Annotated in this window: 93 protein-coding genes and 4 tRNA genes (1 of these 97 only partly in view); 53 read left to right on the top strand and 44 right to left on the bottom strand. The window is 63.5% G+C overall.

What is annotated here, in order from left to right:
- The first annotated feature begins 87 nt into the window (after positions 1-87).
- From ACIPHM_RS15385 to ACIPHM_RS15375, 3 genes are all read left to right on the top strand, one after another.
- Entirely contained in the window at positions 88-294 is a 207-nt protein-coding gene (locus tag ACIPHM_RS15385; RefSeq protein ID WP_400330020.1) for a SlyX family protein, read from the top strand.
- Between the two features lie 225 nt (positions 295-519).
- Entirely contained in the window at positions 520-1,140 is a 621-nt protein-coding gene (locus ACIPHM_RS15380; RefSeq protein WP_400329621.1) for a DUF1439 domain-containing protein, read from the top strand.
- Between the two features lie 523 nt (positions 1,141-1,663).
- Positions 1,664-3,022: a hypothetical protein gene (locus tag ACIPHM_RS15375; RefSeq protein WP_400329618.1), complete on the top strand. Its 1,359-nt coding sequence runs from the start codon at positions 1,664-1,666 to the stop codon at positions 3,020-3,022.
- A 66-nt stretch (positions 3,023-3,088) separates the two neighbouring features.
- Here ACIPHM_RS15375 and ACIPHM_RS15370 read toward each other — a convergent pair whose 3' ends face one another.
- The 4 genes from ACIPHM_RS15370 to ACIPHM_RS15355 form a co-directional block, all read right to left on the bottom strand.
- Complete coding sequence (locus ACIPHM_RS15370) at positions 3,089-3,517, bottom strand: organic hydroperoxide resistance protein (RefSeq protein WP_400329615.1); 429 nt, start codon at positions 3,515-3,517, stop codon at positions 3,089-3,091.
- 395 nt (positions 3,518-3,912) lie between these two features.
- On the bottom strand, positions 3,913-4,497 hold the full coding sequence (locus ACIPHM_RS15365) for a TetR/AcrR family transcriptional regulator (protein WP_400329613.1): 585 nt from the start codon (positions 4,495-4,497) through the stop codon (positions 3,913-3,915).
- Between the two features lie 183 nt (positions 4,498-4,680).
- Entirely contained in the window at positions 4,681-6,948 is a 2,268-nt protein-coding gene (locus ACIPHM_RS15360; protein WP_400329610.1) for a TonB-dependent siderophore receptor, read from the bottom strand.
- A gap of 180 nt (positions 6,949-7,128) precedes the next feature.
- Positions 7,129-7,788 carry an FMN-dependent NADH-azoreductase gene (locus tag ACIPHM_RS15355; RefSeq protein WP_400329608.1) on the bottom strand — a complete coding sequence of 220 codons (660 nt, stop codon included), beginning with the start codon at positions 7,786-7,788 and terminating at the stop codon, positions 7,129-7,131.
- Positions 7,789-7,898: 110 nt separating this feature from the next.
- On the opposite strand from ACIPHM_RS15355, the gene ACIPHM_RS15350 reads away from it, so the two are divergent.
- The 4 genes from ACIPHM_RS15350 (at position 7,899) to ACIPHM_RS15335 (ending at position 10,261) form a co-directional block, all read left to right on the top strand.
- Complete coding sequence (locus ACIPHM_RS15350) at positions 7,899-8,249, top strand: ArsR/SmtB family transcription factor (protein WP_400329605.1); 351 nt, start codon at positions 7,899-7,901, stop codon at positions 8,247-8,249.
- Positions 8,246-8,734: an SRPBCC domain-containing protein gene (locus ACIPHM_RS15345; protein WP_400329602.1), complete on the top strand. Its 489-nt coding sequence runs from the start codon at positions 8,246-8,248 to the stop codon at positions 8,732-8,734. The genes ACIPHM_RS15350 and ACIPHM_RS15345 overlap by 4 nt, the downstream gene beginning before the upstream one ends.
- An 83-nt stretch (positions 8,735-8,817) precedes the next feature.
- Positions 8,818-9,297, top strand: a complete 480-nt coding sequence (locus ACIPHM_RS15340; protein WP_400329599.1) for an Lrp/AsnC family transcriptional regulator — start codon at positions 8,818-8,820, stop codon at positions 9,295-9,297.
- A gap of 4 nt (positions 9,298-9,301) precedes the next feature.
- Positions 9,302-10,261, top strand: coding sequence for a DMT family transporter (locus ACIPHM_RS15335; protein ID WP_400329596.1), 960 nt, complete (start codon positions 9,302-9,304; stop codon positions 10,259-10,261).
- A gap of 57 nt (positions 10,262-10,318) precedes the next feature.
- Here the strand turns inward: ACIPHM_RS15335 and ACIPHM_RS15330 are convergent, their stop codons facing one another.
- On the bottom strand, positions 10,319-11,077 hold the full coding sequence (locus ACIPHM_RS15330) for an SDR family NAD(P)-dependent oxidoreductase (RefSeq protein WP_400329593.1): 759 nt from the start codon (positions 11,075-11,077) through the stop codon (positions 10,319-10,321).
- Between ACIPHM_RS15330 and ACIPHM_RS15325 the strand changes: the two genes are divergently transcribed.
- Together ACIPHM_RS15325 and ACIPHM_RS15320 are read left to right on the top strand one after the other, a co-directional pair.
- The gene (locus ACIPHM_RS15325; protein WP_400329590.1) at positions 11,076-11,336 is read left to right on the top strand and encodes a hypothetical protein; all 261 of its coding nucleotides are present in this window, start codon (positions 11,076-11,078) and stop codon (positions 11,334-11,336) included. The two genes, ACIPHM_RS15330 and ACIPHM_RS15325, sit on opposite strands and share 2 nt — an antisense overlap.
- Positions 11,337-11,375: 39 nt before the next feature.
- Positions 11,376-12,281, top strand: coding sequence for a LysR family transcriptional regulator (locus tag ACIPHM_RS15320; RefSeq protein WP_400329587.1), 906 nt, complete (start codon positions 11,376-11,378; stop codon positions 12,279-12,281).
- Here the strand turns inward: ACIPHM_RS15320 and ACIPHM_RS15315 are convergent.
- On the bottom strand, positions 12,256-12,957 hold the full coding sequence (locus ACIPHM_RS15315) for a TetR/AcrR family transcriptional regulator (protein ID WP_400329584.1): 702 nt from the start codon (positions 12,955-12,957) through the stop codon (positions 12,256-12,258). The two genes, ACIPHM_RS15320 and ACIPHM_RS15315, sit on opposite strands and share 26 nt — an antisense overlap.
- A 333-nt stretch (positions 12,958-13,290) precedes the next feature.
- On the opposite strand from ACIPHM_RS15315, the gene ACIPHM_RS15310 reads away from it, so the two are divergent.
- From ACIPHM_RS15310 to ACIPHM_RS15300, 3 genes are all read left to right on the top strand, one after another.
- A complete protein-coding gene (locus tag ACIPHM_RS15310; protein ID WP_400329581.1) occupies positions 13,291-13,713 on the top strand; it encodes a VOC family protein in 423 nt (140 codons plus the stop codon).
- Between the two features lie 189 nt (positions 13,714-13,902).
- Positions 13,903-14,832 carry an ABC transporter ATP-binding protein gene (locus tag ACIPHM_RS15305; protein WP_400329578.1) on the top strand — a complete coding sequence of 310 codons (930 nt, stop codon included), beginning with the start codon at positions 13,903-13,905 and terminating at the stop codon, positions 14,830-14,832.
- A gap of 8 nt (positions 14,833-14,840) precedes the next feature.
- Complete coding sequence (locus ACIPHM_RS15300) at positions 14,841-15,602, top strand: ABC transporter permease (RefSeq protein WP_400329576.1); 762 nt, start codon at positions 14,841-14,843, stop codon at positions 15,600-15,602.
- Between the two features lie 57 nt (positions 15,603-15,659).
- On the opposite strand, the gene ACIPHM_RS15295 is transcribed toward ACIPHM_RS15300, so the two are convergent.
- Complete coding sequence (locus tag ACIPHM_RS15295) at positions 15,660-16,274, bottom strand: glutathione S-transferase N-terminal domain-containing protein (RefSeq protein ID WP_400329573.1); 615 nt, start codon at positions 16,272-16,274, stop codon at positions 15,660-15,662.
- 95 nt (positions 16,275-16,369) lie between these two features.
- Between ACIPHM_RS15295 and ACIPHM_RS15290 the strand changes: the two genes are divergently transcribed.
- Together ACIPHM_RS15290 and ACIPHM_RS15285 are read left to right on the top strand one after the other, a co-directional pair.
- Positions 16,370-17,059, top strand: a complete 690-nt coding sequence (locus ACIPHM_RS15290; RefSeq protein ID WP_400329570.1) for a type 1 glutamine amidotransferase domain-containing protein — start codon at positions 16,370-16,372, stop codon at positions 17,057-17,059.
- Positions 17,056-17,601 (top strand): GNAT family N-acetyltransferase, encoded by a 546-nt coding sequence (locus tag ACIPHM_RS15285; RefSeq protein ID WP_400329567.1) that lies wholly within the window; start codon positions 17,056-17,058, stop codon positions 17,599-17,601. The genes ACIPHM_RS15290 and ACIPHM_RS15285 overlap by 4 nt, the downstream gene beginning before the upstream one ends.
- A gap of 93 nt (positions 17,602-17,694) precedes the next feature.
- On the opposite strand, the gene ACIPHM_RS15280 is transcribed toward ACIPHM_RS15285, so the two are convergent.
- The 3 genes from ACIPHM_RS15280 to ACIPHM_RS15270 all read right to left on the bottom strand — a co-directional run bounded on the left by ACIPHM_RS15280 (position 17,695) and on the right by ACIPHM_RS15270 (position 19,533).
- Positions 17,695-18,216, bottom strand: a complete 522-nt coding sequence (locus ACIPHM_RS15280) for a DUF1993 family protein (RefSeq protein ID WP_400329564.1) — start codon at positions 18,214-18,216, stop codon at positions 17,695-17,697.
- A 243-nt stretch (positions 18,217-18,459) separates the two neighbouring features.
- Positions 18,460-19,071 (bottom strand): nitrogen fixation protein NifQ, encoded by a 612-nt coding sequence (locus tag ACIPHM_RS15275; protein WP_400329561.1) that lies wholly within the window; start codon positions 19,069-19,071, stop codon positions 18,460-18,462.
- Between the two features lie 36 nt (positions 19,072-19,107).
- Positions 19,108-19,533 (bottom strand): molybdopterin-binding protein, encoded by a 426-nt coding sequence (locus ACIPHM_RS15270; protein WP_400329558.1) that lies wholly within the window; start codon positions 19,531-19,533, stop codon positions 19,108-19,110.
- A gap of 269 nt (positions 19,534-19,802) precedes the next feature.
- Here ACIPHM_RS15270 and ACIPHM_RS15265 point away from each other — a divergent pair, with 269 nt between their 5' ends.
- The 3 genes from ACIPHM_RS15265 (at position 19,803) to ACIPHM_RS15255 (ending at position 22,291) form a co-directional block, all read left to right on the top strand.
- Positions 19,803-20,537 carry a YoaK family protein gene (locus tag ACIPHM_RS15265; protein ID WP_400329555.1) on the top strand — a complete coding sequence of 245 codons (735 nt, stop codon included), beginning with the start codon at positions 19,803-19,805 and terminating at the stop codon, positions 20,535-20,537.
- A gap of 161 nt (positions 20,538-20,698) precedes the next feature.
- On the top strand, positions 20,699-21,460 hold the full coding sequence (locus ACIPHM_RS15260; protein WP_400329552.1) for a 3-oxoacyl-ACP reductase: 762 nt from the start codon (positions 20,699-20,701) through the stop codon (positions 21,458-21,460).
- 285 nt (positions 21,461-21,745) lie between these two features.
- The gene (locus ACIPHM_RS15255) at positions 21,746-22,291 is read left to right on the top strand and encodes a hypothetical protein (protein WP_400329549.1); all 546 of its coding nucleotides are present in this window, start codon (positions 21,746-21,748) and stop codon (positions 22,289-22,291) included.
- 80 nt (positions 22,292-22,371) lie between these two features.
- Here ACIPHM_RS15255 and ACIPHM_RS15250 read toward each other — a convergent pair whose 3' ends face one another.
- Positions 22,372-23,328, bottom strand: a complete 957-nt coding sequence (locus ACIPHM_RS15250) for a DMT family transporter (RefSeq protein ID WP_400329546.1) — start codon at positions 23,326-23,328, stop codon at positions 22,372-22,374.
- Between the two features lie 132 nt (positions 23,329-23,460).
- Here ACIPHM_RS15250 and ACIPHM_RS15245 point away from each other — a divergent pair, with 132 nt between their 5' ends.
- Positions 23,461-24,183: an AraC family transcriptional regulator gene (locus ACIPHM_RS15245; protein WP_400330018.1), complete on the top strand. Its 723-nt coding sequence runs from the start codon at positions 23,461-23,463 to the stop codon at positions 24,181-24,183.
- A gap of 45 nt (positions 24,184-24,228) precedes the next feature.
- Positions 24,229-24,525, top strand: a complete 297-nt coding sequence (locus tag ACIPHM_RS15240) for a YciI-like protein (RefSeq protein ID WP_400329543.1) — start codon at positions 24,229-24,231, stop codon at positions 24,523-24,525.
- 119 nt (positions 24,526-24,644) lie between these two features.
- Here the strand turns inward: ACIPHM_RS15240 and ACIPHM_RS15235 are convergent.
- From ACIPHM_RS15235 to ACIPHM_RS15210, 6 genes are all read right to left on the bottom strand, one after another.
- Positions 24,645-24,720, bottom strand: a tRNA-Glu gene (locus ACIPHM_RS15235).
- A gap of 16 nt (positions 24,721-24,736) precedes the next feature.
- A tRNA-Ala gene (locus ACIPHM_RS15230) sits at positions 24,737-24,812 on the bottom strand.
- A gap of 150 nt (positions 24,813-24,962) precedes the next feature.
- On the bottom strand, positions 24,963-26,147 hold the full coding sequence (locus tag ACIPHM_RS15225) for a DSD1 family PLP-dependent enzyme (protein ID WP_400329540.1): 1,185 nt from the start codon (positions 26,145-26,147) through the stop codon (positions 24,963-24,965).
- Positions 26,148-26,212: 65 nt separating this feature from the next.
- Positions 26,213-29,281 (bottom strand): FAD-binding and (Fe-S)-binding domain-containing protein, encoded by a 3,069-nt coding sequence (locus tag ACIPHM_RS15220; RefSeq protein ID WP_400329537.1) that lies wholly within the window; start codon positions 29,279-29,281, stop codon positions 26,213-26,215.
- 190 nt (positions 29,282-29,471) lie between these two features.
- On the bottom strand, positions 29,472-30,746 hold the full coding sequence (locus tag ACIPHM_RS15215) for an MFS transporter (RefSeq protein WP_400329535.1): 1,275 nt from the start codon (positions 30,744-30,746) through the stop codon (positions 29,472-29,474).
- A 202-nt stretch (positions 30,747-30,948) separates the two neighbouring features.
- Positions 30,949-32,169, bottom strand: coding sequence for a pyridoxal-phosphate-dependent aminotransferase family protein (locus ACIPHM_RS15210; RefSeq protein ID WP_400329532.1), 1,221 nt, complete (start codon positions 32,167-32,169; stop codon positions 30,949-30,951).
- A 176-nt stretch (positions 32,170-32,345) separates the two neighbouring features.
- On the opposite strand from ACIPHM_RS15210, the gene ACIPHM_RS15205 reads away from it, so the two are divergent.
- Entirely contained in the window at positions 32,346-33,062 is a 717-nt protein-coding gene (locus ACIPHM_RS15205; protein WP_400329529.1) for a GntR family transcriptional regulator, read from the top strand.
- 97 nt (positions 33,063-33,159) lie between these two features.
- On the opposite strand, the gene ACIPHM_RS15200 is transcribed toward ACIPHM_RS15205, so the two are convergent.
- Both ACIPHM_RS15200 and ACIPHM_RS15195 read right to left on the bottom strand, forming a co-directional pair.
- Positions 33,160-33,807, bottom strand: coding sequence for a flavodoxin family protein (locus tag ACIPHM_RS15200; RefSeq protein WP_400329526.1), 648 nt, complete (start codon positions 33,805-33,807; stop codon positions 33,160-33,162).
- 469 nt (positions 33,808-34,276) lie between these two features.
- Complete coding sequence (locus ACIPHM_RS15195) at positions 34,277-35,125, bottom strand: IclR family transcriptional regulator (RefSeq protein ID WP_400329523.1); 849 nt, start codon at positions 35,123-35,125, stop codon at positions 34,277-34,279.
- A gap of 295 nt (positions 35,126-35,420) precedes the next feature.
- Here ACIPHM_RS15195 and ACIPHM_RS15190 point away from each other — a divergent pair, with 295 nt between their 5' ends.
- The 8 genes from ACIPHM_RS15190 (at position 35,421) to ACIPHM_RS15155 (ending at position 44,335) form a co-directional block, all read left to right on the top strand.
- Positions 35,421-36,869, top strand: a complete 1,449-nt coding sequence (locus tag ACIPHM_RS15190) for an NAD-dependent succinate-semialdehyde dehydrogenase (protein ID WP_400329520.1) — start codon at positions 35,421-35,423, stop codon at positions 36,867-36,869.
- 114 nt (positions 36,870-36,983) lie between these two features.
- Positions 36,984-38,276, top strand: a complete 1,293-nt coding sequence (locus tag ACIPHM_RS15185; protein ID WP_400329518.1) for an ABC transporter substrate-binding protein — start codon at positions 36,984-36,986, stop codon at positions 38,274-38,276.
- A gap of 157 nt (positions 38,277-38,433) precedes the next feature.
- Complete coding sequence (locus ACIPHM_RS15180) at positions 38,434-39,330, top strand: branched-chain amino acid ABC transporter permease (RefSeq protein ID WP_400329515.1); 897 nt, start codon at positions 38,434-38,436, stop codon at positions 39,328-39,330.
- The gene (locus ACIPHM_RS15175; RefSeq protein ID WP_400329512.1) at positions 39,327-40,340 is read left to right on the top strand and encodes a branched-chain amino acid ABC transporter permease; all 1,014 of its coding nucleotides are present in this window, start codon (positions 39,327-39,329) and stop codon (positions 40,338-40,340) included. The genes ACIPHM_RS15180 and ACIPHM_RS15175 overlap by 4 nt, the downstream gene beginning before the upstream one ends.
- Positions 40,341-40,351: 11 nt before the next feature.
- Entirely contained in the window at positions 40,352-41,116 is a 765-nt protein-coding gene (locus ACIPHM_RS15170; RefSeq protein WP_400329509.1) for an ABC transporter ATP-binding protein, read from the top strand.
- On the top strand, positions 41,109-41,750 hold the full coding sequence (locus ACIPHM_RS15165) for an ABC transporter ATP-binding protein (RefSeq protein WP_400329507.1): 642 nt from the start codon (positions 41,109-41,111) through the stop codon (positions 41,748-41,750). The genes ACIPHM_RS15170 and ACIPHM_RS15165 overlap by 8 nt, the downstream gene beginning before the upstream one ends.
- A gap of 44 nt (positions 41,751-41,794) precedes the next feature.
- Entirely contained in the window at positions 41,795-42,955 is a 1,161-nt protein-coding gene (locus tag ACIPHM_RS15160; RefSeq protein ID WP_400329504.1) for an iron-containing alcohol dehydrogenase, read from the top strand.
- A 666-nt stretch (positions 42,956-43,621) separates the two neighbouring features.
- The gene (locus tag ACIPHM_RS15155) at positions 43,622-44,335 is read left to right on the top strand and encodes an autoinducer binding domain-containing protein (protein WP_400329501.1); all 714 of its coding nucleotides are present in this window, start codon (positions 43,622-43,624) and stop codon (positions 44,333-44,335) included.
- 15 nt (positions 44,336-44,350) lie between these two features.
- Here ACIPHM_RS15155 and ACIPHM_RS15150 read toward each other — a convergent pair whose 3' ends face one another.
- From ACIPHM_RS15150 to ACIPHM_RS15125, 6 genes are all read right to left on the bottom strand, one after another.
- Complete coding sequence (locus ACIPHM_RS15150; protein ID WP_400329498.1) at positions 44,351-45,031, bottom strand: acyl-homoserine-lactone synthase; 681 nt, start codon at positions 45,029-45,031, stop codon at positions 44,351-44,353.
- Between the two features lie 114 nt (positions 45,032-45,145).
- Positions 45,146-46,567 (bottom strand): hypothetical protein, encoded by a 1,422-nt coding sequence (locus tag ACIPHM_RS15145; protein WP_400329495.1) that lies wholly within the window; start codon positions 46,565-46,567, stop codon positions 45,146-45,148.
- A gap of 46 nt (positions 46,568-46,613) precedes the next feature.
- Positions 46,614-48,110, bottom strand: a complete 1,497-nt coding sequence (locus tag ACIPHM_RS15140; RefSeq protein ID WP_400329492.1) for a hypothetical protein — start codon at positions 48,108-48,110, stop codon at positions 46,614-46,616.
- A gap of 109 nt (positions 48,111-48,219) precedes the next feature.
- Complete coding sequence (locus ACIPHM_RS15135; protein WP_400329489.1) at positions 48,220-50,121, bottom strand: Ig-like domain-containing protein; 1,902 nt, start codon at positions 50,119-50,121, stop codon at positions 48,220-48,222.
- A gap of 43 nt (positions 50,122-50,164) precedes the next feature.
- Entirely contained in the window at positions 50,165-53,326 is a 3,162-nt protein-coding gene (locus ACIPHM_RS15130; RefSeq protein WP_400329486.1) for an RCC1 domain-containing protein, read from the bottom strand.
- Between the two features lie 78 nt (positions 53,327-53,404).
- On the bottom strand, positions 53,405-58,348 hold the full coding sequence (locus tag ACIPHM_RS15125) for an RCC1 domain-containing protein (RefSeq protein WP_400329483.1): 4,944 nt from the start codon (positions 58,346-58,348) through the stop codon (positions 53,405-53,407).
- 266 nt (positions 58,349-58,614) lie between these two features.
- Here ACIPHM_RS15125 and ACIPHM_RS15120 point away from each other — a divergent pair, with 266 nt between their 5' ends.
- The 5 genes from ACIPHM_RS15120 to ACIPHM_RS15100 all read left to right on the top strand — a co-directional run bounded on the left by ACIPHM_RS15120 (position 58,615) and on the right by ACIPHM_RS15100 (position 64,103).
- On the top strand, positions 58,615-59,418 hold the full coding sequence (locus ACIPHM_RS15120; RefSeq protein WP_400329481.1) for a hypothetical protein: 804 nt from the start codon (positions 58,615-58,617) through the stop codon (positions 59,416-59,418).
- Between the two features lie 71 nt (positions 59,419-59,489).
- Positions 59,490-59,831 (top strand): transposase, encoded by a 342-nt coding sequence (locus ACIPHM_RS15115; RefSeq protein WP_400330015.1) that lies wholly within the window; start codon positions 59,490-59,492, stop codon positions 59,829-59,831.
- Positions 59,832-60,069: 238 nt separating this feature from the next.
- Positions 60,070-62,472, top strand: a complete 2,403-nt coding sequence (locus ACIPHM_RS15110) for a hypothetical protein (RefSeq protein ID WP_400329478.1) — start codon at positions 60,070-60,072, stop codon at positions 62,470-62,472.
- A 111-nt stretch (positions 62,473-62,583) separates the two neighbouring features.
- Entirely contained in the window at positions 62,584-63,564 is a 981-nt protein-coding gene (locus tag ACIPHM_RS15105) for a transcriptional regulator (protein ID WP_400329475.1), read from the top strand.
- A complete protein-coding gene (locus ACIPHM_RS15100) occupies positions 63,561-64,103 on the top strand; it encodes a hypothetical protein (protein ID WP_400329473.1) in 543 nt (180 codons plus the stop codon). The genes ACIPHM_RS15105 and ACIPHM_RS15100 overlap by 4 nt, the downstream gene beginning before the upstream one ends.
- Before the next feature lie 139 nt (positions 64,104-64,242).
- Here the strand turns inward: ACIPHM_RS15100 and ACIPHM_RS15095 are convergent, their stop codons facing one another.
- From ACIPHM_RS15095 to ACIPHM_RS15070, 6 genes are all read right to left on the bottom strand, one after another.
- The gene (locus tag ACIPHM_RS15095; RefSeq protein ID WP_400329470.1) at positions 64,243-66,492 is read right to left on the bottom strand and encodes an autotransporter outer membrane beta-barrel domain-containing protein; all 2,250 of its coding nucleotides are present in this window, start codon (positions 66,490-66,492) and stop codon (positions 64,243-64,245) included.
- 142 nt (positions 66,493-66,634) lie between these two features.
- Complete coding sequence (locus tag ACIPHM_RS15090) at positions 66,635-68,875, bottom strand: autotransporter outer membrane beta-barrel domain-containing protein (protein WP_400329467.1); 2,241 nt, start codon at positions 68,873-68,875, stop codon at positions 66,635-66,637.
- 329 nt (positions 68,876-69,204) lie between these two features.
- A complete protein-coding gene (locus ACIPHM_RS15085; RefSeq protein WP_400329465.1) occupies positions 69,205-70,335 on the bottom strand; it encodes a glycosyltransferase family 9 protein in 1,131 nt (376 codons plus the stop codon).
- Positions 70,336-70,519: 184 nt separating this feature from the next.
- Positions 70,520-72,136: a rhodanese-related sulfurtransferase gene (locus ACIPHM_RS15080; RefSeq protein ID WP_400330012.1), complete on the bottom strand. Its 1,617-nt coding sequence runs from the start codon at positions 72,134-72,136 to the stop codon at positions 70,520-70,522.
- 54 nt (positions 72,137-72,190) lie between these two features.
- A complete protein-coding gene (locus tag ACIPHM_RS15075) occupies positions 72,191-72,847 on the bottom strand; it encodes a cysteine dioxygenase (RefSeq protein ID WP_400329463.1) in 657 nt (218 codons plus the stop codon).
- 5 nt (positions 72,848-72,852) lie between these two features.
- Complete coding sequence (locus ACIPHM_RS15070) at positions 72,853-74,133, bottom strand: acyl-CoA dehydrogenase family protein (protein WP_400329460.1); 1,281 nt, start codon at positions 74,131-74,133, stop codon at positions 72,853-72,855.
- Between the two features lie 252 nt (positions 74,134-74,385).
- Between ACIPHM_RS15070 and ACIPHM_RS15065 the strand changes: the two genes are divergently transcribed.
- The 8 genes from ACIPHM_RS15065 (at position 74,386) to ACIPHM_RS15030 (ending at position 82,515) form a co-directional block, all read left to right on the top strand.
- The gene (locus ACIPHM_RS15065) at positions 74,386-75,483 is read left to right on the top strand and encodes an LLM class flavin-dependent oxidoreductase (RefSeq protein WP_400329457.1); all 1,098 of its coding nucleotides are present in this window, start codon (positions 74,386-74,388) and stop codon (positions 75,481-75,483) included.
- A 44-nt stretch (positions 75,484-75,527) separates the two neighbouring features.
- Positions 75,528-76,415 (top strand): class II aldolase/adducin family protein, encoded by an 888-nt coding sequence (locus ACIPHM_RS15060; RefSeq protein WP_400329455.1) that lies wholly within the window; start codon positions 75,528-75,530, stop codon positions 76,413-76,415.
- A 105-nt stretch (positions 76,416-76,520) separates the two neighbouring features.
- Complete coding sequence (locus ACIPHM_RS15055; protein ID WP_400329452.1) at positions 76,521-77,609, top strand: ABC transporter substrate-binding protein; 1,089 nt, start codon at positions 76,521-76,523, stop codon at positions 77,607-77,609.
- 25 nt (positions 77,610-77,634) lie between these two features.
- A complete protein-coding gene (locus ACIPHM_RS15050; RefSeq protein WP_400329449.1) occupies positions 77,635-78,753 on the top strand; it encodes an ABC transporter permease in 1,119 nt (372 codons plus the stop codon).
- Complete coding sequence (locus ACIPHM_RS15045) at positions 78,747-79,607, top strand: ABC transporter ATP-binding protein (protein WP_400329447.1); 861 nt, start codon at positions 78,747-78,749, stop codon at positions 79,605-79,607. The genes ACIPHM_RS15050 and ACIPHM_RS15045 overlap by 7 nt, the downstream gene beginning before the upstream one ends.
- Before the next feature lie 123 nt (positions 79,608-79,730).
- Positions 79,731-80,993: a c-type cytochrome gene (locus tag ACIPHM_RS15040; RefSeq protein ID WP_400329444.1), complete on the top strand. Its 1,263-nt coding sequence runs from the start codon at positions 79,731-79,733 to the stop codon at positions 80,991-80,993.
- A 70-nt stretch (positions 80,994-81,063) separates the two neighbouring features.
- On the top strand, positions 81,064-82,032 hold the full coding sequence (locus tag ACIPHM_RS15035) for an ABC transporter substrate-binding protein (protein ID WP_400329441.1): 969 nt from the start codon (positions 81,064-81,066) through the stop codon (positions 82,030-82,032).
- A gap of 240 nt (positions 82,033-82,272) precedes the next feature.
- Positions 82,273-82,515 (top strand): DUF3820 family protein, encoded by a 243-nt coding sequence (locus ACIPHM_RS15030; protein ID WP_400329438.1) that lies wholly within the window; start codon positions 82,273-82,275, stop codon positions 82,513-82,515.
- Between the two features lie 32 nt (positions 82,516-82,547).
- Here ACIPHM_RS15030 and ACIPHM_RS15025 read toward each other — a convergent pair whose 3' ends face one another.
- From ACIPHM_RS15025 to ACIPHM_RS15015, 3 genes are all read right to left on the bottom strand, one after another.
- On the bottom strand, positions 82,548-84,053 hold the full coding sequence (locus tag ACIPHM_RS15025) for an amidase (RefSeq protein WP_400329436.1): 1,506 nt from the start codon (positions 84,051-84,053) through the stop codon (positions 82,548-82,550).
- A 224-nt stretch (positions 84,054-84,277) separates the two neighbouring features.
- Positions 84,278-85,012 (bottom strand): substrate-binding domain-containing protein, encoded by a 735-nt coding sequence (locus ACIPHM_RS15020; RefSeq protein ID WP_400330009.1) that lies wholly within the window; start codon positions 85,010-85,012, stop codon positions 84,278-84,280.
- Positions 85,013-85,125: 113 nt separating this feature from the next.
- Positions 85,126-86,445 carry an MFS transporter gene (locus ACIPHM_RS15015; RefSeq protein ID WP_400329434.1) on the bottom strand — a complete coding sequence of 440 codons (1,320 nt, stop codon included), beginning with the start codon at positions 86,443-86,445 and terminating at the stop codon, positions 85,126-85,128.
- 338 nt (positions 86,446-86,783) lie between these two features.
- Between ACIPHM_RS15015 and ACIPHM_RS15010 the strand changes: the two genes are divergently transcribed.
- Together ACIPHM_RS15010 and ACIPHM_RS15005 are read left to right on the top strand one after the other, a co-directional pair.
- On the top strand, positions 86,784-87,734 hold the full coding sequence (locus tag ACIPHM_RS15010) for a LysR family transcriptional regulator (RefSeq protein WP_400329431.1): 951 nt from the start codon (positions 86,784-86,786) through the stop codon (positions 87,732-87,734).
- A 119-nt stretch (positions 87,735-87,853) separates the two neighbouring features.
- Positions 87,854-88,282, top strand: coding sequence for a hypothetical protein (locus ACIPHM_RS15005; protein WP_400329429.1), 429 nt, complete (start codon positions 87,854-87,856; stop codon positions 88,280-88,282).
- Positions 88,283-88,401: 119 nt separating this feature from the next.
- Here ACIPHM_RS15005 and ACIPHM_RS15000 read toward each other — a convergent pair whose 3' ends face one another.
- The 5 genes from ACIPHM_RS15000 to ACIPHM_RS14980 all read right to left on the bottom strand — a co-directional run bounded on the left by ACIPHM_RS15000 (position 88,402) and on the right by ACIPHM_RS14980 (position 96,838).
- Entirely contained in the window at positions 88,402-89,118 is a 717-nt protein-coding gene (locus tag ACIPHM_RS15000; protein ID WP_400329426.1) for a GntR family transcriptional regulator, read from the bottom strand.
- A 44-nt stretch (positions 89,119-89,162) separates the two neighbouring features.
- Complete coding sequence (gene uca, locus ACIPHM_RS14995; RefSeq protein WP_400329423.1) at positions 89,163-92,768, bottom strand: urea carboxylase; 3,606 nt, start codon at positions 92,766-92,768, stop codon at positions 89,163-89,165.
- A gap of 10 nt (positions 92,769-92,778) precedes the next feature.
- A complete protein-coding gene (atzF, locus tag ACIPHM_RS14990; RefSeq protein ID WP_400329420.1) occupies positions 92,779-94,635 on the bottom strand; it encodes an allophanate hydrolase in 1,857 nt (618 codons plus the stop codon).
- A 476-nt stretch (positions 94,636-95,111) separates the two neighbouring features.
- Entirely contained in the window at positions 95,112-96,299 is a 1,188-nt protein-coding gene (locus ACIPHM_RS14985; protein WP_400329417.1) for an L-lactate dehydrogenase, read from the bottom strand.
- Between the two features lie 65 nt (positions 96,300-96,364).
- A complete protein-coding gene (locus ACIPHM_RS14980) occupies positions 96,365-96,838 on the bottom strand; it encodes an Lrp/AsnC family transcriptional regulator (protein WP_400329414.1) in 474 nt (157 codons plus the stop codon).
- Positions 96,839-97,110: 272 nt separating this feature from the next.
- Between ACIPHM_RS14980 and ACIPHM_RS14975 the strand changes: the two genes are divergently transcribed.
- Together ACIPHM_RS14975 and ACIPHM_RS14970 are read left to right on the top strand one after the other, a co-directional pair.
- On the top strand, positions 97,111-98,199 hold the full coding sequence (locus tag ACIPHM_RS14975) for a porin (protein WP_400329411.1): 1,089 nt from the start codon (positions 97,111-97,113) through the stop codon (positions 98,197-98,199).
- A 263-nt stretch (positions 98,200-98,462) separates the two neighbouring features.
- A complete protein-coding gene (locus tag ACIPHM_RS14970; protein WP_400329408.1) occupies positions 98,463-99,920 on the top strand; it encodes an amino acid permease in 1,458 nt (485 codons plus the stop codon).
- 101 nt (positions 99,921-100,021) lie between these two features.
- Here ACIPHM_RS14970 and ACIPHM_RS14965 read toward each other — a convergent pair whose 3' ends face one another.
- Entirely contained in the window at positions 100,022-100,771 is a 750-nt protein-coding gene (locus tag ACIPHM_RS14965; RefSeq protein ID WP_400329405.1) for a CerR family C-terminal domain-containing protein, read from the bottom strand.
- Positions 100,772-100,873: 102 nt separating this feature from the next.
- Between ACIPHM_RS14965 and ACIPHM_RS14960 the strand changes: the two genes are divergently transcribed.
- From ACIPHM_RS14960 to ACIPHM_RS14950, 3 genes are read left to right on the top strand one after another with little or no spacing between them, the layout of a single operon-like run.
- The gene (locus ACIPHM_RS14960; RefSeq protein WP_400329402.1) at positions 100,874-102,229 is read left to right on the top strand and encodes an HlyD family secretion protein; all 1,356 of its coding nucleotides are present in this window, start codon (positions 100,874-100,876) and stop codon (positions 102,227-102,229) included.
- A complete protein-coding gene (locus ACIPHM_RS14955) occupies positions 102,222-103,814 on the top strand; it encodes an MDR family MFS transporter (protein WP_400329399.1) in 1,593 nt (530 codons plus the stop codon). The genes ACIPHM_RS14960 and ACIPHM_RS14955 overlap by 8 nt, the downstream gene beginning before the upstream one ends.
- 6 nt (positions 103,815-103,820) lie before the next feature.
- On the top strand, positions 103,821-105,269 hold the full coding sequence (locus ACIPHM_RS14950; RefSeq protein WP_400329396.1) for an efflux transporter outer membrane subunit: 1,449 nt from the start codon (positions 103,821-103,823) through the stop codon (positions 105,267-105,269).
- Positions 105,270-105,488: 219 nt separating this feature from the next.
- Here ACIPHM_RS14950 and ACIPHM_RS14945 read toward each other — a convergent pair.
- Positions 105,489-105,565 (bottom strand) — tRNA-Arg (locus tag ACIPHM_RS14945).
- 148 nt (positions 105,566-105,713) lie between these two features.
- Positions 105,714-105,790: transfer RNA gene (locus ACIPHM_RS14940), tRNA-Arg, on the bottom strand.
- Between the two features lie 398 nt (positions 105,791-106,188).
- Between ACIPHM_RS14940 and ACIPHM_RS14935 the strand changes: the two genes are divergently transcribed.
- Positions 106,189-107,841, top strand: coding sequence for an AMP-binding protein (locus ACIPHM_RS14935; protein WP_400329393.1), 1,653 nt, complete (start codon positions 106,189-106,191; stop codon positions 107,839-107,841).
- A 234-nt stretch (positions 107,842-108,075) separates the two neighbouring features.
- Here ACIPHM_RS14935 and tcdA read toward each other — a convergent pair whose 3' ends face one another.
- Entirely contained in the window at positions 108,076-108,912 is an 837-nt protein-coding gene (gene tcdA, locus ACIPHM_RS14930; protein WP_400329390.1) for a tRNA cyclic N6-threonylcarbamoyladenosine(37) synthase TcdA, read from the bottom strand.
- Between tcdA and ACIPHM_RS14925 the strand changes: the two genes are divergently transcribed.
- The 4 genes from ACIPHM_RS14925 to ACIPHM_RS14910 all read left to right on the top strand — a co-directional run bounded on the left by ACIPHM_RS14925 (position 108,911) and on the right by ACIPHM_RS14910 (position 114,453).
- Complete coding sequence (locus ACIPHM_RS14925) at positions 108,911-111,037, top strand: AsmA family protein (protein ID WP_400329388.1); 2,127 nt, start codon at positions 108,911-108,913, stop codon at positions 111,035-111,037. The genes tcdA and ACIPHM_RS14925 overlap by 2 nt on opposite strands.
- Before the next feature lie 298 nt (positions 111,038-111,335).
- Complete coding sequence (gene pdxH, locus ACIPHM_RS14920) at positions 111,336-111,983, top strand: pyridoxamine 5'-phosphate oxidase (protein ID WP_400329385.1); 648 nt, start codon at positions 111,336-111,338, stop codon at positions 111,981-111,983.
- A gap of 113 nt (positions 111,984-112,096) precedes the next feature.
- Positions 112,097-113,308, top strand: a complete 1,212-nt coding sequence (locus ACIPHM_RS14915) for a class I SAM-dependent methyltransferase (RefSeq protein WP_400329382.1) — start codon at positions 112,097-112,099, stop codon at positions 113,306-113,308.
- Positions 113,305-114,453: a DUF72 domain-containing protein gene (locus ACIPHM_RS14910; protein ID WP_400329379.1), complete on the top strand. Its 1,149-nt coding sequence runs from the start codon at positions 113,305-113,307 to the stop codon at positions 114,451-114,453. Before ACIPHM_RS14915 ends, ACIPHM_RS14910 begins: the two co-directional genes overlap by 4 nt.
- A gap of 115 nt (positions 114,454-114,568) precedes the next feature.
- Here ACIPHM_RS14910 and fabV read toward each other — a convergent pair whose 3' ends face one another.
- On the bottom strand, positions 114,569-115,343 hold the 3' portion of the coding sequence (gene fabV, locus ACIPHM_RS14905) for an enoyl-ACP reductase FabV (RefSeq protein ID WP_400329376.1). It continues 419 nt past the right edge of the window; the window shows 775 of its 1,194 coding nt (coding positions 420-1,194); its start codon lies beyond the right edge, outside the window — the gene reads right to left on this strand; it ends in the stop codon at positions 114,569-114,571.

The following is a 115,343-nucleotide window of genomic DNA, read 5'->3' as shown; positions in this document are numbered from 1 at the left end:
CAAATCGTCATGCCACCCTCGGCACGGGCAGGGACGACAGTCCAATGGCCTACAATGCCGCGTTCACCGGAGAAGCTCATGGAATCGTTGGAAGCACGCGTCGTCGAACTCGAGGTCAAAGCGGCGTTTCAGGAAGATCTGCTCGAGACGCTCAATGACATCGTCACCCGTCAGGAGCAACAGATCGACCTGCTGCAAAAGCAGCTCAAGGCGCTGTATCAGCAGATGCAGTCGCAAGGCCAGGGCAGCGGCAACGACAGCAATCCGCGTCACGAAATCCCGCCGCACTATTGACGCCTTGTGGAAATGGCCGCCTGCGCGATGGCGTTTTCGGCAGCGCTCGCAGCGGCCATGCAACGGTCGCCGGAGCATCGTCTGCCGGGCACTGCCATCGCGGATCACCGCGGCGCTCAGAACGATTCCACGCCATGCGGGTCACATGACCATCGACGATTCAAGCACGCCCGCACACCGGGTACTCGTGACATGACTTCGCACCGCCCTACTCGCTTTATTGCCATGGACCGCATGGAAATCGTGACGCCCGACGGCTACGCGTCGGCCATCTCGCGCCGCGACACGCTGCGCATCGCCCTCGGCGGCCTGCTCGGCGTGACGCTGGCGCCGCTCATACGCCCGGCCAACGCCGCGTACAACATCTGGACCGGCGAGTACACGATGACCCGCAAGGACATCGAGACGGCTGTCGACAAGCGCTTCCCGACCACGCTCAACTACGGCCAGTTGCTCCGCGTCGAGTTGACGAATCCGCAAATCGGCTTCAATCCGCAGGCCAATCGCATCAACACGCAGGTCGACGCGCAAGTGCAGAACGTCCTGCTGCAAGGCCAGCCGCTAAAAGGCGTGCTCGCGATCTCCAGCGCGCTGAAATACGACCCCGTCAAGCACGCCGTGCTGCTCGACAATCCGAGCGTCGAGCGCGTGGACGTCAACGGCATGCCGCCCGCCTACGGCCAGCAACTGACGTCCATTGGCGGCACAGTCGCGCAACAGGTGCTCAACCAATATCCGATCTATACGTTCCAGCCGGAACAACTGAAATACGGCGGACGCGACGTCGAGCCGGGCGCCATCACGGTGCTGCCGGACGGCATCAAGGTAGAAGTGAAGACGAAGTAAGCAGCGCCGCGTCATCACCAGGCAGAAAGAACCGCCTTTGAATTGCCCACCGAAGCGGTGGATATGACGCCAACCTTTGGCGGTTTTTTCACGTACGTTCCGGTCGAACCCTGAACGATGAGTTACGGGTCGCGTCGACCATCGGCAACGCTGCCCGTCTGGCGGCAATCGTTTCCATCATCGCAAGCCCCCCCCCTCCTGCGCGACTCAATCCTTCGAAATCTAACGAGCCGCAAAACATGAACGGCGAAATTGTCGAATGGGTGGCGCTTTTCCGTGTCGATGCGCCGACCTGTCAGGGTTGACAGTTGTTCGCCACAAACGACGTATGGCTGAATCAAATATCGTCGCTTATCACCGGCGACAAAAAGCTACCACCCTGGCTTGGGTAAGCCTGCCATTCATTGCTTCGCCTACCGCATCGATCGTGCAGCGTAATCTCCAAGCATCCTGGTAAGAATGGGCGAGACGCACAGATAGTTTCGCCTCTATTCATACGTAATATCGAGAGCCGAGGTGCATCGTGAAAAACAGGATTGAAGCAAACGAGATCGAGCTTATTTTCGGGTTGCCATTCCCGGCCCCTCAGTTCATGCGGCATGCCCCGAAGATATTGACCATGCCAGACGGAAAGATTTACGCGGCAGATAACGAATTGGGGGCCGGGACCATATTTGTCGCACGTGTACATGCTGACGGTACGCCCGATAAAAGTTTCGGGGGCGCCGGATGGGTCGCTGAACATCTGGCATCGGGTGTCAGCAATACGTCGATCGCAGGCCTGCTATCCCGGGACGACGGTGGCGTCATCGTTGCGCTGTCCGGCACATCCACCTTCGCTCTCGCATGCTTCGCGGCAGATGGACAACTGGATCGGACGTTTGGCGAGAACGGAAAGATTGTCCACCCCATCGAGTGCGGCGACACGCCGGCAGATCGTCAAACGGTGCCCACCGTGGGCGTCACCGCTCACGAGAATGCGAATGGGAACGGGAATGAAACAGAATCAAGTGCAACCGGCGGTTTGGGGGCGCTGGTTCAAGCCGACAATGGAACGTTCTACGGCTTGCTCGGCGAACGGTTCGGAATGGCCACTTGCGCGTTAATGCGTTTCGAATCCAATGGCCGGTTGGACCCGAACTTCAATGGGACTGGCGTCGCAATCATCCATTGCCCGTCCGGATCGCCGTTCGACCAACGAACAGGAGCGAACAGTTTTGTCGTGATGCCCGACGGTGGGGCTGTGGTGGTGGGGACCATTACAAAAATAGGTGAACCGATGCGCGTCTATTTTTGCCGATTCAATCAAGATGGATCGATCAATCGCGCGTTTGGTGAAGATGGATTTGCGATTTTCTACTCGGATTCCGCTGGAATTCCATCAGACAATCTTTATCAGATGGAGTTGAATTACGCTTGCAACCTGAGCAACGGCGGAATCACTGCATGCGGATATCTGACAAACCTGCCGCTATACCATTCGTTTGGACTGGTTGTTTGCGTCGACGCGTTGGGAAGGCCAATTGATGACTTCAATCGCGGAAGGCCACTGCTATTTGGGGTGGTTGGCGAGACGGATATGAAATTCCTATTCGGAGGCATGGGAGTACAGACTGACGGGAAAATTGTCGCTTGCGGTGGCGTAACGGAAAATTCTTCGCGAGACCGAAGCATTCTGATTTCACGTTTTCTGGAAGATGGGCGGGTAGACTCAAGTTTCGGCGGTCGCGGCTATCTTGAAATCAGCCCGTATGATTCACAGGTGAATCATGCATCCGATCTTCTGATCGATTCGAATGGGAAGATTTGGGTGGCTGGGGCGGGAGGGCCAAATTACAATATTTCCAGCAATACGTCGTATGTATTCAGGCTTAGCCATTGATTGCCCGACAAAAAGGGCAGCTTGACGCTGCCCTTTTTTGACTTCCCGCATTTAACGTCACGGGTCTTAGACGATCGTCAACGTCACGTCGATGTTGCCACGCGTGGCGTTCGAGTACGGACACACGATGTGCGCCTTCTGCACGAGGTCTTCCACCACGGCGCGGTCCACACCCGGCACGCTGATCTTCAGTTCGGCCTGAATGCCAAAGCCGGTCGGGATCTGGCCGATACCGACGCTGCCGTCGATCTTCGTTTGCGCCGGCAGGGTGACCTTTTCCTTGCCTGCGACGAACTTCAGCGCGCCCAGGAAACAGGCCGAGTAACCGGCGGCGAACAGTTGCTCCGGGTTCGTGCCGCCAACGCCGGGCCCCCCCATTTCCTTGGGCACCACCAGCTTGACGTCGAGCACGCCATCGGAAGAAACGGCGCGGCCGTCACGGCCTCCGTTGGCGGTGGCATGGGCGGTGTACAGCACTTTTTCGATCTTCGACATGACGAACTCCTGGTAAGTAGAGAAATTCACTTCCAAACTTCGACCGCTCTGACCTGGCACGCCCTCATGGCGTTGCCTCGCGCTCAGACGGTCAACCTGACATACGTACGTCGGCGCATCCGATAGAGGAAGTGACGCTTGCCCCATACGTGTGTTCCCGCGTCGACGGAACCGATGTGCTGCACGTGTTTTGTCTGCCCGCGTGCACTGCACTCAACGCCGTCAACGATCTTAATGCAACTGTGGGACAACTTCCGTGAACGTCGACGAAATTACCTGTCTTCACTCGTCCCGTTTTTTATCTTCACATATATCTATCTATTACTAGATAGACAATCTGTTACAAATAAACGGGAGATGCCTCCCGTGGTGATGTGCTCGAGTGCGTTCCCTGCTCAGGCCACGCCGCACACCGCCGCGACCACATCCTCCAACCGCGATGGCGCCCGGAACAAGCGCGACGCCATCACACTGCCCTGAAACCCCGCGAATAGCGCACGCGCGCTCGCGTCAGGCGACGAGCTCAGCGTGAGCGTTCCCTGCGCCGCGCCTTGCGCCAACACACGCGCGAGCCATGCCTCGTGATACGCGAAGAACCGTTGCACGGCGTCGCGAACCGTCTCCGGCAGCGTTTCGATGTCCGCCGCCAACATGCCGCACAGGCAGATTCGGTGACCGTGCGCGACGATTCGTCCGAAACCCTGCGCGTACTGCGCCAGCTTCTCGGGCGCGGGCAGCGCTTCGTCGATCCGGGCCAGTCCCTCGCCGATGAATGCGTCGTAAGCCTTGATCGCTTCGAGCACCAGATCTTCCTTTGCAGGGAAGTAATAGTGGATGCTCGACGTCTTCACCCCGACTCGCTCGGCCAGATCCCGATAGCTGAAGCCGTTGTAGCCTCGCGTCATCAGAAACGTCTGCGCATGTTCGAGCAGTTGTTCCCTGACGGTCGGTGCAGCGGGCGATGTCGTTGTGCGGTTCATGCAACGAATTTTATCTACTGGTAGATAGATAATCAAGGCATTTTTCGGATAGGCCGATGGATTGTGTCGATGAGACCGATAGTCAATCGACAGTCGGCGCATCGGTCCAAAGACAAACAGCGGCTGAGTGCCGCTGTTTGTTAATACTGCCGGTTGTCTCGTTCAACTGGTCCTGGATGGCGATCAGAAATCGATCTTGGCGTTCAGGCTGAACATGCGCGGGTCGGCCGCCTTGATGTAGTTGTCGTACTGGTACTCCCAATACTGACGGTTGGTGAGGTTGCTCACGGCGGCGCGCAGCGTCACGTCCTTGCCCGCCACGCGCGTGCGGTACGTCGCGCCCAGATTGATGAGCGTGAAGCCAGACACCGTCAGGGAATTCTGCGGGTTGAGCGCCGTGCGGCCGTTGTAGCGGATATCGCCGCCCACCGAGAGACCCGGCACGTACGGCACCTTGTACTCGACGTTGCCCGAGAGCACGAAGCGCGGCGCGCCGCCTACGCGATTGCCGTCGTAACCGCCTGCCGTACGGGCGTACCACGCATCGAGCGCCATGGCGCTGGCACCCACGGTCCACTGCGAACTCAACTTCACGGCCCCCGCCAGCTCAACGCCCTGATAGATCGACTGACCGTCGGCCACGCGGGCGTTGGCGCTGTTCGTGTACACCGCGCCGCGCTCGATGCGGAAGAGCGCCGCCGTCGTGCTCCACGTTGCCTGCTCGCTCTTCACGCCGACTTCGTACTGACGGCTCTTGAACGGGTTGAGCACGGCACCGGCGTTGGCGTAGGTCGAACTCACCACTTCACCCGCTTCGAGCGCTTCCACATAGCTCGCGTAAGCGGTCGTGTTCGGCGTGAGCTTATACATCGCGGCGAGCGTCGGGGTAAAGACGCCGTTCGTCGAATAGGTCGAAACGCCCTGCGCGTTGGTCTGGTTGTAGTTGGTGAAGCGTCCGCCGGCGAGCACCGAGAAACGATCCGTGATCTGCACCGTGTCGGAGGCAAAGAACGAACGCTGCTCGATGGCGCTGGAGCGCTGCGCGTGGAGCGTCGAGCCGTCGCCGAAGAATTGATACGAGTTGCCTTGATACAGATTGCCCGAGTACGTCGAGAACGGCACCGACGGGTTGGCCGTGACCGGGCTATACAGATAGGCGTAGTCGTTCGTCTGATATTGCGACGCGTAGCCGAACGTCAGCTGGTGCGTGAGCGGGCCCGTGCGGACCTTGCCTTCGGCGCTCACTTGCCACGCATGGAACGTATTGATTTCGTCACCCAGATCGTTCAGGCCACGGAAGTCCCCTGCCCCATTGAGCAGGTACAGCGTGGCTTCGTTACGGTCGCGAGTGGACTTGTTGTACGAGAAATTCGCCGACACCTTCCAGTCGGGATCGATCTGATAGTGCAGGCCCGTGCTGTAGAACTGCGTGATCGTGTTCAGGTGCGTCGCCTGCGTTTGCAGGTTGGCGTTGGCCACGTTGATCGGGGCGGGCAATTGATTGCCCTGGAAGCTCGCGGTCGAGATCGACGGCGACGTGCCCGTCGCGCGACGATCCTGATACATCGCGTTGAAGTCCCACGTCAGGTCACGCGTAATGCGCGCGTCGAGCGCGACCGACACCGTATCGCGATTCAGATTGCCGTCGGTGTACGTGCGGCCTTCCTCATGGGTGTAGTTCAGGCGCGCGCCGAACATGCCGTTCGGCCCGGCTCGGCCGCCGAGATCGACGTGCTCGCGCCAGATGCCGTCCGAATGAAAGCCCAGATCGACGCTTGCGATGCGCTCGTCCGTGGGCTTCTTCGTCACGTAGTTCACCACGCCGCCGGGGGCGACGAAGCCGTACATGAAGCCGGAGAGTCCCTTGAGTAATTCCACGCGGTCGAACTGCTCGTACGGCATTGTCACACCGTAGGTCATCACGGGCATGCCGTCGAGCTTGAAGCCCGATTGCCAGTCGATGGGCATGCCGCGCACGTAGATGTAGCCGGCCCACGCGTCGAAGGCGTTGCTGCCGTCGGTCACGGAGGCGTCCGTCACGAACACGTCGCCCAACTTCGCCGGCTGACGCTGCTCGAGCTGCTCTTCGCTCACGACCGTGGTCGAGAACGGCGTGTCGAGCTGGCTGCGCGAACCCAGCGCGCCCGCCTGCACCGATTGCTTCAGATTCTGCGGCGTTTCGCGCAGCGCCGAGTCGGTCACGGTCGTGGCCTTGAGCGTTGCCGGCGCGGCGCTGTCGGCAGGCGCAGCCGAGGCGGTGGATGCTGACGTCGACTGCGCGAATGCCGGGGTCGCGGCGAACGCAGCGAATGTCAGGAAGGTGGCGACAGCGAGCGGAGCGACAGCGCGCGACGGTGGGCGACGTGATGCGTGACCTGGTGTATGACGTGCAGCGAGGCGGCCGATCGCACGCGAGGTGCGATGGGCCCGATGAGCCGGAGCGGAAGACATGCTGGAAATCCCGTGTGACTGAATAGAATTTATTTTTAAATGAGAATCGTTAACGCCCTCATTCTCAGGCACGAGATATTAGCAAACCCCCGCTCACCGTCAACGAATGTTGTCGTTCGGTGGTAACGACAACACAGAAATACAACATTTCCATCCCTTACCAGGATGGGAAAGCCGAGGTTACGCCGTCATGCGTGGCGCAGGCGCTAGTGCATTGCGCATGGCCGCTTGCCGAACGCGCTCAATGTGAGGCGCCAGAAATTCGCTTCGCCCGAGGGTGCCGTTGAGCACGTTCACGGCGCCGTCTGCCACCACGAACCGCATTTCCTCAAGCCCGAGGTAGCCGAACAGCGTGCGCAGCCACGGCTCGATGAAGTTCAGCGGCGCCATCGCCGCACCGGCAGCGTAGTGCCCGCCCGCCGCGATCACGAAAGTCGCCCGCTTCCCGCCCAACATGCCGCGCGGCCCCGACACCGATGCCTGCACCGTCTCGCCTTGCCGCACAATGTGGTCCACCCATAACTTGAAGCTCGCGCTCGGCCCCCAGTTGTGCATCGGCACGCCGATCACGTAGTCGTCCGCGCGATGCAGCTCGGCAGTGAATACGCCGGACTTCGCCAGCAAGTCGTTCTGCGCCGGCGTTCTCATCTCGGCCGGCGTGAAATTCGCCGCACTCCACGCCGCGTCGATCACCGGGATCTCCGTACAGGCGAGATCGCGGTAAAGTACGTCGCCATCGGCATGTGCCAGTGACCATTGGCGTGCGAACTCATGCGTCAGATGCCGGGAAATCGAGGCATCGCCCATCGGGCTCGAGTCGATATGCAAGAGTGTTGTCATCACGTTTCTCCAAAAAAGGTGAAACGATATTAATCAACCAAAAGGTTGAATGTCAACCGTGTGGTTGATTAATATTCGTCTATGCGTTTCATCAACATGACCCCATCAAGATGACCGAAGCCGATACCTCCAACGAACGGCTCGACGCCGTGTTCGGCGCCCTGGCCGATCCCACGCGGCGCTCGATTCTGGAACGTCTGCGCGCGGGCAGTCTCACCATCTCCGCGCTGGCCGAGCCTTACGACGTGAGCCTGAACGCGATCTCGAAGCACGTGAAAACGCTTGAGAAAGCGGGTTTGATCCGGCGCGAGATCCGGGGCCGCGAGCATGCATGCGAACTCGACGCGACCCGCATGGCGGAGGCGTCCGCCTGGCTCGATTACTACGCCGAATTCTGGCCCGCTCGCCTCGACGCGCTCGAGCAGCACCTTGTGAACAAGCGCAAACGGGACACCCCATGAGCGTGCAAACAGTTCGCGTGAGCAAACTCCTTGCGGCATCGCGCGACGAGGTGTTCGACGCCTGGCTCGACCCCGACGGCATGTGCGAATGGATGCTGCCGGGTACCGTCAGGCATTGCGATGTGATGCTGGAGCCTCGCGTGGGGGGACGATTTCACATCTTCATGAAATCGGCAGGTGCCGACTACGTGCACACTGGCGAGTACCGTGTGCTGGACCGGCCCTCGAAGCTCGCCTTCACATGGGTGTCCTCACGCATGGACCAGCAGGAAACGCTGGTGACGATCGAGCTTTTCGAGCGCGGCGAGCAACAGTGCGAACTCGTATTGACGCACGAACGCGTGCCGGCCGACCATTCCGCCAGAGGGTTGGGCGTGGGCTGGAACCAGATGCTGGAGAAACTGAGCGGACGTTTGGCGCGAACACACGAAGGCAGGCCCGCGCAAACCTCCCGCGACTTGGGCAACGGCAAGGGTGCCAAATAGGCTAATATCGCGGCACTGTCGCCGACCGAGCGGCTAATCGAAAGGAACGCCGGCCCTCATCAGGGGCACGTGCGTAGTGTGGTATGGAACTCGACGCCATTGATTTGAAGATTCTGCGGGAGCTGCAAGCCGACGCCCGCCTCACCAACGTTGAACTCGCCTCGCGGGTGAACTTGTCGCCGTCGCCGTGTCTGGCGCGCGTCAAGGCACTTGAGGCGGCGGGTTACATTCGCCAGCGCGTGACGCTGCTGGATCCGTCCCGGCTCGGGTTGCACATCAACGTCTTCATCCACGTCACGCTGGAAAACCAGAATCGTGACGGTCTGGATGCCTTCGAAGCGGCTGTCACCGCCTTGCCGAACGTCATGGAGTGTTACCTCATGTCCGGCGACGCCGACTATCTGCTGCGCGTGATGGTCAGCGACATGAGCGCCTACGAAACACTGATCACCGATCGCATCTCCCGGATTCCGGGTATCCGCAATATCCGCTCGAGCTTCGCGCTCAAGCAAGTCATGTACACCACGGCTGTGCCGGTCCCCGATACCTCCGGCGATGCCTGAGGCGGTGTCCGCCACCACCGCTACCGCCGCCACCGTCGCTACGGCCGACACTGCCCGGCCGCCGCGCGGCGGGGCCGGCCGGCAGATCGCGTTGCACGTAGCGGCGATGCTGTTCGGCGCATCGGCGTTGTTCGGCGAGCACATTGCCGCGAGCAGCACGATGATCGTCTTCGGACGCGGTCTGTTTTCGTGGCTCGCGCTCACCGTCATCGCCCTGGCCGGGCTGGCCGGCATGCGCGGCGCCGCGCGACTCTCAGGGGGCGCTCCCTGGCGCGGACTTTCCCCTGCCGCTGCCTTGCGGCTCATCGTGGCGGGGGCAATGCTCGCCATTCATTGGCTCGCATTCTTTCTCGCGATCAAGATAGGCGGCGTGGCGCTCGGCACGCTCGGCTTCGCGTGTTTCCCCGCGTTCGTGATCCTGCTCGAATGGCCGTTGCGTCGTGAACGTCCCTCGCTGGGCGACGCCGGTGTGATCGCACTCGTCTGCCTCGGACTCGCGCTGGTCACGCCCGCCTTCGACTGGCAGGCCGGCGCGACCGTGGGCCTCGCCTGGGGCGTGCTCTCGGGCGCGATATACGCCGTCATCACACGATCCAATCGGGTGCTCGGTGCACAGGCCTCGCCGTTGCAGGCGAGTTGGTGGCAGTGCCTCGGCATTCTTGTCGTGCTCGGTCCGTTCGCGTGGCGCGAATCGCTGACGCTCCCGGCCGCGCAATGGGGATGGCTTGCGTGTCTGGGCGTTGTCTGCACCGCCCTCGCGTACACCCTCTTCATTCACGCGCTGCGCACGGTCAAGGCGAGTCAGGCCGCCGTTGTCATCGCGCTCGAACCGGTCTACGCCATCGCGTTTGCGTGGGTGCTGTTCGGCACCGCGCCCACGCTCAGGATGGCCGTGGGCGGCGTGTGCATCGTCGGCGCCGTTGCCTGGTCCGGATCGATGCGCTCACGCCGCCCGGCTCGCTGAGCCTCGGGACATCGCTGAGGTCATTGCGCCTCAGAGCACTCAGAACACTCAGAACACTCAGAGGATCATGCCGCCCGACGCTTCGATGCGCTGACCGTTGATCCAGCCCGTCTCGTCGCTCAACAGCGCCGCCACCGCACCGCCGATGTCGTCGGCTTCGCCCACCCGGCCCAGCGCGATGTTGCTCGCGATCATCTGATGCACGGCCTGATTGTCGCGCACGGTGCCGCCATTGAAGTCCGTCGCAATCGCCCCCGGCGCAATCGTGTTGGCGCGAATGCCACGGCCCCCCAGTTCCTTCGCGAGGTAGCGCGAAAACACTTCGATACCGCCCTTCATCATGGCGTATGCCGACGCGTTCGGCAGCGTGAAGCGGGCCAGGCCGCTCGACACGTTCAGAATGCGGCCACCGTCGGCGATCACCGGCAACAGCGTCTGCGTCAGGAAGAACGGGCCCTTCAAGTGAAGGCGCACGAGTTGGTCGAACTCGTCTTCCGTCGTCTCGACGACCGACTTGTGCAAGCCCGTACCCGCGTTATTCACGAGGAAGTCGAACGTATCGCGCTTCCAGACCTCCTTGAGCACTCGCTGCATCTCCGCGGCGAACGGCGCGAACTGCGACGAATCCGCCACGTCGAGCGGCAAGGCCACGGCATTCGCGCCCAGTTTGACGATCTCCGCCACGACAGCGTCGGCCTCGGCGCGCTGGCTGCGGTAGGTAAGGATGACGTCGATGCCGCGACGAGCGGCAGCGAGTGCCGAAGCACGGCCCAGGCCGCGGCTGCCACCGGTGATGAGAACGATCTTGCGGGTCATGGTGATTCTCCTGAAGATATCGGGCGATGCCGTCCGGCCGCACCCGTTGAACAAATCGGACGACCGCATCGGCCGTCTCGCCTCGCTTACCGCGCCTGCCTGCCAGCGTTGCCGGCCATCGCCCTCATCTCCCGTCGTCGCGCTTGGCTATCGCTTGCTGACGGGGCGCTTGAAGTCTCGCGGTATGTTCAACATCCTATTGCAACGAATTTCACCAATAAATCCATTGAATTTGATTACACTGATCAAATCCGGATAACAATCGAGCATCCGTCCCCACGGATCACCCCTTGCCACCATGCATCAACTCGACGCCATGCGCATCTTCGTGCGTGTATCCGAGACCGGTAGCTTCACGCAGTCCGCCGAGAGTCTCGGCCTGCCGCGCGCGAGCGTGTCCAACGCCATCAAGCAACTCGAAACGAAGCTCGGCACGCGCCTGCTGCATCGGACCACGCGACGCGTGCAACTCACGCAGGACGGTCAGGCGTGTCTCGAACGATGCAAGGACCTGCTCGCCGACATGGAGGAGTGGGAGACGATGTTCGCGGCGCGCGACGAAGCCCTCACGGGCCGTTTGCGTGTCGATCTGCCCGCAACGCTCGCCCGCACGACCGTGATTCCGCAACTGCCGTCGTTTCTGATGCAGCATCCGGCGTTGCGCGTGGAGCTCTCGAGCACCGACCGGCGCGTCGATCTGGTGCGCGAAGGGTTCGACTGCGTGCTGCGTGTGGGCACCATCGCGGACTCGACGCTGATCGCGCGGCCGCTCGGCCACATGCGTCAGATCAATGTGGCGAGCACGGCTTATCTGAAGCGCTTCGGCGTACCGAAGACGCTGGAGGACCTGAGCGCGCATCAGTTGATTCACTACACGACGACGCTCGGCACGCGTCCCGCAGGCTGGGAGTACTTCGACGGCGAACGTTACGTGCAGTGGCCAATGGAAGGCGTGCTGACGGTGAACAATGCCGACGCGTATCAGACGGCCTGCATTGCCGGACTCGGTTTGATTCAGGCCCCCGAGAGCGGTGTGCGGGCGCATCTTGCCGATGGCACGCTTCAGGAAGTGATGCCCGAGTTTCAGGCCGAGCCGCTGGCCGTCACGCTGCTTTACGCGAACCGGCGACACCTGCCCCGTCGCGCCCAGGCCTTCATGAACTGGCTGGCGGATCTGCTCACGCCACGTCTGACGAAGATCTGACGCGCGCAGGGCCGCCGTTTGGTGACAGCCCCTGCTCGACCATCGCGACGAGCCGCTGCCCGAGCCTGTCGACCTGATCGTCGGGCAAGTCGCGCAAGGGCCCATCGATGACGAGCACCGACAGCCCGTGCACCGCCGCCCAGGCCAGATATTGCGCACCGGGCCGTTGCTCGGCGCGGATAATCCCGGCGTCGACCATGCCGTCGAGCGCCGCGCCCAGCAATTCGAACGGATTCAGGCCGCTCGCCCCCGCCTTCTCCGGCCCGCCCGCCGAGCGAACATTCTCCGACGGCGCAAACGCCGTGCGGAACAACCCCGGCTGACGGCGCGCGAAATGCAGATAACCGATGCCCACGGCGCGCAGCAACGCCCGTGAGCGGGCGGCGCCATCGTCAAGCGCCGCGACATCCATCGACGTCTGCTCGCGCTCGATCGCCACCGCCAGCTCGGCCAGCGCCGCCGAGCGCACGGCGTCGAGCAAATCCTGACGATTGGCGAAATGCCGGTACGCGGCATTGGGCACGACCCCCGCCCGACGCGTCGCCTCGCGCAAGATCACCGCATCCGGCCCCCCGTCGCGCGCCAGCGCAATCCCCGCTTCGAGCAACGCCCGGCGCAGATCACCATGGCGATAGGTCGCGCGTACTGGCCCCGTCGTTGTTTCCTGTTCTGTCATGCCTCCCCCTTGTGGACAGTGTCCATTATGTCTGCTAATGTTTGTGTACACTGTCCACAAAAGCAAGTTGCGGTGCATCGGAGTGCCTCGTCAGCGTGTTGCGAATTCGCGCCTTGTCGTTATCTCACGAGGCACTATGGTTGAGACGTACCGCGCGCACGGCAACGAAGCCGCCATTCGTGCGACGGTAGTGACGGTGGCACGGTGTGACTTATCGCTGGCGCGTGGAGCACGAACACGCGCCGGAACCCAGGACGTTCCCAGTAGCACTTCCCTTACCGGGGCGTTGTCATGCCCCTGTTTACGACATACAGACATATCGAGCAGCACTTCATGCAAGTTCATTCCTATCTGTTTTTCGAAGGTCGTTGCGAAGAAGCCATTGCTTTCTACGAGAAGACGTTGGGTGCGAAGCGCGGCATGCTGATGCGCTACAGCGAGAGCCCGGAGAGTTGTCCTGAAGGCAGGCTGCCACCGGGCAGCGAGAACAAGATCATGCACGGCGAGTTCACCATCGGCGACTCGATGGTGATGGCCTCGGACGGCATGGCCAGCGGCGAGCCGAAGTTCGAAGGATTCTCGCTGTCGGTCGACTTCACCGAAGTGCCTGCCGCCGAGAAGGCGTTCCACGCACTCGCCGATGGCGGCTCGGTCAGCATGCCGCTGGGCGAAACGTTCTTCGCGAAGACGTTCGGTATGGTCAAGGACCGCTTCGGCATGAACTGGATGGTGATCGTGCCGAAGCATATGTCGTAGCGCTCACGCGCACGCAGATCTCGAAACGCGCCGCGCGCCCCGCAGGCCGGCGCGTCTGCGAAGGCGGGCATGCGGGAGGTCGACGGCGATTGGCCGGTAGCGCCACCGACGACGCCCGCCATGTCCGCCGTTTTGTTGCCCGGTTGTCGTGTCCGACAAGTTCCTCACGCCTGTGCTATCGTCGCCGCCATGCCATCCGTGATCTCAATCCAGAATCTGTCGAAGACCTACGCGACAGGTTTCCAGGCGCTCAAGAACATCAACCTGGAAATCCAGCGCGGCGAGATCTTCGCCCTGCTCGGCCCGAACGGCGCCGGCAAAACCACCCTCATCAGCACCATTTGCGGCATCGTGCGTCCGACCTCGGGCACCGTGACCGTCGACGGTCACGATATCGTCACGGACTACCGCGCCGCGCGTGAAGCCATCGGCCTCGTACCGCAGGAACTGACCACCGACTCGTTCGAATCGGTGTGGGCCACCGTCTCCTTTTCGCGCGGCCTGTTCGGCAAGCCCGCGAATCCGGCGCATATCGAAAAGGTGTTGCGCTCGCTCTCGCTGTGGGAGAAGAAGGACAGCCGCATCATGCAGCTCTCGGGCGGCATGAAGCGCCGCGTGCTCATTGCCAAGGCGCTCTCGCACGAGCCGCGTGTGCTGTTCCTCGACGAGCCGACCGCGGGTGTGGACGTCGAACTGCGCCGCGATATGTGGCGTCTCGTGCAATCGCTGCGCGAGACTGGCGTCACCGTCATTCTGACCACGCACTACATCGAAGAGGCCGAGGAAATGGCCGACCGCGTGGGCATCATCACCGGCGGGCAGATTACGCTCGTGCAGGAGAAAACCGAGTTGATGCGCCACCTGGGCAGCAAGCATCTCACGATGCAATTGAACGAACCGATCTCCACCGTACCCGATGTGCTCGCCGGCTATGGCCTCACGCTCGGCACCGACGGCACCGAACTCGTCTTCACCTACGACGCCAATATCGAACAGACGTCCATCGCCGCGCTGCTGCGCGACATGGAGCGCGCCGGCATGTCGGTGAAGGATCTGCACACGACGCAAAGCTCGCTCGAAGACATCTTCGTCTCGCTCGTACACAAGAAAGAAGGATGAGCCGCGCCATGAATTTCTACGCCGTCAGGGCGATCTACAACTTCGAGATGGCGCGCACGCGTCGCACGCTCATGCAGAGCATCATCTCGCCGGTCATCTCGACCTCGCTGTACTTTGTGGTGTTCGGTGCGGCCATCGGTTCGCGCATTCCCGAGATCGACGGCGTGCCGTACGGCGCGTTCATCGTGCCGGGCCTCATCATGCTTTCGCTGCTCACGCAAAGCGTGACGAACGCCTCGTTCGGCATCTATTTTCCCCGCTTTACCGGCACGATCTACGAGGTGCTCTCCGCGCCCGTGTCTTACATGGAGATCGTGTGCGCGTATGTGGGGGCCGCGGCGACCAAGTCGATCATTCTCGGAGTCATCATGCTCGGCACGGCAGCGCTGTTCGTGCCGTTGCGCATCGAGCATCCGATCTGGATGGTGTTCTTCCTGGTGCTCACCGCAGTGACGTTCAGCCTGCTCGGCTTCATCATCGGTATCTGGGCCGACGGTTTCGAGAAACTGCAACTCGTGCCGCTGCTCATCATCACGCCGCTCACGTTCCTCGGCGGCAGCTTCTACTCGACGAGCATCCTGCCGCCGTTCTGGCGTGCGGTCACGCTGTTCAATCCGGTCGTGTATCTCATCAGCGGTTTTCGCTGGAGCTTCTACGGGCTGGCGGATGTGAGCGTCGCGGTCAGTCTCGGCATGACGCTGCTGTTCCTCACCATTTTCCTCGCGATCGTCGCGTGGATGTTCAAGACGGGCTACCGTCTCAAGAACTGAGATCGCTCGCCGGACGGTGCGCCGTCCGGCATGGCTTCCTATCCCTTCCCCTCAGCTTCAGATCGGTGGCGTCTCGCGAAACGCGGGCAACGCTTCGGCCTGCGCCGAAAACTTGGCGATCTCCGGAAAGTCGTCGCTGAAATCGACTTCCGGCAGCATCAGTTGATGAAAGCGCCACGCCACGGCAATCGCCACGCCATGCTCACCGATCTGGTCCGGCGTCGCCACGATGGGCACCTGCGCCAGTTCGCGCTCCAGGCCGTGAAACGCCGCATGCACCTGCGTGCGCACGCGTTCCATCCATGGCGCGTGCCGCTTCTCGCTCGGGCGCAGCTCACGCTCGTACACCAGTTGCACCGACTTCTCGCATGCCGCCAGCGCGAGCCCGGTCAGACGCAACGCGCGCAAATGCGCCTTCGGCTCCACGGGCACCAGCCGCTGCGCCGGATCGACCAGCGATTCGAGGTATTGGAGGATGAGTGTCGAGTCCATGAGCACCGTGCCGTCGTCGGTCACGAGGGTCGGGGCTTTCACGACAGGATTGATGGCGGAGAACGCGTCGAAGGCCCGAAACACCGACAACGAACGGTGCTCGAAAGACAGCCCCAGCAACTTCAGACAGATCGCCGTGCGGCGCACATAGGGGGAATCCAGCATTCCAATCAACTGCATGGTTGGCTCCTTTGCCAGGCGGTCGCCGCCGGTTTCAAGGATCATACATGACAGGTAGAATGGATCGCATGGCCGACTCGACAGGGAGACGTTTCATGAACATCCTGATGGTTCTGACCTCGCACGACCGCCTCGGCGACACGGGCAAGAAGACCGGCTTCTGGCTCGAAGAGTTCGCCGCGCCCTACTACGTTTTCCTCGATGAAGGGCTCGCCGTCACGCTCGCCTCGCCCGCTGGGGGCCAGCCGCCGCTCGACCCGAAGAGCGACGAACCCGACGCGCAAACCGACGCTACCCGGCGCTGGCGCAACGATCCCGAGGCGCAGAAGGCGCTCGCCAACACGCTCAGGCTCGCAGACGTCAACGCCGACGACTACGACGCTGTCTTTTACCCCGGCGGCCATGGCCCGCTATGGGATCTGGCGCAAGACCCCAACTCCATTCATCTGATCGAAGCCTTCGAGCGCGCGGGCAAAGCCATCGGCTTCGTCTGCCACGCGCCGGGGGTGCTGCGTCAGGTGTGCAGTGCAGACGGCGAACCGCTCGTGCGCGGACGTCACGTGACCGGTTTCACCAATGACGAAGAGGCCGCAGCCGGTCTCACGGACGTGGTGCCGTTCCTCGTCGAAGACGAGCTCAAGCGTCTCGGCGGTCTGTACGAGAAAGCCGGGAAATGGGAGTCGCATGTGGTCGGTGACGGCCGGCTGGTGACGGGCCAGAATCCCGCCTCGTCGGAAGAAGCCGCGCGCACGGTGCTGGCGATGATGGAGCCGCGTCTGCCATGAGGACGTCTGCGTCGTCCGTGGCATCGGCATCGGTGAGCGTGCGGCGTCTGGTGCCTGCCGACGCCCTCGCATTTCAGGCGCTGCGCCTCTCGGGTTTGCAGGCGCACCCCGAGGCGTTCGGTTCGACCTATGCCGAGGAAAAAGACTGGCCGGTGGAGCGCGTGCGCGAATGGCTCGCGGTGCGCCCGGATGCGGGGGTCTTCGGTGCGTTCGAGCACGAACGGCTGCTGGGCGTGCTCGGATTGGGGCGTCAGACGCGTCCGAATTTCGCGCACGTCGGCTTTCTCTGGGGGATGTACGTTCACGCCGACGCTGTGGGACAAGGCATCGGCCGGGCCCTCATCGACGCGGCGCTCGCCCTCGCCCGCTCGCAGCCCGGACTGCGCCACATCACACTCCAGGTAAACGCCGAGAATCGCGCGGCGATTACGCTGTATCAATCCGCCGGCTTCGTCGAAATCGGCCGCGAGCCCGACGCCATGCGCATCGGCAACCGGTTTTGCGACGACCTTCGCATGTACCTGCCGATCGCCACGGATTGAGGCGACGCATCGCCTGTCCCTCAACCTCACGCCGAGATGCGGCACCCGTCAGGCCTGCGCATCGGCAGGTGTCTTCGCGTCTGAGCGCTGGCGTCAGATATTCTCCATCTCGTACGGTCCGAGATAGTCCTTCTTGCCGACATCCACGCCTTGCGCACGCAAGATGCCGTGCGTGGTCGTCACGTGGAAATAGAAGTTCGGCAGCCCGAACTTGAAGAGGTAATCGACGGCGTCCATCGTGGTCTGCTGGGTCTTGAACTTCAGCGTGATCTGACGCGACTCCGCCCCTTCGAAACGATCTTCGAGAATGCCCGCGATGAACGCCTCGGTATTGGCAATGCGCGCGAGCAGTTGGTCGAACGTCGTTTCGGTGTCTTCGAACTTGGGCGACTCCACGCCCGTGAGACGCGCCACGGCAAACTTCGCCGTATCGCTCACTCGCTGCACCTGTGCGACGAAATCGAGCATGTCCGGCGCGAGCTTCGCCTTCAGAATCGAATCCGGATCGACCGACTGGGCTTCGCAATGCGCGCGAGCCTTCTTGATGTAGTCGGCCATGACCGTGAGGCCGCGCAGATAAACAGGAACGGTGGCGCGATAGAGGGTGATCGACATGGGGAACTCCTCGAGAGATGACACAGCGCGCAACGCGCCAGTGGTTGTGCAAAGACACATGCTATCAGCGCCGAAAAATTCTCGCCGTGCACGGCGTTTGTCGAATGACAGCCGCTTTATGAACGACCTGATGTCCGATCGTGCGGATGACCCATGAACGGCTTTACCGCGGATTTAACGAGGGCTTGACGAGGGCTTGACGAGGATTTGACGCGACTTCACGAACGCCGTTGTCCCGTGAAATCAATGCGCCGATGAATCGTCCGCCTTGATGGGAATCACGGTTTGACGCAAGTGCACATAGCACTCGCCGTAGGCCTCGCAGCCGGGGCATCCCGGTGCCGGCGCCGGCGCCCGCCCGTAGGCGCGCGCGCAGGCTTCCGCAAGAAATCGCTTCCATCGCAGATTGCCGGTGTTTTCAGCGACCAGCGACGGAAAGAAGTGCGTGAGCAGCGCGGTCACATCGTCACGCCCGGTCAGGCCGAGGTCTCGCCATAGATGATCGGGACGCAGGCAGGCGGTCGCGAGAATCGTCGCCATGTCGGCGGCGTCCGCGGGGTGAAGCATGGGGTCGGCGCGGCGGCGCAACATTTCGCGCATCTCCACGACAAAGATGGCGTTCGACGCCCACGCGGGCGTCGGCAACCCGGCAGCGAGCGCCGGCCAGCCTTCCGGCCCCGGCAGGGGCTGTACGAAATGGCGGCGAAGCAAGGCGGTGAGCGCCGCCCCCGACAATCCGAGGCGCGCCACGCGCTCAGGCGTGGCGTTCGCCGCCAGCAGCGAGGCGAACAACACCGCCTCTGTGCGCGTATGCGCAGGTACGAGCGTGAGACGCATCGTCTTGCAGTCAGACAACCACGAGATTTACCGACAAATGAAGCGCCGCGACGCTCAGGCGACCGCCAGAATCACGCTCGACGCCTTAATCAGCGCCGCCGCGGCGCGGCCCGCCGTCAGTCCGAGACGCTTCGCGCTTTCGTTGGTCACGATGGCGGCAATGATCGCGCCGCTATCGGCCGTGATCTCGACTTCGCTATTCACCGCGCCGGTCTCGACACGCGAGACCTTGCCGGTAATCACGTTGCGCGTGGAAACCTTGCTCGCATCGGCGTCGACCATCACGATCACCGACGATGCCTTGATCAGCGCCACGGCATCGCTGCCTTCCGTGAGGCCCAGATTCACCGTGCTCTCATGCGTGATGACGGCCACAATTTCCTGACCGGCATCGGTGCGCAGGGTGACTTCATCGTTGACGGCACCGCGTTGCAGTGAAATGACTTTGCCGCTGAACTGGTTGCGGGCACTGGTCTTCATAGGAAATCCCCCATTGATAAGTTCGGATACCTTCACATTGCCGCCACATGACGATGAGGCGGTGCACCAATGTGGTGAAGGCTGAGGCGTGCATAAGATGTTCGGGCGGTGCATCAAACCCGCCTGCGGGTAGCAGTATAGCGGGTTGACGCGAAGCTCGACCTCATTACCCGGTGATAAGCTTCATCGGCCTCAGGGGACGTAGGGACGTATCAAACGGACTCTGCAGGGGGCGCTGTATCAGCGACGCATCCCGACATAGGAGCCCTATGGGTACCTCCCGCCACATCCCCCCGCCGACCGGGTCCGCCGCGCTGACCCGCGCCTGGGTTCGGCACTTCTCCAAGCCCGCCGCCATCGGCATTACGCTCGCCTTCGTCGCCGGCTATGTCGACGTCACCGGTTTCGTCGCCCTGTTCGGGTTATTCACCGCGCACATGACGGGCAATTTCGTGATGATCGGCGTGAAGATGTTCGGCAGCGCCGATGCCGGGGTGCTCGCCGAGCTGCTGGCGTTGCCGGTGTTCGTCGGTTCCGTTGCGATGGTGAAGGTGATCGTGCAGCGATTTTCGAATACGCGCCGCAACCCGCTTCGGCTGCTGCTCACCTTGCAGACGATATTGCTGCTGGGTTTCATGATCATCGGTCTGGCCGCGCAACCCATCGTTTCCGCCGATGCGCCGCTGGCGGTCCTCTCGGGCATGCTCGGCGTGGCCGCACTGGCCATCCAGAACGCCATCGGGCGGCTTGACCTCAGCGGCACCACGCCGACCACGCTCATGACCGGCAACACCGCGCAGATCGTGACCGACATCGTCGAGCTGGCGAGCGGCCATTGCGACGACGGCAAGGCGGCAAAGGCGCGCCTGCGCAAGACGATCCCCGTGCTGAGCGCGTTCGTCGCCGGGGCCGTTTCGGGCTGTTTCGTCTATCACTGCGCCGGCTTCCTGTGCGTGCTGCTGCCGGTGGTGCTGCTCATGGCACTCGCGAGCGCCAACGCGTAAGCCGCCGGCGTCTGTCTTCCCGCCCTTGCTTCCCTGCGGAACATCGCGCCGGAACGCGCGATAATGTCCGTCTTTCACGCCCCCGTCTATTCCATGGACGTCAGACGAATCGAATTCGCGCCGGGCGTGACGATCGAACTCGCACGTCAAGGGACATGAAAATGAAGCTGGATTCGCAATGGGTACTCGTCACCGGCGGGGCACGGGGGCTGGGCGCCGCGATCACGCGGGCCGTCGCGCGTGAGGGCGCGGGCGTCGTCATCAACTATCTGCGCAGCGACGTGGCGGCGCGCACGTTGGCCGAATCCATTGGCGAGCGCGCCATCGCGTTGCAGGCCGACGTCACCGACGAGAAAGCCGTCGCCCGCCTCTTTGCCGAAGCGCGCGAGCGCATCGGCAGCCCGATCGTGTCGGTCGTCAACAACGCTCTGGCCGACTTCCGTTTCGACGGCGATGCGCGTCCCAAGCTGGCCGAGATCTCGTGGTCGCGTTTCTCGCAGCAACTCGAAGGCGCCGTCAAAGGTGCGCTCAACACCATGCAGGCCGCACTGCCGGGCATGCGCGAAGCGGGGTTCGGGCGCATTGTGAACGTGGGCACTAACTTGTTCCAGAATCCGGTCGTGCCGTATCACGACTACACGACGGCCAAGGCCGCGTTGCTCGCACTCACGCGGACGGCGGCCAACGATCTCGGCCCCGACGGTATCACCGTCAACATGGTGTCCGGCGGCTTGCTGCGGGTCACCGACGCGAGTTCGGCAACCCCGGAAGCCGTGTTCGATCTGATTGCCGGCCTCACGCCGCTGCGTCAGGTCACCACGCCCGAGGAATTCGCCGACGCCGTGCTGTACTTCCTCTCGCCGTGGGCGCGCGCCGTCACCGGACAGAACCTCATCGTCGACGGCGGACTCGTGAAAGGCTGAGGGCTTGGGGGCAACGGCTGCCCCATCGCTCGCGTTTCACCCATCCCGCACGTCTCACGGGACTCATGGGACTCATCGGGTTCACAGCCGGACCCACGCCTCACTACGCAATGCAGTGAACGCGTCCGCGCATGCGCCGGACGCGGTAAAATTGCCACCTTTGTGAGCGCCCGCTTCGGCGGCCTCGCACACGGGCCGCTTGCGGCCCTGTGCGCGAATGCTGTGCGGGCATCCCCGTGCGTCTCTTTCTCACACCCTTCTCACCCCCAGCTTCGATCTCAGACCGTGACCGCCACTTCCGCCACGCGCGCCAACCTCCCCACGACCGACACCACGGCCCACACCGCCCCCGATCACACGCCCGACAGCAGCGACGTCATCCACGAAGACCGCCTGTGGCGCGATGACGGATGGACGGCCCGGGTCGTCAAGAACGAAGAGGACGACGGCTGGGCCGTGGCCATGTTCAAGGACGGGGAATCGGAGCCGGCGCTCGTCGGCCCGTGGACGATGGGTCGCGACAAAAAGAACCCGAAGCCGCTCGACGTCGGCGCGTTCCACACGCTCGTGAAGACGGCAGCCGAAGTGCTGCGCCGTCACGAGCAGCAACTGCACGCGCAGTTGCACAAGCGTGTGAGCGTCGACGGCCCTGACGGTGACATCGACGTCACGCTCGATATCGTGCCCGACGACTACGATCCGTACGCCCTGCTAAGCGCCATCGACCGCTTCGGCGAAACCATCGCGTCGGTCAAGGTGTCGCCGTCGTTCAAGCTCTCGCGCAACAGCGCCCGCGCGTGGGTCGAGAACGACTTCCAACGCCCCCAGTAAGCGCCCGCTCACCTTCGTACACACTCGTACACGTTCAACACGTACGCCATCCCACGCCCCGACGGCCCCATCCCCCGCCGTCAGGCCGGGACTTCGTCCGAATCTTCCCGTGCGGCGCCAAAGCCAGGCAGCGGACGCTGCCAGCGCTGCGCCACGAATACGCCGATCAGGGTCACACCGCCGCCGATCACGTGGAACGTGTGCAAGCGCTCACCCAACAGCACGACCGCAATCGCCGCCGTCATCACGGGCAACACATTGATGAACATACTGCAACGATTCGGCCCCAGATGCCGGATGCCCTGAATCCACAGGATCGGCAGCACAATCGACGCCCCAAACCCGGCATACAACACCAGCGGCACCGTGGCCGCATTGAGTTGCGCCTGACCGGCGGGCACCAGGGCAAGCATCGGGATCATCGTCACGAGCGCGGCCCACGCCTGCACATAGGTCGATTGCGCGGGCGGCATCGCCACATGCCAACGGCGCAGCAGCACGCTGTAGAGCCCGTACGACGCCGACGCGATCAGCATCAGCACGTCTCCGATATGCACACCGCCGTCGAGCAACTGTGACGGATGCCCCTGCCCGATCAGATACACCAGCCCCGCGAGCGACAGCAGCCCGCCGACGAGCATGCCGAGGGTCGGCGGCTCGCGCAGCAACACAACACTCCACAACAACGTGAGCAACGGCGCGAGCGCGGTCACGATCGCCATGTTCGTCGCCGTGGTGCTATGCGCGGCGAGATACGACAGGCTCTGATAGAACGACATGCTCAGAAAGCCGAGGAAGGCGAGCTTGGCGAGCTGCGGACGCACCTGCGGCCAGTTGCGCAGCAGCGGGCGAATGACGAACGGCGTCATGACGGCGAGCGCCAGCACCAGCCGGTAGAACGTGATGGCCGACGGCGCGATGGTCGTGGCCGAGAGCTTCGAGACGATGACATTGCCGGCCCACAACAACATGGCGCCGAGCGGATACAGGAAGTACCCCATGACGATTTTCCACAGGTTTGACAAAGGAAGCGTCATCGTCAGGGATATCGGATAGGGCCGTCTCACGCTAAAATTCCGAAACCTGTCTTGAAAAGGACACTCGTGAATATCGCCCGCCAAATCGTTGACCCGCGCCTGACCGACCATCTGCGTTTCGAAAGCACGCCCATGCCGATGGCGGCCATGGCGGTCGACTACGTCCACAACGAGTTCATCGCGTCGCACTCGCACCGGCGGGCGCAACTGCTCTACGCCATCGAAGGCGTGATGATCATTGCGTCGGCGTCCGGACGCTGGGTGGTGCCGCCCACGCGCGGCGTGTGGCTCGCCGCGGGGCTGGAACATACCGTGCGCATGAGCGGCAACGTGAAGATGCGCACGGTGTTCGTCGAACCCGGCACCGAGCCGTTGCCCGATACGAGTTGCGTCGTGGAAATCACCCCGCTCATGCGCGAACTGATCCTCGCGGCGATCGACGTGCCACCGGATTACGCGGCAGACTCGCGCAACGCGCGTCTCATGCGCCTGCTGCTCGACGAGTTGATCGCCTTGCCCGTGCTGCCGCTCTATCTGCCGTGGCCAAGAGATACGCGTCTGGCGCGCGTGTGCGACGGGCTGATGCAAGCGCCGTGCGATGCGGCGACCATTGACGACCGGGCGCGCGAAGCAGGGCTGTCGGCGAAAACGTTCCAGCGGCGCTTTGCCGGGGAGACGGGCATGACGTTCGGTCGTTGGCGGCAGCAGGCGCGTTTGCTGCAAGCGCTGGAGGCACTGGCGAGAGGCGAGAAGATCGTGAACGTCGCGCTCGATCATGGCTATGCGAGCCAGAGCGCGTTTGCGGCGATGTTCAAACGCCATTTCGGCGTACCGCCGTCAGCGTTTTATCGATAATGAGGCGTACGACCGCCGATGCAAAAGCCCAATGGAGATAACACCATGCATTACCTGCTCACCTACGAACTCGTCGACGATTATCTGGAGCGGCGCGGCCAATACCGCGATGCGCATCTGGCGCTCGCCTGGGCCGCCGCCGACCGGGGCGAACTGCTGCTCGCCGGCGCACTGGAGTCGCCCGTCGACACGGCCGCCCTGCTCTTCGAAGGCGAATCGCCTGCGGCGGCAGAAGCGTTCGCCACCGCCGATCCGTACGTCGTCAATGGTCTGGTGAAGTCTTGGCGCGTGCGGCCGTGGAAAACCGTGGTAGGAAAGACGGCGAGTACGCCGGTGCGGTGAAGGCAAGAATTCCGTCGCACAAAAAACAAAACGCGCTTGGCGATTAAGCCAAGCGCGTTTGTCGACAACCGATCGTACGTCGTGCTTCTGGAGCTTTCCGAGAATCACGCCGCTAAATCTGGCGTCCCCTAGGGGATTCGAACCCCTGTACTCACCGTGAAAGGGTGATGTCCTAGGCCTCTAGACGAAGGGGACCTAAAGTCTTCCGTTTTGGTGGAGGTAAGCGGGATCGAACCGCTGACCTCTTGCATGCCATGCAAGCGCTCTCCCAGCTGAGCTATACCCCCGTACGGCGAAGAAGTGAGACTATAGCGTGCTTTTCCGAACTTGGGAAGCCCCTTCACCAAAATATTTTGGCGCGGCCGGATGTCGCTACGATGACGGCGCTGCCGGGCGCCTCCCATCCGTATGACGCATGACATGGCCGCCGCCCGAGGTCACTGACTGAGCCCGCGCGCCTCGATCGGCCACAGCCCCTCGACCCGTTCATGCCGCACGGCGACGTATCGGTCGTACAGATTGACGGTCGGATCGCAATGCCCCGGCACCAGCAGAATCGGCTCGCCCAGCCACGCCGAACTGTCTTCCGCCGGCGACGCCAGTTCGAGCACGCCGTGCTCGTCCGACGCCGTGCGGTAATGTGGCGTGCCTGCCTGCTGCGACGACCAGAAGCGCGGCAGTCCCGAATCCGTCGCCACGCTCTTGAGCCCGGCATCGCACACAATGATGCCCTCGCGCGCCGTACTCATGACCGTCGACGCGAGGAACAGCCCATGACGAAAACGCCACTCGTCGCGCCATTCGAGCGAGCCGTAGTGTCCGTCGAGAAACACATACGACCCCGGCTGAATCTCGGTGTAGACACCGCTCTCGATATCGAACTCGGCCGTACCGGTGCCCCCGCCTGTCACTACCGGACACGCAATGTCACGCGCATCGAGAAAGCGCACATAAGCCGACGCACGATCCGCAGCGCGCCGCGCCGTGTCGCGGCGCCTGTCCCAACTGTCGATGTGCTGGGCACTGCCGTGATACGCCTGCAACCCACCGAAGCGCAGCCCTTCGTAATGGTCGATGGCGTCGATCAGCTCGCCCACGGCGTGCGTCGAATCCACGCCGCAACGCCCCTGCCCCACGTCCACCTCGGGCAGCACGGCGATGCGCACACCCGCGCGCTGCGCCGCCTTGCCCAGCGGCGCGACCTGACGCACATCGTCGACGCAGACGGACAGCGCGACACGTGCCGCCATCGCCACGGCCAGCGCCACACGCGCTTCACCGACGAATTCGTTACTGATGTGAATGTTGCCGATCCCCGCATTGACGAACGGGATGGCCTCCGTGACCTTCTGGCAGCAGATGCCCACAGCACCCGCAGCCATTTGCTCGCGCGCGATGGTGACGGATTTGTGCGCCTTGGCGTGCGGACGCACCGCGACACCGTGCGCCGCTGCCCGACTCGCCATGCGCGCGACGTTCGCCTCGAACACGTCGAGATCGAGCAGCAAGGCAGGCGTGGCGACATGGGCTAACGAATCTCCCACGCGCGCCACCGGCGGCACGGCAATGCCCCCCGTGGCAGCATTCGCCGACGTCGAAACCGTATTGACTGAATCTGGCATCACAATCCTCTGAAGGGCGTTCGCAGAAAAAGGCAGCGTCCGGGAGATGCCCCGGACAGCATCGATCAGGTGCACGGCGAAGCGGGCAGCGCCCTGGCCAGCACGCACGCGACATGCAGCGCCTCCGTGTGGGCCCCGTCATGAATCTGATGCCGGCAACTGGTGCCGTCGGCAACCACGATGGCGTTCTCGCTGCGCTGACGGATCGCTGGCAATAACGTCAATTCCGACATGGCACGCGACGTATCGTAGTGCTCGGCCTCGTAACCGAAGCTGCCCGCCATGCCGCAGCATGACGATTCGATCGATGATACCTTCAGGCCCGGCACCCATCCGAGCACGGCCGTGACGGGCGAATAGGCGTCGAACGCCTTCTGATGGCAATGCCCGTGCACCAACGCCTCGCCAATGCCGTCCGGCAGCGCCTGCCATGCCACGTCGAGCCGCCCGCCGGCCTTCTCACGAACCAGAAATTCCTCAAACAGGAACGCATTATCGGCCAACTTGCGGGCGGCATCGCCAAAGCCGTAACCCAGCACCTCGTCGCGCAGCGAGAGCAGGCACGACGGCTCCAGCCCCACGATCGGCACCCCCTGCTCGACGAATGGCATGACCGCATCGAGCAAACGCCGCGCCTCGGCCTTCGCCTCGTCCACCAGCCCGGCAGCGAGAAACGTACGGCCGCAGCACAGTGGCCGCTCGCCCGCACGCCGATTCACATGGACGGTGTACCCGGCCGCTTCGAGCACCTGCTTCGCCGCGCGAGCGTTCTCCGGCTCCATGTAGTTGTTGAACGTGTCGACGAAGAGCAGCACGTCACGCTGCCCGTGCGCCTCGCCGGTCTTCGCCAGCGGTGCCTGAGCGTCGAGGAACGACGCCTTGAGCGCCGGCACCGACCGCTCCAGCGCGAGGCCCAGCCAGCGCTTCGCGGCGTTGCTGCCCGGCAGACGCTGCGCCGCATCCAGCAGCCCGCCCACACGGCTGGCCCACGGCGCGTAGCGCGGCAGATAGGCGATCAGCTTGTCGCGCAGCGACACCCCGTGACGCTTCGCCCGTGCGTGACGCGCCTCGATCTTGAAGCGCGCCATGTCGATCCCCGTCGGGCAATCGCGCTTGCAGCCCTTGCACGAGACGCACAGGTCGAGCGCCGCCTTCACGTCATCGCTCGCGAGCCCCTCCTCGCCCAATTGACCGGAGACGGCCAGACGCAGCGTGTTCGCCCGGCCGCGCGTCACATGCTGCTCGTCGCGCGTCAACCGATAGCTCGGGCACATGGTGCCGGCATCGAACTTGCGGCAGTGCCCGTTGTTGTTGCACATCTCGACGGCCGACGCGAGACCGTGCGTCGCGTCGCTGCCGGTATCCGGCGCAGTTTGCTCGCCGGTGAGCGCATCGCGTTTGACGTTCCACGCCGTCCAGTCGAGCGCGGGCGTGATCGGCTCGGCCGCATACCCCGGCGCGAAGCGAAACAGCTCGCGCGTGTCCATCTTCGGCGGGCGCACCATCTTGTCCGGATTGAAGCGATTCTCCGGATCGAACAATTGCTTGATCTCGCCGAACGCCGCGTTGATCCGCGGGCCGTACTGCCAGGCCACCCACTCGCCGCGGCACAGCCCGTCGCCATGCTCGCCCGAGTACGCGCCCTTGTATTCGCGCACGAGCGCCGCCGCCTCTTCGGCGATCTCGCGCATCTTCACGGCCCCGTCGCGACGCATATCCAGAATCGGGCGCACGTGCAGCGTGCCCACACTCGCGTGGGCGTACCAGGTGCCTTCCGTGCCATGGCGATGGAAGACTTCGGTCAGACGCCGTGTGTACTCCGCGAGATGCTCCAGCGGCACCGCGCAGTCTTCGATGAACGACACGGGCTTGCCGTCGCCCTTCATGCTCATCATGATGTTCAGGCCCGCCTTGCGCACTTCCCAAAGCGCCTTTTGCGGCCCGGCGTCGGGCATCTTCACCACGCTTCCGGGCAAACCGAGATCCCCCATCAAGGTGGCGAGATCGTCGAGCCTTGCACGCAGTGTGGCGGGATCGTCTCCGGCAAACTCCACGAGCAGAATCGCCTGCGGATCGCCGGTGAGCGCCTTCTCGATCACGGGACGGAACGCCGCGTTGTCCATCGCCAGATCGATCATCGTGCGGTCGACCAGTTCTACGGCCACCGGCCCCAGCTTGACGATGTGCTGCGTGAGGTCCATCGCCTGATAGAACGTCGGGAAATTCACCACGCCGAGCGTCTTGTGCGCGGGCAACGGCGCGAGCTTGAGCGTGATCTGACGGCTGTACGCCAGTGTGCCTTCCGAGCCCACCAGCAGATGCGAGAGATTGGCCACACCGTCGTCGGTATACGCACGCGGGTTGAGGCAATCGAACAGATCGAGGTTGTAGCCCGCCACCCGACGCAACACACGCGGCACCCGCTCGCGCAGCTCCGCCTGCTCGCGCACCGCGATCTCGTGAACGCTCGCGAGAAGCGCCTTGGTGCGGGCATCCGCCGGCGGGGTGTTCAGCGAGCCGAAATGCAGTTGCGCGCCGTCGGCCAGAATCGCGTCGATGGAGAGCACGTTGTGCACCATGTTGCCGTACTCGATGGAGCGCGAGCCGCATGAGTTATTGCCCGTCATGCCGCCAATGGTGCACTGTGCGGCCGTCGACACGTCCACCGGAAACCACAGACCGTGCGGCTTGAGCCACGCGTTCAGATGATCGAGCACGATCCCCGGCTCGACGGTGACGGTGCGCGCCTCGGCGTCGAACGCCACCACGCGGTTCAGCCACTTGCTGTTGTCGATGACGAGCGCTTCGCCGATGGTCTGACCGCACTGGCTCGTGCCCGCACCGCGAGCGAGCACCGGTACGTGCTGATCGCGAGCGATGTCGAGCGCGCGAATCAGATCCTCCTGATCGCGCGGCACCACCACACCGATGGGCAATATCTGATAGATCGACGCATCGGTGGCGTAGCGGCCGCGGCTCGCGCGGTCGAAGCGCACGTCGCCGCGCAGTTCGCGGCGCAGACTCGCCTGCAAAGGCGTGAGGGCAACCCCGCCGCGCTGCATCGGCATCAGATGCACCGGCTGGCTGATGAGATTCGCGCGAGTCGTCTCGCGGGCGTTCGATTGGGGATTCATGGCGTTGCTGGCGTTGGGCTGGCCCTACCAAAAGCGGGAAAGGCGGGCCTGCACAGGCAGGCGCGAAGCCTGCCCGGCAGGTGTTTTGCGGGAGATGTTGCCAAGGTAGCCAATGCGGCTTCGTCTCGCCCGATGCCGCGCACGCCGGATTTGCGGCGCACCCGACGCTCAGGCGAGCGTCACGTGCGCGTCAGGCAGGCTGACGCGCGTTGCTCGTGGCGGCATCGCCAGCCAGCGAGAACTTGCTTTCGGGCTGCATACGGAAAGCCAGCACCACACCCACGGCCATCAGAATCATGCTCCCCAGGAACGGCAGTTCCCAGTTCCCCGTGCGGTCGATGAGATACCCCGAGAGCACCGGCGAGATGATCGCCGCCAGCGCCGAACCGGTGTTCATCATGCCGCTGGCCGTGCCCGAGTATTCCGGTGCCACGTCCATCGGGATCGCCCACATCGGGCCAATCGTCATTTCGGCGAAGAAGAAGCCGAACGCCAGGCACGCCATCGACACGTAAAGATGGTGCGTGAACATCATCGGCACGAGCGAAATCAGCGTGAGCAGCATGCACACCGACACCATCCAGCTACGGGCACGCTTCAGGCTGCCGGTGCGCTCGTACAGTTTGTCGGTGACGATCCCGCCAAGCGTATCGCCCACCACACCGGCGAAGAACACGCTCGACGCGAACAGCGCCGACTTCTTCAGGTCGAGGTCATAGCTGTGCAGGAAGTATTGCGGAATCCACGACAGGAAGAGCCACAACGTCCAGCCATAGCAGAAATACACGACCGTGACCGGCATCATGCGCTTGAAGAGCGGGCCCCACGGCACCGACGCGCTCTTCGCCTTCAGTGCCGGCAGCACGGCGAGTTCTTCCGTCGTGATACGCGGGTGATCCTGCGGACGCTCGGTAAACGTGAAGGCCCACAGCACCACCCAGATCAGGCTCACGATACCGCACAGATAGAACGATTCGCGCCAGCCGTGCGTGGCCATGATGAACACCACCACGGCCGGTGCAACGGCATTGCCGATGCGCGACGCCGCGTGCGTGATGCCCTGCGCGAAACCGCGCTTTTCCTTGGGAATCCAGCGCGACATGGCCGAGGTTGCCGCCGGAAACGTCGCCCCTTCGCCAAGACCCAGCAGCAGACGCGCCAGCAACAGCGTGACGAGGCCGCCGGCCATGCCGGTCAGGATCGTCGCCACCGCCCACAATGCGCCACACACCAGCAACGTGCGCTTCGCACCAAAGCGGTCGCTCACCCAACCGCCGATGATTTGAAAGACCAGATAGGGATAAGCAAATGCCGAGAAGACAAGACCGATTTCAGTCTTGGTGAGATTGAACTCCTTGCCGAAACCGGCGGCAGCCGTACTGACGTTGACGCGATCGAGGTAGGTGATGAAATACATGACGCATAGCATCACCAGCACGACCCTTGTCGCTCTGAAAAGCTTCATTGCATGTCTCCTGAAACATCCTGTGAAGCGCACCCGCAGCATGCTGGCAGCGCAAAAGGTGTTGCTGCGTCACGGACTTTTCTGTACTGAAGCCCTGTGACGCGTGAATGACAAGTAAAGCGTTCACTTCAGGGACGTCGCCAACGACTACGACGCAAACGACGACGTCCCTCGTCTCCTGGTAAGGACTACTAACGGCAAGTCAGGCAGCGACCTTGAGCGACGGCGTGTCTTTTGCCTTTGCCAGGTAGTCCATTGCGGCAACGACCCCCGAACCGGCGAGCTTCACGCCGCAGATCTGCAGGCCCATTTCGCAGCCGGCGAGCGTGGCCATGAGCGTGAGGTCGTTGCAGTCGCCCAGATGGCCAATGCGGAACATCGTGCCGCGAATCTTGCCGAGCGCCTGACCGAGCGACATATCGAAGCGTTCGTAGATGCGCTTGCGCACTTCGTCGGCATCCACGCCTTGCGGCATGACCACGCCGGTGAGCACCGGGCTGTACACCGCCGGGTCCTGGCACTGAATCTCCAGCCCCCACGCGTTCACGGCGCGACGCGTCGCTTCGGCCAGACGCTGGTGACGGGCGAATACGTTATCCAGCCCTTCTTCGAGAATCATGTCGAGTGCTTCCGACAGGCCGTACAGCAGGTTCGTGTTCGGCGTGTACGGCCAGTAGCCGTTTTTGTTCGCCTCGATGATTTCCTGCCAGCCCCAGAAGGCGCGCGGCAACTTTGCCTGCTTGCCGGCGTCGAGCGCCTTGGGCGAGACCGCATTGAAGCTGATCCCCGGCGGCAGCATCAGCCCCTTCTGCGAGCCCGAGACAGTGACGTCCACCCCCCATTCGTCGTGACGGTAATCGGCCGAGCCGAGGCCCGAGATCGTGTCGACGAGCAGCAGTGCGGGGTGGCCCGCGGCGTCGATCGCGCGCCGCACGGCCGCAATGTCCGACGTCACACCGGTGGAGGTTTCGTTATGCACCACACACACCGCCTTGATGCCGTGTGCGGTGTCGGCGCGCAAGCGCGCTTCGATCATGTCGGGCTGCACGCCGCGACGCCAGCCGTCGGTGCCCGGCAGACCGATAAACTCCGGCTTCAGGCCGAGGTTCTCGGCCATCTTCTTCCAGAGCGTCGAGAAATGGCCCGTCTCGAACATCAGCACATGATCGCCCGGCGATAGCGTATTCGTGAGCGCAGCTTCCCACGCACCGGTGCCCGAGGCCGGATAGATCACGACCGGCTGCTCCGTCTTGAAAATCTTCTTGATGTCGGCGAGCACCTTGCGACCGAGGGCGCCGAACTCGGGACCACGGTGATCGATCGTCGGATAACTCATGGCGCGCAGAATGCGATCAGGCACCGGGCTCGGGCCAGGGATCTGCAGGAAATGGCGACCCGAGGGGTGGAAATCGAGCTTCAACATGAACGTTTCTCTCCTCTTGAAAAATTCATTTTTGAATTTTGCATTCAAAATACTTTAGCAGAGCCGATGACTTTCGCAAGGGGTGAGAAGCGCTTTTAATACAGTCGTTTACCCTAGAGATACGGATGCCTGATACCGTGCGTTACAATCGCGGCCATACCGCTTGACGATTTTGAATGCAAAAAATGGAAAACACGTCGACGATTGCCGCCCCAGAGATCCCGCGTGTCGAGCGCTTGCGTTTGCACGACACGGTCGTCGAGCATCTGCGCCGCCTCATCATCGAAGGGGTCCTCTCCCCCGGCGTCAAGCTCAACGAGCGTGAGTTGTGCGAGACGCTCGGCATCTCACGCACCCCGCTGCGTGAAGCCTTCAAGGTGCTCGCCGCCGAGGGGCTGATCGAGATCGCGCCGAATCGCGGCGCGAGCGTGGCCCGCATGACGGAGAAGGAAATCCGGGAGATGTTCGAGCTCATGAGTGCGCTCGAAGCATTTTCAGGGGAGTTGGCGGCCGAGCGTATGACAGCCGTGGAACTTGCCGAAATCAAGGCGCTGCATTACGCCATGCTCGCGTGCCGCGCGCAGCAGGATCTGCCAGGCTATTACGCGCGCAATCAGGCCATTCACGACCGGATCAACGAAGCGGCGCGCAATGGAGCGCTGCGTCAGACTTACGTGTCGATCAACCGTCGTCTGATGGCGCTGCGCTTTCGCTCGAACTTCCATGCAGACAAATGGGATCGCGCCATCAACGAGCACGAGCAGATGATCGACGCACTCGAAAAGCACGACGGCAAGCGCCTGGGCGAGATCCTGCGCAAGCACCTGCTGGCCAAACGCGACGCCGTTCTGCAAATCCACGCCGAACCGGCAGGCGATGCGCCCAACAACTGACCCGGCACAATGACAAACGGCACGCGAGTGCGATCACTCTGCGTGCCGTTGTCCTGATTGCGCCCAGTGGCGCAGGCCGAGCCCGGCCCGTGTTCTCTTACAGACGACGTTCTGCCGCTTCCAGCGCGCGACGGGCGAGCACGGCGGGCGATTCCAGCACTTCCCCCGCCAACCGCGCAACGAGCGCCGCGACGTTACGACCGTATTGCTTGCCTGCGATCACATCGGCCGGGTCGAGCGCGTAAGCCGCATCGACTTCTGCACCCAGGGCCGTGACCGCCGGGAAATCACCCGCGTGACGCGTGCTGCTCGATCCACGCGGCGCGAAATCCGATTCGTCGGCATCGGCGTCGGCCCACACCATGCCATGCTGCGCAGCGAGGGCGGCAAAGTAATCCAGCGTATTGCGCTTGTCGTCGGTCGAGCGGCAACTGAACGAGAATCCGCCCGCCACCTTGCTGCGCCAGCTACGTGCGCGCCACATACCGGTGGTGGCGTCGGCGAAGGCCTTGAACGCGGCGGCAATGCCGCCCTGGAATGCCGGGGCGCCGAAGATGATGGCGTCGGCAGCGGCCAGACGCGACAGCATGGCTTCGTCATGCCATTGCCCGTCGATGAGCTGGTGCGGCTCGATGCTGAGCAATTGTGCGTGCGCGCCAGCATCATTCACACCCTGGGCGACGGAATGGGCAATCATGGCGGTTGCGCCGCCCTGCGAGTAATAAACGATTGCGATATTGGACATGGCGTAGTGCTTCCCTATTGGATGTCCGCCCCATGGCACCGCCGGGATCGCGCTTCCCTACGCTTCCTCTGGCTTGTCTGGACATCAGTCAAGGCCAAATGATGCCAGTGATAACCCCTAGGGAATAGCCCGCATAAATGAACATGACTGTTCCGCCAAAGATAACAATCCGATGGCTGCACTACGCTGTCGATCGGCTAACGCGTAGCTGACCGAAAGATGACACCAGGCTGGCGGCATTGCTGCGCGGCCTGAACGCTCTCGAGAGGGTTGGCGCAAACCTCTGGCGAAGTCACCGGGCGCAATGCCCCGGCCGATGGCCGTCAACGCTCAAGTCCCTGCGCCGGGCAAGGGGAAAATTTGGGAAGTGTCTGATGCCTGGGTGCTACACAGTATGCCCGCCGTTGCCAACAGTTCCGTGAAATTGCGGTGAGCGGGATTCAACGGTGCAACAACGGGGCGTCCTCACTTAACGCCGCGCCGGCGCCCCAAGTCGTACGGACAACTGATCGGCCAGCTCACGCATCTGGCGGCCGATACGTTGCCCCGTCTGCACATCGATCTCATTGGTCAGGAAACTGACGGCGAGGCCCGCCACCGCGCGCTCGCCGCTCGCGTCGAACACCGGCGCGCCGAAGCAGATCATGCCTTCGCGCATCTGGCCGTTGTCGATCGAATAGCCGTCGCGACGCACCTGCGCCATTTCTTCAGCCAACGCGGCGTAGGTGCCGACGCTCGCTCGCGTGAGCGGCACAGGCCAAACTCCAGCAAGCATATCGGCGGCTTCGCCCGGCGGCAGCGTCGAGAGCATGGCCTTGCCGGTCGCCGTATAGGGCGCGGGCAATCGCATGCCGATACGAAACGTCACGCCCAGCGGGCGGTTGCCGTTGTGGCACGCGAGATAGATCACCTCGGCGCCATCGAGCACGGAGAGCGTCACCGTCTCCTGTGCGAACGCACGCGAAGCCTCCCAGACCGCCCGGAACTCCTCGGTGATATGGGTCTGCGACAGGAAAGCGTTCGCCCATCCCATCACATACGACCCCATCGTCATGCCGCCGTTGGCGTGGCGCTTCACGAGACGCAGCTTGACCAGCGTGTCGCACAGCCCGTGCAGCGTGCTCTTGGGCACACCGGTCTCGCGCGCCAGATCGGCCAGCGCGACCGGCTCCGACGACGCCGCAATCACATCGAGGATGTGCACGGCACGCACCACGGCGGGCGCGGTGGTCTTGAGCGGCTCATCGGCATTGGCGGCATTGGCAGCGCCAGCGGCAAGAGAAGCGTTGGCAGGCAGGTCGAGTTTGCGCTTTGGCATGAATCGGAAATCGGCGTCGGAATCGAGAGGATAGAGGGAATGGCGGCCAATGGCATCGGATTGCAGCGGATCGCAACGAATGACGGGGCCACGCCGCCAGCATGGTACGGGCAAGTCATTCTCGTTCCGCCCTAGGAAAACCCCTTAGTTGCGCCCGAAACGTTCAATACGTAGAATCACATTCAATACATAGAATATCGTTCAATAGATAGAACGGCAAGCAACAATCGAGACACTGCCGCGCCCTCTGCGCGAATCGCCCTACTTGAAAAGCCGGCGACCCCGGCCAACTGCCATGCAACTCAAAGACACCCATCTCCTCAAGACACTCGCCTGGGTCGACGGTCAATGGATCGCGGCCGACAGCGGCAAGACTTTCGACGTGCTCGACCCGGCCACTGGCGAAGTGCTGGCCAGGGTGCCGGAACTCGGCGCGGAAGAAACCACGCGCGCCGTGGCCGCCGCCGAAGCCGCCCAGAAGCCGTGGGCCGCACGCACCGGCAAGGAGCGCGCCGCCGTGCTGCGCCGCTGGTTCGACCTGATGATCGCGAACACCGACGATCTCGCGTACCTGATGACTCGCGAGCAAGGCAAGCCGCTGTCCGAAGCCCGCGGCGAAATCGCTTACGCCGCCAGCTTCATCGAATGGTTTGCGGAAGAAGCCAAGCGGGTAGACGGCGATGTGCTCGCCACGCCTGCGTCCGACAAGCGTCTCGTCACGCTCAAGCAACCGGTCGGGGTTTGCGCGGCCATCACGCCGTGGAATTTCCCGGCCGCGATGATCACCCGCAAGGTCGCCCCGGCGCTCGCCGCAGGCTGCGCCATCGTGGTCAAGCCCTCCGAGCTCACCCCGCTGTCGGCCTTCGCGCTCGCCGAACTGGCCCACCGCGCCGGGATTCCTGGCGGCGTGTTCCAGGTCGTGACGGGCGACGCCCGCGCGGTGGGCGGTGTGCTGACCTCGCATCCGAGCGTGCGCAAGCTGTCCTTTACCGGCTCGACCGGCGTGGGCCGTCTGCTCATGTCGCAGTGCGCGCCGACGCTCAAGCGCTTGTCGCTGGAATTGGGCGGCAACGCCCCGTTCATCGTGTTCGACGACGCGGACCTCGACGCCGCCGTCGAAGGCGCCATCGCCGCGAAGTACCGCAACGGCGGCCAGACGTGCGTTTGCGCAAACCGCTTCTATATCCAGGACGGCATCTACGACGCCTTCGCCGAGAAGTTCGCCACGCGCGTTGCGGAAATGAAGGTTGGCAACGGTCTGGAAGACGGCGTGGTCATCGGCCCGCTGATCGAAGGCAAGGCCGTCGACAAGGTCGTGACGCTGGTCGAAGACGCCAAGGCGCGCGGCGCACGCGTGCTCGTGGGCGGCGCCACACATGCGCTGGGCGGCACCTACTACGCACCGACCGTGATCGCCGACGCCACCGCGCAAATGCGCGTGGCCCGCGAAGAAATCTTCGGCCCGGTCGCCCCGCTCTTCCGTTTCACGCGCGACATCGACGCCATCGCACTCGCGAACGACACCGAATTTGGCCTCGCGGCCTATTTGTATACGCGCGACATCGCGCGCGCATGGCGTACGGCGGAAGCGCTCGAGTACGGCATGGTGGGCCTGAACACCGGCCTGATCTCGAACGAAGTCGCGCCGTTCGGCGGCATCAAGCAATCGGGCATGGGCCGTGAAGGCTCGCGTTATGGCATCGAGGAATACCTCGAAATGAAGTATCTGTGCCTGCAAGTGTGAGGTAGGTGGCCTGCCATGGCAGCGCCGTGCAGGCCCAGTCACCGCACCGGGGCACCAGACTCCGCACATTCATAAATCGACAAACAAGTCGCAACACCACCAAAGGAAACCAGTATGAAGCGCGTTATCCAGCGCGGCATGAAGCCGCTCGCTCTCGCACTTGCGGCCGGCGCCGCCATCGCCTCGGTTGCCACCACGGCACATGCCGACGCAAAGCCGATCAAGATCGGCATCGTGACATTCATGTCGGGTGCAGCAGCCGGCCCGTTCGGCGTGCCCGCCAAGAATGCCGCCGAAATCACGGCGGCCGAACTCAACGCCGGCAAGGTGCCCGCTCCGTATGCCACGAAGGGCTTCGGCGGCGCACTGATCGAACTCGTCTATATCGACGAAGCGGGCAGCACGAGCAAGCAGGTCAGCGAGTACCGCAACCTGCTCAATCAGGGCGTGGACTATGTCGTCGGCTACACGTCTTCGGGCAACTGCCTGGCGATTGCACCGGTCGCCGAAGAGATGAAGAAGGTCACGCTGTTCTTCGATTGCGGCACGCCGCGCGTGTTCGAAGACGCGAGCTTCAAGTACGTCTTCCGCCCAGTCGCCACGGCCACGATGGACAACGTGGGTGCCGCGCGTTACGTCGCCGAGCGCAAGCCGGATCTGCAAACGTACGCCGGTATCAACCAGAACTACGCCTGGGGGCAGGACGCCTGGGCCGACTTCGAAGGCACGCTCAAGGCGCTCAAGCCGAACGCCAGGGCGGTCAGCTCGCAAATGCCGCAATTGGGCGCCGGTCAGTACAACGCCGGCATTTCGAGCCTGCTCGCCGCGCACCCGGACGTGCTGCATTCGAGCTTCTGGGGCGGCGATCTGGAAGGCCTCGTGGTGCAAGCCGGCCCGCGCGATCTGTTCAAGAAGTCGCTCACGGTGCTGACCGCCGGTGAGACGGCCACGCATGGCAAAACGCGTCTGCCGGACGGCGTGATCATCGGCGCACGCGGCATGTACGGCATGTTCGCGCCGGACAACGCGCTCAACCGCTGGCTGCGCACCGCTTACAGCGCCAAGTTCAACGACACCCCGAGCTACCCGTCATACAAGATGAACCAGAGCATTCTCGCGCTCAAGGCGGCCTACGAGAAGGCGCAAGCGGCTAATGGCGGCAAGCCGCCCACGCCCGAGCAGGTCATCGCCTCGTTCGAGCACCTCGCCTTCAACGCCCCGGCCGGCAAGATCGGCCTGACGCTGGGCAAAGGTCACCAGGCCGCGCAAGGCACCGCGTTCGGCATCGTGAAAAACGTGAACGGCAAAGTGACCGTGACCGACGTGAAGCAGTACTCGATCGCGGAAGTCACCCCGCCGGAAGGCGTGAAGTCGGCCGACTGGATCAAGGGCGGCCTGAAGCACTAATCACCAAAGCGCACTGAAGCGTCTGGTTCGGGAGGACGCACGTCACAACGTCGTCCTCCTCGCAATAAAGCGGTACCCGCAAAGCTGGCGTGGCACACACGCAAGGCATGGCCAACGCCGTGCCGCCCGCCGCTTTGCGTTCCAAGGAGAATGCGAGATGTCGCAGATCTACGCCGTCCTGGTGGACGGGGTGATGTACGCCGCGTGGCTGTTCCTGGTTGCTCTGGGGCTGACCCTCGTCTACGGCGTGCTCAAAATCTTGAACATGGCGCACGGCAGCCTGTACGCGTTGGGCGCGTACGCTGGTGTGACGCTGATCGGCCCGTGGGTTGCCCAGGGCGGCAATCTTTACGTGAGCTATCTGTTGCTCGTGCTTGCGGCCATCGTCGCAGGCGGGGCCATCGGCTTCGTCATGGAGCGCGGCGTTCTCAAGCGCTTCTACGGGCAAGACCCGGTGGTGCTGTTGCTCGTCACATATGCGCTCTTTCTCATCATGGAAGACGCGATCAAGCTGGTCTGGGGCGTCGATCCGTACTCGGTATCGGAGCCGTACAGCTTCCTCGGCAACTTCGAGCTGGGCGATCTCTCGTACCCGAACTACAACTTCCTGATCGTGGGCGTGGCGCTGGTGGCCGGTATCGGCCTGACGGCGTTTCTGAAGTTCACGCGCAGCGGCCGTCTGCTGCGCGCGGTGATTCACGATCGTGAAGTCAGTCAGGCGATGGGCATTCGCGTGAGCCGCTACTTCGTGGTGACGTTCATGGCCGGTGCCGTGCTCGCGGCCATTGGCGGCGCGCTCACCGCACCGACGGTGTCGGTCGCCCCCGGCATGGGTGTGGAGATCGTGGTGCTGACGTTCGCCGTGGTGGTGATCGGCGGGCTCGGCTCGCTGCCCGGTGCGGCGTTCGGCGCGTTGCTCGTGGGTCTGGTGCGCGCGAGCGCCGTGCATTACTGGCCGCAAGGCGAGCTCTTCTCCATTTACATCGTCATGGCGCTGGTGCTGGCTGTGCGTCCGAAAGGCATCTTCGCTGCGCTGGAGGCTCGCAAGATATGAATTCCGCAATCTGTTCCCATCTGCGCGCGCCCGGCACGTGGCTCGCGGCAATCGGCTTCGTTGCGATCGGCGCGGCAGGGCTCGCGCTGCCGCAATGGCAATTTCTGGTGTCGGTGGCGCTGTCGAAAGGCATCGTCGCCCTGGGTCTGGCGTTGTTGTTGCGCACAGGGCTCGCGTCGTTCGGGCAGGCGTTGTTCTTCGCGGTCGGTGCGTATTGCGTTGGCCTCGGCATGAACTATTACGGCCTGACGGAGCTCTTCGCCCTACTCGCGGTGTCGACGATCGTCTCGGCGGCCCTCGCGTTCGTGCTGGGCTTTCTGCTCGCGCGCTATCGCGACATCTTCTTCGCCATGCTCACGCTGGCGCTGTCGATGATCTGCTACGGCCTGCTGCTCAATAACGTCGAACTCGGCGGCAGCGACGGCTTCAACGTCAACGCGCCCACGCTCGGCAGCAGCGCCCAGCCGTGGCAACTCACCGGCACGAACCTGTTCGCCGTGGGCTTCATCGCGGCGATCGTCTGTGTGATGGCGGTCGCGCTCTACATGCGCTCGATGCCCGGCCGCCTCGGCCCCGCAATCAAGGACAACGAGATCCGCGTGGAGTATCTGGGCACGTCGGCACGCACGAACATTCATCTGACGTACGTGATCGCGGGCGCGCTCGCCGGTCTGGGCGGCGCGTTGCAGGCGTTCAACATCGGTCACATCGATCCGGACATGGCGTTCTGGACGACCTCGGGCGAGTTCGTCTTCATCGCCGTGCTCTCGGGCACACGTTTCGCGTTTTCGCCGTTTATCGGGGCGTTGTTGCTGGAAGTGGCGCGCGCCATAGCGTATCGCTACGCACCGAACACGTGGCAGATCGTGATGGGCGCGATCATGCTCGCGATCATCGCTTTCCTGCCGGGCGGTCTGACGAGTCTGGGGTTGGGGCGTCGCAAGGCGGCAACCGGCCATCCCACCACGTCGACCGCGCAGACCGCCACCGCCTCGGGCGACGCCGCATAAGGGGCACAAAGATGGCATCGACACACATCATTGAGGCCACGGGCCTGTACAAGACCTTCGGGAGCGTCACGCCCGCGAAGGACATCACGGTCAACATCGACGCGCAGAGCGTGGTCGGCCTGATCGGCACGAACGGTGCGGGCAAGACAACGTTCGTCAACATGCTCACGGGCTACATCAAGCCGGATCGCGGCGAGATCGTGTTCCGCGGCAAGCGCATCACGGGCCTCGCGCCGCGCAAGATTACACGTCTGGGCATTGCGCGATCGTTCCAGATTCCGCAGCTCTTCGGCTCACAGACCGCGCGCGAGAACATCGAGATCGCGCTGGCGATTTCGGGGTTGTCCGCCGACCTGGCGAACGAGAGTCTGGCGCGTCTGGGCGTATTGGAGTTTGCGGACATGATGTCGGGCACGTTGCCCGAAGGCGTGCGCAAGCTGCTCGATATTGCGCTCGCGATGGTCTGCAAGCCGGAGGTGCTGCTGCTCGACGAGCCGACCTCGGGCGTGGCCGCCGAAGAGAAGTTCGACGTGATGAACCGCGTGCTGGACGCCGCCCGTGCGCTGGGCATCACGGTGCTGTTCGTCGAGCACGATATGGAGATCGTGCGCCGCTACAGCGACCGCGTGCTGGCGTTCTGCGACGGCCGCATTCTGGCCGACGGCACACCCGACGTGGTGCTGGCCGACGCGCAGGTGCGCGAGTTGATCATTGGCGAGACGGTGACGGCAGTGCCTGCCACCGAAGGTACGGCGAGCGAGGTGGCCCATGCTTGAAGTCGGAAATCTGAATGTGCGCTTCGGCGCGACGGACATTCTTCGCGGGGTGCAGTTCTCAGTGCCCAAAGGGGCGATTGTCGGTCTGATCGGGCGAAACGGCGCAGGCAAGACGACGACGCTGCGCGCGATCATGGGACTGGTCAAGCCGAACGGCGGCACGCTGTCATTCGACGGCGTCGATCTGGTGCGCGCGCCCTCGCATGAGCGCACGTCGCTGGGCATCGGTTACGCGCCCGAGGATCGTCGTCTGATTCCGGACATGACGGTGGAAGAAAACCTGTGCGTGCCGGCGTGGGCGCTCAAGGCGAAGGACGTGCAGACGCGTCTGGACAAGGTCTATCGCATCATTCCGGAGGCCCGCGAGTGGGCGCCGCGTCGTGCCTTGCAATTGTCGGGGGGCCAGCAGAAACTGGTGGCCGTCGGACGCGCGCTGATGACCAGCTCGCGCCTGCTGATGCTCGACGAACCGTTCGAAGGCGTGGCCCCGGCACTCTCGAAGCGCATTGCCGAGGTGATCGGTCAGATGCGCGGCGAAGGCCTCGCGGTGATTCTCTCCGGTGCCGATTTGCAGCACGCAGGCGCCGTGCTCGATAACGTCTACCGAATCGATCGCGGCCAGATGGTCGCGTAGGTCATAACGCATAGATCCGAACAGGTCTCAAGAGGAAAGCGATCATGAACGCATTTCGTTTCCAGACGGTCCCTACCGTCGTCGTGGAATTTGGTGCAGCGCGCCGTCTGGGTGCGCTGCTGCGCGAGCAGTTTCCGGCAGGCAAGCGTCTGTGTGTCGTCACGGACGGCTTTTTGCACAAGAGCGGTTTGCTCGCACCGGCATTGGCCGATCTGGCCAAGCATGACTGGCAGGTATCGGTGATCGACGACGTGATCGCCGACCCGCCCGAGCATGTGGTGCTCGAAGCGGCCGAGCGCGCGCGAGCCGCCGACGCGGAGATCGTGCTGGGTCTGGGCGGCGGTTCGTCGATGGACGTGGCGAAGCTGCTCGCCGTGTTATTGCCTGGCACGCAGTCTCTCAAAGACATGTACGGCGTCAAGAAGGTGACGGGCGCGCGCCTGCCGCTGGTGCAGATGCCGACGACGGCCGGCACGGGGTCGGAAGTGACGGCGGTGTCGATCGTTACCACAGGCGAAACGACGAAGATGGGCGTGGTCTCGCCGCAGCTTTACGCGGACCTCGCTATTCTGGATGCCGAACTCACGCTCGGTCTGCCGCGTGCCGCGACGGCCGCCACCGGTATCGATGCGATGGTGCACGCCATCGAGGCCTACACGTCCGCGCATCTGAAGAACCCGATCTCGGACACGCTTGCCGTGAAGGCGCTGGCGTTGCTGTCGCGCAATCTGCTGCCAGCCTGCCAGGACGGCAGCAACCGTGAAGCGCGCGAAGCCATGCTCGTGGGTGCGATGTTTGCCGGTCAGTCGTTTGCGAACTCGCCGGTCGCCGCCGTCCATGCGCTCGCCTACCCGATCGGCGGCATCTTTCATGTGGCGCACGGTCTGTCGAACGCGCTGGTGCTCTCGCACGTCATGCGCTTCAATGCGCCCGCCGCCAGCAAGCTGTACGCGGAACTGGCCGACGTCGTTCTGCCGGTAAAGGCCTCGGGCAGCGATGAAGCGAAGACAGATGCGCTCATCCGCCACATTGAATCGGTTATCGTCGACACCGCCATCCCGCGCACGCTGCGCGAAGTGGGCGTCAAGCAGGACGACATTGCCCGCATGGCCAGCGACGCCATGCTTCAGACCCGTCTTCTCGTGAACAACCCGCGCGAAGTGACCCAAGCCGATGCTTACGCGATATACAGCGCCGCGTTCTGACGCGACGCACTGCGCTCCGGCTCGCGCCCCGCAGGACCGGGGTGCGTCGCCAATGCGTTGAAGTACGCACTCAATAACCGACCGTTGGTCGGTTTTTTGTTACACGGCGCGGCCGGATTTACTCCTTGCCTCACCCATCACTTTTAAATAAGTTTGTAATGAAAAAAAATGGAAAGAACCAAAAAGTATCTGGTATTTATTGAGAATAAAAAATCATAGAACTGCGCACACAACGACAGCAGAATCATAGAGAATTTCGGCACTCGAAATTTGACTATAGTTCATCTGTCAAAACAAACAAATTCGTTAAAACCATATACGTCCCGATTTCAGATATTTTCGATGCAAACATTGCAGTTGCTGCACTCGATTGATATTCTTCTCTGCATCGGGACGCTGTTTTCAGTTCATCAGAGGTGCGATTGATCACCCGGTTTCGATACGAAGCTTGGTTATATTGCATTGCCACGGCGTGCGAATCGATTGTCAACGTCAGCGACACCATCCAGATAGTAATTCCATTTACGATTCCGATGCTTGAGCATGTTGTTATGGGGCCGCACGACCGATCGTCGTGCCGGGTACATGCGCGCATTCGAATCGTGGTGTCGCTGTAAATCGATGTTCTGCACGATCATCTGAGTCGTCTCCTCCCCTGGAGGCATCATGTCTACTTTGATGCATCTGCTCGAATCGATTCATGACGAATGCCATGACATCGGCGATGCGCAACAGCTTTTTCAGCGCATCGATGCGTTCGCGAAACGCATCGGATTCGAGTATTGCTGCTATGGTTTTCGTAGCCCGCGAAGTGCCACACAATCGGAAGTGCGCGTATTCGACACCTACCCCTCGGGCTGGATGGCGCATTACACAGCGCGCGGGTTCCTCACGGTCGATCCGACCGTCACGATGGGCACGCATAGCGATCAGTTGCTGCTATGGCGCGACGCGTCATTGCCGAGCGCCGATGCGTTTTGGCGAGAGGCGGCAGACTTCGGCCTCAATCACGGCGCCGGTCGATCGAGCTGGGGTCCCCATGGCGAGTTCGGCATTCTGAGCTTCGGCCGCACGCACGACGCACTCTCCCCGGCGGAAGCGAATTCGCTGCGCGGCGGCATGGGGGTCCTCTCGAACTACACGCACGAACTGATGAGTCGTCTGCTGCGGCCGGCACGTCCGGTGTTCGACGTCGATTCGCTATCGACCCGCGAACAGGAAGTCCTGCTATGGACCGCCGAAGGCAAGACCGCAGACGAGATCGGCGACATCCTTGGCATCTCGACCCGCACGGTGAACTTCCATATCCGGAATTGCCTCGAGAAGACGGGGTGCCGCAACAAGGTGCAGAGTGCGATCCGCATGGTGATGTGGCGCTAGGGCTGCGCGGGGGCGCTAGGCGAGGTTGAGCGCCGCCAGGGTGACGGTGTCGATGTCGATCCGGTAGGCCGCCACCCAGCGCCCCTCAAGGCGAAGCGCTGTGCCGAGTTGGTGTGTCTGTACGCCCAGCCTGCGGAACAGCCGCGCGAGGCTGACGTACGTCACACCGATGAGGCGTTTCGCGCCCAACGCCCGCGCCGCAAATACCGCAGCGCGCAACAACTCGCGCGCCCCATCGCATTGGCCTTCCTGTCGGTGCTGCCCCGGCGCTTTCGTGCCGGCAGACTCCCACGCAAATCGCGACAACTCCCATACCGGGCCCACTGCGCCACGCTCTGCACTCTCCCCCGTTATCACGATTCCGGTCTCCGGCGACGCCCAATCTTCGTCTCGTCCCACGGCCGCCGGCAGATCGTCGACGAGATGGCGGAAATGATCGACGAGCAAGTATCGACGGGTCGCGGGTAGCAAGCGCGCACATCCGACGATGGCGTCGGCGTCTCCGCGAAGTGTTACGTACACCGTATCGTCCTGGTCATACTCGTCCGTTTCCTCACCTTCGCGATGCGTGGCGCCGCCGGGTGAATCCGACATATGCCAGCCCAGCTTCTGCACGAAGATCCTGTGGCGAAAATGCGTAAGCTCGGCTCGCGCCGACGGCATCATCTGAGCGCCCCGCACAATATCGACTCGCATCGCTTGCCTCCATCGACTTCATGAAGGCAGCGTATCGACGCATATCTCGGGCGAAAACTGTCAACGTTGACAGGTAGCGCATGCGGTTTGCCAGCCGTGCAGGACCTTGCGTTCCTACCACGCCGGGTCGGGTCTTCCATCCCCCGGTATGGCAAGCACGGCGCCCGGTTGCAGGGCACCGGTCTGATCCAGCGGGTTGTAGGAAAACATGCTCCCCGGCGGTTGGGTCAGATTGACGGACAGTACCGGCATGAAACGACCGGTTGTTGCCATGTAGTCCTGCTGAATGTACAGGGCGCCGGCCTTCGCGTCGGACGTGGGGTAAAAGAGCGCCTCGAGCGAGATCTCGGTGGGGATGTTCTGTGGCCAGCTCGCAATAATGACTTCGTTATGACCGCTGAACAGCGTTTGCCGCAGCTCGACAAGGACACCGAACTGCGCAATTGTCGGCGAAAGCCCGCAAGCCGAAGCCGGCGACGCCCCGTAGGCGCTCCGCCATTGCGCCGCCGTGTTAATGCCGCGAGCATCGCAAAGCCGATAGTCGGCGCCGGTGTTGCAACTGTCCGCGCGGGACGACGTCGAGGCGTTCAGGGGAAACGCGCAGCGCCACTCAAGCGGATGCGCCGCCGGCGCTTGCAGCTCGCGCATGATGACACCGGGCCCTCCGGTGATGGTGGTCGTCAACTTCATGTCGCTGCGGGCATACGAAAAGGACACGCCGTTGCGACTCACGGAATTATCACTAGGGTTCCATGAATGGAAAGTGGTGCCGTACCCCGTGATACGAATCAAGACGCCCGAACAGTTGTAGCCCGGCGTATTGCCGGGACACGTCATGCGTGTATCGAGGTAGCGCGCTTCGAGATCCTTGATAACGGCATAACCCCATTCGAGTTGATCTCGCTCGTCGAAGCCGAACACCGTTGCCGCCCCGTTACCGAGCGAAGCCTTGAGGATCGGCACCCAGATGCGGGTGGCGTCGAAGTATTGCAGTTGATAGCGCAACGCTTGCGCCAGTTGCCCGCCGTGGGCGACGTCGTAATACACCGCCTGCACCGCCAGCGCACTCGGTGCGTTTTCCTGCCAGAGATTCACGCCGACGGCCTGCGGGTCTCCCGGACACGGGGGCAGAGTCTGCCCCAGCGGCGCGCGCCCGCACATCAATTCATAGGGCTGACCGGCGCTGGCCGCTGCGGGCCGGTCGGTCATCACGAACCCGACGGAGTCCGGCGGGTTCGCGCCCGGCTGATCGATGCGCAAGTAGCTCAACGTGGCGTAACCCGCCGCGACATCGTCCGGGCCAAGACGCCAGAAATTGCCGCTGTTGTCGCCGCGTGGCGCGGTGCGGATCAAGACGCCCGAACATTCGAACGCCGGACTGCCGACAAAGCACTTCGAAGGCGTTGCCCGGTAGCGTTGATTGATCAGATAGGCGGTATCCGCGCCGGACAACGCATGGGCCGGCAAAGCCAGCAAGGTCAGCCATACGACCGCAAGGCCCGCGACGGCCACTTTGAGAATGCGATGCAAGCTCATGCGTCACCTCGCCGAGAGATACAAACGCTGCGCGATGAAGGAGCACTTAGCGCGATCCCCCCACCTGCCAGCCACTGCCCGTCACGGAGAACATTGCACCGGGTTGCATTGCGCCGTCCTGATCGTTCGGGCTGTACGTATAGATCGCTCCGGCAGGTTTCGTCAGATCGATCCAGAGCACCGGCATGAACCGGCCGGTGGTCGCCATGTAGTCCTGCTGGATATATTGAGCGCCGGGCCTCGCGCTGGCTGTGGGGTAGAACAGCCCTTCGATCGGGAGCTGCTCGGGAATGTTCGGCGGCCACGCAGCGATAATGATTTCGTTATGCCCTGCCGTGATGGTTTTTCGAAGATCGATCAGCACGCCGAACTGTGCTGGCGTCGGCGCCAACGCACATGCCGAAAACGAATAGCCGGTGCCATATGTCGCCATCCACTGCGCGGCGGTGGTAATCCCACGTGCGTCGCACAATCGAGCATCGGCACCGAGATTGCAACTGTCGCTGCGCACATTAGTGCCGCCATCGGTCGGAAACGAGCACCGCCACGTCAACGGATAGGCCGCGGGCGCCTGTAGCTCTCTCATGACGAGACCTGGCGTGGTAAAGACTGTCGTTCTCATATTCATGTCTTCACGCGCATACGAAAACGACACGCCGTTGCGCGCTATGGAAAGGTCGGTGTTGTTCCAGGACTTGAAGCCGGTGCCGAATCCCGTGTTGCGGATCAACACGCCCGAGCAGTAGTAGCCGGGCGTGCCGCCCGGACAGGTCAGACGTGTATCGGCATGACGTGCCTCCAGGTCGCGCGCCACGACATACCCCCAGGGAAGCTGGTCGCGCTCGTCGAAACCGAACACCGTCGCGGTCCCCGCGCCCAACGCGGCTTTGAGAACCGGCACCCATGTGCCTGTCGCGTCGAAATACTGCTTCTGATCGCGCAACGCTTCGGCCAGTTGCCCGCCGTGAGCGATGTCGTAATAGATCGCCTGCACAGCCAGCGCTGCCGGGGCGACCTGACTCCACAGCCCCACACCCACGGCATCGGGATCGTTGGCGCACTCGGGAAGGTTCTGCCCCAGCGGCGCGCGGCCGCAAGTCAGCGCGTACGGCTGCCCAGTCCCTGTTGCCGTAGGGCGATCGGCCAGCACAAATCCGACCGAATTTGCCGCATCGACCGGCGGCAGGTCGATGCGCGCATAGCTCAGCGTGGCATACCCCTGTGCGGTTTCGTCCGGGCTCACACGCCAGAACGCAGCGCCCGCACTGCCGGGCGGCAAGGTGCGCAGCAATACCCCGGAACACTCGAACGCGGGGCTGGCGATAAAGCACTTCTGCGGTGTTGCCCGGTACCGCTGGTTGACGAGATAGGCCACGTCGCTGCCTGGAAGCTGGAGCGCTTGTGCCGATACCGTGCCGTGCGCGGCCATCGCCGGCGGCCCGCCCGCCCCCATGGTTACGTCGCGCTCGTTGCCAAGCGGCGCACAGCCGACCAGCCACGCCGTTATCAGGCAAAGCGCGCCAATACGCCATTGGCTTGTCATGATGGATCTCCCGGCAACGCGACATCCCCCTTAGCCGCCGCTGCCGGACAGCATGAGGGCGCGAGGGGCGGCAGGGTGTCACGCACTTTCCGCCCCCGTCAGCAGCGAATCACGGGGCGATACCCACGACCTGCATGAAGTCCGCTTCGTTTCTGCCGCTGGCGTTGCCCTGCTCCGAACTCCCATTCAGGTCATAGCTATAGGCCGTTCCCGCGCCAATGGTCGTTCCGGTCCAGAACGGATAGCTGAGCCATTCCATATAGGCCGCCACGGGCCCCGTGCTCGGGTAGTAGGTCCGCCAGAACGCTTTCATTTCGTCGAGCGTCACCACCCGTAGTCCTGCCGCATCACATGCCGCCTGCGCCCCCGAGAAACTGGCCGACGGGCTGACGAAGAACAGTTGCAGAACGCCCGTGACCGTTATCGGGTAGCTGAGCGCGTCACCAGTGCTATCGGTGGCCGTAATCGTCGCGCTGCCGTTGCCCCTGGCAGTCACCTGTCCGGTGGTGTTGTCGACGCTCGCCACGCTTTCGTCGCTCGACGCGTAGGTGTATGGCGCTGTGCCGAATTTCGCCTCGCGCAGGTAGGTGCCGAACTCCGGCACCTCCAGCGGCGGCTTTTCCGCAAGAATATAGTTCTTGCCCGTGGCATCGAGCGTGGCAGCCGCTTCGAACGCCTCGCCGATATACAGCGTCATGGGGACCGACGGCTTGGGCGCGTCAGTGCCCCGCACGACCGTGTAAGAGAGTGTCGCCGTCTTGTCGATGTTCTGATCGACGTGAGCACGCGGCACTTCGAACACATAGTCCTGCTGTGGATTGGCTGGCGCCACCTCGGTTTCATCGAAGGTCGGGGGGGCGCCAGTCGCGTTGACCCAACGGAAGCGAATGGTGTCGCCTTCGGCAATTCCCGGATAAGGCTTGACCACGACCTCAACGAAGGGGCCGGTCACGGCTTCGGGATCCAGTGCATTGCCCTGCGCCCCCGTCACCTCAACGACAGGCAACTCGCCCAGCGGTTCCAGTACACGAACTGGCAAAGCGATCGACTCGCGGGGGTCGCCACCACCGCCGCCGAACACCCTCGTGGACACGAGGATCGCGCGACCGGAGAGCTTTTGCAATTCCGCTTTCGGGATCACGAACGGGACCGGCTGCCCGACGGGACTGTCCTGCGGAATTCTCTTGTAGGTATCCCAGAGAAAGCTGCCGTCCTGGCCCGTGATTTCGATATAGACGGTGTCGCCGTTGCCCATCCCTTCATACTGCTCGACCGTAGCGGGTGCGCCGGTCGAAGGCACCGTGGCCAGATTCAACACCCCGCCGCTTACGCCCTCGATCTCCGGCGGCGGGACGGCGCCCGGCTCGACGGTCTGTTCGCCGATCGCCACGCTCGTGACGATCGAGTCGCCTTTACTCGCGCCACTTGACGACTTGACCGAGTAGCTGACGTTTACGGTCGTACCTTCATTCGGTTTGATGTAGGGGCTTCTGACAGTGAATTCGATCGGAATCGTCAAAAACGGTTGCGACACCTTGAATTCATCCTCGAATGGTGCATTCACCGCCTGCCAGTGCATCGTCACATCGTCGTTGAGCGCCTTGCCGTCATAGTTCGGCACGCTCACTTTGACTTGCAACAAATCGGGATTCAACACGCCGCCAACGGCCCCTATGACAGTCGGTGCTTCCAGATCGGCGGCACTTGTCCCCAACGACATTGCCGAAGATTGCGCGCCTGGGCCGCCCCGTCCGATGTATCGTATGCGCACGGCAACGGGGTCGGTCACCTCACCCTCAGGGGCGTCGACGTAGCATGTGATCTTGCGCGCGGCAGCGCCTGTGTCCAGACGAAATTGCCCGTCCACCATCTGCGCCTGGCGCGACACCACAAGATTGCCGGTATCGACGCGCGCATTGCGCTCACCGTCAGGCAATGGGATCAGCGCGAATATCTCATCTTCACCCGCCTCTGACGGCGCGCCGCTTACGGCGATTTCGTCCTTGTCCATGCTCATCTCCACCGATCGATAAAAGCGGCCGACACCTCAGGTATCAGGCGTGCCACCTTTGATGTATCCTACCGCTCAAAATTGGCAAGGCCGTGGCACTGTTGCCGCCCGCGGTCGCATTGCCCCAGGTCACGACATTGCCCGCTTGCGTGATGGCGGCGAATGCCTGCGCGTTTCCATAGATCGCCGTGACGTCGGTGAGCAACGCGGCCGTGTCGTCATCGATCGTTCCCCCAAGCAGGGGGTCGCCCCACGCCAGGACCTGCCCGCCACGACTCAGGGCGGCGAAAGCCCCCGACGTGCTGGCAAGGCTTACCGTGTCGTTGCGGGCGGCCACCAGATCCGACACCGTGCCCCCTCCCGCCGCGTCGCCCCATCCGATCACGCTGCCGTTGCGGCGCCGCGCGGCGAAGGCCCTCAACGTCGCACAAACGTCGTCGATGTCGTCGAACATGGCCACCACTTCGTCGAACGTGCCGCCGTAGGCCGCATCGCCCCAGCTAAGCACCTGCGACCCCGTGGTGCGCACCGTGAATGCGGCCGCCGACGCAGCGGAAATTTCCGCGATGTCGCTGCGTGCCGCCACCGTATCGGGTACGGTCGCACCGTTCGCCTCGACGCCCCAGGCAACGACCGATCCATTGGCACGCAATGCACAGAAAGCCCGCGACGTCGCCCTCACGTCAACGATGTCGGTGAGGTCCGCGATCTCGGGCGGCACGCTCGCGCCGTCGTTCGTACTCGCTCCCCACGCCACGACCTGTCCGTTTCTTCGAATCGCCGCGAAGGCACCCACGGTCGCGCAAATCGCACGAATATCCGTCAATGCCGCAATGGCCGGCGGCACCGTTCCGCCAGCCGCCTCTGCCCCCCATGCCACCACCTTACCGTTGGCCCGAAGCACGGCAAATGCCGTGTTGCTGGCAACGATGCGTACCGCGTCGGTCACGACAAAACCGGCAGGCAACACACCGCCACCGTCCGCGCCGCCCCACACCGCGATACGCCCGTTGCTGCGCCGCAGTGCGAACGCATTTCCCGACGCGCTGATTTCCACCACGTCGTCATAAGTCATCAGCGTAGGCGGCACCGCACCGCCCGTGGCGGCAGCGCCCCATGCGGCCACTTTGTGGTCATCGAGCAACGCCGCGAATGCCCCCACTGTGCCGGTCGTCACGGCCGTGCCAGCGATGTTGCCGGGGCGCAAGGTGAGACTGTCGGACAACGACGACACGACAAGCTCGACCCACGGGCGGGTGTCGACAAACGTGTTCGCGACCACCTGCTTCGTCTCGTCGGCGTAGCGCCATTGGACGCGCAGCGCCTTGCCCGTAGCAGCGTCGTTGGCGTAGAGATGTCTGGCGAACGAGAAGCCCCGGAAGTTGTTGTCCGAGGCGCGTGAGCCACGCACCGACACCGTGCCGGTACCCGGCACGTTCAGCACCGTCAGCGTGATCGCAGGTGACTGTGCCGTCCCATGGTTGTCGGCGAACCTGACGGCATACCGAATCTCGACCTGCCTGCCGACGTTCGCATCGAGCAACGTGCTCGGGAGCAGGATCGACAGGTCGCCACCAGCCTCGCCCGGTGTCACGAGGTGCTCGATCTTCGTGCTGCCGGCACCTTTCGCACCACGACATGAGAGCACCACGACATCGCCGTTGCGCAAACGGGCCGAGGCCCCGATAAGTACATGCACGCCATCCGGCAGACTTCCCGGCTCCACCTCGCCGTTTTGCGCTTCGGGCACCACCGGCGCCGGCAGGCTCGCGTAGACCAGTTGCACCGTCCTCACGCCGCTTTTGCCGATACTGGCGCCGGCACGCATCACTTCATATGTCACCTCGGCGCGCCCGCCAAATCCTGGCGATACGACATCCCACGGCACGGATAGGGACAACACCTTTCCCAGGTCGGCCCCGCTAACGACATATTCGGACGTCCAACTGTTCGTCGTGCCGGCCTGCGCTTTCGCCGTCGACGTGCCCGGCGTGCCGAGTTGCGTCCACCGCAGCAGGACAACGTCCGCCTGGCGCATACCGGGATATGGGGCGATGGAAACCTCGACGCCATCCGCGAGATCCACATCGCGCGGATCGAGCATGCCGTCCGGTGCTTTGTCCAGCGTGGGTGGCGCGAATGTCAGCACGGCGCTGCCGACATGGAGCAGGAGGGGATTGGAGGCAACCGTTGTCCCTCCGTCGCCTTCGACCGTGTATTGAAGCGTGACCGTCTTGTCGACAAACGCCTGAATCTTGTCGTACGGAATACGCAGCGGATACGGCTGCGTGAGAAATTTCCGTGAGACGTCGTATTGCCAGCGCATGCCGGCGGGTGGACCGCCGGCCCACTCCACCGTCACCCGATCGCCCTCGCGAATGCCTGCATACGGGGGGATCAGCACACTGGCGCCCCGATCCCGATCGACCAGCGCCGGATTCAACTGATCGCCAATCGCATCATTCAAGACGGGGCGAGCCAGCCGCTCGGGGTCGTCGGCATCGCCGATACGCAGACGAAGCACATCGGAGCGGGTGCGATTGCCTGCGCGCTCTACCTCGTAGCGAACACTCGCCACCTCGTCGATACCCGAGGAAACGACCGAGGCCGGCACCAGAAACGTGACATCGCGTACGTGCTGCAAGCGCATCTGATCGGTGTACGCACCGGTGCGTCCGGGCACCTCCCAGAACAAGTACACAACGTCGCCGACCTGCATGCCGCTATACACAGGAATACGTACGTGCACATCGAATTGCGCCAGCTCGGCGCTCAGATGACCGTCCACGGCCTCATCGACCGAAGGCGCCGCAAGGCCAGGCGCGTGCCCGATGACGAGACTCAGCACGGCAGATTGCTGCATCGCACCGCCTCCCGCCGGGTAGACAACGTAGTCGACCTCGACGGTTCTGCCCAGCGCCGCCGACACGATATTTTTGGGTACCCCGATAGGCAGGGGCTGATTTTTCCAGAACTCCGAGACTGGAAACATCTCGGTATGTTCGCCGGGCTGTCCGACATCGAATCGAAGCATCACGGCATCGTTCTTCTCCATGCCGTCATATACGGGCACTACGAACTCGACATCCGCCGTACCGACAAAATCGGGGTCCAGCACACCGCCGCTGGCCACCGGGCATTGAGGTGCGGCCAACGGCGATGCCGCCGCGCTCCCCGCACCGACCACTGGGTTCTGATCACTCATGCGATCTCTCCTGCGCGGGAGCGCTGCAAGCAGCTCTCCCGCATCCTCCTGCCGATTGAAGACGCTACGTCATGCGCCCTACGCCAGCACCGGAGTCTGGGTCTGGGTCTGCGCCTTCGCGCTGCGCGACTTGACGAGCAGCGCGCCCGCACGGCCCTGGGGTGTCGCCAGTCCCACCGCCGAGCCGCGGGTTTCGTAGTTCAGGAAATCATTGAGGACCGATTGCTGAGCCGCCGTCGGAGTACCGCCGCCGGCAGCAACACCCCAGGTGATGACCTCCCCGTCGTGACGCAGGGCAACGAAGGCCTGACTGTTCGCATAGATCGCGCGAATGTTCGTCAACCGGCCGGCGACCGCCGTAGAATTGCCGCCCATCGACGCGTCGCCCCAGGTTCTTACCGAACCGTCACGCAACAAACCGGCGAATGCAGCCCCGGTTCCCACGACCTGGACGAAATCCAGCAGCGCGAAATTGTCCCATCCCGTACCCCCACGCGCCGCATCTCCCCACGCAACGATGCGACCGTTTTCGCGGCGCGCACAGAACGCGCCCCACGTCGACACGACCTCGACAAAGTCCTCGTAGACCTTGATGCTCTCCGGTATCACGCCGCCGTGCGTGTTCGGGCCCCAGGCATAGACCTTCTTGTCCTTGCCCAGCACGACAAAGGCACGCGCCGACGCCGCGGCAATCTCGGCAACATCTCTCGTCGCGATATCACCAAGCTCGGCCCCGTTGCCATAACCCGCAAGGCCCCATGCAATCACTCTTCCGTTAGGGCGCAGTGCACAGAAAGCGGCATAGTTTCCGCGAACGTCAGTGAAAATCTCCTGCGCATTTGCTGGTGGAAAGAGTCCGCCATTGGCCTGCGTGCCCCATGCGATCAAGGTACCGTTGCTGCGTTTTGCGCAGAATGCAGTCCCCGCAGAATAGATGTCGGTGATCGTGCTCTCTGCCGCGGCTTCGGCCGAGAGCGTTCCCCCATAGGTATTCGGTGGCCATGCAAACAGCGTTCCGTCGCCGCGCACCGCCGCGAATGCAAAGGAGTTCCCCGCCACGCGCGTGACGTTCGTCGGCAACGGCGAGACCTGACCACCCTGCGTCGCGTTCCCCCAGACGATCACCGAGCCATTGTTTCTGCGCGCACAAATTGCGCCCTGCGTCGTACTCAACTCGACGATCCCCTCCATGCCGATAAGGTTGGGATCGATGGCCCCGCCGTGGCTCGCCAGCCCCCAGGAATAGGGGCCGGTGCTGGAAAGCAAGGCACCGAACGCCGCAGCCGCCGTGGCGCCCGCCGCATCGCCGCCTGTGCCCGCAACGTTCGCAGGGTAGATCGACGTCGCTCCCCCCGCGGTGCGCACATGCAGCATCTTCCACGGCTTGTCGTCTCGGAACCTTATGCCGGCCACCGAGCTGAGTTCGCCGTCATAGCGCCATTCCGCCATGATGTCGGCCCGATTGGTGGCGCTGAGCGCACGCAGATAGCGCGGCGCACTGGAGTTACGGTAGGTCGTAGCGTTAAAGCGCGCGCCCACCACCAGGAGATCGCCCTGCCCCAACTCGCGCCCGATCTCATACGTGCTATCGGGCGAGTCTTCCGTGCCGGAGCCGTCAGCGCGCACGATCTTGTAATTCAGCACCACGATCGAGCCGTTGCTGGCCTCCACGATGTCCTTCGGCACAAGAACCTCTATCCCATTGTGCACGTCGGCCGCTTCGATTCGCTTCGGGTAGTCATGCCCGTCGTCACCGCTCCAGTGAATGGTGACAACGTCACCGAGCTCAAACATGGCCGATGGCCCGATTGACACCGTTGCGCCTTCAGGGGGAACCGCGTCGGGGTCCAGATTGCCGCCGTTAGCTTCCATGACGATCGCTGCCGGCAACGGCGAGAGCTGAATCAGGAACGGCGCGGCCGTGCCGACACCAACCTCCACTCCCGTAAGATTCAACAGGCGATACGACACGGTGACAGTGCCTTCGATACCGGCGACGATATTCGCGTAAGGCACGGTGAACTCAATGTCGTTCGTGCCCGCCCCCACTTTCTTGGTCTGCGTGTAATCGCCCCCATCGATCGAGCAGTTCCATGTCAGTTCGACGTCGAAGTTCTGTTTCATGTCCGTGGAGTACGGCACGACGACTTGCGCACCGCCGTGCACCTTGCGCGGGTCCAGCTCTCCGTTCTCAAGCGCCGGCACCCTCGGTGGCGGCAACGTCAACGTGTCGTGCAACACCTCGATGTCCAGCGCGGCCGAGGTCTCCTCAATCGCACCGGTCAGCACACGATAAGTTACCTTCACAGTCTGGCCGTCGAAGCGAACGACATCCGCCAGCGGAACGTCTTCCTCGATCACTTCGTTGACAGTCCCCGTGGTCACGGGAATCGGACTCGATGTCCAGCCGCCGGCGCTCGCCCCACCTGCCCAGTCGATGTAGACGACCTGATTGGCTACCTTGCCGTCATATATCGGCACCCTCACCATCGCACCGGTTGGCGGCAGATTCGTCGCATTCAACTTGCCGCCTTGCGCCTGAGGCATTTCAGGCTGCACCAGCGAGGGCAAATCTACGCCGACGCGCAGTTTAAGCACCTCCGAGTGGAACACCGACGTGCCCCGTGTCACCGAATAGCTCACCGGCACGGTCGAGCCGAGCCATTCGTGCACGCGTGCGTATGGCACGACGAACGGCACTTCCATCGGTGCGATAGGAAGCGTGAAGTCGTCCTCATGGACCTTCGGGGGTTCGCCCCATGTCAGATCGATCTTGTCGTCGCGCTTCATGTCGCCATACGACAGGACAATGGCATGAACACCGCTCGGGTAGGCGTCCGGGGCCAGATAATCGTCATCGGCCTCCCTGACCTTAGGTTTCGGCCAGCGCACCTGCGAACGCACGTTGAGCACGAGATCGCGTGACGGGACTTCGCCCGTTGCCGTCGTGACGACATAGTTGACCGTGACGGTCGCGCCGTCGAAGAAATCAACTTTCGCCTTGGGCACCTGCATGTCGATCGCGTCGCCAACAGTGCCGCCGGTGATCAAGAACCTCTCGGTTTGCTCGCCACCACCGGAACCACGCCCGAAATAGACGTCGACGATGCTGTTCAGCGGCAACGGGTTGGCCGGGTCCCATGCGATGTGCACAGTGGCAAACGGATCGGCATCGTCCGGGTTCAGTTCACCGGCGACGGCCTCCAGCACGTCCGGCGCGGCATATCGAACCGCGGGCAGCGGCGAGACCCGGAATGTTTTCTTCAGCGAGGGTATCGGCGTGCCGCCTGAGTGCGTCACGGTGTAATACGCTTCCACCGTATCGCCGCCGTTGGCGTTCACGGTGATCACCGCCATCGACACGGATTCGGGGTATTCCTTAATGTCGCCGACGATAAAACCGCCATTTTCACTGCCCGCGAGGCTCGCGCCGGTCCAGTACCATTTCACGTCGTCGCCGCTCGCCATGTCTGGATATTCCGGAATCGTCAGCGTGCCGCCTTCGGGCGGCAGCAATGCGGGGTCCAGCACACCGCCCGACTCACCGAAGATCGTCGGCGGCGGCAACTCCACCAGCAGCAACACGTCAAGTTCGAGTGGTGCGGATTCGCGCCGGCCTGTCGCAATTTCGACTTCATAAGTCACCGATAAGTGGCCGCCCGCAAATAAATTGACCCACTGGAACGGGACGAGGAAAGTCACATCGTCTTCCAGATCGTCAGGGCCAAGTGTCACCGGGGGAGCCAAATATTCGAGCGAGGAGCCATCGGCCGTCGTGCCTCGCCAGTGCAAATACACCGTATTGCCTTCCGCCATGGTCGTCCAGGGGGCAATGACGACGTTCGCGCCGTCAGGAACGTTGGCCGGATCGAGCTCCGAGCCCACGGCTTCCGTCACAGTCGGCGGCGGCAACGGCACCGCAGTGCCGACCAACTCGAAATTCGCACGATAGGAGCGGCCTTTATCCCCACCGCCATCGCTGACTCGGTAATACAGCGAGCCATTGCCCGGTACTGCCTGAGCCAGGATGTCGTTCGGCAAATTGAATCGCAGGAGATTCCCGCTCAGCGTGTCCTCCAGCGAAAGCGTGACGGCCCAACCGTCAAAGGATCTGCCCTCGAAGATCAGCTCGACCGTATCGCCCGTGGCCATGTCGCCGTTCTTCAACACCATAACGATGCTTGCTGCGCCTTTGAGCGCATCGAAGTCGAGCTGACCGTCGACGACATCGATCGGCTCAGGGGCCTCGTACACCGTATCGCCCGCGTCGACGGCAATATATGCCGCGGGGGCGAACGTGGACCAATTGTTCACCCTGTCCCGTATCTCGTAAGTCACGGCCAACCGGTCGGTGTCGCCCCCCGTGTCAACGTCATCGGCGTCGATCAGTACGTCGACCGGGCCGACCGCAGTCACCACGATCGGCCCGATTTCGACGGATCCCCAATGCACCCACAGCCGGTCTCCGACGGCCATGTTGTCCCACTGCGGGATGGTGACAGTCAGGCCACCGGGCGGAACCGATTCGATCGGTCCCGGCGGCAAAATCGCCTCCTTGAGCCGTTCGTTGATCCACGGTGTCGTCGCATCGGTATCGGTGCCGCCCGGCGGCAATGTCTTGAGTTCTACAGACGCGACACCCGAGGGTGCGGGAACATTTTCCGGGGCGGAGAGATAGTCGTACCAGACACTTTGCATGCCGTCGGGAAACCTCGCCACGTGTCTGACCGGCACGCGCATCACATACATCAGTTGTTTCGGGTCAATGCGCAGCGTATCGACGATCGTGTTCGGATCTTCCCAATAAAGATTGAGCGTGTCGCCAACGAAGAACTCCGGCGCGTCGGTGATCTCCACGTCGATAAAGCCGGCAAGATCCTTGAGGTCGTTGACGCCAATGCCCCCGTTGTCTCGCGCTTTCGGCACGATGGGAGCCTCCAGCGCAAGTGGCTTCGCTTCCGAAGTGTCTTCTCCATCCTGCGACGCGGATGCAGAAAAAACCGCGCTTTCACGATCATTCATGATGTACCTCCTGGTTCCGAAACCCGCACGGTCTGATGTGACGTCATGTCGCTCGCGTGAAGAGCGATCCGTACTGACACGATGACTCCGTCATGTGCGATATCTCGCCACCATCGATCTCGCCCAACAACTGTCAAGGTTGACAGGCGACGAAGATCGCAAGCATTGCCGCGGCTTGCCGGACGCCTGTCAACCTTGACAGTTTCCGAACGACAGTCAGCGAGGGAGACTGTCCGGACGGCGCTCCCGCCGCATGGAGGTTCATCATGACCGTAAAGAATGAGGTGCCAACGACGGCCAAAACGAACGCACCAGTGACATTGCAACCGCCGCCGCGTGCCGCTACCGTCGATCCGGCGGCAGTCGCCACGATACCCCCCGATTTTCCGAATACGCCCCCTTACAACTACCCGTTGATTCGCGCCGACCGGGCTGGCGACGACCTGGATCTATTCTGCGACATTACCGTGGGCTTAATGATAGGTGACGTCTACCGATACTTGCTGGACGGCGTCGCCAGGCCTGACCTGGTAGAGCTGACTTCCGCCGACCTCGTGGCCGGGAAAGTCACCGTTCCGGTCGACGGCGCAGACATCTCGGAAAGCGGCGTGTACACGTACCAATATCAGTACAGAAGCGCGTTCGAAACCCACTGGAGCGAGCCCTCGGATCCCACGGTGTTTGTGATCGATGTCGACCCCCCGGGCAGGCCGTTTCTCGGCCGGTTACATATCGATCCCGATGTGGAGAAAAACGGACTCACTGCGGATAAACTCGACTCACTCGGCGGATATCTGCCAGCATTGGTCCCCAGCTATCAGGGGCGAACACAAGGAGACATTGTCATTGGATATCTCAAGAACACCGATGGTACGGGCACCGCGGAAACCGCCCCGGTCCAAATTGCTTTCAACGCAGCGGATGACCCACTCGAGATCCATTTCCTGAAGGAAGCGTTCGAGGCAGTGGGCGATGGCATCGTCGAATTGAAGTACAAAGTGATCGACCTTGCCGGAAATGAGTCGCCCGAGTCGGGGCCCCTCTTCCTCGATGTCTTTGTCTCGGGGTAAGCACCTCACGACGACCGTCGTAGACGACGGCGAGAACCGACGTCACAGTGGTGCCCATCATTTTTGATTTGATGGGCATCACGGTGACAGGCTCGGAAGCCAAACCGGGTAGCCACAAGGGACGCCCGAATTATGATCGTGAGTTTCGACGCCGGCATGCGGCCGCGGCGTGTGAGCCTGGTGGGTCGGTCGCTAAGCTGGCGCGGGACAATGGCATCAATGCAAACATGCTGTTCACCTGGCGGCGTCGCTATCGCGAGCAATGGCAAGCCGAAACGACATCCCTGATTCCAGGGGCGGTAGTTCATGAGACGCCGCCGCAGCGCGTGGCGATGCCCCCGAATGGACGCGACGTCGGCACAATCCGACTGCGCGAGCCGGGACGATCGAGATTCGGTTGGGTGGCGCGGTAGTCAAGGTCAACGGCGCCATTGACGCCGGGGGATGTCGTGACAGTAAACGACGTGTGCCCGTTGGTTCCCCCCTCTTGATCGCCATTGAATGTAGACGACTTTTAATGCTCCGACCCTGGCGGCGAAAATCGCAAGCATTGACGCGGCCTGTCACGTGCCTGTCAACCTTGACAGTTTCTGAGCGACACATAACGACGGAGACTACCGAAACGGCACTCCCGCCGCATGGAGGTTCATCATGACCGTCAAGAATCAAGCCCGTCGGAGAGACGTGCCGAAGACCGCAAAAACAAGCGCACCCGCGGAGTTGCGATCGGTGCCTAGCGTGGCATCTGCCACGACGTCGTCCGAGGCGTCTCCCCTCGCGATGCGCGCCGCCACCGTCGACCCGACGGTAGTCGCCACGATCCCCGACGATTTTCCGAATACGCCCCCTTACAACTACCCGTTGATTCGCGCCGACCGGGCTGGCGACGACCTGAATCTACTCTGCGACATTGCCCTGGGCTTATTCGTAGATGACGTCTACCAATACTTGCTGGACGGCGTCGCCGGGCCTGACCTGGTAGAGCTGACTAACGCCGACCTGCTGGCCGGGAAAGTCACCGTTCCGGTCGACGGCGCAGACATCTCGGAAAGCGGCGTGTACAGGTACCAGTATCAGTACAGAAGCGCGTTCGAAGTCGATTGGAGCGAGCCCTCGGATCCCACAGTGTTTGTGATCGATGTCGACCCACCGGGCGAATCGTTTCTCGGCCGGTTACGTATCGATCGCGATGTGGAGGACAACGGGTTAACTCCGGACAAGCTCGACGCTCTCGGCGGCATTCTGCCGGCATTGGTCCCAAGCTATTCGGACCGAGCTAGCGGAGACGTCGTCATCGGATACCTGACGAACGCCACCACTGGGCTTTCAGAGGAGACCGACCCCGTGCAAATCGCCTTCGGTGAAACGGGTGCGGCACTCGAGGTCGATTTCCCGGAAGACGCATTCAAGGCAGTTGGCGATGGCGTCGTCGAATTGACGTACATAGTGACCGACCTTGCCGGAAATGAATCGGAAGAGTCAGACCCGGTCTTCGTCGACGTCTTTATCTCCGGCGTGGTCGACGACTTCGATCCCCCCATCGTCCCGCTGTTCGACGACGACGGCCTCATCAACGAGGAGGATGCACGCACGCCGCTGACGGTGGAGATCCCATATCACGATAAGATCGCCGTCGGGGACACCATTCTCGTGATGTGGGGAGATACCCCGTTGTTACCCCCAAGAGTCATCAGCGGCCCCATAGACCCCAGTGAGCCAGTCATTCTCGAAGTCGACGTGCCCTATTCGGTCGTGCTGAGCGAATGGGTGGCGGCAGGACCCAATGCCGACGGCGAAGCATCGACCGATGTCACCTATATTGTCATGCGCGCCAGCAACGAAGTCGGCAGACCCCAAACCCCTGCCACCGTTCTCGTCAACCTCAACCAGGCTGGCGGCGCCGATCCCGATCCGGACACCCCGGAAAACGAGGCACTCGGTATACCCGTGGTGCACCACAGCCAGTGGACAACAGGCGGCCAGGAGAATTACATCCCCGACGCGTCGATCGAAGAGGACCACACATTCATCGTCCCCTGGTTTGAGCGCGACGACACTGGCGCGATCACCACTAAGGACGCCTTCATCGCAGGCGACGTCATTAATGCGCGTTACGACGACCAGGCGCTGACGCCCTACACGGTCCTCCCTGCGGATGTCACAGCCAAGGCAGACCTCGAACTGCCTTTGCCGTGGGCAACCGTCGAAGGGAAGGGAAGCGGCCAGTTCGAGATTCAATATACCGTCACCCGTACGCCGCCCGTTGGCGGCAACATCAGCATCTCGCCGCTGGCCATGGTCACGGCCGTAGACACTGGCGACCTGCCGGGCGGCGGCAAACCCCTTCCGCTGGCCCACTTCGAAAACAACAACGTCATCTGGAGCCGCGTCGGCGCTGCCGGCTTCGAGCCCGTCATTATCCCGGCGTATGACGTCATGAAACCGCACGATATCGTTCGCATTCACGTGACGGTGGACTTCTGGGATCGGGCGAACGACACGCTTCTGGGTCCTGTTGACGAGGGCGAATGGGGTGGCGATCTGGATGTCAACCCGCATCCGGTTTACGAGTATCAATTGTCCGTGTTGCCAACCCAGGTGGGCAGTCCTCTGAAGTTCTTCTGGCCTAGCCAGAACATCTGGTATGTGCACCCGTACGGGAAGGCCCGCATTCAGTATTACGTCACGCGGGACGACGGCAGCGACAGGGTGAACTCGTTGCCCGGGGTGGATCAGGTCGTCGACACCACGAACCGTCCCGACACGGTGCCGACGCCCCCTCCCTTTGCCGCAAGCGCGAATGCGACTGCGACTGCGCAAACCCGCCCCAAAGTCTCTGCCAAACAGTCGCAGCGTCAGGCAGAACTCAATGCCTTCGTCAACAAGCACAAGACGACATATGCCGAACGGCGTGCTCGAATCGCGAGGAACAAGGTGCGTGAGCCGGTCTATGTGCCGTATCCGGTGCGTGAGGGCGGTCCAGCCACTCTGGCTGAAAAACTTGCCCAGATCGCGCGGCGCCCCCTGCCGCCGGAGTTTCAGCGAAAAGAGTAATATCTTGTGACATCGCAGGGACAGTCGCTCTCCGGGCTTCTAATTCGCGACTCTCCCTGCATTCGAATTCATCCCCACTCCGCCAAGACGCTCCGCGTCTTGGCGCTCTTTATGGTCAAGTACCTTATCGGTGACATCGCCGGTTTCGATACCGACACCTTCTCGCTGGTCTCGCGACACGACGCGACGCAAGTCGTCGCGCTCGGCGCCACGGCAGGCCGTTGCCTGCTGGTTCTGCTCGAAGCCAACGGCGAGATCGTGACCAAGCGGACGTTGCTCGCACAAGGTTGGGAACAATATGGCGCGGTGGTCTCGGACAACAATCTGAGCCAGTCCATCGTGCGCATTCGCCGCGCATTGCAGCAATTGGAGGTCGACCCGGCCGCGCTCGTGACCGTGCCACGCATCGGCTATCGACTGACCGGCGTGACACGGGTCACGCCTTTCGTCGACGCTCTCACCGGCATGCCGTCACGCGATACGGTTCCCTCGGACGGCGAAAAACAGAAGGAAAATTCCCAAGATTCACTCCCTTCGAATGATCATTCCTTACCCGCGTTTCACGCCGCTATCGATAGCGGCGACGGCGTTGCAACGCCCTCCCGAAATTTGCCGGATGAGGTTTGCGCCGCCCCTGCATCGGGACAGCCGGCCCAGGCAGAGCGTGAAGTCGCGGCGCGGGCGCCCGTGGTTGTCGAACATCGCAAGGGATATCGAATCGGTGTGGCCTGCACAGTGTGGTTAGGCGTGGCGGCGGTGAGCACCGCGCTGGCTGCGTGGGCCGTTCCCGCCTTGCGCGGCGATCTGAGAACCAATGCGCCGCAAGCGCAATGGCAAGCCGTCGACGCCGGCCCGGCGCATCGGATATTCGTCTCCACATCGTTTCACGCCGACGGCGACTTTGTGCGCGGACGCTTGTCTCGTCTTTCGCAGACCCCGCCCGTCTCCATTGCCGATGCGGCCGAGCGCTATGTCTACATCAATGGTGCGACCAGTCCGGAAGTCTTCAGCTACTTCCTGTGTCGCGGCCCCATTCTTGGCCCCACGCCCGACTGCCTGTCGTACGTGTTCATCGCACCTGTCGCATCATGAGCCTGATCTCATCCCCCGCCTCGCCCAAGGTTGGCAAACGGCTGGCGCCTCACTATCTCTGGCTCGGCGTGGCGGCCGCTGCGCTCGCCCCGTGGGCACTCACATGGTGGTTTGTGCCGAATCATCGGGTGGACTGGGAATGCCTCTCGAACCTCGAGTTCGACACCCAAACTCCCGATGGCAAGCTCGTGCAGGCGTACGGCACCATGACGTCGCGCTTCAACAAGGACGGCAGCGGGACTTCACGCTTCCTGGGCCGGCTACGCCTGGGCGAGACACTCAGCGTTGTGCACCGCGTGAACGAGTTCAATTACGTCTGGCTCAACAGCCTGATCCGTGTGAATACCGTGACAGCAAGCCGCATCGCGAGCGACGATGCCAACGACGCGCTTGTTTATCGCTACGTCAATCACGGCTTCGAGCCCGGCCACACCGACTATTTCCAGGCGATGCGCGTGGGCAACGCGGTCGCCGTCGGATTCAATGGCCTGCCGCGCGCTTACTGTGCCCCTGTGCCGGCCACCGCGTCGTCGAAGTAACGGTCGCGACGAAAATCCGGACATCGAGCAGGACGAAAAAACGCCTGGCAACGATATCGTTGCCAGGCGCCAATCTGCGAAATGCTTTGTCGTTACCGAAGCCGCAGCCGCAGCTTCGATCGGGCATCAGAACCGGATATCAGAAGCGATATCGCACGCCCACATTCACGCCCCACGGCTTGTCGAGGCGCTTGCCCATTGAAGTCGTGACGTCGACGTAGGCCTGCAGATTTTTCTCCATCTGCGCGGCCAGACCGGCACCGACTTCCACACGCGTGCCCGAAAGGTCCTGCGCAAGCTCGATCCCGTTGACCTGCATTGCATTGCTGCGCAGGAACTCGTGGGACACCGCAATCTTGCCGTACGGCTGGAACGTGCCCATCGACGTCTCGAAGGTCTTACCGAAGTTCACACCCAGCGTGCCGACCAGCGAACGCGTACCCGCCGATTTCACCTGCATGCCATTGTCCAGCGAGAAGTCGGAGCCGCTCGCCCACATACCGGCGATTTGTCCGTAAGGCGAGACAAACCAGTCGTCTGCCAGCACGAACGTGCGTCCCACCTCGGCCGAACCGCCCATGCCGTGGCTGACGAAATTGCCCTTGCTGTGCACACCGTTGCTCATGCGCACATCGAGATCCGAGGCAAAGCGGTTGTACTTCAACACGCCGTCGACGTAGTAACCGTTGTTGCCCAGCCAAGTGGCATAGGCGCCCGCCGTGTGGCTCTCGATCGAGCCGCGCGAACCATTGTCGAAATTGAGTCGGCTCGTGCTGGTCCCGGCCATGCCACCGATCAGCCAATGGCCATGAGCGTTCGCACCGGCAACGGCGTCGGCACCTGCGAGCACGCCCCATTGATCCAGACCATAATCGCCACCCATCGCCGGGCGTGCGTTGAACCGGTTGCCGAACGTGCGCGCCCAGGCGCCGCCGTTTTTGGCTTCGCTCAGACGCACTTCACCCAGACGCGCGCGCAACACGCTTTGTTCGCCAAGCCATGCGACAGGCAACGCGCTATGAATCCCGAGCACGGCACCGGTGCTCGGCGACAGCTCGCCCGTACGCTCCAGATACCACGACTGCCCGCCGCCGCCGTCTTCCGACGAGTTCAGCACATACGAATACACACCGGCGTCGACCTTGTCGCCGATCAGCGAGAATTGCGCGTCTCCGCTCGTCTGATCGACCAGCACCTGACGCTCCACGCCGCCTTCCTTGCCGCTGTTCGTGACAGCGAGCTGATGCGCGCCCGAGCCATTGGTCAGGTTGAGCTTGTCCGATTCGCCGGCGGCAAGATCCGCCTGCATGGCAAAGGTGCCGTTGCCGGAGAGGTTCTCGACGTTCAGCGTATGCCAAACACCTTGCGCGGCAGTGCCATGAATGTCGATGAGACCACCGTCCATGGTGACGGTCGACACATCGTTGTCACCCGTCAGCGCCCACTTGCCGTTCGAATTGACCGCAAGCGAATTGACGTTGACGAGCGACCCCGTAATCGACGCATTGTTCTGCAACGTGAGGTCGAGCTTACCGGTGCCATCGGCGGTGACATCGCCCGTCAACTGGGAATTGTCGACGACGATAGTCGAATCGATGCCGCCGATCGACTCGATGATCTTGCCGTTCGAGCCCGTGATCGAAGTACCGTTCTCGATGAGCAGGTTCGCCGTGCGCCCACCGGTCAGGCCAGGTTGCTCCTGAATGAGAATGCCCGCGCCGTCGAGACCGACGATGCTGGTGCCGTTGAGTACCGTGTTGGAGGTGCTGCCGCCTGCCCCCGAAGCCAGCCACACGCCATTGGCGCCCGTGATCGAGCCGCCATTGGCAATGACCGTCGAGTCGAAGTTCACAACGCCGACGTTATAGCCACCAATGGTGCCACTGGTCGCCGTCACAACACTGTTGTTCAGAACCAGCGTGCCCTCACGGCTCACGCGTGCGCCAAACCCCGCACCGCTGATCGTGCTGTCGTTGACCGTCGCCTGGGGAATGCCCGTCTGGCTCGGACCACCCGTACCCAACGAGAGGCCCACGCCGTTCTCGCTCGTCACGGTCGAATTGTTGATGACGGCAGACGTATTCTGCAGTTCAATCGCCGAAACGTTTGCGCCGGTAGCGTGTACGGTTGCACCGTTCGTGAGCAACGAACCGTTCGTCGTCACGATGATATTGCCAAGCGTGGCGCCGGGGTTCGCCGTCAGCGTGCCGCCGTTTCTTACGGTCCAACGTTCGCCAGGCGTGCCCGGCGCGTCAATGACGACGTCGTCGTTGTCGACATCGCCTGCATAGACAGGAGTGACGAGGCATGCGAGCAACGCCGCAACCCCTTGAGCAATACTATGCCGGGCGAACCCTGTGGTCGCGCGGGAAAACATGGTGATACGCATTGAATCGATCTCGAAAAAATATTATCGACGCGCAGCGTATGACGCCATCCCCGCAAATCAACGACCCTTGCACAATAAAACACCAATATTCACTGAAATTCACGCAGATTCATTCAAATTCATTGCAAAAAACAGGGAATTATCAAAAAGTGTAGCGCACCCCCACCTGAAAGCCCCACGGCTGGTTCACGTGGTGACCAACGCTCGACTCGACCTCCGAATACACCTGAAGGTTGCGCATCATTTGTCCCGTGACCCCGGCGCCGAACTCGAAACGTGTGCCCGACAGGTCATTGTCGAAGCCGATGCCGTTGATCTGGATCGGGTTACTCTTGACGAATTCCTGCACCAGCGCGAGCTTCAGGTAGGGCTGAATCGCCCCGCCGCCAGGCAACGAGACTGTCTTGCCAAACGCGGCCCCCACCCGGGCCTGCACCGAACCGGTGCGCGATGTCGATGAATTCATCCCGTTGGTCAGCGTAAAGTCGTCACCTCCGACACGCAATAACGCCAGATTCACATACGGTTCGATAAACCACGCATCGCCAAAGGTGAAGTGCCGACCGAATTCGAGCGTCATCCCCACACTGTTCTCGCCAAAGCTGCCATTCGCGCCGGAGCCGTCGCTCATCAGCACGTTGGTGGTGTTGGAGAAGTGATTGAATCGCACCACGCCGTCAAGGTAGTAGCCATTGTTGCCGAGCCACGTGGTGTAGAGGCCGCCCGTGTAGCTGTCCACGCCGCCCGTCGAGCCACCGTCGAAGGAGAGCGTGCTATGGCTCGTACCGAGCAATACCCCGACCAGCCACGTACCGCCCCATGCCTTGCCCACAACGGCATCGGCGCCGCCCATCACGCCATATTGCGTCTGACGGTAGTCCACACCGGCCGTTGGCGTCGCATGGAATTGTTTGCCGAACGTACGCACCCAGGCACCGGAATTCGACTGGTCCTGCAACCGGAGATCGCCCATGCGCGTTCGCAGAACCGATTGCTCGCCGTACCACACCGTGGGGGCAACCCCCGAAATACCGATGACGGCCTGCGTGCTGGGCGACAGGTCGGCGTCGTCGGTCGAATCGGTGGCCAATATCCAGTTGTTGCCGTCTTGACGCAGATCGTAGCTGTAGACCCCGGCGTCGACCTTACCGCCGACGACAGAGAATGCCGCCCCGCCGCCGCCCGTGGTCACCACCGTCAGCGGTGCGGTCGTGCTCGGTTGTCCGCCGGTGTTCTGGACATGCAACTGATAGGTCCCGGTCGCCGCCCCCGTCACCGCCAGAAGATCGCCGGATTGTGCGGCGATGTTCGTACTCATGGCGAACGTGCCGTTGCCGGAGAGCGTGCCGAGCGTGAGCGTGTGGTAAGTGTTCGTGCCCGCTGCGGTGCCGGAAATGTCGATGGTGCCGCCATTCATCGTCACGGTCGGTACGCTGTTGTTACCGGTCAGCGACCATTTCGCGTTCGAGTTCACGGCCAATGAATTGAGATTGACCAGCGCACCGGTGAGCGCCGCATCGTTCTGCAACGTCAAATTGACGGTCGCGGTGCCATCGCCGGTGACATTGCCCGTGAGTTGCGAGTTGTCCACGGTAATCGCCGAGGTGATCGGGCCGACCGCCTTGATCACATTGCCGTCCGACCCGGTGATCGACGTACCGTTTTCGATGAGAACCGTCGCCGTGCGATTGCCTGTCTGGCTAGGCTGCGGTTGTATGAGAATGCCTGAGCCGGCGGTGCCGGTGATCGTCGCGCCATTGAGCGTCGTGGTGGAAGTCGAGCCCCCCACGCCTGTGGCAATCCATAGACCGTTTTTGCCGGTCGTCGTGCCGCCATTGATATTCAGGGTCGAATCGAAGTTGACCGCCCCGGCATTGAACCCCCCCGTCGATCCGCTGCCTGAGGTGACCGTGCTGTTCGTGAGCGTCAGAGTGCCGTCGATGCTGACCTGAGCCCCGAACGCGTTACCGGAAATCGTGCTGTTGGTCACTGTCGCACTGGGTGGCGTCGTGAGACCTCCCGACGCGCCGAGTGCCAAACCGGCACCGCCGGTGCTGGTCAAAGTGGAATTGTCGATGGTCGCGCTCGAATTGAGCACCTGGACTGCCGGATTGAGTGTCGTCGACTGAACCGTCGCGCCGGTAAGACTCAACGTGCTGCTGGTCTCCAGCGTAATGGTATTGGTTGCTGCCCCTGGCTCAACGGTGAGGGACCCGCCATTGGTCACCACCCATGGCTCAGTCGGGTCGCCCGGTGCGGTGACTGTCGCAGACGTGCCATCGACGGTGGCGGCATGGGCGTGCGCGGAGAGGCAGGCAATACCGATTCCGATGGCCTGAGCTATCGGATGCCGCGCTGGCGTCAGGAACTTTGACGTTTTCATACGGTTTCTCCCGCAAGTGGGGACGACACGTCTAGCGTCGGCAGTTGTGTCCTGTCCGTCAGATGAAGCCCGCGTCAAATACTTGTGCAGCCAACCGATCGAATGCCGGCGTTTTTTCTTTGAATATTCGTTCAGCCCCTATAACAATCAATGACTTGCAGGGCACATTAGATTGAAATTTAGGAGCAAGTCGCCCCCACTGCACCTGTCAACATTGACAGGTGCGGTCCGGGACATTTCGTGCGAATGTGTCGGGTGGTGCCGGTGGACACGAACTTGGCCGGACTTTGCGGCATTTTGCCGGCGCGGCCGTCTGGCGATGCGGCGAGTCAGGTGCCGGTAGCCCGGCTTTCGGCGAGTGCCGCGACAACGGTATCGGCGAGCTCGACGGGATCGGCCTCGCTCACGTCACTCTGTGTGTGCAGCGGGGTGGAGCGGCAAAGCGGGGTAAGGCGCAGGTACGGTGGCTCTGCTTGCGCGAAAAGTGTCACGCTCGGCGTTCGCGTCGTGTGAGCCACGTGCATCAGCCCCCCGTCCGCGCCGATAAACAGGGCCGCGTTCGCAATCACTCGCTTCGCATCGCGCAGCGTGAGGCTGCCGACAAACGAAGCAAGACGCAGATTCACGAACTTGGCATCCATCAACGCATTTGCCGCTTCGACACCGTTGCCGGAACCCAACAACACGATGCCGCGGGGCATGCCCGGCTGGTATGCGATGTCGTAAGCCTGCAGAAACGCTCGCCAATGCGCATACGTGCGGCGCGGTTCGACACCCCCCATCGCCAGTGTGAGAAATGGCCCCTCGGGCAGTTGCCGTGCGATCGCTTCAGGCAAATCCGCCTCATGACGGAGGTACGGTTTTGCGCTCGCGAACAGGTGGTCGGACGCCAGATTCAGCGAAAACACGTCATTCACAGCCGCGAAACTGAACTGCGTCTGGTTGCGATCCGGGCCGTGGAAATAGCGGAACAGGCAAGCGAAGGGCAGCGTCGGGAAAAACTTGCGCTTCAGACGCAACGTCGGATAGTTGAATTCCTGAAGCACGACCACGTCGTAATCCGCTGGATTCACCTGCGCGGGATCGCCGTAGACGTGACGGAAAATGTCGTCTCCCTCGAATACCGCTTTCAGGCCCGGTGCGATCAGCAGATCGACGGGACCGGCGCGATCGCGAAGCAGCGCGCGCCCGGACATATCCATCACGGCGTCGCCTACCGACGCCTTCCCGCCGTAGATCCACAACACGCGCGCGCCCGGCGCCACATGACGCACTTCGTGGCGCATCTGCCCGCTCATGGCGAGACGCACGCGCCGGTGCAGATACTTTTTGGCGACGGTGAGCGCAGACGTGCGCTGCATGAAGACGTCGGGCTCGTGATACACCCAGGCGTAGGGAATGCGGGTGCTGGGTTCGGTCAGAGCGCCCAGTCGGCGGGCAATGAAGCGCTGCAATGGCATGGTCGGTTCGGAAGCGGGCCGGCCGCATCGCTGGCCCGCATTCCGGTCGGATATGCGAGCGCGTCAGGCGGCTATGGAAGTTCGGGAGTATGCCACGGCTGCCCGAGCGCGACGCAGCGACTGCCGCACAAGCCGCGCTCCACCCTGCGCTCTGCGCTTCAGACGCCCTCCAGCCCCGCGCCGTTCACACCACCTGGAAATGGTGCGTACCGTCGCGATGCAGTTGGTCGACGAGACCGAACTCCCAATCGAGATAGGCCTGCATCGCCTCGGCCGCGTTGTCGGTGCCCTCGTAGGGGCGACGATAGCGATCGTCGCGCGGGCTCGCGAGCCGCGTTTCCCCCGACGTCAGCGGCAAACCGGCATGGATCCACGCTTGCGTGCCGCCTTCGAGCACCACGATCTCCGCATCCGTCAAACGTCGCAAGTCGGCTGCCGCAAAGCGCGCGAGCAGGCTCGAGCCGCAGGTGAGCACGTAACGCTGTGCGGGACCGATCGTGCGCAGCGCCTGCGCCAGACGCGCCCGAATCACGAACCACGCGCCCGGAATATGCCGTTTGACGTAATTGACGCCCGACGTGAAGTCGAGCACGGCGATCTGTCCCGACGTCGCGTCATCGAGCCAGCGCGCGAGCACCGCAGGCGTGACAGTGGCAACTTCGGGAGCGCTTGGCGTGTGAACCGGCCAGCCGCCCTGCGCGCTGCGGGCGTCGGCCCCGTGCGGCTCGACGACGTACACCGTCCAGCCCATTTGCGCGAGCCATGAGCCGGTCATGTCGGCACGCACGCCGTCGTCGTCGGCGAGCACGATCCACGCGCCGCGCACCGGCGCCTGATGATCCGTTTCCTGCACGAGCTGTCCGCCCGGCGCACTCGCAAAATTCGGCAAATGCCCAGCGGCGTATTCCTCCGGCGTACGCACGTCGAAACGATAGACGGTACGCCCGGGCGCATTGAGCGATGGCACATCGTCCACGGCAATACGGTGCACCCCGGCGCGATCCGCCACAGCGCGCGCCCCTTCGCGCGCGACAGCCAGCGTCGCCTCGCGCACGGTCGCCGGGTGACGGCGATCCGCGCCGCGCTCGAGCGACTGACCGGCCAGCGTCCAGCCGATGGTGCCGTTGCGCAACGCCGCGACCGGATTGGGCAAACCGGCATTGACGAGCGATTGCGTGCCGATGATGCTGCGCGTGCGTCCCGCGCAGTTGACGATCACGCGCGTGGCCGGGTCCGGCGCGAGTTCGCGCACGCGCAGCACCAGTTCGGCGCCGGGCACGCTCGTCGAGCCGGGAATGTTCATGGTCTGGTATTCGTCGAAACGGCGGGCGTCGACGACGACCACGTCGGCGTCGGCATCGAGCAGCGCCTGCACTTCCTGCGCCGAGAGCGACGGCGTGTGACGCAGCCCCTCGACCCATTCGCCAAACGCCTTGCTCGGCACATTCACATCGCGAAAGACTTCGCCGCCCGCCGCGATCCAGCCGTCGAGACCGCCCGCGAGCAGATTGACGTCCGTGTAGCCGAGCTTGCGCAGCACCGCAGCGGCGCGCGGCGCGAGATCCTCTGCGTCGTGAACGCCATAGACGACGATGCGCGTGTCGCGACGCGGAATGCGCGCCCACGCGTCGATTTCCACGCGCGAGAGCGGCAGATTTGCCGCCCACAGCGGGTGCGTCTGCGCGAACGGATCTTCTTCGCGAACGTCCAGCAACGCGATCTCCTCACGCGCGAGCAGCGCGGCGCGCACCTCGGCGTAAGTCAGTTCGGGGAAAGGAAAGTCAGCCGTCTGCAACGGCACGTCGGTCGATTGAACGGACACGGGGGATCCTTGAATTCGTCAGAAATGAATACGTTATTGCTTGTCGGCGGGCGGCGCGGCCTTGCCCCACGGGTTCGGTAATTGCGCATTGGCGTAGCCGGAGACGAAGCCCTTGCGCTCGCCCGCTTCGGTAAACACGCTGCGGTGCACCGCGCCGATGTTCGCGCCGTAGACATGAATGCTCACCGACACGCGGTCGTCATAGGCATTGCTCACGCGGTGGATATCGCCCCGGCGCGGCGACAGCACCTCCACGTCGCCCGGCGTCAGACGCACCGGCTCGCCCGCCACGACGGGCACGCCCTTCGCGTCGAGCACATACGGTTGCGAGTCTTCCGCCCCGCGCAGCATGCCGATCAGGCCCCACACGGTGTGGTCGTGAATCGGCGTGCGCTGGCCGGGGCCCCAGACGAAACTCACAATGGAAAAGCGCTGCGCGGAATCGCAGTGCAGCAAATATTGTTGGTAATGCTCCGGGTGCGGCGTCGCGAATGCCGTGGGCAGCCAATCGTCGCGCGCGACGAGTTGAGCCAGCAGCCCCGCGCCCTCTTCGAGCAGCGTCGTCTCATGCGGACGCCGTTCCAGCAAACGCGAGAACGCCGCGACAAAGGTGCGCAGCGGATCCAGCGCGTCGTAATCATGTGCAGGCAAATCGCGCGACAGGGCGATGCCATTCGATACTGCGGTCATACCTGTCATCCCCGTGATTCGGAGTTCCGAAAAGCAGCAAGCGCGCGCCGGCCGGCCGCGCTCAGAATCGTGTCGTTTTGCGGCGTGTGGATACGGCTGCACAGCACGTCGCGATGAAAGCGCTCAAGCGGGTTGTTGCGCGAGAGCCCGTGGTTGCCCGTAAGCTGCAGGGCCAGTTCGAGCACCCGGATCGCATTGCCCGTCACCGTGAACTTTAGCGCACCGCTGGCAATGTCGTCATCGGGTTCACCCGCATCGGCCGCCTGGGCCGCCGCATCGAGCAGACGCTGGTTGACGTGAAGCAAGGTTGCGATCTCGCCCGCCGTCTCCTGCACGCGCGGCAGGCTCGCGAGCGGCGCGCCAAGGTTGCCGGGCACGCGGGTGTTCAGGAACGAGACGAGCCAGTCCACGCCCGCACGCGCTACGGCGTCGTAGAGCGTGCCGAGCAGCACGCTCGTCCACGCCTGTTGTTCGACGTGCGCATCGTTATCCCGTTGACCGGTGCCCGCTGGCGCCCATTCGTTCGGCAGCCGAATATCGACCGCATTGCCGAAAGGCAGATCGATGTCCTCGAGAATGACCTCGTGACTGGCGGACGCGCGCAACCCGAGGTGATCCCAGCTCGGAACGACGCGAATGCCGGGGCGATCCGGCGAGTCCTCGGAACCTGCGGGACGCGGCACCAGAAACACGCCGATGCGCGGCTGCGCTTCGTCAGTGCGTGCCCAGACCGACAGCCAGCGCAGCGCCGGAATGCCCGTGCAATAGAGCTTGTGCCCGGACAGGCGCCAGCCGGTTTCCGTGCGTCGCGCCACGGTCGACGGCAGGCCGCCGCGCGCGGGCGTGCCCAGATCGGGCTCGACGCGCAGCGCATTGACCAGCGCGCCCTCACGAACGGCGCTCTCGAATACGGCCTGACGTTGCGCCTGCGGCCAGCGCGTGCTGGGGCGCACGAGCGAGCGATGCTGGAGATACGTCATCGTCAGCACGAGCGCCGTGGCCGATTCGCCGGCAGCGATGGCCCCAACGATACGACGCGCCGTCGCGAGCCCGCCACCGCCGCCGCCAAGCGCGCGCGGCACCACTTCGGAGATCAGGCCGTGACGGTGCAACAGCGCGAAGTTGTCGAACGGGAAGCGCGCATCGCGATCGAGCAACGCAGCGCCTTCGGCCAGCGCCCGTGTGATCGGCGGAAGCAGCGTGTCCAGTTGCGCCAGACGCGCGGCCCCCTCGGCGCGAGGCAAAGGCAGCACCGCCCCTGAAAGTGCGAGACCGGGAGAAGACATGATTTTGGAATAAGCAAATACGCGTTTGACGCAGGGTGCGCCTATCTACGCAGTGTCCCTAGCGTAAGGCCCGGCGCGGCGTCACCCAACCATCCATATCGAATAATCTTTGCGGAAATGATTATTTAACGGCCGAAGATTGTTTGCGTAGGCTCACTCCCATTCACCGTCTGTTCCGATCGATGGGCGTGTAGCGCAAACCGACCCACGTCGCCGTGCACGCGTCCCTCACCCCACAGGAGAACGTCGTTCATGAGCGTCGAGATCATCGGCATGATCCAAAGCAGTAAGCAATCCGAAATACATCCGAAGCGTGGTCCTGCCGTCGACCGCGATTATGTGCGCAACTTCGCGCGCGCCCACGAGCAATCCGGCTTCGATCGCATTCTCGTGCCGCATCACTCGACGAGCCCGTCGGCCACGCTCACGATTGCTTACGCGTCGACCGTGACCGAGAACATCCACTTCATGCTCGCGCACCGTCCGGGGTTCGTCGCGCCGACGCTGGCCGCACGCCAGATCGCCACGCTCGACCAGTTCAGCGGCGGACGTCTGGGCGTTCACTTCATTTCCGGCGGCTCCGACGAAGAGCAACAACGCGACGGCGACTTCCTCCTGCACGACGAGCGCTATGCACGCACCGACGAGTATCTGAGCATCCTGCGCCGCATCTGGACGGAAGACACGCCCTTCGATCACGACGGCAAGTATTACCGCTTCAAGCAGGGCTTCTCCGAAGTCAAGCCGGTGCAGCAACCGCATGTGCCGATCTTCTTCGGCGGCGCCTCCGAAGCTGCGCTGGAAGTCGCGGCCAAGCATGCGGACATCTACGCGCTGTGGGGCGAATCGCTCGATCAGGTGCGAGACATCACCACGCGAGTGCGCGCAGCCGCTGCCGTATATGGCCGTGTACCGCGTTTCTCGGTGTCGTTCCGCCCGATTCTGGCCGAGACCGAAGCGAAGGCCTGGGAGCGCGCCGACAAGATTCTGGCGCAGGCCAGGGCCATTCGCGACGCCGCCGGTCTGCCGCAAGGCTCGGCGTTGCAAAGCGAGGGGGCGCGACGTCTGCTTGCCGCGGCCGACAAGGGCGCGCGTCTGGACAAGGTGCTCTGGACCGAAATCGCCAAGCTCATCGGCGGACGCTCGAATTCGACGGCGCTCGTCGGCACGCCCGAGCAAGTCGCCGATGCGCTGCTCGACTATTACGACCTCGGCGTGAGCACGTTCCTCATTCGCGGCTTCGACCCGCTGGGCGACGCCATCGACTATGGCCGCGAGCTGATCCCGCGCCTGCGCACGCTTGTCGCCGAGCGCGACCGTCAGAACGACGCCACGCGCCGCGCCGCGTGAGCGGTTCAGTCCCCCACAACACTCGACGATTAGGAGAAACCCACATGGCTGCCGTTCTGCCCGTCGACACCCACGGTTTCGGACGCACGACGTCCACCCCCATCGCGCCGACGCGCACCACGCCGACTGGCCTCGTGCTCAACGCCACGCCGCAGCAGCGCTTCTGGTTCGATGCGCCGCCCGTGCGCAGCGATATCCTCGCCGAGCGCCGTCATCGTCAGACGCGTCTGGCCGCAGCGTTCCGTATCTTCGCGCGCCACGGCTTCGATCTCGGGCTGGCCGGTCACATCACTGCGCGCGATCCCGAGCTGCCCGACCACTTCTGGGTCAACCCGCTCGGCGTGCACTTCTCTCGCATCAAGGTCTCCGACCTGCTGCTCGTGAACGCCAGGGGTGAGACGGTCGTGGGCGATCGTCCGCTGAACAAGGCGGCCTTCGCGATTCACGCGGCCATTCACGACGCGCATCCGCATCTGGTCGCCGCCGCGCACACGCACTCGACTTATGGCAAAGCCTGGTCGACGCTGGGCCGCGCGCTCGACCCGCTCACGCAGGACTCCTGCGGCTTCTTCGAGGACCACGCGCTGTTCGACGACTTCACCGGCATGGTGGTCGACGACAGCGAAGGCAACCGTATCGCAAACGCGCTGAACAAGCCCGACGGCAGCGGCACGGTCAAGGGCGTGATCCTGAAGAACCACGGCATTCTCACCGCCGGCCCGACGGTCGAGGCCGCCGCGTGGTGGTACATCGCGCTCGAGAACGCCGCGCACACCCAGTTGCTGGCCGAAGCGGCCGGCACGCCGCAGCCCATCGACGAAGCGACGGCGCGTCACACACACAGCCAGGTCGGCGGCCCGGAAGGCGCGCTGTACTCGTTCGAGAGCCTCTACGAGGGACTCGTCGCTGCCGAGCCGGATTTGCTCGACTGACATTTTTCGACGTACGCCAAGGGTGTGCGCCGTCGGCATGCCATGACACACACCGGCACTTGCACCCGCCCATAAACATCAGAAATCAACAGGGGAGTCGTATCCATGAAGTTTCGTCATACCGATAGCATCGATAACGCCAATAACACCGCGAACGCCGTGAGCACTGCCCACGCAGCCGAGATTGCCCCGCAAGCCGACGTCCACACCGGCCGCCGCAAAGTGCTGCGCGCAGGCACGGCCGTCGCCCTCGCCGCCCCGGCACTGCTGCTCGGGCGCAAAGCGTGGTCGCAGCCGAAGAAGCTCACATTCGCGTGGAACCAGAACTCGTTCTGCCTGACGCCCATCGTGGCCGCCCAGGAGCGCGGCTTCTTCGAGAAGAACGGCCTGCAAGTCGACCTGATCAACTACAGCGGCTCAACCGACCAGTTGCTTGAATCCATCGCCACGGGCAAGGCCGACGCCGCCGTGGGCATGATTCACCGCTGGCTCAAACCGCTCGAATCGGGCTTCGACGTGAAGATCATCGGCAGCTCGCACGGCGGCTGCGTGCGTCTGCTCGGCGCGAAAGCCGCGGGCATCACGTCGCTCGCAGCGCTCAAGGGCAAGACCGTCGGCGTGTCGGATCTGGCCGCGCCGGGCAAGCACTTTTTCCAGATTCTGCTCGCGAAGAACGGCATCGACGCCGAGCGCGACATCACATGGCGTCAGTACCCGGCGGATCTGCTCGGCGTGGCCGTCGACAAGGGCGAGATTCAGGCGATTGCCGACGGCGATCCGAATCTGTACCTGCTGGAAAAGCGCAGCAACGGCGCTTACGTCGAACTGGCAACGAACCTCAGCGGCGAATACGCCCGCAAGGTGTGCTGCGTGATCGGCGCACGCGGCGATCTGGTGCGCAACGACCGTGCGGCAGCGAGTGCGCTTGCGCGCTCCATCGTGCAGGCCACCGAGTTCGTCAACGAGAACCCGAACGAAGCCGCGAAGATCTTCGCCAAGTACTCGCCGAAGATCAGCCCGGAAGACCTGCGCAAGCTGTACGCAACGCTCACGTATTCCCATCACCCGACCGGTGTGGATCTGCGCGACGAAATCGCGTACTTCGCCGACGACTTCCGTCGCATCGGCGTGCTCAAGAAGACGACCGATCCGCAGAAGCTGGCGCAGCATGTCTACGCCAATGTGCTCGGCTAACTTTGCTCATCTAGGAAGGGCGACCATGAGTGCCATTCTCGACAACGCGGCGCTGCACGGGGGCTCCCCCGCCTGCGCGCTGGAATTGACGGAACAGACCGAGGGCCCCGCGCTGCGCGTGCCCGTGCCACGTTTCGACGAAACCGAAATCGATCAGTTGTTCGCTGCGCCGCGCACGTCGGCGTTGTGGGGCGTCGGCTTCGCAGCGGCGCTCGCGTGGGCCGCCTTCGCCGCACTCACGCTACGCTGGCCCAACAAGGTCGTGGGCTTCTCGGACTGGGCGTTTACCGACGAGTTGGGCGTGTTCGCGCTGGCTGTGGCCGCCCTGCTCGCCGTGCTGTCGGTCGCGGGCCGTGCCACACCGCCCCTGCTGCGTGTGCGTGAAGCACTCACGGGCGCCGGGCCGTGGCTCGTCGCCATCGCGCTCGCGCTGTCCGCCTGGGAAATCCTCACGGCAAAGACCGGCGCATTGCCCACGCCCTTCTTCGCGCCGCCGCAAGCGCTCATCGAGGTCTATACGGAAGACTGGCGACGTCTGGGCGACAGCGCAGTGAACACGCTCAAGCTGCTCGGCATTGGCTTCGGATTCGGGGCGATTGCGGGCTTTCTGATCGGCGTGTCGATCGGCTGGTCGCGCGCCATCGGTTATTGGGTGCACCCGGTGTTGCGTGTGCTCGGTCCCGTGCCTGCCACAGCGCTCCTGCCGCTCACGTTCTACTTCTTCCCGTCGAGCTATTCCGCTGCGGCCTTCCTGATCGCACTGTCGACGGCGTTTCCGGTCGCGGTGCTCACATGGTCGGGCGTCGCGGGTGTCAACAAGAGCTATTACGACGTGGCCCGCACGCTCGGCGCGTCCGAAGCGTTTCTGGTGCTGCGTGTAGCGATTCCGGCCGCGCTGCCGAACGTGTTCGTCGGCCTGTTCATGGGGCTGGGTGCATCGTTCTCGGTGCTCGTGACGGCCGAGATGATGGGCGTGAAGTCCGGTCTGGGCTGGTACCTCACGTGGGCGCAAGGCTGGGCGTCTTACGTGAACATGTATGCCGCGCTGATCGTCATGGCCCTGCTCTTCTCCGGCGTCATCACGCTGCTCTTCACCGTGCGCGATCGCGCCCTCGCCTGGCAGAAAGGAACCGTCAAATGGTAAGCGCCGCCACCTCCTCTCCTACGTTCGCAGGGCCGGACGCCGGGCTCCCGGCGTCGGCGCAAATCGACGCTGCCCCTTCGCCGGCCCCGGCCAACGAAGCCGGTGCGCAGATCGACATTCAGGGCGTGAGCCACTGGTTCGGCTCCCGGCAAGCGCCGTTGCAGGTGCTCGACGGCGTCGACCTGAAAGTGGCGCCCGGCGAATTCGTGGCATTGCTCGGCCCGAGCGGTTGCGGCAAGTCCACGCTGCTGCGACTGGTGGCCGGACTGGAGACGGCCACGCGCGGCACCATCACGCAGGACGGCACCGCCATCACCCGCCCCGATCCGTCGCGCATCGTCGTGTTTCAGGACCCGACGCTGTACCCGTGGCGTACGGTGCGGGACAACGTCGCCCTCGGCCTGCAAGCGCGCGGTGTGCTCGCCCGCGAGCGTCAGCGCGTGGGGGCCGCGCTGGCGCGCGTTGGCCTTTCCGAGTTTGCCGACGCTTTCCCGCATCAACTCTCCGGCGGCATGGCGCAACGCGTGGCGCTCGCCCGCGCCCTCGTCAACGATCCACGCCTGCTGGTGCTCGACGAACCGCTGGGCAAGCTCGATTCGCTCACGCGACTGACGATGCAAAGCGAACTGGTCGATCTGTGGCAGCGCGCGGGCTTCTCCGCCCTGCTCGTCACGCACGACGTCGAAGAAGCGCTCTTTCTTGCGCAACGTGTGATCGTGTTCAGCCCGCGTCCGGCGAAGATCGTGGCGGAGCTGCACGTCGATCTGCCGTATCCGCGCCATCGCGGCGACGCTCGCATTACCGAACTGCGCCACGAAGCGCTCCGACATCTGGGGCTCGATGCAAGCTGGTAAATGGGTCAGATGGCGCAAATGGTTCGGCAAGTGCCTTGGCAAGTCCGCAGATCGTAATGTCATGACGCAGGTGAAGTCCGCTGTCCGGCCGTCATCGGGTCGCCTCCGCACGGAGCGAGCCCGATGACGTCGCCGCCCTCTCATCTCTGGCTCAATGCCCTGCTTCAGGCGTTGCAGTTCGTGCAGTCCACGTGGCTCGGCACGCTCTACACGCTCGGCATTACCGACGACTCTCACGGTGCTCCCGCCTGGCCGTGGGGCCTGCGTATCGCCGGGGAAAATCTCGTCATCGACGTCGCCCTCGCCCGTCAGTTTGCGTGGACGCTGGCGGCCATCGCGTTCGCCATCGTCTGCCTGCTGGTCGCCCTGTTCTGGCGACGCGCGTGGCGCTGGCTGAGCGTTGCCGCGATCGGCGCGCTGGCGTTGGCGCCATGGCCGTCGCCATCGTTGTGGCTGACGGCCGCCGTGCCTACCAGCTTTCATATCAGTCCGACGGGATTCACGGTGCAGAGCATTGCGCGCGGATCTCGCGTCTATGCGGCGCAATGCGCTGCGTGCCACGGCGCGGACGGACGCGGGGAAGGCCCGCTCGCCGCGACACTGAACCGCTGGCCGCCCACGATGGCGAGCGGCCTGCTCGGCCGTCGCGCCGATGGCGAACTGTTCTGGCACGTGCTGTACGGCATGCGCGACGACCACGGGGTGACCATGCCCGGGTTCCTCGGGCGTCTGAGCGACCGCGAAGTCTGGGCCGCACTCGATTACATGCGCGTACTCTCCGCATCGGCGGGAATGGCCGCAGGCGGTAGTTGGCCTGTACCGATTGCGTTGCCGTCGGTCAGCGTGAAATGCGCCGATGCGCCCGATCGGCAAGTCTCTGCCTGGCGCGGTAACCAGCGGGTTCGCGTGGTGGCTATCGACGCCTCGCACCCGGCACCGTTCGAAGACCCACGATTTCTCACGCTGCTGGTTCAGCGCAGCGCCGCGCAGGCACCGGTTCAGGCGCAGACGCCAACGTTCAAAGCGATTCGCACAGCGGCGGCGCCAAGTGCCGAGCGCGCACCCGTCAACGTCACACCGCTCTTCGGCGTGCGGGCGGACTGCGTTGCCGACTCGCCGCAGGCCTGGCAGGTCTTCGCGGAAATCGCCGGGGTATCGCCGTCCGGTCTTGCGGGCACCGAATGGCTGGCCGACCGTGACGGCTGGCTGCGCGCCCTCGCCCCGGCGGGACGTCGCGGCTGGGCCGACGGCGGGCTGATGTGCACGACGACGACAGCCCTGCCCGACGGCGCACAACCTAGCCCGCGAGCCGATCCCCTCACCGCCACGCTGCGCCAGATGGACGACGACCCGGTGCGGTTCGTCAAAGGCGGCTTCGTGCATTAGCGATTCGCTGCCGTCCGCTGCACTCGCTCACCCGTTTCACTCCTTCATCGATCCACCACCGACTTTCACCATGACGATTTCCCGACGCCGGTTTCTGCAATACGTGACGACTTCGAGCGCGGCAGGCGCACTCACTACCCTCGCGCTGCCCGGCGTGTCCTACGCGCAATCGGGTCGCCCCGTGCTCAAGGCGGGCGACCAGAAGGGCGGGCTGCGCACGCTGCTCGAAGCCGCCGACGAACTCAAGCAACTGCCCTACGACATTCAATGGACGGAATTCCCCGCCGCCGCGCCGCTGGCCGAGGCACTCAACGCGGGCGCGGTCGATTGCGGGCCGATTGGCGACGCGCCGGTCATCTTCGCCTTGTCCGCAGGCGCAGCGATCAAGATCATCGGTGCGAATCGCTCGGACGCATACGGCACCGCCGTGCTCGTGCGTCCCGACGCCACACTGCGCAGCGCCGCCGAGCTCAAGGGCAAAAACATCGGCACGACGCGCGGCTCGATCGGCCACTTCGTCACACTCAAGGCGATCACCGCGGCCGGGCTCTCGCCGAGCGACGTCAACTTCCGGTTCCTGCCGCCCGCGGACACCATCACGGCGCTGGCCAGCGGATCGGTCGACGCCTGGGCCACATGGGAGCCGTACACGGCCGTGGCCGAGACGACCGGACGCGCCCGCGTGCTCGTGAACGGCCGGGGACTCTGGTCGGGGCTGAGCTATCTCGCGGCAACGGACGCGGCCATCGCCGCCAAGCAGGAAGTGCTGCGCGACTTTCTGTCGCGCGTGGTGCGCGCGCAGGTCTGGTCGTATCAGCACGTCGATGCCTTCTCGGCAGCGATGGCACGCATCATCGGCATTCCGCCCGAAGCCGCGAAGCTCCAGTTCTCGCGACGCGCCACGAAATGGCGCAATCTCGACGACGCCCTCGTCGCCGAGCAGCAACGCACGGCCGACTTCTACTCGCAGGTCGGGTTGCTGCGTCAGCCGCTCGACGTCAAAACAACGTTCGACCGTCGCTTCCCCATCAAGGTCTAACGGTTTTTGACGGTTCGACGGCGTCAGGTCCGCCGGTGGCTCGACGGATGCCTTGCCGTCGTATTCGGCGCGGCGGGCTGGCAATTGCTGACATCTCCGCTGTAGTCGCGGCACTTGCGGACATTGGCGAGCCATCGACACGGCGCGATCGGAAATTACGGCGACCACCTGTGGTAGCGTGACGTTTTTGCACCTCATCGTGCTGCCCGGCCCTCCTCGCCGCGCCAAGCCCCTGACGCCATGCTCGATTTCGATGCCGACGCGCTGATGCGTCTCGTAACCACGCCCATGCCGTACGGCAAACACAAGGGCACCATGATCGCCGACCTGCCGGGCAACTACCTCAGTTGGTTCGCCCGCGAAGGCTTCCCGCCGGGCGATATCGGCCGTCTGCTCGCGCTCATGCACGAGATCGATCACAACGCGCTGGGCGAATTGCTCAAACCGTTGCGCGCCCGGGCGCAGGCCGCACGTCCGCGATAGCCGGGCGATGAGGGCCACGGCCTCCGATATCGTCAGCGCCGCGCGAGCATCGACGGCAGACGGCGTCGCACCCACTGCGTCTGCTGCTCGTGCGCGTGTGCGAGTTGCAGCACGGCGAGATCCGCCTGCGCGCGGCCGACGATCTGCAAGCCCATCGGCAGCCCGCGAACATCGAAGCCGACCGGCACGCTGATCGCCGGGAGTCCCGCCAGCGTCGGCCCGATCACGACTTCCATCCAGCGGTGATACGTATCCATCGGGCGGCCCGCGACCGACGTCGGCCAATGCGTTTCGGCTGCGAACGGGAAGACCTGCGCCGACGGCAACAGCAGGAAGTCGTAACGCTCGAACAAACGCGCCAGTGAGCGATACCATTCGCTGCGGTCGATGGACGCACGGAACACATCGGCGGCGCGCAAGGTCTCGCCGCCTTCGACTTCCCACCGCGCTTCAGGCTTGAGCTTGTCGCGCCGCGCCGGATCGGCGTACATCTCGCCCAGCGATCCATTCACCATCCAGTGCCGCAGCGTGAGCCACGTCCGCCAGAGTCGTTCGGGCGAGAAGTCGGGGGCGCACGGCTCGACCTCGCATCCCATCGCCGCGAAGTCGCCAAGCGCCGCCTCGCACAGTGCCATCACACCGTCTTCCATCGGCAGATACCCGCCGAAGTCACCCAGCCAGCCCAGCTTCACCCCCTTCACATCGCGTTGCAGCGCGCCCGCGACGAGTGAGGCGTCGTGAGCGAGCGAGAGCGGGCTGCGGGCGTCGTAGCCCGATTGCGTGACGAGGAGTTGCGCGACATCGGCGACCGAGCGTCCCATCGGACCTTCGGTGCTCAGTTGCTGAACGAAGACTTCCGGTGCGGGGCCATAAGGCACGCGCCCCTGCGACGGCCGCAAGCCGTAGACGTTGCCGTACGCCGCCGGATTGCGCAGCGAGCCCATCATGTCGCTGCCGTCGGCGACCGGGAGCATACGCAGCGCCAGCGCACTGCCCGCCCCGCCGCTGCTGCCGCCGGCGATACGCGTCGTGTCGTAGGCATTGCGCGTGATGCCGAAGACCGGGTTGTAGCTGTGCGAGCCGAGTCCGAATTCGGAGACGTTGGTCTTGCCGATGAAGATTGCGCCCGCCGCACGAATGCGCGCCACGCTGATGCTGTCCTGCGTATCGGGCGCGTCGAGCGTCAACGGCGATCCCTTGCGCGTGGGCAATCCGGCGCAGGCCGCGAGATCCTTCACCGCGTGCGGCATGCCGTGCATCCAGCCCAGATAGTCGCCCCGCGCCAGTTGACGGTCGCGCTCGTCGGCCTCGGCAAGCAATGTCTCGGCGTCACGCAGCGACACGATGGCGTTCACAGCGGGGTTGTATTGCGCGATGTGCGCGAGATAGACCTGCATGACCTCGCGGCAGGACACGCGACGGCGGCGAATGGCGTCTGACAAAGCCAGCGCGTCGAGCGCGACGATGTCGTTCAGGGACGTTTCCGACGTTGCATCCGAGCGGGCAGCGGCGGCCAGTTGGGGGCGCACAGAGGCCATGTGTGTCTCTCTCCTTGGCGGTGGCGTCGTCCAGTGCGACGCCGTAGTTTGACACGTCATTGTCGGTCAAACCCGCCAAGCCTGCCGAGGGAAAATTCAGCCCCCGCGGCAGGGGAGAAGCGTTAGTTCACATCTTCATCGATTCGGGTGCGCCCGGCGCCGTGCCTCGATGCTTTCATGCGCTTGGGTACGTCTGTATCTCGATGAATCGGCGGGTCGGTGACTCAGTGCGTCAGCGGATCGAGACCGGTGGACGCGATGTCTCTGGCCGCCGCCGGCGCCGCCATGTACGTCAGCAGCTTCTTCGCCTCTTCCGGATGCGGCGCCGTCACCGGCACACCACCGGCAAAGCGCGTGACCGATTGCAGCGACTCGGGAATCTTGCCCGCGTAGGCAATGCCCTTCACCGGCAGCAACTCGCTGACTTGCTGCAGACCCAGGGCGTAGTCGCCCGCCGCCACCTTCTCGGCCACCGGCGTCTTCTGCACCATCACCGCCTTGCCGTGCATCTGATCGGCAATTCCCAGCCTCTTGAACAGTTCGCGCTCGACATACACGCCGCTCGCGCTATCCGAGTAAGCCACCGACTTTGCCGCCAGCAGCGCAGTCTTGAGCTTTTCCGGCGTGCTGACGTCGGGCACCACGTCACCCGCCTTCACCACGACACCGATGCGCGAATCGGCCAGATCGACGCGCGAGTCCGCGCGCACCTTGCCTGCCTTGATGAGATCGTCAAGCGCGTAGCCGACCATGATGACGACGTCGGCCGACTCGCCGCGCGCCAGACGGTTGGGGATCGCCTCGGGCGCTTTGCCCATCGACGGGCCCCACGCCGTGTCGACGTGATCGCCGCTCGCCGCTTCGAACTTGGGCAGCAGCCGCTTGTACGCGGCGGTGAAACCGCCGGAGTTCATCACGTGCAGATCTTCCGCGCTGGCGGGCACGGCGCCCATCAGCATGGTGAGAACGATGCCGGCGCTCAGCGCACGCAGTGCGACCCGCAGACGTCGCGTCGAAATTACTTTCATGGTGTTGTCTCTCTCTCGATGATTTTTGTGAGGTCAGTGAGGTGTCAGCCTGTGGCGAGTGTGGCGCGGGTGCGTCCCTGCCCGCCACGGCTGCCTCGGTAGAGCGCGAGCGTCGCGCAGATCGCGCATAGCGCCGCGAAGCTCATCCAGTAGCCGGGGGCGGCCTTGTCGCCCGTGGCGTGAATCAGATACGTCGACAACGCGGGCGTGAAGCCGCCGAAGATCGCCGTCGCCAGGCTATAAGCGAGCGAGAAACCGGCCACGCGCACGTCCGGCGGCATGACTTCGGTCAACGCCGGAATCATCGCGCCGTTGTACATGCCATACAGGAACGACAACCACAGCAGCGCGACCAGCATGCGCGTGAAGCTCGGGGCCTGCACGAGAAACGAGAGGACCGGGTAGGCGCTCACCAGCGTGAGACCCGCGAAGAGCAGCAACACGGGACGGCGGCCGATACGGTCGGACAACGCACCGCCGATCGGCAGCCAGATGAAGTTCGACACACCCACGCACAGCGTGACGAGCAGCGCGTCGGCGCTCGACAGATGCAACACGCTCTTGCCGAACGTCGGCGCATACACGGTGATCAGGTAGAACGCGGTGGTGGTCAGCGCAACGAGCATAGTGCCGCCGATCACAACACCCAGGTTGGCGGCCATCGAACGGAACACTTCACGCACCGACGGGTGACGCTTGCGTTGCTTGAATTCGTCGCTCTCTTGCAGCGAACGGCGCAGCGCGAAGATCACCGGCACGATCATGCAGCCCACGAGGAACGGCAGACGCCAGCCCCACGCGGCAATCTGTTGCGCGGTGAGCGTGAGCGACAGCGTGAAGCCCAGCCCCGCCGACACGACGATGGCGACCTGCTGGCTGGCGGACTGCCAGCTCGTGTAGAAGCCCTTGCGGCCCGGCGTAGCGATTTCCGCCAGATACACGGACACGCCGCCCAGTTCGGCACCGGCCGAGAAGCCTTGCAGCAGACGGCCGAGCAGCACCAGCACAGGCGCTGCCAGACCGATGGTTTCATAACCCGGCACGAAAGCAATGAGAATCGTGCCGCTCGCCATGATGCCCAGCGTCGTGACCAGCCCTTTACGGCGGCCGACGTTATCGATGTAGGCGCCCAGCACGATGGCGCCGAGCGGTCGCATCAGGAAGCCCGCGCCGAACACGGCGAAGGTCAGCATGAGCGAAGCGAAATCGCTGTCCGTCGGGAAGAAAACGTGGGAAATCTGGGTGGCGTAGAAACCGAACAGGAAGAAATCGAACTGCTCGAGGAAGTTGCCGGCAGTAACGCGCACAACGGCGCCGGCTTTCGAGTGGGTACGCGTTACCGCGTCTTGGGGGCGCTGTGACATGCGCTGTCTCCGTGTTGCCTGCGGCCCGGGGGGTCGGGCCACCAATAATCGTCGCATTGCGTCTCTGCCAGGGACGTGTCGGGCCGTCACGGACGCTTTTTGAAGCCGCCATGTTGCGCCCCCGCTACCCCCTTGTGAATTGCAAGTTTTGGAAAGATTGATGCGAACACGCTATCAATCGTACGATGCTAATGCGCCTACCGAGTGGTAACACGGTACACTCTGCGCCGCCCCGGCTGCCCCGCGCCGAAACACTGCATACATGCTGCAGACGCTTTGCTGTCAAGGGTTTCGGGGCAACGCCCGGCGTTTGCACGCCCTTTTTTCTCCCCCATGTCATGGCGATCAACTTCGATCTGAACGATTTGCAGGCCTTTCGCGCAGTTGCGCAACTCGCGAGCTTTCGCCGCGCGGCCGAATCGATCCATATCTCGCAACCCGCCCTATCGCGCCGCATCGACAAGCTCGAAGACGCGCTGGGGGTCAAGCTCTTCGAGCGCAGCACGCGGCGCGTGGCGCTGACCAACGTCGGGCGCGCATTTGCTCGCGACGCCGAGCGCATTCTCGACGACCTCGACAACGCGCTGCTCGGCATTCGCGACGTGGCGTCGTCGAGCCTCGGGCATGTGACCATCGCCTGTGTGCCCTCGGCGGCGTACTACTTCATGCCGCAGGTGATCTCGCGCTATCACCGGGCGTTCCCACGCATTCGCATCTCGGTGTTCGACGCGAGCGCCAACGAGGTGCTGGCCGCCGTGGTGAACGGCGACGCCGATTTCGGGCTGAATTTCATCGGCAGTCAGGAACCGAACATCGAATTCAAGCTGCTGTTGCAGGAGCGTTATGTCGCGGCGTGCCGGCGCGATCATCCGCTCGCGGGCAAGAAACGGGTGACGTGGCGCGAGCTTTACGAGTACGACTACATCACCGTGGGCAAAGTCTCGGGCAACCGTCTGCTGCTCGATCAGGCGTTGACCGGCTTGCCGCAGCGCCCGCCGAGCATTTGCGAGACACAGCACGTCACCACGATGATCGGGCTGGTGGAAGCCGGTCTGGGCGTGGCGGCCGTGCCGACGATGGCGATGCCCGGCGGCGATCATCCGCTGCTCACGGGCGTGCCGCTGGTCGATCCGGTGGTCACGCGCCGCATGGGCATGATCCGCAGCAAGGCGCGGGCGCTCTCGCCTGCGGCGGCGCAACTGTATCGCTACGTGGCGGAGATGAAGGTGCCGTCGCGACGCCGTTCGAACGGCGACACGCTGACGCCGGATATAACCGACGCGCCGTGATTGCACGCACCGAAACACTTTGTTACCCGTCTTACGAGAAGTGAAACATTGGGTCGACGGCGGGGCGGCAAGGCGTCTTTATACTTGCGTCGCGTCAAACCGAATCGAACTCAAGACTCATGCTCAAGCGAATTTTCCCGTGGATGGCGATCGCCGTCCTCACAGCAACGACTTCCCTGACGGCTTCGGCCAGTGATATGAACAATGCCCTCGGCGGTGCGCTGGGCGGTGTCGCGGGTGCGGCCGTCGGCGGCGCGCTCGGCGGCAGCACCGGTGCCGTGCTGGGCGGTGCGGTCGGCGGGGGCGCCGGCGGCGCGATGACATCGAATCGTCGTGAGCGCACGGGCGCGATCATCGGCGGTGCACTGGGTGGCGGCGCCGGTACGGCCGCAGGCAATGCGATGGGCGGACGCTCCGGCGGCCTGATCGGCGCGGCGCTCGGCGGCGGTGCCGGTGCTGCGCTCGGCGGCAACATGTCGCGCTCGAGCGCTTACGACGACGACCGCTATCGCGGCAAGCGCCGCGGCCATCGCAAGCACCATCACTAAGCACGCGGCATCGGCGAGTGCCGGGACACGATCCCGGCCCGTCGCTTCAGACGTCTGAAGCGCGCCGACTCACGCGGCCTTACGCACCCTCACGCGCCCTCACGCGCCCTCACGCACCCTCACACGCCCTCGCGAGCCGCGAAACGCTCACGTGCGGCCTGCATCATGTACAGCGTGATGCGTTTGACCTCGGCCTGACTCTCGGCGATGTGCGCACCGATCATCTTCTGCGCCAGCGCTGCGTCACCGGCCACAATCGCCTTGAGGATCGCGGCGTGCTCCCTGTATGTCGCGGCAACGCGGGGCTTCTTGGTGAAATCCAGCCGCCGGATGATGCGGATCTTCTCCGTCACTTCCTCGTGCATGCGGGCCATTTCCTGATTGCCGACGGCGGCGACGAGCCGTGCATGAAACGCTTCGTCCATTGCGGCTACGGTCGCGGCGTCCTCCAGTTGCTGTCTGAGTGGCACGCACCACGTCTCGCGCAAGGCATCGAGACGCGACTGCGCGCCGATTTCCACGATCTTCGCGACCGCTGTGGTCTCCATCATCACGCGAATCTCGTAAAGGTCTTCGAAGTACTTGAAGTCGAAGGCCCGCACCTGCCAGCCGCTTCGGAAATGCACTTCGACATACCCCTCGCGTTGCAGCCAGAACAACGCCTGCCGCACCGGCGTGCGGCTCACGCGCATGCGCGTCGCGATATCGCCTTCGCTGAACCTGTCGCCCGGCAGCAAACGAAAATCGAAGATATCCGTCTTCAGTTGCACGTAGATCTGCGCGGCGAGATTGCTCGCGCTTTTGGCCGTACCGGCCGGTGAGCGGTTATCCGTCATTGACGTTTCGACTGTGGGGTTCGGTTCGGGGACCATGCGCGCGCTCATTCCAGCGACACCAACGGCTCGCCTGCGTTGATCGTCATCCCCGGCAGGCAATGAAACTGCCTCACGGTGCCGTCGCGCGGTGCGCAGACCTGGAATTCCATCTTCATCGCTTCGAGGATCAGTAACGGGTCGCCCGCGCAGACGTTCGCGCCCGGTGACGTCAGCAGTTTCCAGACGCTGCCGGTGATATCCGCCGACACGGTCGCATCGCTCGGATCGATGGCCTGCGCGCGCTCGAGCGCCGCATGCGCATCGGCATCCCCGGCCGCCCCCGCATCCGTCGCCCAGCGCGCCACTTCGGCATCGAAGGCGCGTTGCTGAGTGTTCCGGAACGCCGCGAGTTCGGGTTCGATCCGCGCGAGGAAGTCATTGTATTCGCCCAGATCGAAAACCTCTTCCTCGATTCGCACGGCGCTGCGTCCCTCGCGAAAATCGTTACGCAGTGTGTCGAGCTCCGGCTCGCTCACCGGGTAGAAGCGCACCTGATCGAAGAAGCGCAGCAGCCACGGCTTGCCGTCGATGAACACTTCGTTTTTCAGGAACTTGTTCCAGATCGGCAGCGTGCGGCCTACCAACTGATAGCCGCCCGGCGAGTCCATGCCGTAGATGCACATGTAGACACCGCCAATGCCGACCGTGCCCTCTGCGGTGTATGTCCGCGCGGGGTTGTATTTCGACGTGAGCAAGCGGTGGCGCGGGTCGACCGGCACAGCGCACGGCGCGCCAAGGTAGACGTCGCCCAGCCCCAGCACCATGTAGCTCGCGTTGTAGAGCACGTCGCGCACGTCGCCGACCGAGGGCAGGCCGTTGATGCGCCGCATGAACTCGGTGTTGCTCGGCAGCCAGGGGGCGGTGTCGCGCACCGATTGACGGTAACGCGCGACAGCGTCGAGCGTGGCCGAATCTTCGAATGCCATCGGCAGATAGACGACACGGCTCGGCACCTTCATCGTCGCAATGTCGGCGAGCAAGGCGTCGGCGATGCGCAGCGCATGCACGAGCGCATGCTGCGGGATGACGCGCGAGTCGTATCGCACCTGGAGTGAGCGCACGCCCGGCGACAGCTCCTCTACGCCCGCCACCGGATGCTCGCGCAGCGCCTCCATGAGCGCATGCACGCGAAAACGCAGGTTCAGATCGAGCACGTTCTCGCCGTACTCGATCAGGATGTATTTGTCGCCTGCCTGACGGAAGACGGTCTTGGGATGCGTATCCTGCGCGGCGGCTTCGAACAGGATCGGGGCACCGCGCTCCGGGCTGAACGCCGGGGCGGGCGCCGTCGTCGCCTGCCAGTCGGCAAGCAGTGCGTCCTGCGAGCGTTCGAGCACGAGTGCAGCGTCGAACGTCATTTCACGGAAACGGATCTTGTCGCCCGGTTTGACCTGACCGACTTTCCACAACTCTGCGCGCGCGATGGTCGCGGCGCACACGAAGCCGCCGAGACTGGGGCCGTCGCGCGTCAGAATCACGGGCATGTCGCCGGTGAAGTTGATGCTGCCGATGGCGTACTCGCAATCGTGCACGTTCGACGGGTGCAGGCCGGCCTCGCCGCCATCGGCACGCGCCCACTGAGGCTTCGGCCCGCTGAGCCGAACGCCCAGACGGTTCGAGTTGTAATGCACCTCCCACTCGCTCGCGAAGAACGTCTCGATGGACTCGGGCGTGAAGAAATCCGGCGCGCCGTGCGGGCCGTAGAGCACGCCGATCTCCCATGTCTTGCCGTACGTGGGCACCAGCGCTGCGGGCAGTGGCGACGGCGCGTAGCGAGGCGCGAGGTCCGCGCAGGCCGGCAGGGTGATGTCGGCAATGGGGAGCACGTCGCCCAGGCGAAGCGTGCGGCCCGCGTGCCCGCCGAATTGTCCGAGCGCGAACGTCGAGCGGCTGCCGAGGTAGACGGGCACGTCCAGACCGTGACGCACCGCGAGATAGGTGCGGCAGCCACTCGTCGCGCGCCCGATGCGAAGCGTCTGGCCAGCCTTCAGGGCAATGGGCGTCCAGAAAGCGAGCGGCTCGCCGTCGAGATCGCCGTCGGTCGGTGCGCCCGTGAGCGCGACGACGGTGTCGCAATGAAAGCGCAGCGTCGGTCCCAGCACGGTTGTCTCGATGCCCGCTGCCTCCGGCGCATTGCCCACGATACGATTGGCCAGACGGAACGCCCAGTCGTCCATCGGGCCGGACGGCGGCACGCCGATATCCCAGTAGCCGACGCGGCCCGGATAGTCCTGCACCGTCGTGTAGGTGCCCGCTTCGACGACTTCAACCCCCTGCGCACGATAGACGAGATGGTCGAGGTAGCGCGTCGACACGTCGCCCGCGACGAAACCCTCGCTGTCGATCACGTGACGCAGATAGTCCAGGTTGGTCGCGATACCCGACAGACGCGTGTGCGCGAGCGCCTGTTTCATCTTCGCAATGGCGGCGGTGCGGTCTTGCGCGTGCACGATGAGTTTCGCCAGCATCGGGTCGTAATGCGCCGACACTTCGGTGCCCGTATCGACCCAGCCATCCACCCGCACATCTGCCGGGAAGTGAACTTCGGTCAAGGTGCCCGGACTCGGCGCGAAGTTGCGCAGCGCATTCTCGGCATAAATGCGAACTTCGATCGAGGCACCGCTGGACGTCACCCCTTGATCCAGCGCTGGCGGCTCACCCGCTGCCGTGCGAATCATCCACTCCACAAGATCCACGCCCGTCACGCACTCGGTGATGGCGTGCTCCACTTGCAGACGCGTATTGACTTCGAGAAAGTAGAACGCCTCTTGCGCCTGGTCGTAGATGAATTCGACGGTGCCGGCCGAGCGATAGTTGACGGCGCGGCCCAGGCTCGCGGCAGCGCTCAGCAAACGTTCGCGCACGGCGTTGGGAAGATTCGGCGCTGGCGTCTCCTCGACCACTTTCTGATTACGCCGTTGCAGCGAACAGTCGCGCTCGCCCAGCGCCAGAACATTGCCGCGGCCGTCACCGAAAATCTGCACTTCGACGTGCCGCGCGCGATCCACGAAGCGCTCCACAAACACGCCGCCATTGGAGAAAAACGATTGCCCGAGTCGCTGCACCGATTCGAAGGCGGCAACGAGTTCGGCTTCGTCGTTGCAGCGCGTGAGACCAATGCCGCCACCGCCAGCGGTGCTCTTGAGCATTACCGGATAGCCGATGGCGCGCGCCGCGTCGCGGGCGGCATCGACATCGGCCAGCAAGCCGGAACCCGGCGTGAGCGGCACGCCCGCCGCTTCGGCCAGCTCGCGTGCCGCGTGCTTCAAACCGAATTGCGCCATCTGCTCTGCGGTCGGGCCGACGAAGGCGATGCCTTCGGCTTCGCACATCTGCGCGAACGCAGCGTTCTCGGACAGGAAGCCGTAGCCGGGAATGATCGCCTGCGCCCCCGTCTGCCTGGCCGCGGCGAGAATGCGCTCGCCCTTGAGGTAGCTCTCGGCGGCGGTGTTGCCGCCGAGTGCAACCGCGATGTCGGCCGCACCGACGTGCCGACTGTTGCGGTCGGCGTCTGAGTAGACCGCCACGCTGCGAATGCCCATGCGCTTTAGCGTGCGCGCAATACGACAGGCGATTTCGCCACGGTTGGCGATCAGAACGGTATCGAACATGGTGTGTCCTTCAAGCGTTGGACGCCGTGGCAGCGCTCGTGTTGCTGGAGAGATCGGAGAGGCTGGCGATGTAGGCGGCCCAGCCGCCGAAGTCCGTGATGTCCCGTGCCTGATTCAAGCCGGATGGCTCGCAGATGAATCCCTTGACCTCGCGGCCATCGGCCAGCGTGACGTTACCGATGCCCAGCGGTGCGGGCACCCCGGCGACGAACGAGCCGAAGGTGTCGAGCGGCACGTCCCACAATTCGAGGCGAATGGCTGCGCCCGCGTCGGCACGCAGCAAGCCGGGCTTGGGCGGCGACGTGTTCGCGAGCGCGAACAGCCGGTAGTTGGCAGCGGTCGTCGTGCTCTCGACGAAGGTCGCGCCACGGCTCGTCAGTTCATGGTTGAGCGGCATGCCTCGCAGGTGCGCGCCGACCACGGCAACGCGGATCGTATTTGAGATCACCGAGGTGACATTGCGCGCCGCCGTTGACGCGCTCGCCTCGCGCGTCAACGGTTTGCCCGTTGCCCCTCTCGTCAAGCCAGTGGCGTGATGCCACTCGCCTGCGAATTCAGTCAGCGCGCGCTCGCGCCAGGCGTCGGCAATGAACGTGATGCCGAACGGCAGGCCGTCGTCGCGCAGACTCGCGGGCACGGAAAAGGCGCTCCAGTCCAGCAAGTTCACGAAATTAGTGTACTTGCCAAGTCGACTGTTCAGGCGCACTGGGTCGGCAAGCAGCGCGTCGATTTTGTAGTGCGTGGGGGCGGTCGGCACGAGCAACGCGTCGAACTGCGCGAGCACGGCGTCGGCGCGGCGCTTCAGGTCGGCCAGACGGTACAGGGCAGCGAACGTGTCGGCAGCGGAGAACGCCTTGGCCTTGAATATGATGTCGCGCACGACCGGGTGGATATCGGCCTCGTTCGTGTTGGCGAAGTCGCGAATCGCGGCGTAGCGTTCGGCCACCCAGGGGCCGTCGTAGAGCAGTTGGGTGACGTCGTCGAACAACGAAAAATCGATAGGCACGCAGGTCGCGCCGCGCGCTTCGATTTGGGCGATAGCCCATCGGAATGCCTTCTCGGCCTGCGCATCGCCGAAAAATTCGGGCGCTGCGGGAATCGCGAAACGCGGGGACGACGGTACCCGCCAGTGACTCGCTTTGGTCGGGGCTTCACGCGACAGACCGTCGGTCGCATCGAAGGCGGCAGCGACGTCGTACACCGCGGCGGCGTCGGCGGCGGTCGTCGCGAATACCGAGACGCAGTCGAGCGTTCGGCACGCGGGCACCACGCCGGTGTTGCTGAGCGCGCCGCGCGTGGGTTTCAGTCCCACGATATTGTTCAGGCCGGCCGGCACGCGTCCCGATCCCGCCGTATCCGTGCCGAGCGCGAACGGCACGATCCCTCGCGCCACCACGCTGGCCGAGCCCGAGCTGGAGCCGCCGCTGATGTACGCCGGATCGAACGTGTTGACGGGGATGCCATAGGGCGAGCGCACGCCAACGAGACCCGTCGCAAACTGATCGAGATTGGTCTTGCCGATGACGACAGCGCCTGCGTCGACCAGACGTTGCACGACTGTCGCGCTGACGTCGGGCGTGTAGGCAAATGCGGGGCAACCCGCTGTGGTTTCGAAGCCGGCGACGTCGATATTGTCTTTGGCCGCAAAGGGAACGCCGTAGAGCGGCAACTTTCGGATGTCTCGGCCGACAGCGTCGAGCCGGGCATCGAGTCGCGTCAGTTGTGCTTGCAGCGCGGCCGGCGTGACAACGGCAATCCATGCGGCGTCGCCGGGCACGAGCGATGCCGTCAACTCGCCAAGCAATTGCGCGGGCGTGGCCCCGTCACGGTAGGCGCTCAACCACTGCGAGATCGTCCATGCAGGCATCTGGTATTCCCTCTTGTGTACAAGTTTGGGGAATACCTATGCAAAGGGTGTGCCAGCGCGGGGGAATGCCAGACTGCGCGCGGCTGACGCCGGAAAACCGGACATGCGCTTGAGCGCCGATGATGTGCCCGATGCACGAATGCGGTGCGGTCTGCGGTGCGACGTGCACGATAGGGGCGCATGGACAACATAGTTCGCCTTGGTAATCGGTTGCCCCCCCGAGGTGATCGGACAAGGTCATTTCAGCCCGAGCTGATTCTTGATAGCTTCCACGTGACCACTTCCCATTTCCTTGGCGCCGTGATCCGGAAACACCGTGGAACGCCCGTTGAGCCAGTGGCGACATCAGCCACTCGCACCGGCACGAGTGGCACACACCCCGCCGCTTATCGGATTGCCCCCACAGAAACAAAAAAAACCGCAGCGCGGTGGCGGCGGCTTTGTTGTCCTGCGTCTCCTGTTTCGGCAGGCGAGGATTACGGCCTGCCCGGCTCGTCGACATACGGGCCGATGCCCGTCGGGTAGCTGCCAGGGATAAGCATCGAGGGATCCAGACGGTCGATGGTCGTGCGGCCGGTCAAAGCCATCGTCACATCCATCTCCTTCGCGATCACCTCCAGCGAACGACGCACGCCCGCCTCCCCCATTGCGCCCAATCCGTACAGGAACGGACGTCCGATCAGCGTGCCCTTCGCGTCCAGCGCCATTGCCTTGATCACGTCCTGCCCCGAGCGAATGCCGCCGTCGAGCCAGACCTCGGTGTCGCGCCCCACCGCCGCCACGATGTCCGGCAACGCGCGAATCGTCGAAATCGCGCCGTCCAGTTGACGCCCGCCGTGGTTGCTCACCACGATGGCGTCGGCCCCCGTGTCGCGAGCCGCACGCGCGTCCTCCGGATCGAGCACGCCCTTGAGCACCAGCTTGCCGCCCCAGCGCTTCTTGATCCACTCGACGTCATCCCACGACAAGCAGGGATCGAACTGCGCCGCCGACCACGCCGCGAGCGAGCCGATGTCGTCTACTCCCTTGGCGTGCCCCACGATATTGCCGAACGTGCGACGACGCGTGCCCAGCATGCCCATGCACCAGCGCGGCTTGGTCATCATGTTGGCAATGTTCGGCAGCGTCAGCTTCGGGGGCGCCGACAAACCATTCTTGATGTCCTTGTGACGCTGACCGCTGATTTGCAGATCCATCGTGACCATCAGTGCCGAACACCCCGCCGCCTTCGCACGATCGATCAAACGCTCGATGAAGTCGCGATCGCGCATGACGTACAACTGAAACCAGAACGGCGCCTTGGTGTGCGCCGCCACATCTTCGAGGGAACAGATCGAGACGGTTGAGAGCGTGAACGGCACGCCGAACGCTTCGGCCGCCCGCGCGGCGAGAATCTCGCCATCGGCATGCTGCATGCCGGTCATGCCCGTAGGAGCCAGCGCCACCGGCATGGCCACCGGCTCGCCCAGCATTGTCGTGCGCGTGCTGCGATGCTCGATGTTCACGGCAACCCGCTGACGGAATTCGATGCCAGTGAAATCGGCCGCATTCGCGCGATACGTAGATTCGGTCCAGGACCCGGAATCGACATACTCGTAGAACATACGCGGCACTCGCCGCTGGGCGAGGACCCGCAAGTCCTCGATGGTGGTGATGACTGGCATGCTGCGTCTCTTCTTTTAAGAATTCCCTACTGGACTTCGATAATATTTAATATGTTCTAGATTTTTTATTTCTGCTTGACGAGGTCGACAAGCGACTGCGTGTGTTTAATTGTCTTTAGCACAATGTTTGATTGAATCGACATGACGGCTGGCGCCCGATACAGCTCGTTGACGATGAAGTCGGAATAATGCGCGAGGTTACGCGCTCTTACCGTCAAGATGTAATTGGCGGAGCCGGTGACGATCCGTGCCGTCACCACCTCGGGCCAGTTCTGCACGCACGCCAGAAACTTTTCATGCCATTGATCGACGTCCGGACGCAGCGTTATTTGCACTAGCGCTTCGAACTCCAGACCGATATGCTGTGCGTCCACGATGCAGCGGTATCCGGAAATCACCCCGCGATCCTCTAGCAATTTCACGCGGCGCAGGCACGCCGATGGCGACAAGCCGACAGCGTCTGCCAGCTCCTGGTTGGAGATGCGGCCATTGAGTTCCAGATGGCTGAGGATACGCTGATCGGCGTGGTCGAGGTTCATTGGCAGAATCCATCAAGTTTTCCCGGATTCTGGCAGATCCTTCGACGCGCCGCCAGTTGTTCGCCAGAAATAGCAAGCAAATTCAATTTTTGCATTGATATGATAGCCCTCGGCCTATGGTCGAGTAGCCGGAGGTATTCGGCCGTGGGTGCCGTTCTGGATATTGCAGTTGTCGTGCCGAGAAGAAGCCCGCGACCTCCCTTATCGGAGAGCGCAGCGGCTCATTTAAAAGAGCAGTCATAAAACGTCTACAAGACGCATCAAGGAGACCCATGAAGTCTGCAATTCCGGCCAGTCTGGCCATTCTCTCGGCCGCTTGCGGCCTCGCCTTCAGCACCACCGCCGCCGCCCAAAGCTCCGTCACCCTGTACGGGATCGTCGATCAGAGCGTGCGCTATCAAACCAATGCCAACGCCAATAACGACGCCCTGTGGCAAGTGACCAACGGCGCCGTGACCAACAGCCGTTTCGGCTTCAAGGGCGCGGAAGACCTCGGCGGCGGCATGAAGGCGATCTTCCAGTTGGAGTCGGGCATCAACCCGCAGAACGGTACGCTCGCGAATGGCCCGCGTCTGTTCGACCGTTATGCCTATGTCGGCCTGCAGAATCAGTACGGCACGATCAAGATCGGCCGTCAGGCCACCGAGGGTTTCAACGTCTACGGCGACTTCGACCCGCTCACGATCGGCAACTACGCGAACAACTCGTGGATGTACAACATCACGCGCGGTCGTGTGGATAACGCCGTGAGCTATGCCGGTACGTTCGGCGGCCTCTCGGTCGGCGCGACCTACGGCTTCGGCAACACCGCCGGCACGATGGCCGCCAGCAACTACTGGGGCGCTCGCGCCGCGTACGCCATGGGTCCGTTCCAGGTCGCAGGCGTGTATCAGCAAGCGCGCGACGCTGCCAAGCGCGTGCAGCAGATGTGGGGCCTGGGCGGTATCTACAGCGTCTCCATCGCCAAAGTGTTCGTCGGCTACATGGGCGGACGCGACCGCAGCGGCTGGCTCGACAGCACGCTCAACGATCCGGCGAACACGGTCACGACGGGCAACCTGAGCGACAATCCGCGCAAGGACATGACGTTCTACCTCGGCACGACCATCCAGGCCATGCCGAACCTCGCCATTACCGGCGCAGCGTATTTCGACGACATCAAGAACATCAACGCCCAGGCGGGCGATGCCGGTTCGGGCCGTCGCTACACGTACGTGCTACTCGCCGAGTACGCGCTGTCCAAGCGCACGCAAGTCTATGGCACCGTCGATTACAACAAGGTGAGCGGCGCAGCACGCGTCGAACTGCCGGGTAATTCGACGCAAGTGGGTGTGGCCACGGGTATCCGTCACATCTTCTAAGCCGACGGCGCGACAGGCTCGCGCCACGCCTGCTTTATCTTTGGTCGTTCGTATGACCCGCCCCGGCCTCGGCCGGGGCGGCGGGGCTCGTTCGCGCCGCGTTTTGGGGGTTGGGGCGTTTGGCGCTCAGGCGTTTTGCCGCGGCCGGCATCGCCATGATGCGTCACGCCACCGGTGCGTCAGCGGGCAATGACAAGCAATGCTGTACTCAAGCGGGTGTCGCTTGCGCGTTTCAACTCGCGGCGGCGTCCAAGAGGTGTGTCATGACGCGTTCTCCTCAGTCTTCCCCGCAATCCAAGCCTCGCGACTTCGCCCACATCACGCGACGCGAACAAGGCCTGCGACGCTCGCTCACCGCCAGTCAGATGGCGATGATCGCCATTGGCGGCGCCATCGGCACAGGACTGTTCCTCGGCAGCGGCTTCGCCATCGGCTTCGCGGGGCCGAGCGTGCTCGTCTCGTACGCGATCGGGGCGCTCATCGCTCTCATGCTCATGGGATGCCTCGCCGAAATGACGGTCGCCCACCCGACCTCGGGCTCTTTCGGCGCCTACGCCGAACACTACATCGGACCGTGGGCAGGCTTTCTGGTGCGCTACGCCTACTGGTCGTGCATCGTGCTGGCGGTCGGCACCGAGGTCAGCGCCATTGCCGTCTACATGAAATACTGGTTTGCGCAGGTCCCCGGCTGGTACTGGGTCGCGGGCTTCTCCGCGGCGCTCGTGCTCGTGAACGCCATGTCGGTGAATCTGTTCGGAGCCATCGAATACGGCTTCTCGCTCATCAAGATCACGGCGATCGTGATCTTCATCATGATCGGCGCGTACGTGGTTTTCATCGCGCCGGGCTCGGTGGCCGGGGCCGGTCACTCGCCTGCGGGCTTCGCGAACTACACCGCGCACGGCGGCTTCTTCCCAAAGGGACTCTGGGGAATGTGGGTCGCCGTGATCATCTCGATCTTCAGCTACCTGTCCATCGAGATGATCGCCGTGGCGGCCGGCGAGGCCGAAAATCCGGAGCGCGCGGTGACACGCGCCTTCCGCTCGACGGTCGTGCGCCTCGTGCTGTTCTATCTGCTCACGCTCGCGCTGATGCTGGCCATCGTGCCGTGGACCGCCGCCGGTCAGGACGAGAGTCCGTTCGTCAAAGTGATGCAGGCCATCAACATTCCGGGCGCGGCAGGGGTCATCAACTTCGTGGTGCTGATCGCGGCGCTCTCGTCGATGAACAGCCAGCTCTACATCACCACGCGCATGATGTTCTCGCTCTCGCGCGCCGGTTACGCGCCTGCGCGCTTCGGTGAAGTGAACAAGCGCGGCGTGCCGCTCTCGGCGCTGCTGCTCTCGACGGTGGGCATTGCGCTGGCCACGCTCGTGAACTTCCTGTACCCGGAGTCGTCGTTCACGTTCATGATGGCGATCTCGATGTTCGGGGCGATGCTCACGTGGATGATGATCTTCGTCACGCACTTCTTCTTTCGCCGCGCGTGGCGACGCGAGAATCACCAGCCACTGGCGTTTCGCATGTGGGGCTTTCCGTGGCTCACGCTGTTGGGCGCGGTGCTCATGGCCGCGATCATGCTCACCACGCTCTTCACCGGCGTGTTCCGCATGACGCTGATCTTCGGTGTGCCGTTCGTGGCTGCGGTGCTGCTCATCTACTTCCTCTGGTATCGCAAGCGCGACGGCGAGCCGCAAACGCACACCGTGGCGCAGTCCTGATCGCTCTGCAACGACAGCACTTCTGAAATGAGACGGGGGCACCGATGGTGCCCCCGCTTCGTTTGGCTTCGTTTGCCTTTCGTTGAGCGTGCCTGTCTCGCTCACCTGGCCGCTTTGCGTTGCCTCACGGTGCGCTCCAGCAGGTAACGCGTCTGCTCCAGCACCGCTTCGCGCACCATGCGGTTGCGCTCGGGATTCGGCTCGGTGCCCCATCCCATCGAACAGTCGACGGAGCGGCGCATGACGCGAAACGCCATGCCCAATGTGCTGATGCACACAGCACGCACACGCATCGCTTCGTCGTCGGGCGACACGCCTGCGAGTCGCGTGACGATGCGAGAACCCACGGACGCGAGACGGGTGGAAAAGCGTTCGTGAAACACCTTGAAGCCCGCTTCAGGGCCGAGCCCCGCCTGCTCGCGCGCCATGAACAGGTGCCAACCGTCGATCTCCGGCGCCTCCTCCATGAACCCTGCCTTGCGGTTCTGTAGCTCGCAGAAGGCGTCGATGAGCTGCTTGTCGGTGGCCTCGGGATCGCCCACCACGCGCTCGGCCGACTCGATGGCCTCGCCCATCTGCCCGAGCACGAGGCTCACGATGTACTCGGCGCACGCCTTGTACACCCCTTCCTTGTTGTCGAAGTAGTACTGGAGCGCAGGCGCGTTGACCCCGGCCTCATTCGCGATGTCGCGCGTGGACGCCCCGGCAAACCCAAACTCTCCAAAACACTTGATCGCGGCGAGGATGATGCGCGCGCGCGTTTCCTCGCCTCGTTGATACCCTGTGTCGACCGCATGCCGCGGGCGCGCGGCTGCGCTCTGAACACGCCCAGCACGTGATGTCCCTGTCATGTATGTCCTTACTTGCCAAAACTTTCGTCAAAAATATAACACTTGACATAAATCGATCAACTGGAATAATTCTGCCAACTGGAATAATTTGAGGAAATTCCCATGACCACCGCAGCACAGGTCAACCCGTCAGCATCGGTGCAGACGATGGCGCGTCCGGCAGACACCCCCACCGCCAAGGCCCAGGAAAGCACCGGCAAGCCCACGCCGACAGAGGCGCCGGCCAATCCCCGTCGCAAGAAGATCCTGCTCGGCGCGCTCGTGCTGGGTCTGGTCGCCGGCCTCGGTTGGGGCGCACATTGGTGGCTGGTGGGTCGCTTCATTGAATCGACTGACGACGCTTATCTGCAAGCCGACAGCATGACCGTCGCTCCCAAAGTCGGCGGTTACGTGATCGAAGTGCTCGTGCGCGACAACGAGACGGTGACGGTCGGCCAGCCGCTCGTGCGGCTCGATGGGCGTCAGTACCAGGCGGCATACGATGAAGCTGCGGCAACGGTGGCGGCTCGCGAGGCAGACGTCGCGCGGGCACAGGCCGAGCTCTCGCAGCACGCCGCGACCATTGCGCAGGCGCGCGCCGAACTCGACAGCGCTCGGGCGAACGCCGCCTACTCGGCGGGTCAGGTCAAGCGTTACGCGCCGCTCGTGGCCACGGGCGCCGAGACAGATGAGCGTCTGGCCGAGTTGCGCAATACCAGCACCCGCGCCGACGCCTCGCTCAAGAGCAGCGAGGCCAGCCTCCAGTCGACCGAGCGGCAGACGGATACGCTCACGGCCGCGCTCGCGCAGGCCAAGGCGCAGTTGACGGTGGCCCAGGCGAGCGAGCGCAAGTCGGAACTCGATCTGGCGGACACCGTGGTCAAGAGCACGCTGGCCGGACGCGTCGGTGATCGCGCCGTGCGCGTCGGCCAGTTCGCGCAGCCGGGCACGCGCCTGCTGACCGTGGTGCCGGTGCAGAACGTCTATCTGACGGCGAACTTCAAGGAGACGCAGGTCGGTCATATGCATCCCGGCCAGCCGGTGACGATTCACGTCGACGCGTTGCCGGGCGAGCCGATTCACGGCGTGGTCGACTCGGTATCGCCGGGCACGGGTTCGCAGTTCGCGCTGCTGCCCACGCAGAACGCGACGGGCAACTTCACGAAAATCGTGCAGCGCGTGCCGGTGCGCATTCGTCTCGACGTGCCGGAATCGATGCGCGCCGTGCTCCTGCCCGGCCTCTCGGTCACGGCCGACGTCGATACGCACGCGACGCATGGCACGCATCGCGTTGCCGATATGACTTCTACGACGCCTGCGACGCTCGCGACGCCCTCCACGCAGGCCGGCAAGACGACGGACGTCCAGCCGACGCAGCTTTCGCTCAGCGCACCGCTGGGTTCGGCCGTCGGCCCGGCAATGAACGCGCCGTCAAATGGCAACGCCGCCCCTGTGAACAACGGAGTTCAACGTGGCTAACACGGGTGCCGCCGATGCGGCGGCAGTCGCTCGCGCAGCAACACCGCCGAATGCGTCAGCGTCGGACTGGATCGCCGTCGCCGCCGGTGCGCTCGGCGCTCTGCTGGCCACGCTCGACATCTCGATCACCAACTCGGCGCTGCCGCAGATCCAGGGGCAGATCGGGGCGTCCGGCACCGAGGGCACATGGATTTCGACCGGCTATCTGATGTCGGAAATCGTCATGATTCCGCTCGCGGCGTGGCTCACGCGCGTGCTCGGGCTGCGACGCTTCCTGATGCTCAATGCCGTCTTCTTCACGCTGTTCTCAATGATGTGCGGCGCCTCAAGCAGTCTGACCGAGATGATCGTCGGCCGGATCGGGCAGGGCTTCGCCGGCGGCGCCATGATTCCGACGGCGCAGATGATCATTCGCACGCGTCTGCCACGCCATCAGATGGGCGTCGGCATGGCGATGTTCGGCCTGATCGTGCTGCTCGGCCCCCTGCTCGGTCCGGTCGTTGGCGGCTGGCTGACGGAAAACGCGAACTGGCGCTGGTGCTTCTTCCTGAACCTGCCGCTCTCGGCGGCCATCGTCGCGTTGCTCGGGATGGGGCTCAAGCGCGAGCCAACCAATTTCCAGGCGTTCTTCAAAGCGGATTGGCTAGGTATCGTGGGCCTCGCCATCGGTCTGAGCTCGCTCACCGTGGTGCTCGAAGAAGGACAGCGCGAGCGCTGGTTCGACTCGCACATGATCATCTGGCTCTCGGCACTCTCGGTGCTCGGAATCGGCATGATGCTCGTGGCGCAATTCACGGCCGAGAAGCCCATCGTCAAGCTCGCGCTGCTGGGCAACAAGAATTACGCGAGCGTGATCTACATCGTTTTCACGGTGGGCGCGGGGCTTTACGGCGTGTCGTATCTGCTGCCGCAGTTCCTCGCAACCATTGCGGGCTACAACGCGCAGCAGTCGGGCAACATCATGCTGCTCTCCGGGCTGCCTGCGTTTCTGCTGATGCCGTTCCTGCCTCGGCTCATCAGTCGCGTGGACATTCGTCTGCTCGTGATTCTCGGGCTGCTGTGCTTCTTCGCGAGTTGCATGCTGGACATCGATCTGACGGCGCAGAGCGTAGGGCACGACTTCACACTGTCGCAATTGCTGCGCGGTGTGGGGCAGATGCTCGCGATGATGCCGCTTAACCAGGCGTCGATGGCAGCCGTCGACGCGCAGGATGCGGGCGACGCGGCGGGTCTGTACAACATGGCGCGCAATCTCGGCGGCTCGGTGGGCCTCGCGTTGCTCGGCACGCTGATCGACCGTCGCACCGATTATCACGACGCGGTGCTGCGCGAGTCGCTCACAGCGAACAATCCGCTCGGGCAAGAACATCTCGCGGCGAACGCGGCGGGCTTCTTCGCGCAGACCGGCGACATGGTCCACGCGCAGTTGCAGGCCACCGCGCAGCTTGCCGCCGAAATTGCGAGACAGGCGAGCGTGATTACGTTTTCCGAGACTTTCTATGCACTGGGCATCGCACTGCTGCTTTGCGTGCCGCTTGCCCTGATGCTCAAGCAACCGGCCGGCTTCACTTCCGGCGGGCATTGAACGACCATGACTTTTCATCTACGCATGCTGGCCGTCGCGGCCGCTCTTCTCGTCACCGGCTGCACCGTCGGCCCCGACTATCGCGGTGCGCCCGACGTGGCTGGCAACGCGCTGCGTACTGGCGCGACGTTTGCCCACGCCGGGGAAGGCGTCGAGGCGCACGCGCCCGGCGTCGCACGCTGGTGGACAGCGCTCGACGATCCGCAACTCACGGCGCTCATCGACGACGCCATCGCCCACAGCCCGGATATTCGCGCGGCGCAGGCGAAGGTGCGCCAGTCGCGCGCGAGCTTGCGCAGCCATCAGGCCGATCTGCTGCCGAAGGCGAGCGTCGATCTCGCGGCAGTGCGCACGCGATCGCCCGATCTGGGGGCGTTGACCGGAAACAGCAGCGGCGGCGGACGCGGTCCGCTCGATCTCTACGTCGCCGGATTCGACGCCAGTTGGGAAATCGATTTGTTCGGTGGCACACGCCGTGCCGTCGAGGCCGCCAGCGCGGACGCGGATGCCGCCTCCGAGGATCTGGCCGACGCCCACGTGCAACTCGCGGCCGACGTGGCACAGACGTATGTCGCGCTGCGCGATCAGCAGGCTCGACTCGCACTGGTGCGCGACTCTGCCCAGCTCGAAGGCGAGATGCTCGATCTCACCCGTCAACGTCGCGCGGGCGGTGTGGCGTCGGAGCTCGACGTCGAACGGCTTTTCACTCAGGTCGAGCAGACGCAATCGCGTGTGCTGCCGCTTGAGGCGGACGTCATCGAATCGCTCGATCAGTTGGCATTGCTCACGGGGCGCGCGCCGGGCACGCTGGACGACGAACTCAAATCGCCCAAGGCGCTGCCCAGCGTGCCGGCGAAGGTGGCGATCGGCGATCCGTCTGCGCTATTGCAGGCGCGTCCGGATATTCGTGCGGCCGAGCGGCGACTGGCCTCGCAGAACGCCCAGATCGGCGTGCAGACTGCGAACTGGTTCCCGAAACTCTCGATCATGGGCGAACTCGGCTATTCGGCACTGGACCCGGGCCATCTCCTGCGCAAGGACAACTTCAGTTGGATGACGCTGCCGCGCCTGCAATGGAACGTGCTCGATTTTGGACGCGTGCAGGCGGGCGTCGACGGCGCCAAGGCCGGACGCGATCAGGCGCAGGCGAAGTACGAAAGCGCGGTGCTCAGCGCCCTGCGTGACGCCGACGTGGCGCTGGCGCGTTATGGCCATCAGCGTGAGAACGTGTACCGCTTGCGCAGCGTGGAGGCGTCGGCAACGCGCGCCGCGACGCTCACGCGTCAACGCTATCGCTCGGGCACGGCCAGCACGCTCGATTGGCTCGACGCCGAACGCACGCGTTTTTCGGCCGAGCAGGATCGAATCGCTGGCGACGCCCAGCTTCTCAAGTCGTTCGTGACGTTGCAGAAGGCGCTCGGATTGGGATGGCAGGTGGGGACGGCGGCGGGTTGATGTCCCGAAGCGATGACGGTGGATGCCTTCGGCATCGGCTGTGACGGGTTCGCGAACGCGGCCCCTCGCATCCGATGTCGACGACGAGATCGAGCCGGAGGCGGACAAACATCGCAGTACAAGGTGTTTCACGTCCACTCGATCGCTGCACAAAATCGACGTGTAAAACGAAAAACGCTCCAGAAGCTTTCGCCTCTGGAGCGTTTTTGCCAACTGAGTTGGCGCGGCTGGCAGGATTCGAACCCACGACCCCTTGGTTCGTAGCCAAGTACTCTATCCAACTGAGCTACAGCCGCACTTACTGCACGAGACACCGATCAGACGATCCTGCTGCTGTCGGCTTGCCTTCTCCTCGCACCCCACATGCCGATGGCACTGGGTACGCTACCGGGAAGGACTCTCCCGAAAAACTAAGGGTCTCCGTGAGGAGACCCTCGAAATAGTTGGCGCGGCTGGCAGGATTCGAACCCACGACCCCTTGGTTCGTAGCCAAGTACTCTATCCAACTGAGCTACAGCCGCGCTGTGAGAACAGAATTATGTAAGAAACCAACTCGCCACGCAAGTGTTTTTTGCAATTCTTTTGTCATATCCCGGATTTGCCCGTCGCATTCGTCATTCCATGCGGGATTAGCGCGGAATCGCCCTCATTGGCAAGTCTTTGCCGCTAGAACAATTACTCCACGCAAACCCGCGTCAAATCAGGGCTTTCCATGTGCTCGCCCCCGAAATGGCACGGTATGCTACGGCTTTTTGCAACGCATCGAATGGCGCACCGGCTGCGCACGCGAGACAGAACCGGGCAAGGAGACAGCCCCACTCGCCCCCCAACACGACATGCGATGAAACGACACATTGCGCCCCCAAGCTATTCCCCCGGTGGCCGCGATGCGATAAAAACCAGATTCAAGGAGGCGCTCATGGAAAAAATCTGGCTCAAGAGCTATCCGCCCGGCGTACCGGCCGAGATCGACGTCAACACGTATCGTTCGCTGAACGATCTGTTCCTGCAAAGCTGCCAGAAGTTCGCGAACCGTCCGTCGTTCACCAATCTCGGTGTGACGCTAACGTTCGCCGACCTCGAGCGCAAATCGCGCGACTTCGCCGCGTACCTGCAAAGCCTGCCCGGACTGACGCGCGGCTCACGCATCGCGATCATGTCGCCGAACCTGTTGCAGTATCCGGTAGCGGTGTTCGGCATTCTGCGTGCGGGCATGGTCGTGGTGAACGTCAACCCGCTGTACACCGCTGGCGAGCTCGAACATCAACTGAAAGACGCCGAATGCGCCGCAATCCTCGTGATCGAGAACTTCGCGGCCACCCTGCAAAAAGCGCTGCCGAACACGCCGGTCAAACATGTCATCACGACCGCCATCGGCGATCTCGTGCCCGCGCCGAAGCGCTGGATCGTGAACTACGTCGTGCGTCACGTGAAGAAGATGGTGCCCGAGTGGAACATTGCGCACGCCGTGCCGTTCCGTACCGCGATGGCGCAAGGCGCACGCGCCAAGCTCGAAGAAGCACAACTCGGACACGACGACATCGCCTTCCTGCAATACACGGGTGGCACGACCGGTGTCGCCAAGGGCGCCATGCTCACGCATCACAACATGATCGCCAACATGTTGCAGGCGCGTGCCTGGATCGGTTCGGGTCTCGAAGAAGGCAAGGAGATCATCGTTACCGCCCTGCCGCTCTATCACATCTTCTGTCTGACGGCGAACTGTCTGGTGTTCCTCCAACTGGGCGCGCTCAACCTGCTCATCACCAATCCGCGCGATATGCCCGGCTTCGTGAAGGAACTGGGCAAGTGGAAGTTCACGTTCATGACGGGCGTGAATACGCTTTTTAACGGACTGCTCAACGCACCGGGCTTCGACCAGCTCGACTTCAGCGCGCTCAAATGCGCGCTGGGCGGCGGCGCGGCGGTGCAGCGTGCGGTGGCAGAGCGCTGGCAGAAGGTCACCGGGCATCCGCTGATCGAAGCGTACGGTCTGACGGAGACGTCGCCTGCCGTGTGTATCAACCCGCTTGGCAGCGAGTTCAACGGGTCGATCGGTCTGCCGATCTCGTCGACCGAGGTGAGCATTCGCAACGATGCCAACGAAGCGCTCGGTTTCGGTCAGGAAGGGGAAATCTGCGTGCGCGGCCCGCAAGTCATGAAGGGCTACTGGCACCGTCCGGACGAAACGGCCAAGACCATCACGCCCGACGGCTGGCTGCGCACCGGCGACATCGGCACGATGGACGACAAGGGCTATGTGCGTATTACCGACCGCAAGAAGGACATGATCATCGTGTCGGGCTTCAACGTCTATCCGAATGAAGTCGAGAGCGTGCTGGCGATGTGTCCGGGCGTGCTCGAATCGGCCGTCGTCGGCGTGCCGAGCGAACGTACCGGCGAAGCGGTGAAAGCCGTGATCGTCAAGAAGTCGCAGGATCTGACGGAGAAGGTCATCATCGACTTCTGCCGGGAGCATCTGACGAACTACAAGGTGCCGCACGTCATCGAATTCCGCAAGGAACTGCCGAAGACACCGGTCGGCAAGGTGCTGCGTCGCGAACTGCGTTGAGGCTTTCGCATCGCTGCATGGCCTGCCCGGCGTTGTTTCGTTGTCCATCGAAACCTTGAACGTCGAGACACTCTGCGCAATCAACCAGCAAACGAAACACGGCCGGGGCAATCCCGGCCGTTTTCAATTCAAAGATACCCGTCCCGCGACCGATTCGTAACCTTTGGTTACAGACGTGACGCGCGAGGCTTGGGACAATCTCAGGCACGTCAGCGCCGTTTCGTCAGTTCGCTGTCAAGCCGCGACCTTCGTGACCTGCTTCAGAACGTGGGCAGCGGCCGCCATGCCGAATGTGGCTGTGACACACATGCTCGAACCGAAACCGGCACAGTTCAGGCCCTGCGGCCCCGTAGCAGCATGGGGGTCTTCGCCGGGAGCGCACGCGGCTTCCGGGTACTGCAACGGCTCGTCCGAATACACGGCCGGCACATTGAACTTGGCTTTCGGACCACGGACAAAACCATGCTGCTTGCGTAATTGCGCACGCACTTTCGCCAGCAGTGGATCCTGGATCGTGCGGGCGAGATCGTCGATACGAATGCGTGTCGGATCGATCTGACCACCCGCCCCGCCAACGGTGATCAGACGCTGCTTGCGCGCCACGCACCATGCGATGAGCGCCGTCTTCACCCGCACGCTGTCGATGGCGTCGACCACCCAGTCGAAGCCGCCGCCCAACATGGCGTCGAGGTTTTCCAGTTCTACGAAGTCCTCGACGAGCGTAAGCTGGCAAGCAGGATTGATGGCCGTGATCCGTTCGGCCATCGCGGCCACTTTCGGTTTGCCGTAGTTGCCATCGAGTGCGTGCACCTGACGATTGGTATTGCTTTCGGCAACGTTATCGAGATCGATGAGCGTGAGTCGGCCCACGGCGCTGCGCGCCAGTGCTTCGGCCACCCACGAACCAACGCCGCCGATGCCGATGACGGCCACGTGGGCTTCGCGCAGACGCGCAAGGCCATCGTCACCGTACAAACGCGCGAGTCCGCCGAAACGGCGATTCGCGTCAAAATCCACCTCCGATGGCGTGGCAGGCACCGGAGCAACAACGATCGACGGGGTACTGTTCATGATGCGATGGGTAACGTCCTTGAAATGGCTGGCGATCACGATAGTCGCCATCGTGCTGGCATTCGCGGCGTTCATCACGTGGTTTGACTGGAACTACGCCCGGCCCTTTATCAACCGGGAGGTGAGCACCGCGACCGGACGCCCGTTCGAAATCCGGGGCGACCTCTCGCTGCACTGGCTGGCGCCGAACGCTCAGGCCCCGGGACTGGGGCGCTGGCTGCCGCGGCCTCGCCTGATCGCGAATGATATCGTGTTAGGCAATGTTGCGTGGAGTCAGACGCCGAACATGATCACGCTTGGCCGGCTCACCTTCTCGCTCGAATGGCTGCCGCTGCTCGACAAACACGTGGTGTTGCCCGAAGTCACCTTGTCCGCGCCGAAGGTCCTGATCGAGCAACAGGCCGACGGGCGCAACAACTGGACCTTCACCAAAGGCAACGGCGAACCGTCGCCGTGGAAGCTGCGCATCGGCCGCCTGATTCTCGAAGACGGCGTGGTGCGCGCGAATATCGTGCCGAAACAACTCGATCTGACGGCCAACATCGCCACCATCGACGGCCAGGCGCCGTATGGCATTGGCGTCTCCCTGAAAGGTACCTTCCGCAAGGCCGCAGTCACCGGCAAGGCCCGTGGCGGCGACGTGCTCTCGCTCGAAGACTCCGGCGATCCCTACCCGCTCGACGCCAGTGTGAGCATCGGCCGCACGCAGATCGCCGCCAAGGGAACGTTCACCAATCCGGCCACGCTCTCTGCGCTCGACATGCACCTGCGGCTGGCCGGCCCGACGATGGCGGACCTGTACCCGATTACGGGCGTACTGCTGCCGGAAACGCCGTCCTACGAGACCAATGGCCATCTGCTGCATACGGCCGGCGTGTGGCGCTACGAGCGCTTCCAGGGCAAGGTTGGCCAGAGCGATCTGTCGGGCACGCTGGTGTTCCGCCAGCGCGAGCCGCGCAGCATTCTGCAAGGCGCCGTGGTGTCGAACCAGTTGCGGCTGGTCGATCTCGGCCCGGCGATCGGCGGACAGAATCCGTCCGGCGGCAGCGACCTGTCGGGCAAGCCGAAAGCGCCACCGTCCGACAAGGTGCTGCCGGTCGATCCCTTCAAGACCGACCGCTGGCGCGCCATCGACGCCGACGTGCAAATCACCGGCCACAAGATCATCAAGGACAAGAGCCTGCCGATCGACAACCTCGTCACCCATCTCGTGCTCGACGACGGCGTGCTCTCGCTGCGCCCGCTGGAGTTCGGCGTGGCGGGCGGGCGTATTACGTCGACGCTCGTGCTCAACGGACAGGCCGAGCCGATGAAGGCCGATTCGCAAATCTCGCTGCGCCATCTGAAGATGAAGCAATTGCTGCCCGAGGTCGATCTGATGAAGACGAGCGTGGGCGAGGTCAACGGCGACGCCGCCCTCACCGCGACCGGCAATTCGATTGCCGCGCTGGCCGGCTCGTCCAATGGAGAGATCAAGACACTGATCGACCGCGGTTCGGTGAGCAAGCTGTTACTGCAATACCTGGGGCTCAACGTGGGCAATATCGTGTTGACGAAGCTCTTCGGCGACAAGCAGATCGAAATGCGCTGCGCCGCGGCGGACTTCGCGGTGCGCGATGGTGTCATGGACGCCCGCACGTTCGTGATCGACACCGACGACACCAGCATCGGCGTGACGGGTCAGGTCGACCTCAAGCGCGAGCAGTTCGGCCTCACGATCCGGCCCGAGCCGAAGCACTTCGGCCTGCTCTCGCTGCGCTCACCGCTCTATGTGCGCGGGACGTTCAAGCACCCGGACGTCGGCGTGAACGTGCCGACGCTGGTCGCACGCGCGGGCGGCGCAATCGCGCTGGGCGTGCTCGCCCCGTACACCGCCCTCATCCCCCTGCTCGAACTTGGCCCCGGCAAGGACAGCCCCTGCGGCGAACTGCTGGCGAACCTGCAACATCCGGCAAGCCGCAACCCCGCGGCGGTCAAACCGGTGCCGGACGCCAACGGCACTGGCCCCGGCAACAAGTCCGGTAACAATGCCGCTCACGACGCCGGCAACACCGCCCCGGGCAAGGGCCGCCCGAGCGCACCGTCAACGGCGCCCGTATTCGGTGCGGGCCGCGAAGCCCCCTGACGATGTTGCAGTGCAACGCAAAGGACTGAACGATTGCACGCAGAATGCAAAGCAATGCCCATGCCAACGTGATGGATTTGCCGCCGTCGCCGTCAACGATTTTCGGGACGGCGACAGTACCACGGCAAAATTACTTCACTCATTAAATATCAAGCACATAGCCAGAGATGTCCATTCCACGGGGTGTTCGGGGGAACGACGCGTACGCGCTGCGACAAATCGCCACGTGCGCAAATTCGCTGACTCTTCGCTATACTGTGTCGCAACCCCCAACCGCAACAGACCGATTACGATCGTCGTGACCCAGACGCTTTCTCTCGCGGACCTGCGCAAAAACTACGCCCTCGGCTCCCTTTCCGAGACCGATGTGGCGGCCAGTCCGCTCGATCAATTCCGACTCTGGTTCGAGCAGGCGCTTGCGGCCCAATTGGCCGAGCCCAATGCCATGACGCTCGCTACCGTCACGCCTGATGGCCGCCCGGATGCACGCATCGTGCTCATCAAGGGCGCCGACGATCGCGGATTCACCTTCTTCACGAATTACGAGTCGCGCAAGGGCCAGGAATTGGCCGCCACGCCGTACGGCTGCCTGCTGTTTCACTGGATCGAACTCGAGCGTCAGGTGCGCATCGAGGGACGTGTCGAGAAAGTGAGCGCGCAGGAGAGCGACGCTTATTACCATTCGCGCCCGGTGGGCTCCCGTCTGGGAGCGTGGGCGTCGGTGCAAAGCGCCGAAGTGGCAGACCGCAGCATCATCGAGCAACGCGAAGCGGATTTCCGGCGCCAGTTCGGCGACGCCCCGCCGCGTCCGCCGCACTGGGGTGGCTACCGGCTCGTGCCAGAGACCATCGAGTTCTGGCAGGGCCGCGAGTCGCGCCTGCACGATCGCATCAAATATTTCCGGCTTGCCGACGGAGCGTGGCGCGTAGCGCGCCTGTCACCGTAAACGTTGTGTCGGCTACGCCGACGCGCTACGCCTGCCCGCCCGTTTGACGAGGAGACGTCGCCGCGCCGTGCGGTACGGATTGAAGTTTTTTTGGTGACACTTGGAGCACATCCATGTTGTGGGAGAAAAAACTCGAAAACTGGGTTAGCGGCGTCAAGACATCCTCGAATCTGCCCATCCGCCTCGCGCTCTGGAATGGACAGCACTACGATTTCGGTGCCTTCGACAACCCCAGCGTAACGCTGCGCATCAATGGTCCTGCGGCCATGACGCGGCTACTCAGTCCCAGCCTCGACAATCTCGGCGAGGCCTACGTGAAGGGCGAAATCGATGTCGAAGGCAAGCTCACCGACGTCATCGACATGAGCTACGCGCTCGCGGGTAGCAGCCTGTCGACCATCGGCCCGCTCGAGCGGGCCGTACGCCACTTCAATCACAGCAAGAAGTCCGACAAACGCTCGATCGAGTTCCACTACGACGTGTCGAACGAGTTCTACCAGCTCTGGCTGGATAAGAACATGGTCTATTCGTGTGCCTACTTCGAGAACGGCGACGAAGACCTCGACACGGCGCAAGAGAAGAAGATCGATCACATCCTCACCAAGATCGGCGTTCAGCCCGGGCAGACACTGCTCGACATCGGCTGCGGATGGGGCGCCCTGGTGATTCGCGCCGCGCAGAAGTTCGGGGCGAAGTGTGTGGGCGTCACGCTGTCGGAGAATCAGTTCAATCTGGCCACGGAGCGTGTCAGAAAGCTCGGGCTGGAAGACAGGATCGAGATTCGCATTCAGGATTACCGCGACGTGGACGGTCAGTTCGACCGCATCACGAGCGTGGGCATGTTCGAGCACGTTGGCCGGAAGAACTTGCCGGAGTACTTCGCCAAGATAGCTTCGCTGCTCAAGGACGACGGCGTCGCCATGAATCACGGCATCACGTCGACCGATCCGGATAGCGGAGAGACGGCGATGGGCGGTGGCGAGTTCATCGACAAGTACGTGTTCCCGAACGGCGAATTGCCGCACATCAGCCTCGCGCTGGAGTCGATGCAGCGCGGCGGACTGGAGGCGAGCGACGTGGAAAGTCTGCGCCGTCATTACGCGCGCACGCTTACCCTCTGGTCGGATCGCTTCGAAGCGCAAGCGCCGCGTCTGCGCGAGCTGGCCGGCGAAGAGCGCTTCCGGGTCTGGCGCGTGTATCTTGCGGGTTGCGCGTATGCGTTCGAGCACGATCACGTCTCGATCTACCAGATCGTTTGCCGCAAGGCAGGGCAGTCGGCCAAGCAACTGCCTTGGTCACGTCGTTATATGTACGAGAATCGATGAGTCAGTTCGATCTGTTCGGCACGCCGCCTGACGATCCTCCGGCAGGCGGACGTGCCAGGCAGGTCGACGGCCCTCCCGCTTCATCTTCCTCTTCCGACGACACCGATACCCCTCGTCGCACCGGCGCCACGCGCCGCGGCGGCGTCGGCGCCGCCGACATCCCGCCGGCCATGCAGACGCTGGGCGATCGACTGCCCGGCCACATTCGACTGGGCACATCTTCATGGTCGTTCCCCGGCTGGAAAGGTATCGTCTGGGACGACGACTACAGCGACACCAAGCTCTCGCGTCAGGGACTGAGCGCGTATGCGAGCCATCCGGTGCTGCGTTGCGTCGGCATCGACCGGTCGTTCTACAAGCCGATGTCGATTGTCGAGTACCAGAAGTATGCCGAGCAGGTGCCCAAGGACTTCCGCTTTCTGGTCAAAGCGCCGAGTGTCGTAACGGATGCCGTCGTTCGCGGGGAGAAGGGCGAAGGCCTGAGCGCGAACCCCTGTTTTCTCGATGCACGTATCGCCACCGAACAGTTCGTCGCCCCTTGTCTGGCCGGGCTCGGATCGAAGGCCGGTGTGCTGGTATTTCAGGTGTCGCCGTTGCCGGTCGAGTTGCTGCGCGACGTGCCCGGGCTGATCCAGCGCTTCGAAACGTTCTTCGCCGCCCTGCCGCCGTTGCCGCAGGGCGACGTCATGCCGGATGGCACGACGGCGCCGGGACCGTGCTACGCGCTGGAGATTCGCGACGGCGCGCTGCTCACACCGCGTCTCATGCGCGCGCTGGGGCAATTGGGCGTGCGCTACTGCATCGGGCTGCACGCCCGTATGCCGCATGTGGAGCGTCAGGCCGCAGCCCTGGCGCTACTCGACGAGATGGGCGCCGGGCCGCTCGTCGTGCGATGGAATCTGAACAGCGCCCATCGGTACGAACAGGCCAAGGCAAAATACGCCCCCTTCGACAAGATCGTCGATCCCGATCCCACGACGCGCGACGTACTCGCCGCACTGGCCACGCACTATGCCCTCGCCGGGCACCCCGTCTATGTGATCGTCAACAACAAGGCGGAAGGCTCGTCGCCGCTGTCCTGCCGGGCGTTGGCCGAACGCATCTCCGAGTTGTCGCAGACGTCGGCCGCTGCCGGGACCGAATGACGTTCGCCACGGTGACGCCGTTCCCGCCGCCCCCCTCACCTGCCGCCTGAAACAACAATGGCCCGAGCCGGCAATTACGCCGGGCTCGGGCCATTGTCATCGAACTGCGGAGAACTTACGCCACGAGATGCGGAATCTGCACGTCCGGATTCACGTCGGCGTCGTAATCCACGCCTTCGATCTCGAAGCCGAACAAACGCAGGAATTCGTGCTTGTAGCCCGCGAAGTCAGTCAGTTCGTACAGGTTCTCGTTCGTCACCTTGTCCCACAGCGCCGAGACTTCGCTCTGGACTTCCGGCGACAGTTCCTTCTGGTCGGTGCGCACGCGGCCCTCTTCATCGAGACGCGGCGAGGCGTTGTACAGACTGTCCTTGTACAGGCCGTAGATCTGCTCGATGCAACCTTCGTGGGTGCCCTTGGCCTTCATGACCTTGAACAGCAGCGAGAGGTAGAGCGGCATCATCGGAATGGCCGAGCTCGCCTGCGTGACGAGCGCCTTGAGCACAGCCACGCGCGCATCGCCACCGCTTGCGGCGAGCTTCTCACGAATGCCCAGCACCTTCTCGTCGAGATCCTTCTTGGCCGCGCCAATGGAACCGTTCCAGTAGATGTCGTGCGTGATCTTCTCGCCGAGATAGGTGAACGCGGTGGTCTTGGCGCCCGGGGCGAGCACGCCGGCCTCAGCCAGCGCGTCGATCCACATCTGCCAGTCTTCGCCGCCCATGACGGCCACGGTGTTGTCGATCTCTTCCTGCGTGGCGGGCTCGAACACCGACTCCTTCACGACTTCCTTGTCCGTATCGATGCCGCGCAGCGTCACCGATTGGCCCACGGGCTTGAGCACCGAGTTGAACACCTGCCCCGTTTCCGGGTGCGTGCGGCGCGGCGCA

The sequence above is a fragment of the Pandoraea sp. NPDC087047 genome (assembly GCF_044745225.1).
Taxonomy (GTDB): domain Bacteria; phylum Pseudomonadota; class Gammaproteobacteria; order Burkholderiales; family Burkholderiaceae; genus Pandoraea.
The sequence above is the reverse complement of the archived record's forward strand: the minus strand, read 5'-3'. Positions and strand labels throughout refer to the sequence as shown.

Excerpts from the sequence above, each read along its gene's own strand:
- ACIPHM_RS14935 (WP_400329393.1), top strand. The coding sequence starts at position 106,189 with ATGGAAAAAATCTGGCTCAAGAGCTATCCGCCCGGCGTACCGGCCGAG.
- ACIPHM_RS15370 (WP_400329615.1), bottom strand. The coding sequence starts at position 3,517 with ATGTCGAAGATCGAAAAAGTGCTGTACACCGCCCATGCCACCGCCAAC.
- ACIPHM_RS15210 (WP_400329532.1), bottom strand. The coding sequence starts at position 32,169 with ATGTTGAAGCTCGATTTCCACCCCTCGGGTCGCCATTTCCTGCAGATC.
- ACIPHM_RS15345 (WP_400329602.1), top strand. The coding sequence starts at position 8,246 with ATGAGCGTGCAAACAGTTCGCGTGAGCAAACTCCTTGCGGCATCGCGC.
- ACIPHM_RS15010 (WP_400329431.1), top strand. The coding sequence starts at position 86,784 with ATGGCGATCAACTTCGATCTGAACGATTTGCAGGCCTTTCGCGCAGTT.
- ACIPHM_RS15060 (WP_400329455.1), top strand. The coding sequence starts at position 75,528 with ATGGCTGCCGTTCTGCCCGTCGACACCCACGGTTTCGGACGCACGACG.
- ACIPHM_RS15015 (WP_400329434.1), bottom strand. The coding sequence starts at position 86,445 with ATGTCACAGCGCCCCCAAGACGCGGTAACGCGTACCCACTCGAAAGCC.
- ACIPHM_RS15195 (WP_400329523.1), bottom strand. The coding sequence starts at position 35,125 with ATGCCAAAGCGCAAACTCGACCTGCCTGCCAACGCTTCTCTTGCCGCT.
- ACIPHM_RS15110 (WP_400329478.1), top strand. The coding sequence starts at position 60,070 with ATGACCGTCAAGAATCAAGCCCGTCGGAGAGACGTGCCGAAGACCGCA.
- ACIPHM_RS14970 (WP_400329408.1), top strand. The coding sequence starts at position 98,463 with ATGACGCGTTCTCCTCAGTCTTCCCCGCAATCCAAGCCTCGCGACTTC.
- ACIPHM_RS15170 (WP_400329509.1), top strand. The coding sequence starts at position 40,352 with ATGGCATCGACACACATCATTGAGGCCACGGGCCTGTACAAGACCTTC.
- ACIPHM_RS15050 (WP_400329449.1), top strand. The coding sequence starts at position 77,635 with ATGAGTGCCATTCTCGACAACGCGGCGCTGCACGGGGGCTCCCCCGCC.
- ACIPHM_RS15075 (WP_400329463.1), bottom strand. The coding sequence starts at position 72,847 with ATGACCGCAGTATCGAATGGCATCGCCCTGTCGCGCGATTTGCCTGCA.
- ACIPHM_RS15300 (WP_400329576.1), top strand. The coding sequence starts at position 14,841 with ATGAATTTCTACGCCGTCAGGGCGATCTACAACTTCGAGATGGCGCGC.
- ACIPHM_RS15155 (WP_400329501.1), top strand. The coding sequence starts at position 43,622 with ATGTCTACTTTGATGCATCTGCTCGAATCGATTCATGACGAATGCCAT.
- ACIPHM_RS15000 (WP_400329426.1), bottom strand. The coding sequence starts at position 89,118 with ATGACGGATAACCGCTCACCGGCCGGTACGGCCAAAAGCGCGAGCAAT.
- ACIPHM_RS15245 (WP_400330018.1), top strand. The coding sequence starts at position 23,461 with ATGCCGATGGCGGCCATGGCGGTCGACTACGTCCACAACGAGTTCATC.
- ACIPHM_RS15340 (WP_400329599.1), top strand. The coding sequence starts at position 8,818 with ATGGAACTCGACGCCATTGATTTGAAGATTCTGCGGGAGCTGCAAGCC.
- ACIPHM_RS15180 (WP_400329515.1), top strand. The coding sequence starts at position 38,434 with ATGTCGCAGATCTACGCCGTCCTGGTGGACGGGGTGATGTACGCCGCG.
- ACIPHM_RS15175 (WP_400329512.1), top strand. The coding sequence starts at position 39,327 with ATGAATTCCGCAATCTGTTCCCATCTGCGCGCGCCCGGCACGTGGCTC.
- atzF (WP_400329420.1), bottom strand. The coding sequence starts at position 94,635 with ATGCCTGCATGGACGATCTCGCAGTGGTTGAGCGCCTACCGTGACGGG.
- ACIPHM_RS15240 (WP_400329543.1), top strand. The coding sequence starts at position 24,229 with ATGCATTACCTGCTCACCTACGAACTCGTCGACGATTATCTGGAGCGG.
- ACIPHM_RS15070 (WP_400329460.1), bottom strand. The coding sequence starts at position 74,133 with ATGTCTTCTCCCGGTCTCGCACTTTCAGGGGCGGTGCTGCCTTTGCCT.
- ACIPHM_RS15160 (WP_400329504.1), top strand. The coding sequence starts at position 41,795 with ATGAACGCATTTCGTTTCCAGACGGTCCCTACCGTCGTCGTGGAATTT.
- ACIPHM_RS15250 (WP_400329546.1), bottom strand. The coding sequence starts at position 23,328 with ATGACGCTTCCTTTGTCAAACCTGTGGAAAATCGTCATGGGGTACTTC.
- ACIPHM_RS15360 (WP_400329610.1), bottom strand. The coding sequence starts at position 6,948 with ATGTCTTCCGCTCCGGCTCATCGGGCCCATCGCACCTCGCGTGCGATC.
- ACIPHM_RS14925 (WP_400329388.1), top strand. The coding sequence starts at position 108,911 with ATGATGCGATGGGTAACGTCCTTGAAATGGCTGGCGATCACGATAGTC.
- ACIPHM_RS15115 (WP_400330015.1), top strand. The coding sequence starts at position 59,490 with ATGGGCATCACGGTGACAGGCTCGGAAGCCAAACCGGGTAGCCACAAG.
- ACIPHM_RS15030 (WP_400329438.1), top strand. The coding sequence starts at position 82,273 with ATGCTCGATTTCGATGCCGACGCGCTGATGCGTCTCGTAACCACGCCC.
- ACIPHM_RS15190 (WP_400329520.1), top strand. The coding sequence starts at position 35,421 with ATGCAACTCAAAGACACCCATCTCCTCAAGACACTCGCCTGGGTCGAC.
- ACIPHM_RS15305 (WP_400329578.1), top strand. The coding sequence starts at position 13,903 with ATGCCATCCGTGATCTCAATCCAGAATCTGTCGAAGACCTACGCGACA.
- ACIPHM_RS15100 (WP_400329473.1), top strand. The coding sequence starts at position 63,561 with ATGAGCCTGATCTCATCCCCCGCCTCGCCCAAGGTTGGCAAACGGCTG.
- ACIPHM_RS15320 (WP_400329587.1), top strand. The coding sequence starts at position 11,376 with ATGCATCAACTCGACGCCATGCGCATCTTCGTGCGTGTATCCGAGACC.
- ACIPHM_RS15165 (WP_400329507.1), top strand. The coding sequence starts at position 41,109 with ATGCTTGAAGTCGGAAATCTGAATGTGCGCTTCGGCGCGACGGACATT.
- ACIPHM_RS14915 (WP_400329382.1), top strand. The coding sequence starts at position 112,097 with ATGTTGTGGGAGAAAAAACTCGAAAACTGGGTTAGCGGCGTCAAGACA.
- ACIPHM_RS15005 (WP_400329429.1), top strand. The coding sequence starts at position 87,854 with ATGCTCAAGCGAATTTTCCCGTGGATGGCGATCGCCGTCCTCACAGCA.
- ACIPHM_RS15065 (WP_400329457.1), top strand. The coding sequence starts at position 74,386 with ATGAGCGTCGAGATCATCGGCATGATCCAAAGCAGTAAGCAATCCGAA.
- ACIPHM_RS15135 (WP_400329489.1), bottom strand. The coding sequence starts at position 50,121 with ATGGACAAGGACGAAATCGCCGTAAGCGGCGCGCCGTCAGAGGCGGGT.
- ACIPHM_RS15220 (WP_400329537.1), bottom strand. The coding sequence starts at position 29,281 with ATGAATCCCCAATCGAACGCCCGCGAGACGACTCGCGCGAATCTCATC.
- ACIPHM_RS14985 (WP_400329417.1), bottom strand. The coding sequence starts at position 96,299 with ATGCCAGTCATCACCACCATCGAGGACTTGCGGGTCCTCGCCCAGCGG.
- ACIPHM_RS15140 (WP_400329492.1), bottom strand. The coding sequence starts at position 48,110 with ATGACAAGCCAATGGCGTATTGGCGCGCTTTGCCTGATAACGGCGTGG.
- ACIPHM_RS15040 (WP_400329444.1), top strand. The coding sequence starts at position 79,731 with ATGACGTCGCCGCCCTCTCATCTCTGGCTCAATGCCCTGCTTCAGGCG.
- ACIPHM_RS14965 (WP_400329405.1), bottom strand. The coding sequence starts at position 100,771 with ATGACAGGGACATCACGTGCTGGGCGTGTTCAGAGCGCAGCCGCGCGC.
- ACIPHM_RS15125 (WP_400329483.1), bottom strand. The coding sequence starts at position 58,348 with ATGAATGATCGTGAAAGCGCGGTTTTTTCTGCATCCGCGTCGCAGGAT.
- ACIPHM_RS15085 (WP_400329465.1), bottom strand. The coding sequence starts at position 70,335 with ATGCCATTGCAGCGCTTCATTGCCCGCCGACTGGGCGCTCTGACCGAA.
- ACIPHM_RS15045 (WP_400329447.1), top strand. The coding sequence starts at position 78,747 with ATGGTAAGCGCCGCCACCTCCTCTCCTACGTTCGCAGGGCCGGACGCC.
- ACIPHM_RS15285 (WP_400329567.1), top strand. The coding sequence starts at position 17,056 with ATGAGGACGTCTGCGTCGTCCGTGGCATCGGCATCGGTGAGCGTGCGG.
- ACIPHM_RS15290 (WP_400329570.1), top strand. The coding sequence starts at position 16,370 with ATGAACATCCTGATGGTTCTGACCTCGCACGACCGCCTCGGCGACACG.
- ACIPHM_RS15090 (WP_400329467.1), bottom strand. The coding sequence starts at position 68,875 with ATGAAAACGTCAAAGTTCCTGACGCCAGCGCGGCATCCGATAGCTCAG.
- ACIPHM_RS15215 (WP_400329535.1), bottom strand. The coding sequence starts at position 30,746 with ATGAAGCTTTTCAGAGCGACAAGGGTCGTGCTGGTGATGCTATGCGTC.
- ACIPHM_RS15025 (WP_400329436.1), bottom strand. The coding sequence starts at position 84,053 with ATGGCCTCTGTGCGCCCCCAACTGGCCGCCGCTGCCCGCTCGGATGCA.
- ACIPHM_RS15150 (WP_400329498.1), bottom strand. The coding sequence starts at position 45,031 with ATGCGAGTCGATATTGTGCGGGGCGCTCAGATGATGCCGTCGGCGCGA.
- ACIPHM_RS15020 (WP_400330009.1), bottom strand. The coding sequence starts at position 85,012 with ATGCTGATGGGCGCCGTGCCCGCCAGCGCGGAAGATCTGCACGTGATG.
- ACIPHM_RS15260 (WP_400329552.1), top strand. The coding sequence starts at position 20,699 with ATGAAGCTGGATTCGCAATGGGTACTCGTCACCGGCGGGGCACGGGGG.
- ACIPHM_RS15330 (WP_400329593.1), bottom strand. The coding sequence starts at position 11,077 with ATGACCCGCAAGATCGTTCTCATCACCGGTGGCAGCCGCGGCCTGGGC.
- uca (WP_400329423.1), bottom strand. The coding sequence starts at position 92,768 with ATGTTCGATACCGTTCTGATCGCCAACCGTGGCGAAATCGCCTGTCGT.
- ACIPHM_RS15145 (WP_400329495.1), bottom strand. The coding sequence starts at position 46,567 with ATGAGCTTGCATCGCATTCTCAAAGTGGCCGTCGCGGGCCTTGCGGTC.
- ACIPHM_RS15130 (WP_400329486.1), bottom strand. The coding sequence starts at position 53,326 with ATGAGTGATCAGAACCCAGTGGTCGGTGCGGGGAGCGCGGCGGCATCG.
- ACIPHM_RS15225 (WP_400329540.1), bottom strand. The coding sequence starts at position 26,147 with ATGCCAGATTCAGTCAATACGGTTTCGACGTCGGCGAATGCTGCCACG.
- ACIPHM_RS15295 (WP_400329573.1), bottom strand. The coding sequence starts at position 16,274 with ATGCAGTTGATTGGAATGCTGGATTCCCCCTATGTGCGCCGCACGGCG.
- ACIPHM_RS14910 (WP_400329379.1), top strand. The coding sequence starts at position 113,305 with ATGAGTCAGTTCGATCTGTTCGGCACGCCGCCTGACGATCCTCCGGCA.
- ACIPHM_RS15105 (WP_400329475.1), top strand. The coding sequence starts at position 62,584 with ATGGTCAAGTACCTTATCGGTGACATCGCCGGTTTCGATACCGACACC.
- ACIPHM_RS15350 (WP_400329605.1), top strand. The coding sequence starts at position 7,899 with ATGACCGAAGCCGATACCTCCAACGAACGGCTCGACGCCGTGTTCGGC.
- ACIPHM_RS15200 (WP_400329526.1), bottom strand. The coding sequence starts at position 33,807 with ATGTCCAATATCGCAATCGTTTATTACTCGCAGGGCGGCGCAACCGCC.
- ACIPHM_RS15035 (WP_400329441.1), top strand. The coding sequence starts at position 81,064 with ATGACGATTTCCCGACGCCGGTTTCTGCAATACGTGACGACTTCGAGC.
- ACIPHM_RS14980 (WP_400329414.1), bottom strand. The coding sequence starts at position 96,838 with ATGAACCTCGACCACGCCGATCAGCGTATCCTCAGCCATCTGGAACTC.
- ACIPHM_RS14960 (WP_400329402.1), top strand. The coding sequence starts at position 100,874 with ATGACCACCGCAGCACAGGTCAACCCGTCAGCATCGGTGCAGACGATG.
- ACIPHM_RS15315 (WP_400329584.1), bottom strand. The coding sequence starts at position 12,957 with ATGACAGAACAGGAAACAACGACGGGGCCAGTACGCGCGACCTATCGC.
- ACIPHM_RS15205 (WP_400329529.1), top strand. The coding sequence starts at position 32,346 with ATGCAAAAAATGGAAAACACGTCGACGATTGCCGCCCCAGAGATCCCG.
- ACIPHM_RS14950 (WP_400329396.1), top strand. The coding sequence starts at position 103,821 with ATGACTTTTCATCTACGCATGCTGGCCGTCGCGGCCGCTCTTCTCGTC.
- ACIPHM_RS15355 (WP_400329608.1), bottom strand. The coding sequence starts at position 7,788 with ATGACAACACTCTTGCATATCGACTCGAGCCCGATGGGCGATGCCTCG.
- ACIPHM_RS15185 (WP_400329518.1), top strand. The coding sequence starts at position 36,984 with ATGAAGCGCGTTATCCAGCGCGGCATGAAGCCGCTCGCTCTCGCACTT.
- ACIPHM_RS15365 (WP_400329613.1), bottom strand. The coding sequence starts at position 4,497 with ATGAACCGCACAACGACATCGCCCGCTGCACCGACCGTCAGGGAACAA.
- ACIPHM_RS15280 (WP_400329564.1), bottom strand. The coding sequence starts at position 18,216 with ATGTCGATCACCCTCTATCGCGCCACCGTTCCTGTTTATCTGCGCGGC.
- ACIPHM_RS15270 (WP_400329558.1), bottom strand. The coding sequence starts at position 19,533 with ATGAAGACCAGTGCCCGCAACCAGTTCAGCGGCAAAGTCATTTCACTG.
- ACIPHM_RS14975 (WP_400329411.1), top strand. The coding sequence starts at position 97,111 with ATGAAGTCTGCAATTCCGGCCAGTCTGGCCATTCTCTCGGCCGCTTGC.
- ACIPHM_RS15120 (WP_400329481.1), top strand. The coding sequence starts at position 58,615 with ATGACCGTAAAGAATGAGGTGCCAACGACGGCCAAAACGAACGCACCA.
- tcdA (WP_400329390.1), bottom strand. The coding sequence starts at position 108,912 with ATGAACAGTACCCCGTCGATCGTTGTTGCTCCGGTGCCTGCCACGCCA.
- ACIPHM_RS15380 (WP_400329621.1), top strand. The coding sequence starts at position 520 with ATGGACCGCATGGAAATCGTGACGCCCGACGGCTACGCGTCGGCCATC.
- ACIPHM_RS15055 (WP_400329452.1), top strand. The coding sequence starts at position 76,521 with ATGAAGTTTCGTCATACCGATAGCATCGATAACGCCAATAACACCGCG.
- ACIPHM_RS15310 (WP_400329581.1), top strand. The coding sequence starts at position 13,291 with ATGCAAGTTCATTCCTATCTGTTTTTCGAAGGTCGTTGCGAAGAAGCC.
- ACIPHM_RS15325 (WP_400329590.1), top strand. The coding sequence starts at position 11,076 with ATGGTGATTCTCCTGAAGATATCGGGCGATGCCGTCCGGCCGCACCCG.
- ACIPHM_RS15265 (WP_400329555.1), top strand. The coding sequence starts at position 19,803 with ATGGGTACCTCCCGCCACATCCCCCCGCCGACCGGGTCCGCCGCGCTG.
- ACIPHM_RS15095 (WP_400329470.1), bottom strand. The coding sequence starts at position 66,492 with ATGCGTATCACCATGTTTTCCCGCGCGACCACAGGGTTCGCCCGGCAT.